The following is a 109,725-nucleotide window of genomic DNA, read 5'->3' on the forward strand; positions in this document are numbered from 1 at the left end:
GCCTCGCGCGCATGATCGAAGCCGATCAGCAGGAAGGACGTGATCGAGGTCAGTTCCCAGAACACGAACAGCATCAGGAAGCTGTCGGAGGCCACCAGCCCGAGCATCGCGCCCATGAACATCAGGATGAAGGAGAAGAAGCGCCCCTGATGCGGATGTCCCCGCAGATAACCGCCGGAATAGAGGACGATCAGCGTGCCGATACCCGAAATGAGCAGCAGGAAGGTGAGCGACAGGCCGTCGATCAGCCAGGAGAAGCTGACATTGTAGGACGGGACCCAGTCGTAACCGCCGGTGACGATCTCACCGCGCGAGACCTCGGGCAGGAAGCCGGTGAAGTGCCAGAGGATCGCCGCCGGAAAGAGCGCGAGCGGCCAGGCGGCGCGATGCCCCAGGATACGGGTGAGCAAGGGGGCGGCGAGCGCACCGAGGAACGGCAGACAGAAGGCGACAAACGTCAATGCCATGTCTGTTTGCATACCCTCTCCCGAACCAGCGCCGAATCCCCTGATGGATCAATGGGCTCGTTCTATGTCGGTATGGCCGAAATCGCCACCCTTGAAAAGCAAGGCCGAGGCTTTTTCGTGCGCGTCCCTTTGAACGCGACGCAACGGAAATCCCGCTCGATTGCATTTCATTCGCCAGAACCCTACATGGATCATGCGCAAAGGAGGCTCCGATGAGTGACAATGTCCAGTTGAAGGTTGTCAAGACGGACGAGGAGTGGCGCCAGCTGCTGACGCCGGATCAATACCGGATCACCCGGCAGCACGGCACGGAACGGGCCTTTTCCAGCCCGGACTTCGACAGCTCGAAGACAGGCACCTATCATTGTGTCTGCTGCGATCGCCCGCTCTACAGTTCGCAGGCGAAGTTCAACTCCGGAACCGGCTGGCCGAGCTTTACCCAGCCGATCGAACCGGGTGCGGTGACCAGCCACCGTGACGTGTCCTATGGAATGGACCGGACCGAGATCCGTTGCGCCGATTGCGACGCCCACCTGGGCCACGTCTTCCCGGACGGCCCACCGCCGACGGGTCTGCGCTACTGCATGAACGGCGTGGCGCTGACATTTTCGCAAGAATGACGGCCGGTTAAATCGGCAATATCAGCGGCTTGCGCAGCCGGGCTTGAAAACTGATTCCGCCCGCCTCAGGCTGCGTGCACCGTTAGGCGAACCATGGCAGGCTCAGCCGCTTGCTCGCCCATCGGGGTGTTGCAAGCACAGCTCCATGCACGTCAGGTCCAGCCACCGGCCGAACTTCGTGCCGACCTCCTTGAAGCGGCCGACGACACGAAAGCCGAAGCCTTCATGCAGCCTGATCGAGGCGTCGTTCTCCGCCTCGATGCCGGCGATCAGCACATGGATGCCGGAGGACCGGGCACGGTCGATCAGGTGTGCGAGCAACTGCCGGCCGATCCCCCTGCCGCGCGCGTCCTTGTGCACATAGATCGAGTGCTCGGCGGTATGGCGGTAGCCGTCGAAGGCGCGCCAGTCGCCATAGGTTGCATAGCCGACCACCTCGCCGTGCAGTTCGGCGACGACGACGGGAAAGCCGCGGTCACGGCGGCCGCGAAACCACTCGATGCGGTTGTCGAGATCGACGAGCGCGTCGTTCCAGATCGCGGTCGTGTTGGCGACGGCATCGTTGTAGATCGCCATCACCGCGGCCATATCCTCTTCGCGCGCGTCACGGATCAGCGTCGCTTGCTCCATCACAATTGACCTCACGGTTTCGGTTGGGTCTGTCGATTGATCATATAGGTGTAGCACGCACGTTGAGAACCGCGGTGCCCTCAGGCACTGACGCACGTAACGACGGCGGAATAGTGGACGGCCGCTGCGGCGACGACGAAGCCGTGCCAGATCGCGTTCTGGAACCGCAGGCTCTGCCAGACAAAGAAGACGACTCCCACCGAGTAAAGCACGCCGCCAATCAGGAGCAGGGCCATGGTCGTCTCCGGCAGCATCTCCAAGAGGGAATCGGCTGCAATGATGCCGCTCCAGCCCATGGCGAGGTACAGGATGATCGCCATTCGGTCGTAGCGTCCGGGGCGCAAGAATTTCAGCGCGGTCCCGGCAGCCGCGATGAGCCAGACCGCGACCAGCATGCCCGCCAGCATCGGATCGTCCCAGCCGCGCTGCAGGAAGGGCGTGTAGGTCGCGGCGATCAGAACGAAAATCGCCGAGTGGTCGAACCGCCGCAGGTACCATTTGACGTTCGATGCCGGCCACAGGTTGTAGGCAAAGGAAATGCCGAGCGAGAGGACCAGGCCGACGCCATAGATCCAGGCTGCGGCAAGCTGGCCGCTCGTGGCCCAGACCGTCGCGTAGAAGAGGAGCGCCGTGACCCCGACCAGGGCAAGCACGACGCCGACGCCATGAACGATGCCATCGGCGATCAGTTCATGGCGATCGTACTGCCATCTGAAACTTACGGGTTCCATGCGAACCGTTCCACGCGAATACATGCCGCTTGTTCACACTTCGCGAAGGCGCATCGTGAGATAGGCGCCATAGATTCCCGACCTTCCCGCTTGGGGTCGAGGATCGGGACCTGTTGAAAGTGTCATGGTGGCGGTTGCGCGTGTCATCATCAAGGCCGATTGCGGGCCAAGTGCCGGAACTCGCTTCACTTTTTGGTAACGGCTGTAACTGTTCGGTGCGTCGCCGTCGCTGCTCCAGGACCTTGGAGCGGCTCCTGCGATGATCGAACGATCACGGCTTGCAGCGCCTACCTCTTGATGCATTCCTCGCAGAGCGCCGCCTGGGGAACGGCCTCGAGCCGCCTGGGCGAGATTGGATTTCCGCACTTGGGGCAGATGCCGAACGTCCCGGCCTCGATGCGATCGAGTGCGGCATCGATCGCCGCCAGTTCATCAAGCCCCGTATTGCCGATTTCCTCGAGAACCTCGTCGCTTTCCCGCTCGGTCGCCCGCTCTTCGGCGTCGGGATTCGGGGTGGCCTCCAGATCGCCCTCGATCTTGTGCAGACGGCGGTAGAGTTCGTGCTTGCGGCCGACAAGCCTGTCCTTGAATAGTGCGGTATCCAGCATGGACTTTCCTTTCTGACTATTCCTGCCCGGCGGCACCGTCGCAGGATCCGTCTGTATCGGCCCGCTTCGGGCCTAAAGCTGCGCACTCTGTGAGAAGATCGAATTCGATCTTCACATGAATATGCCTAGCGATCGACGAGAACGGACATCGGCGAGTGGCGTACAACCCGATCCGCCGTTGCGCCCAACAGGTAGTTGGTCAATCCGGGACGATGCGATGCAATCAGGATCAGGTCGGCCTCGTGCTCCTCCGCTGCGGCAATGATCTGACGCGCACTCCCGCCATAGCGGATGTCGATGAGGGCGGAAATGCCGAGATCCTGCCGCATCCGGCCCAGACGCTCCTCGGCCTGCTTGATCTCCATCTCGACCATGGCGGCCGGGAACTCTATCGAGAGATAGCCGGTGGCCGCTTCGATCACATGGACGAGGACGATTTCACCGTCGTCTGCCAGCAGGTCCGCTGCCCTGCGCAGGATCTGCTCACCGCGTTCCAACTGGTCCATGGCCACGGGAACGATGATCTTCTTGTACATGCCTGGCTCCCTATCCAGATTGATTGGATGCAGCAGGTTTGTCCGTGGAGACTGCGCGCTGCATTGACAGGGATCAAGACAAATCTGTGTGGTGGCAGCGGAACCGCAAAACAAATGGTTGCATCAATCGGACAAGCGTGAGGTGCCGGAGCCAAATGTAGAGGCCGTCAACGCTGCGTTGACAATATTTCACCGATTCGTCATCTTTTCCGAACGGTGACAGGCGGCCATATTGCATTCCAAAGAACGGTTTCGTCGAAACCGACCCGGTGCCGCCGCCGATACCAAGGGGCGTACCACGACGTCGAACTGGAGAACACAAATGACCGCAGCCTCGGCGCTTTCCTCGCCCGATCACGCCGCCAACATGCCGGCACATGTCGATCATTCGCATCTCGTCGTCACCGACTTGCCGCTGACGTCGGACTGGTACCAGAAGGTGATGGGCCTGTCTGTTCTCGACAAAAGCGCCTCGGGCCAGACGCTCGGTGTAGGTGGACGACCGCTGCTGACGCTGACGACGGAAGGCAACGCCACGCGCGCCTCACGGCGCACTCCCGGCCTGTTTCACAACGCCTTCCTGGTGCCGAGCCGCAAGGAACTGTCGCGCTGGCTGGCCCACGCAGCCCACAGCGGCGTGCGGCTGACGGGCGCCTCCGACCACCTCGTCAGCGAGGCGATCTACCTGGACGACCCGGAAGGAAACGGCATCGAGATCTATCGCGATCGCGGGCGTGACGAATGGCACTACCTGAACGACGGGATGGTCGAGATGGCGACGCTGCCGCTGGATCTGCAGAAGCTCTACGACGAGGCGCCGAAAGACAGCTGGACTGGACTGGCGGAGGACTCCGCCATGGGCCACATCCACCTGCAGGTCTCCGACATTCCGCAGGCAGATACCTTCTTCCGCGACGTGCTCGGCCTCGACCTGATGGCCCGCTATCCCGGTGCCAGCTTCTTCGCCTCGGGCAAGTACCATCACCACATCGGCGCAAACGTCTGGAACTCGCGTGGCGCGGCCAAGCGCGAGGCCCACATGACCGGCCTTGCCGACTACACGATCCGCTTCAGCAGCAAGGACCGGCTGGAGCAGGCGGCCCAGTCGCTCGACAAGCTGGAAATCCCGACGACCCGCCACGGCGAGGTAATCTCGCTCATCGACCCATGGGGCATCGGTCTGAAGCTGTCGGCCTGACGGGCTGCATTTCACGGCAGCTCAGTCGTAGAGATAGTGCGCGTCCCAGTCCTCGCGCGGCACCTTCTCGCCAATGCGGAACTTGAAGGCGGTGACGTCGAAGCGATCCGGCGTTGTCTCGCACTTGAAGGCGAGCCGATACCATTCGCCCTCGCTGCGAAACACCGCGCCCTTGGTCTTCAGAAGGTTGCCGTCAGCGCCGGCGTCGCCGAAGGAATAGGCGATCACCTTGTCCGGCCTGTAGCCGAGCTTCGCCGCCTTGATGCGATCCATGGCTTCCATGTCGCAACGCTGCTCGAAACGGGTCTCGGGATCGAGCTTGGCGAGTTGCCCCCGCAACCGCGCATCCATGGCATGCGCGGAGGGCGCAATGGCGCAGGCTATCACGATCGAGGCGATGGCGGTTCTCATTCGCAGAATCACTCCTGTGTTGGGAACGGGCGGCATGCGGCCGAAATGGGGCAATTGAGAGTCGAGACGTGAAATTCGCCCCCTGAGGCAAAATGGACGCAGATGCTCCCGAAGCGTCTTGCTCCTGCGGGGAACCGTATTCGCCGCCGCGCGTTACCGCCGCAGCGAGAGGGGAGGCCGCCATGGACAGGAGATTGACCAGGAGCGAGACCAACGGATCACAGACCATTCCACCGGCCGTTCCACCGACGGATTCGGTGCCGGACGACGGGCGCGATGTGACGGTCGCCGCACGCTGGGCGACGGTCGGCATCTTCGTCCTGATGGCCTTGGGGGCGATCTACCTGATGGCACCAATCCTCATACCGTTGACGCTGGCGGTCGTCACCGGACTGATCCTTGCCGTGGCTGCGGAGAAGCTCAACGACCTCGGTATTCCGCCCCTGCCGACCGCACTCCTGCTTGCCAGCGCCTTCGCCGCCGGTCTGTTCTTTGCGGCGGCGACGCTGTCGGGGCCGCTCATGCGCCTTGCCGGCCAAGCGCCCGACATCGTCAATGCGACGATCGACCGGGTCACGCCGCTGCTGAACAAGCTCGAATGGCTGCACATCAACCCGCGGGCCTTCATGACCGGTTCGGTCACCCTCGACGGTCTTCTGGAAAAGGCCGGAAGCCTGCTGGGCATCATCACGGCCGGCGTCACGCCGGCGCTTGTGCAGGTGCTGATCTTCTTTGCCGCCCTCGTCCTCTTTCTGTCGGGGCGGCTGAAGCTGCGGCGCATGCTGATCCTGGCCTTTCCCGAGCGCGGTCAGCGCCTGACGGCGATCCGCGTCATGAACGCCATCGACCGGGCGCTCAGCTACTATTTCGCCACCGCCGCCCTCGCCTACGGCGCGCTCGGGATCATAACGACCCTGATCGCCTATGTCGGCAATCTCGGCGTGCCGTGGATGTGGGGGCTGTTCGCCTTCGTCTCCTCCTTCGTGCCGTTTCTTGGCGTGGCCGTAATGACGCTGTCGCTCGCAGCCGCCGGCCTTTTAGCGCACGAGACGGTGCTGGCCGGGTTGGCCCCGGCACTGGCCTTCTTCTGCACGCATCTGGTGATCGAGAACTTCGTGCTGCCGTCGATCATGGGCCGCCGGCTTGAGGTCAATGCCTTCATCATCTTCACGGCCATCGTCTTCTGGAGCTGGATGTGGGGTGCGGCCGGCGCCATGCTGGCGCTGCCCCTGTCGATCATCGGCATGACGATCGCCGAAGAGCTGCGCTCGGACGACAAGATACAGCCGGAGCTGCCCAGCTGAGCAGGCTCGTCAGAAGGCGGGCAAAACAGGTTCGCTGTCGGCGTCGGCATCGGAGAGCCGCACGAACCGGACGCCCCTCGCCTTCAGGGCCAGGATGCCCTTGGCAACGCCGGCGCCGGCGGCGTGGGTCGGCTGGTTGATATGCGCGATGACCACGTCGCCGTCGCGCGCCGCAGCGATCCGCCGTTCGGCCGCGCTTGCTTCGAGCAGCGACCCGTCGTCGCCATTGAGCGAATAGCCGGCGATCCGGTAACCGAGCCTTGATATCTCGGTGATCGAAGATGCGGTATATTTGGCGGTGGCGCCGCGAAACCAATGGGGCTGCGGCGCGCCGGTCGCCACAATCGCATCGCCGCCGCCCTCGACCTCCCGGGCGACGGCCTGCGGCGAGCCCGCCGCGGTGATGCCGTAGATCGAGGCCGGGTGGTCGACCGCCGGCACGTGCATGGCGCCGTGGTTCTCGATCTCGAACTGGTCGGGATGGGCGCGCAACAACGCGGCCGCCTGCGAATTGTGCTGCAGCCAGCGCGCCGTGACGAAGATCGTCGCAGGGATCCTTTCGCGCAGCAGAACGTCGAGGATGCGCATGTCGACCTTGCCCATGCAGGCATCGAATGTCAGCGCGACGTGGGCGGGACCGCCATGTCCCTTGCCGACGTGCAGCCTGGGCTCGACCAGCCTTGGGGCAGCCGTTGCCGACGCAGTGATGGAAAGCGCACAGGCGAAGGGAACAAGGAGACGATACATGAGGCGACGCCTTTGGGGCCGTAGGGGTTGTGGCGCTTTCCATCGGGCACGAAAGCGCCGAGACTGTGGCATTCCGCTCGAAGCGCGTCACGGAGGCGGCCAGCGGCACATGTGCGCGGAATAATCGGCAGCCCTTAAGTGTCTGTATGGGACAATGGAGGCCGGGATCATGCGGCGTCATCAGGTGAACGAATACGGGTTCTGGACGATCGGCCTGCATTGGCTCATCGCACTGTTGATCTTCGGCCTGCTCGGCCTCGGCTTCATCATGCGCCGGACGGCGATCGATCCCGCCCTGCAGTTCTCGCTCTACCAGTGGCACAAGTCGGTCGGGCTCGTCGTTCTCGGGCTGGCGGTCCTGAACGGTCTGCACTGGCTCGCCGCCCGTCATCCCGCGCCGGTGCCGACCCTGGGGCCGATCGAGCGGCGGGCGTCGCTTGCGACCCACCTCGGCCTCGCCCTGCTCTGCCTCGTCGTTCCGGTTGCCGGCTGGGCGGTCGCCTCCACCACGCCGCTGAACATTCCGACCTTCTTCTTCGAACTGGTGGTGATCCCGCCGCTGCCGCTCGGGCGCAGCGAGGCGGGCGAGAACTTCTGGTCGCTCGTCCATGCGAGCACGGCCTATCTGCTGCTGGCGCTCGCCGCACTGCACGTCGCGGCCGCGCTCTACCATCACTTCGTCCGCCACGACGAGGTGCTGTTGCGCATGCTGGGGCGGAAGGGCCCGCAAGGTGGGAACGTCCGGCTGGCCTCCCCTGCCCCGCAGCCGGCGCCAAGAGAAGGAAGAAAGCAATGAAATCCGTCGCCATGACCTTGCTCGTTCTCCCTGCGCTTCTTTGCGCTTCCGCCGCGCAGGCCGCGGCGCCCGAACTGGCGCAGGCGGCCGGCACCTACGACATCAGCGGCTCGTCGCAGATCCGCTTCACGGTCGACCAGGTCGGCGGCGGCGGCATCAACGGAAAGTTCACCAAGTTTGCCGGACGCCTGCGCATCGACGGCAACAGCGTCGGCGCTTCCACCGTGTCCTTCACGCTCTATCCGCAGAGCGTGGCCACGCCCGAACAGCGCATGGCTGATTTTCTGCGCTCCAGCGCCGTCTTCGATGCCGAAGCCTATCCGACCGTGACCTTTCGCTCGACCGCCGTGCGCCAGACCAGCCAGGACACGGCCGTCGTCGACGGCATGCTGACCGCCCGCGGCATCACGCATCGCGAACAGTTCGCCGTGCGTCTGCAGGGCCTCAAGGGCAATGCCATCGCCTTCAACGTGACCGGCAACGTCTATCGGTCTCGCTACAAGATGGATGTCGGCACGCCGATCTACCTCAACGTCGTCAAGTTCGACATGGACATCCGCGGCGACCGGCGGTGATAGGGCGAATTGTCGGACCGCAACACCTATCCCCCGTCATGCCGGCCTTGAGCCGGCATCCAGCCGCGCCGCGTCCGCGGCGCGAAAGGCGCTTTTCCCGCGCGCAAGGACTTGCGCGCACTGGATGCCGGATCAGGTCCGGCATGACGGCTATAGGAAACGCCCCGTTCTCCGTTGCTTCGATGGAAGGTGACTTGATGCGGCCGGCGCTGGCCTCTATCTCTGTGCTTCATCCTTGCCCGATTTGCCGGAGTACCGCCTTGGCCGCCTTCAAGAATCTGCCCGCCGCCCCGATCGCCACGAAAAAGCCGGTCGAGGACACGCGCCACGGCATCACCCGGACCGACGACTACGCCTGGTTCCGCGCCGACAACTGGCAGGCCATGTTCAAGGACACCTCCATCCTCGATCCGGAGATCCGCGCACACCTCGAGGCGGAGAACGCCTACATGGAAGCGGCGATGGAGGATACGAAGGACCTGCAGAAGACGCTTTTCGCGGAGATGCGCGGTCGCATCAAGGAGGATGACAGCTCCGTGCCGGTCAAGGACGGCCCCTTTGCCTACGGCACGTCCTTCGTCACCGGCGGCGAGCAGCCGCGCTATTTCCGCCAGCCCCGCGACGGCGGCGCGCAGACGCTCCTGCTCAACGGCGACAAGGAGGCCGAGGGCAGCGGCTACTTCCGGCTGTCCGGGTTGGACCACTGCACGGATCATTCACTCGGCATCTGGGGCTATGACGACAAGGGTTCGGAATATTTCACCCTGAAGGTGCGCGATCTCGCCACCCTTGAGGATCGCCACGACACGATCGAGAACACCGCCGGCGGCGGCGCCTGGGCGCCGGACGGCAAGAGCTTCTTCTACACGCTGCAGGACGAGAACCACCGCCCGTCAAAGATCTACCACCACATCCTCGGCGAGCCGCAATCGCAGGACCGGCTTGTCTACGAGGAGAAGGATCCGGGTTTCTTCATGTCGGTCGGCGGCTCGCTGCTCGACGACTTCATCTACATCGACATCCACGACCACGAGACCAGCGAATACCGGCTGCTCTCGACCAAGAACCTCCTGGCGGAACCGGCGATCGTCTCGCCGCGCGACACGGGTATGGAGTATTCGATGACGGAGGGCGGCGACGTCTTCTTCATCCTGACCAATGCCGACGGCGCCAAGGACTTCAAGATCTGCGAGGCCCCCATCAACGCGCCGGGCCGCGAGAACTGGACCGAGGTCGTCCCGCACCGGTCGGGCACGCTGATCCTCAATCATCTCGCCTTTGCCCGCCACCTCGTGTGGCTGGAGCGCCACGAGGGACTGCCGCGCATCATCGTGCGCGACCGCACGACCGGCAAGCAGCATGAAATCGCCTTTGCCGAGGAGGCCTATTCGCTCGGGCTTTCGGGGGCGGCCGAGTACGACACCGACGTCATCCGCTTCTCCTATTCGTCGATGACGACGCCGTCGCAACTCTACGACTACAACATGGCGACGCGCGAGCGGACACTCCTGAAGACGCAGGAGGTTCCCTCCGGTCACAACATCGACGACTACGTCACCCGCCGCGTCTTCGCCCCCGCCCATGACGGCGAGCGCGTGCCGGTCACGCTGCTCTACCGCAAGGACACCCCGCTCGACAGTTCGGCCCCCTGCCTGCTCTACGGCTACGGCGCCTACGGCATCTCCATCCCTGCCGGCTTCAACACCAACTGCCTGTCGCTGGTCGACCGCGGCTTCGTCTATGCCATCGCCCATATCCGCGGCGGCAAGGAGAAGGGCTTTTCCTGGTACGAAGACGGCAAGATGGACAAGAAGCCCAACACCTTCAAGGACTTCATCGCGGCAGCCGATTATCTGAATCAGGAGAAGTTCACCTCCTACGCGAACATCGTCGCCGAGGGCGGATCGGCCGGTGGCATGCTGATGGGCGCCATCGCCAACATGGCACCGGAGAAATTTGGCGGCATCATCGCCGCCGTGCCCTTCGTCGACGTGCTCAACACCATGCTGGACGACACGCTGCCGCTGACGCCGCCGGAATGGGCGGAATGGGGCAACCCGATCGAGAGCGCGGACTTCTACAAACTGATGGCCTCCTACTCGCCCTACGACAATGTCGAGGCCAAGGCCTATCCGCCGATCCTCGCGCTCTCCGGCCTGACCGACCCGCGCGTCACCTATTGGGAGCCGACCAAGTGGGTGGCGAAGCTGCGCGAAAAGGCGACCGGCGACGCGCCAATCCTGCTGCGCACCAACATGGGCGCCGGCCACGGCGGCGCTTCCGGGCGCTTCCAGCGGCTGGAGGAAATCGCCTTCGAATACGCGTTTGCGATCAAGGTGGCAGGGAAGATGTGATCCTCGCCCGATTTGATATCACTTGGCGACCATGATATCGTCGTCTTTCAGATGGGGAAGCGTACATGGCGGCCGTCACCATTCGCAATCTGCCGGAAGAAACGCATCGCGCCCTGAAGCTGCGCGCCGCACGCAACGGTCGCAGCACGGAGGCGGAGATCCGCGAGATCCTCGAGAACGCGGTTAATCCCGAGGCTCGGATGAAGATCGGCACCGCGCTGAAAGCGTTCGGGGAAAAATACGGCGGTATCGACCTTGATCGGATCGAGAGGCATCCGCCGATCGAACCGGCAGATTTCGAATGATCATTCTCGATACGAAGTCGTTTCGGAGCCGATGAAGCTTACCGGCAATCCCGCAGTGTTGACCTGGCTCGACCGCCAGGATCCGGAGAGTCTCTATCTGACTGCGACCAGCCTCGCGGAACTGCTTGTCGGCATCGAGATCCTGCCGGATGGCCGGCGCAAGGACGGCTTGGGAGCTGCGCTCGCAGACCTGCTCTCAACGCTGTTCGGCACGCGAATTCTGCCATTCGACGAAAGGGCGGCAAAGCTCTGCGCCCCGCTGCTCGGCAGAACACGGGCTTCCGGGAAAGCCATCGGCTTTGCCGATGGTCAAATCGCCGCCATTGCGGCAGCTCACGGATTTTCCGTCGCCACGCGAGACACGGCACCGTTCGAGGCAGCCGGTGTGGCTGTCGTCAATCCCTTCACGACGGAATAGATGTCCGCATCTGCCATTAAAGTCGGACCTCCAGCCGACCTGTGCTTGATGGCCGAAATCTCCCCTAGGCATCGAACTGCCTTCGCCCCTCACCGCCGCGAAACAGCATCTTCACGAAGGCGCGCAGCACCAGCAATTGTCTGGACAGGCTCTTCGGCTCTCTCAGCGCCTTCGACATGACGATGCCGCCCTCCAGCACCGTCGAGACCATGTCGGCGAGTTGGTCGATGTCGATCGGCTCGCGCGGCGCATAGACCGCCATGATCTCCTCGAAATAGCCGCGGAACCGGCGCCTCCACATCAGTGCCGCCTGGCGGTTGATTTCCTGTATGTCGCGATCGTAGGCCCGCTCGTAGACGCAGAAGGTGGCGACCAGGCAGCCCGGATGACCACGCGGGAGGTCGGCAAGCTGTTCCGACAAGAGCTTCAGGCCGAGCATGAAGGCCTGCAGCGGGTCGTCCGCCAGTTCGCGCGCGCGCCCGAAGATCTCGTTGTAGATCTTCGTATCGTTTTCGACGTAGCGCTCCAGAAGGGCCTTCGCCAGTTCGTTCTTGTCGTGGAAGTGATAGAAGAAACCGCTTTTCGTGATGCCGGTCTCGACGATGAGTTCCTCGATCGAGGTCGCGCCGAACCCCTTGGAAAGCACGGCGGCTTCGGCCACATCGAGAATCCTCGCGCGCGTCTCCTCGCCCTTGCGCATCGTCGCCTCCAGTACCGGCGGTACAGTTCTCTCCCCTCACGCCAGCCCTGCGGCGCCAACTTTGGCGTGAAAGCGTGGCGCAAGCAATTGATTAATTGCTAATATACAATTTTCTTCGGTCCGCTTGACCACAAGTCGCCTAGTTTTACAGGCGAAAAACAGGCAAAAATCCACGCGCGTTTCGGAATACGTGGGTTCTCACCCAGACGAAGCACCGAAAGCGATATAACAAAAATCATGACATGGGTCTCGTTGGCACCGTTCGGATGAACGGGCGGCTCTGCAATTTTCCGAAGCGGAATTGGAACGAGTGGAGACAGTTATGGCAAAATACAGACATGACCTGCCGCTGACCAAGGGCGGACGTTTCCTCACCGATGGCGGCATGGAGACGACGCTGATCTTTCATGAAGGACTTGAACTGCCGCATTTCGCCTCGTTCGTGCTTCTGGTGACGCCGGAAGGCCGGCGGAAGCTGAAAGAATATTACGTCCGCTACCTCGACATCGCCCGCAGCGCCGGCGCCGGCTTCGTGCTCGACACGGCGACCTGGCGCGCCAACTCGGACTGGGCGGCAAAACTCGGGTACGACGGCGATGCGCTGCGGGGCGTCAACGAGGAAGCTGTCGCGCTCCTGGTCCAGTTGCGTGACGAGTACGAGCGGCCGGGCGCACCGATCATCATCAACGGTGCCATGGGTCCGCGTGGTGACGGCTACAAGGCCGGCACCATGGATGCCGAGGAAGCGGAGGCCTACCACCGCCCGCAGATCGAAACCTTCGCCGCCACCGACGCCGACATGATCAGCGCGATAACGCTGACCAACATCGACGAAGCGATCGGCGTTGCGCGGGCGGCCCGGGCCGCTGCAATCCCCTGCGTGATCGGGTTCACCGTCGAGACCGACGGCAGGATCGTGACCGGCAGGACGATGCAGGAGGCGATCGAGGCCGTCGATGCGGCGACCGGTGCCTATCCCGTGTTCTACATGGTCAACTGTGCGCATCCCACGCATTTCGAGGACGCCCTCGACGATGACAGCACCTGGATCAAGCGCATTGGCGGCATCCGTGCCAATGCCTCGACGAAAAGCCACCAGGAGCTCGACGAGAGCGAGACGCTGGATGCAGGCGACCCGATCGATTTCGGCCGCCGCTATCAGGACCTCGTCCGCCGCATGCCGCAGTTGCGCGTCCTCGGCGGGTGCTGCGGAACGGATCATCGACACATCGGCGCCATCTGCGCGGCGTGCCTGCCACAGCCGGCGATGAGCGCATGAGGAGAACACACTCATGACGACAACTGACCATCGACCACGCGGGTTATTGGGACGCCTGTTCGGCGGATGGCTCGAGCGAGCGAACTACGACTGGGGCTGCGGGCCTATCGAGCTGCCAGAGACCGACGGGCTCAAGGAGCAGCTCGTCTGCGAGGGCGACCTGCCAAGTCTGCCGCGCAGGCCGGCTCGCTGCCGCACGGCCGGCCACTAGCCCGCCCAACCGTCGTGGGTGGCCCGGGCAAGGGCCACCCACCTGTCGCAGGTACTTTTGCTCGCGCCGTGCGTTCCTATCTAATAGGGTAGCACAACCGTACCCACGATCGCCTGCGAGCCCATCCATGACCGAAACCGCGCCAAATCTCACCCAGCAGGAGCTGGCTCCCATCGCCTTCGACAACAGCTATGCGCGGCTGCCGGGGAATTTCTTCACGCGCACCGAACCCACGCCGGTTGCCGCCCCACGGTTCGTCAAGTTCAACCGACCGCTGGCGCTCGAGATGGGTCTCGATGCCGATGCACTCGAACGCGATGGGGCTGCGGTCTTCTCCGGCAACCGGCTGCTTGCCGGCTCCGAGCCGATCGCCATGGCCTATGCCGGCCACCAATTTGGCCAGTTCGTACCGCAACTCGGCGACGGGCGGGCGATCCTGCTCGGCGAGGTGATCCGCCCGGACGGTGCACGGCGCGACATCCAGCTCAAGGGATCCGGGCAGACGCCCTGGTCGCGGCGCGGTGACGGGCGGGCGGCGATCGGCCCGGTGCTGCGCGAATACATCGTCAGCGAGGCGATGCACGCGCTCGGCATTCCGACGACAAGGGCGCTTGCCGCGGTGACCACCGGCCAACCGGTCTATCGCGAGACGATCCTGCCCGGCGCGATCTTCACCCGTGTCGCGGCGAGCCATATCCGCGTCGGCACCTTCCAGTATTTTGCCGCCCGCGGCGACACCGACAGCATCCGCGCGCTCGCCGACCATGTGATCGGCCGGCACTATCCCGAACTTGCCGGCGCGGACGGCCGCTATTTGAAGCTGATCGATGCGGTGGCGGAGCGGCAGGCCAGGCTGATCGCCCGCTGGCTCGGCGTCGGCTTCATCCATGGGGTGATGAACACCGACAACATGGCGGTCTCGGGCGAAACCATTGATTTCGGCCCCTGCGCCTTCATGGACACCTACGACCCGCGCACCGTCTTCTCGTCGATCGACCAGATGGGGCGCTATGCCTATGGCAACCAGCCGATGATCGGCCAGTGGAACATCGCCCGGCTCGCCGAGACGCTGCTGCCGCTGATCCACGAGACGCCCGGCGAGGCGGTGGATCTCGCAAACGACGCGGTGTCCCGCTTCATGGAGCGGTTCCAGGAGCAATGGAAGGCGGTGATCCGTGCCAAGCTCGGGCTCGGCGAAGACGAGGAGGACGAGGACACCGACCTGATCCGCGCCTTCCTGGCGCTGATGCACGAGCAGAAGGCGGATTTCACGCTCTCCTTCCGCAGGCTTTCGGATGCTGCGGCAGGTGAAGGCGCGGATGCGGGCTTTGCTTCGCTGCTGGCCGATCCGCAATCCGCAGGGCCCTGGCTCTCCCGCTGGCGGCAGCGGCTTTCGCGCGACGAGCGCTTGCCGGATCAGCGCGCCACGATCATGCGCGCCGTCAACCCGGCCTTCATCCCCCGCAACCACAAGGTCGAGGAAGCGCTGGCCGCAGCGACCGAGGACCAGGACTTTTCGCTGTTCGAGGCGCTGAACGACGTGCTGGCGCGGCCGTTCGAGGATCAGCCTGCCTTTTCCTCCTATGCCGAGCCGCCGAAACCCGGTGAAGAGGTGCTGCAGACGTTCTGCGGAACCTGAGGCCGAGGTTACCGCGCGCGCGGCTCATCCGCGCGGGATGCCATGCGCGCTATGCGCCCGCCATAAGCGGAACTGGCAAACGTGAGGCCACTCCAAAGGGAATGGCCTCTACTGCTCAAAGCTCCTCGCCCTGGTCTGTCTCAAGGCCTGGCCTATTGCGGCCCAGGCTGCATGTGATGGATCGGATTGCCGTCGACAGCGATGGCTTCCGTGTTCTGGAGGTTCTTGATGTCCTCCTGTGAAAGCGTCGGCCGGTTCACCTTCAGCGTCAACTTGTTGAGCCTGGCGGTCAGAGCAAACGGAGGCTGATAGTCCGCGTCATTGACGCCCGTCAGGGTATCGGAGCCGATGTCGAAGCTCTCGTCCCACTGCAGGATCATTGGCAACGTGCGCTGCATCTGCTCCGTCGCCACGGTGTTTCCATCGACTTTCAGGCTGCCGGTCCCCGGTCTCCCCAGCCCGCTCATATTGTTGAACGCCAGTGTACCGACACCCAGTCCGTCATAATTGAAGTCGAATTCGACGGTGTGCCGACCGGGCGTGAGCGCGTCAGCGCCCTCCCATTTCACGCGTTTCAGATCGACAAGGTTCCACAGAAACACGGGCTTGCCTTTCAGCAGATAGAAGCCGTAGCCGCCAAAGCGCCCGCCCGACGTGAGGATCATCCCCTCCGCGCCGGCTTCGGGGACATCGATGTCAGCCGTGATCGTGTACGAGCTGTTCAGGATGGAGGGGGAATCTCCCTGCGGCAGGCCAACCATCGGCGTCGTGTAGGTGAACTCGGTTCGCCCGGCCGTTATGTTCGGACGCGGTGCCACGATACGCGCGGCCACCGACGCATCCATCGGGAAGACCTGGTATTTCCTGGCTTCAGCGATGAACGCCTCCTTCAACTGCTTGACCTTGTCAGGGTGCTTGTCCGCGACGTTCTGGGACTGGCTGAAATCGGTGTTGAGGTCATAGAGCTCCAGAACCTGGTTGTTCAACGGGTCGGGATTGGCTGCACCAAAGGCCTCCCACGGCGCGCGGTTGACCTTCGTGCTGAGCAGCCATCCGTCATCATACAGGGCCCACTGACCAAACATCTCGAAATACTGGATCTTGTGCTGCGACGGTGCCTTGGCGTTCTCCTTGTCGAACGTGTAGGCGAAGCTCGTGCCCTCCATCGGCGACTGCTTGATCCCGTCCACCATGTCGGGTGCTGGAATCCCGGTCACTTCGAGGATGGTCGGCACGACGTCGATGAAGTGCACGAACTGCTGGCGCAGCCCGCCCTTGTCGGTGATGCGGGCCGGCCAGGAGATTGCCATGTTCTGGCCGATGCCGCCGAGCCGCGAGGCGTTCTGCTTGAACCAGGTGAAGGGCGTATCGAAGGCCCAGGACCAGCCGGCAGACATGTGGTTGTAGGTCTGCTCGGTTCCCCAGACGTCATACCACTTCATCTGCACGTCGGTCGGCATCTTGTTGATGCCGTTGAAGAACGCCACCTCATTGGGGGTGCCGAGCGGGCCGCCCTCGGCACTCGTGCCGTTGTCGCCGTTGATATAGATGATGAGGGTGTTGTCGAGTTTACCCATGTCCTCGATCGCCTGCACGACGCGCCCGATCTCATGGTCGCTGTAGGCGGCGTAGGCAGCGAAGACGTCGGCCTGCCGGATGAAGAGCTTCTTGTCCTGAGGGGGCACATCGTCCCAATTGGGCAGGATTTCAGTGGGCCAGGGCTCCAACTGGGTGTTTTCGGGAATGACCCCGAGCTTCTTCTGGTTTTCGAAGATTTTTTCGCGAAGTTTGTTCCAGCCGTCGTCGAACAGGTGCATCGCGCTGATCTTGTCCACCCATTCCTTGGTTGGATGGTGCGGCGCGTGGGTCGCTCCCGGTGCGTACTTCACGAAGAACGGCTTGTCTGGCAACGTCTGGTTCAGGCGGTTCAGGTAGTCGATGGCGTCATCGGCCATTCCGGTGACCAGGTTCCAGCCTGGCTTGCCCTCGAACGGATATATCTGCGTGGTGTTCCGGAACAGGTTCGGCTGCCACTGGTTGGCATCACCGCCGACGAAGCCGTAAAAATACTCGAAGCCCATGCCAATGGGCCACTGGTCGAACGGTCCAACCGAACTCGCCGCAAATGCCGGCGTGTTGTGATCCTTGCCGAACCACGCGGTCGCGTAGCCATTATCGAGCAGGATTCGTCCGATGGTGGCCTTGTCCTTGGGGATGAGGCTGTTGTAGCCCGGGAAACCTGTCGACTGTTCGGAAATCACCCCAAACCCGGTCGAGTGATGATTTCGCCCGGTAATGAGAGCTGCCCGTGATGGCGAGCACAGGGCCGTTGAATGGATGTTGTTGTAGCGAAGCCCATCATTGGCGATGCGATCCATGGTTGGCGTCGGAATAACGCCGCCAAAAGTGCTGGGCACGCCGAATCCGGCATCGTCAGTGATGATGAGGAGGATGTTGGGAGCGCTCTTCGGCGGCAGGATCCGCGGTGCCCACCACGGTTTTGAGCTCAGGGCATCATCCTTGATCTCGCCACCGAATTGGGGATCGGGGGCAGGCAGCTGCCTGCCATCGATTGTCGTCGTCGCGTCCGGTGCGCCTGGCGTGCCGGTGGTTTGAATTTCGGCCGCCTTCGCAGGGCCAGCCAAAGAGACCAGGCTGGCCAGTCCCAGTGCACATGCGACATGTCCAAGCAGTCTGTAGCACATTGTCGATCTCCCCCCTGGAGGACGTCGTCTCGACGACGCCTCGACAGCATGATGTGACGCCAGCTCATCTTAGCTTATGCTAATACTACGAGATCATGTTGTCGAAGCCTCACTTTATTGGGCCTGATCTCGGGCTCAGGGCCTCGACCGCCACGGCGCCCGGAACTGGCTCCGCCGCGCGAAGCCGGACTCGAGCGCTGAAGCCTCACCAGGCAGGGACCGCATCACTTCGACAGCCCGAAGCCTCGCGCAGGAATTGTGGGCGATGGCATTGATTCCGGCCGAGGCTGGACTAGCTTTTCCTGAAGACGAGCCTCAACCCGCGCATGTTGCCACGCTGCCGTATCCAACGGTCCGTTCTGGGAGAAAGCGTCCATGTTGCTCATTCTCACCGCCATCCTTTTCGACCTGATCGGGATCGTTCTCGTCGTCGGCGGCGGATGGCTGGTCTCGCTCGGCGGCAGCCCCTACTACATCATCGCCGGCCTCGGCTTTCTCGCGACCGGCATTCTGTTGTTTCTCAAGCGACCGATCGCCATCTGGATCTACGCCATCCTGATGGTCGGCTCGCTCGCCTGGGCGCTGTGGGAAGTCGGGTTCGACTGGTGGCAACTCGGTCCGCGCGGGGGCATCATCGTGCTGCTCGGCCTCTGGCTGATGCTGCCGGCAATCCGCCGTCCGCTCGGGTTCACCAGCCCCACCGGCGAAACCTACCCCGCCTCGGCGCTGCCACTCGCCATCGCCGGGCTGCTGTCGATCGGCGTCGCTGTCTACGCCATGACGCGCGACATGCACGACATCGGCGGCGCGTTGCCCCTGGAGGCCGTTACGACCACGCCCGCCCTCGGCGGCGACGTACCGCCCGGCGACTGGCACCAGTACGGCCGCACCGCCTTCGGCCAGCGCTATTCGCCGCTCGACCAGATCACCACCGACAATGTCGGCACGCTCAAGGTCGCCTGGCAGTACCAGACCGGCGACGTGAAGCTTCCGGACGACATCGGCGAGACGACCTACCAGGTGACGCCGCTCAAGGTCGGCGACACGCTCTATCTGTGCACGCCGCACAACTGGGCGATCGCGCTGGACGCCGCCACCGGCAAGGAGAAGTGGAAGTACGACAGCAATTCCGGCATGAACCCCGACCGCCAGCACCAGACCTGCCGCGGCGTCACCTACTGGAAGGACCCCGCCGCTGCCGCGGGAACGCCTTGCGCCGAGCGCGTCTACCTGCCGACCTCGGATGCGCGGCTGATCGCACTCGATGCCGGCACGGGCGAGGTCTGCACCGCGTTTGCCGACCACGGCACGCTGCGTCTCGAACAGGGCATGGAATACAATCCGGCCGGCTACTACTATTCGACCTCGCCGCCGGTCGCCGTCGCCGGCAAGATCATCGTCGGCGGTGCCGTCAACGACAACTATTCCATCCACGAGCAGTCGGGCGTGATCCGCGCCTTCGACATCAATTCGGGCGCGCTGATCTGGAACTGGGATTCTGGCAACCCGGACGTGACGACGCCGCTACCGCCGGGCCAGACCTATACGACGAACTCGCCGAACAGCTGGTCGGTATCGAGCTACGACGAAGGGCTCGGGCTGATCTTCGTGCCGCTCGGCAACCAGGTGCCCGACCAGCTCGGCATGGGCCGCAGCGAGCATGTCGAAAAGTACTCGTCGTCGATCGTCGCGCTCGACCTCCAGACCGGCCAGGTGCGCTGGGTGCGCCAGACGGTGCACCACGACCTGTGGGACATGGATATTCCCGCCCAGCCGGCGCTGCTCGACATCACCAAGGAGGACGGCACCGTGGTTCCCGCCCTGGTAGGATCGACCAAGCAGGGCGACATCTATGTGCTCGACCGGCGCAGCGGCGAGCCGCTGATCCCGATCAAGGAGGAGCCGGCGCCGACCGGTGCCATCCCGGAGGACTTCACCGCCCCGACGCAGCCGGTCTCCGGCCTGACCTTCATGCCCGAGCCGCTCACGGAAAAGGACATGTGGGGCGTGACGATGTTCGATCAGCTCGCCTGCCGCATCGACTTCCACCGGCTGAAATACGAGGGGCGCTACACGCCGCCGTCGCTGCAGGGAAGCCTGATCTATCCCGGCAATTTCGGCGTCTTCAACTGGGGCTCGGTCGCCGTCGACCCGGAGCGGCAGGTGATGTTCGGCATGCCGACCTACCTGGCTTTCACTTCGAAGCTCGTACCGCGCGACCAGATCCCGCCGAAGGAGCAGAGCGCAAAGGGCTCGGAACAGGGCCTGAACCGCAACGAAGGTGCGCCCTACGGCGTCTACATGGGCCCGTTCCTCGGCCCGCTGAAGATCCCCTGCCAGGCACCGCCCTGGGGCTATGTCGCCGGCGCCGATCTGCGCACCGGCGAGATCGCCTATCGCTACAAGAACGGCACCGTCCGGGACCTGTCACCGATTCCGCTGCCCTTCAAGGTCGGCGTGCCGGGCATCGGCGGACCGATCATCACCAAGGGCGGGGTCGCCTTCCTCGGGGCCGCGGTCGACGACTACCTGCGCGCCTACGACCTGACGACCGGCCGGCAGCTCTGGGAGGCGCGGCTGCCGGCGGGCGGCCAGTCGACGCCGATGACCTACACGGCCGGCGACAAGCAGTACGTGCTGATCGTCGCCGGCGGCCACGGATCGATCGGCACCAAGCCGGGCGACTATGTGATCGCCTATACGCTGCCGTAACGTCAACAAGGCTCGCATAAGCTGTGCAACCTAGCCTCTTCCTGACTGGCTTTTCAGGGAGAGATTTTCATGAAGATCGATAGTGGGCTTCTGGCAAGCTATGCCATCGCACGGCAGCACCGCGCCGCGTCCGGCGACGACGACTTCGACGAATCCAACCGGGGCAACGCCGTTCCGCGAAACCTCACGCCCAGCGTTGCACCATCGCTTCCGGCCTCTTCGGGCTTTGCCAGTGCGCTCTGGCTGATCGGCGTCGAGAAGGATGCGAAGGCGGAGAATACCGCGGCTGCCAGCGCCAGCCTGGTGGCGGAGTTCATGGAATGGTCGGAGATGTCGCCCGCCGAGCGAATCCGAGCCCAGATGCTCGAAGAATTGGGCCATACCGAAGCATCGCTGAAGACACTGCCGGAAGCAGAGCGCGAAGCGATCGAGGACGAGATCCGCCAGGCGATCGAAGCGCAGCTCGGAATCGACACGACGATTGCTGCTCCCTGACTGGAACTGATGGCTGGTCCGCAGCCTGTTGACAACTCTACCTTTTCTTGTGCGTTCCAAGGCAGCGCTGCTGGGGCAACATGCAGCAACCTTTCCATTTCCATCCGCGACTTGCCCTTGATCTCAACCCGAGGTAGATTAATAATCGTATAGGTTTATCTCGCGCTCGACAATCGATCTGCGTGGAATACCGACAGCGCTGCATCTATGGCAATCCTGGGCTAGGCCCCGCGCACACCTGATCTCGAGAATTGCAATCCCAATCAGCAATGAGGTGAGGAAATGGCATCCTATGTCTTTGCGAATGATTCTGTCGGAACCGGCGTCCGCGCCACACTCGCGGGCAGTGACGTGGCCTATGTTCGCGCGGGGGTCCTGGTTGCATCGAGCGACACCACAGCGATCTATGCCTACGACCCTTCCACCGCGCTCTGGATCAATGGAGCGGTGGTCGGGCGAACCTACGCATTGATATTGGGTCGATTGCCAACCGAAGGCGGCCATAGCATCACAATCGAGGCCGGGGCCGAGGTCGGCGGCTTCGAAGCCGCAATCTATGCGGCTGGCACGGGCAGCCGGGTCAAAAATGCCGGGACCATCTGGTCCGAGGGCACCGCCATTGCGATCGAGGGCTCGTCGGGGCTGTCCACGGTAACCTCGACCATCACGAATGAAGGCCGCATCACGAGTTTCTCGGGCATCCGCAACATCGGAACGGACAGTGTCCAACTGACGAATACCGGTACGATCGACAGCGGCAGCGGCTGGGCCTACGCGTCCCTGACGGATGCCGCCGACATCATCTACAACAGAGGCAAGATCATCGGCTCGATCGACCTCGGAAGCGGCGCGGATGTCTACGATGGCTCAAAGGGAACATTGACCGGAGCTGTGCTTGGCAGAGCGGGCAACGACACTCTGCTTGGTGGCAACGGCGCTGACTTTTTCCGCGGCGGCGATGGGAATGACAGCCTGAAGGGCGGCAGCGGCAACGACAGCCTCTACGGCGACGCCGGCAATGACAAGATCGATGGTGGAAGCGGCAGCGACTACATGGAAGGGGGCGCGGGCAACGACACCTACGTCACGGATGGCGGCGACACGATCAAGGAACAGTTGAACGGTGGCACCGACACGGTGCGGTCCAGCGCCAGCCATAAACTCTCCGCCAACGTGGAGAACTTGACGCTGACGGGCAAGGGAGACCTCGCCGGCAAGGGTAACTCCCTCGCCAATATCATCACCGGCAACAGCGGCAAGAACGTCCTGTCCGGCGAGGCTGGCAACGATACGCTCTCCGGCGGTGGCGGTGCGGATAGATTGACGGGCGGTTCGGGTAAGGACCAGTTCCTGTTCAATTCCTCGCTCGGCGGCGGAAACATCGACACGATCACCGACTACAACGTCGCCGACGACACGATCCGGCTGGAGAATGCGATCTTTACCGCACTTTCCACCGGCAAGCTCGCTGCTGCCGCGTTCGTCGCCAACACCAATGGCAAGGCGGCAGATGCGAGCGACCGCATCGTCTACGAAAGTGACACGGGCAAGCTCTTCTACGATGCCGACGGAACGGGTTCGGCCGGCGCCGTGCAGTTTGCGCTGCTGGCGAAGGGCCTCGCCCTTTCGGCTGCGGACTTCTTTGTCATTTGAACTCGTAGCCAACGCTGTTGGCGGAGGCCGTTGCCGTCCGGGCGCAAAGGAGCGCCGACCCTATACGGTCGACGACCAACATTATGTGCTGATCGTCGCCGGCGGCCACGGGTCGATCGGCCTAAGCCGGGCAACTCCGTGATCGCGTATACGAATGCTCACACAGCCAGCATCAAGCCGCTGTCGCTACCTCGACGGTGACGTGGGATAGCTCGCGCAACGAGGCCAGCTTTGCCTTGTAGAAGCTTGGCTCCTTCGGATCCGAGGTGACCAGGGACACGATCGCGGCGTGGTGGCCAGGGCCGACCTGCCAGACATGCAGATCGGTGATGCGATCTGCCGGCGTTTCGATCACGTCGCGGATTTCCTCTGGTAGGGTCTCGCCTGCCGGCAGCGCGTCGAGCAGGACGACTCCTGTACTGCGGATCAGCCCCCAGGACCATCTGGCGATCACCAGCGCACCAACGATGCCCATGAGCGGATCGAGGAACGCCCAGTTGTTCCACAGGCCGAACACCAGGGCCAGGATGGCCAGCACCGAGGTCAGTGCGTCGGCGAGAACGTGCAGATAGGCCGCCCGCAGATTGCTGTCGGTACCGCTCCGCTCGTGACCATGGTGATGGTTGTGGTCGTCGTGGTGTTGATGATCGTGATCGTCGTCATCGCTGTGTCCGGCGTGTCCATGCGGACGGTGGGGATGGGCGTGACCATGGTGATGGCCGCTGTCGTTCAGCAGCCATGCACTCGCGAGATTCACGGCCAGGCCCAATACGGCGACGAGGATCGACTGACCGAAATCGATCGTCACCGGATTGGCGAGCCGGACGGAACTTTCCCAGGCGATCAGCAGGGCGATGAGCGCCAGGAGGACGGCGCTCGCGAAAGCGGCGAGATCGCCAAGCTTGCCCGTGCCGAAGGTAAAGCGCGTGTTGCCGTTCTCACGCCGCGCGTAGAAATAGGCGAAGGCGGCGATCAGCATGGCGCCGGCGTGGGTCGCCATATGCCAGCCGTCGGCGGTCAGTGCCATCGACCCATACAGCGTGCCCGCGACGATCTCGCCGACCATCATGACCGCCGTCAGCGCTATCACCAGCCAGACCCGCCGTTCATTCCGGGCGTGATTCTTTCCGAGGAAATCGTGGGTGTGTCCGCGCCGCTTCGCTTCCAGGTTTGTCATCGACAGTTCCTTCATATCTCTTTCGGCGGCAGCGCTATTTCAGATAGCTGCGAATGACTTCGGCCAGTTCGGTGACTGCCTGCCGGCGATCTTCCTCGCCCGTCGCCGCCAGAACGTGCTCCTGCAGATGCCCGTCGATCAGTTCCGCCGTCAGCCCGTTCATTGCTCCGCGGATCGAGGCCAGGAGTTGCAGGACCTCCCCGCAGGGGCGCTCGGCCTCAAGCGCACGCTCGACCGCTTCCATCTGGCCCTTGAGACGGCGGATGCGGGCAATCAGCTTTGTTTTTTCACGGGTCGTGTGCGACATGGGATGAGCCTGACAATTAGCATAGGGGGGTATACTATAACCCGGGAAAGGTGTCGACATTCCCTACCGGACTGATTTCGTTTTTTGCGACGAATTCGTCGAAGGCGCCCGCTTTTCGCGTTGACATCGGCGAGGATTCGGAGAATATCGCCGCCATGATCACGCACGCACCCATCGCCGCGACGTATTTTTGGCTGTTCCGATAAGGAGCGGCTGTTCGATCATATTCAACAAGCCGCCATCAGGCGGCTTTGTTGTTTTCAGGCACCTGGTGGCGAAAGACCCGAAGGAGCCTCGAAATGAATGCCGTCCTCAAGCTTGAAACCGCGCCGCTCGAACGTCCGGCGATGCTGAACATCCGGTCCGCCCGCCCGGGCGACCTGCAGCAGATCCTCGACATGGTGGCCTTGCACGCCGAGTGCCACGGCGATTGCGCACAGTTGTCCGCAAGCGATCTCGACCGCGACCTGTTCGGCCCGTCGCCATGGGTCAGCGCACTGGTGGCGGAGGCCGGCGGCCGGCTGATCGGCTACGCCATCCTGGTGCCGCTGTACCGGGCGGCGGAGGGCCGGCGTGGCATGGAGCTCCACCAGATCTTCGTCCGAAAGGACCATCGCGGCACCGGCATCGGCCGGCATCTGGTTGCTCGCGCCCGCGAACAGGCCCGGCTGGCTGGATGCAGCTTCCTTTCGGTCAGCGCCGCCACCGGCAACTTTCAGGCGCACCGCTTCTACGAGGAGATGAACTTCCGGGCTGGCCCCGTCACCGGCATGCGCTACATCCAGGCACTGGCCTGACCGAGGCGCGTCATCGGGCCGCCCGCAGCTCCCGTGCGGCCCTTCCTGCTCGAACTCCGATATCGCTTTTCGCGGTCAACTGTGCGCCTATTTAACGTCCGCGCTTCCGTTGCGTATCCGCAGTCGACGACGAAGGAGAGGATCATGACGAAACGCATTGCGATCGGCCTCACCGAAGGCTTCGCAGACTGGGAATGCGCGCTGCTGATGGCTTCCGCGCGCAACTATTTCGGCTTCGACGTCGTCGCCGCCTCGCCCGGCGGCAAGGCGGTGACCTCAATGGGTGGATTGACGGTAACCCCGGCGGCGGCGCTCGAGACCATCACGCCCGCCGACTACGACGCGCTGGTTCTCTGCGGCGGCACGATATGGGAAACGGAAGCCGCGCCTGATACGGCCGGGCAGATCCGTTCGTTCCACGATGCGGGACGCCCGGTCGGCGCCATCTGCGGTGCGACGCTGGCGCTGGCCCGTGCCGGTGTCCTCGACCGCAGCGGCCACACCAGCAACGAAGCCGCGTTCCTGGCGACGGCACCAGAATATCGGGGACACGCGCTTTATCGTGACCAGCCGCAGGCGGTCCGCGACGGCAACATCGTCACGGCCCCCGGAACCGCGCCTGTGACCTTTGCGGCCGAGATCTACCGGGCGCTCGGCTTCCACAGCCCGGACCTCGAGCATTACGTCAAGCTCTATGGCCGCGAGCACGGTTGACATCGGCGCCGACTGATAACGACCGACTGCGCGGCACGGCTCCCGGTCGCGGCGCAGTCATGCCGCAATTCGCCCGCGATCAAGCCGCATCAAAGGGCGGGAATTGCCTTCAGATAGGCCGCGATCGCCTCGCGGTCTTCCGCCGGCAGCCTGGCCATGTTCTTTTGCACCGACACCATCGAACCGCCGACCGAATCGAAATCCGGCGTGAAGCCGGTCTCGAGATAGTAGGCGATGTCGCTCTCGCTCCATCCGCCCAGACCCTTTTCGCCGGGCGTGATGTTCGGCATTCGCCCCTGCCCGCCTTCGGGGTTCGGCCCGCCGGCCAGCCACGCTTCAGTCTTCATTCCTCCCAGCCCGTCGCGCGGTGTGTGGCATTCGCCGCAATGGCCCGGCCCTTCGACGAGGTACTGCCCGCGCTCGACCTTGGCATCCGGCTTGGCCAGCGTCACCCGCGGCTTGTCGTCGAGATACAGGAACTTCCAGCCACCGAGCAGGACACGCTGGCTGAAGGGGAACGGCAGGTCGTGCGCCGGCGCCGTCGCGCTGCTCGCCGGCAGCGTCTTCAGGTAGCCGAAGAGATCGTTAATGTCGCGCGGCGTCATGCGCGCATAGGATGCATAGGGAAAGGCCGGGTAGAGGTGTTCGCCTCCCTTTCCGACCCCACGGACCATCGCATCCCCGAATTCGGCCAACGTCCAGCTGCCGATTCCGGCGTTTTCGTCGGGGGAGATGTTCGGCGGATGGAAGGTCCCGAACGGGCTCTTGAGCGATGCCCCGCCGGCAAGCACCAGCCGGTTTTCGTCCGTCGCCCCCGGGACGGCGTGACAGCTGGAGCAGCCGCCTTCCCAAAACACCCGCTCGCCATTTTCGAGGTTGGGCTCGCCCAGCCCCGCCCAGGTGTTCTTCGGCATCCGTGCCGGCGCGGTGATCGACAGATACGACCCCACTCCAGCCACCGCGATAACCAGAGCGGCCACCGCCAACGCGCGAATTCTCATGGCAATCGTCCCCGGGGCATGACGCCCACCCCAACTGTTGACAGAGCCCTCCGGTGCCGCACGCCCAGACGCGGCCGCCCGTCACACCCGGCCATCGTCGCACGGAGGCGCCAAAACGCAAACTCTCCCGACGTTACGATCCCCGGGAGAGTCTGCGGTCCGCTCGTCTGGCTACTTCTTCAGCCGATACGTCTCGTGACAGCTTGCGCAGCTCTTGCCGATCGGGCCAAGCGCTGCGGCGACACCGGCCTGGTCGCCGGGAAGCGAGGCAAGCACGGTTTCGGCCTCCTTGCCGAGCTGCGTGGTCTTGGACTTGAAATCGTCCATGCTTTCCCAGATCTTCGGGCTTGCCTCCGTCTCCGCCCCGGATTCCGTGCCAGCAGGGAACTGGTCGGCAAAGCTCTTGGAGACGTCGCTCATCGTCGTCAGCGAGGCCTTGACGATCTCGGCGTCGTAAGGCTTCTCGCCCTTGGCGATCCCAGCCAGCGCGCCCATCGCCCCGCCGACCTTCTTCATCATCTGCTGGCGGGCAACTTGCGGATCGTCCGCCGCGACCACCGCACTGGCGCCGAGTACGGCAAGGGCGGCCGCGGCCGCGATTGTCTTCAGCTTCATCAATAGCTCCTGATTGGACTTGCCATGGAGATGGCATGTTGCGAATTGCGGCAGCAACATTGCACGGCGCGGCTGGAAGAAAAGTAACGTTTTTTTGATGGGCGGCATCGTGCGATCAGATATCCCCGCCCCACCGCACAAAGCGGAATACCGGCGCCTGCGATCAGGAGCGATCCAAGCCGACCGGCAGCCGGCAGCCCGGATCGCCCGCCTCAAGCGGACGCTTTGGCAATGGCCCGATCCAGCGCCGCCTCGACGTGCAATTGCACGACGTCGTAGGCGGCGACCGGATAGTCCTCCATGGCCGCCACCAACGGCAGCTCGGTGCAGGCGACGGCGATCGCTTCCGCGCCGCGCTCGGCGAGACCGGCCGCCATAGACAGCAAGGTCTGCCGTGCCGCTTGCGTTATGCGGCCGAGCGTCAATTCCTCGACGATGATCCGGTGCAGCGCATGGCGCTGCTCGGGCGGCGGGGTCAGCACCTCCAGACGGTGACGCTCGCGCAGGCGGGCGGAGAAGAAATCCATCTCCATCGTGTAGCGCGTGCCGAGCAGGCCGACCTTTTTGTGGCCGCTCGCCCGCACGGCGTCGGCAAACGGATCGGCGATGTGAAGGAGCGGCACCCGCAGCGCCGCCTCCACCCGATCGGCAACGGCATGGCCGCTGACGGCGGTGATCATCACGAAGGCCGCACCCGCGTCCTGCAGCCGGCGCCCGGCATCCGTGATCAACCCGGCAACCTCGTCCCAGCGCCCCTCGGCAGCCATGCGGTTGAGCGCGTCGAAATCGAGCGTGAAGAGCACTGAGCGGGCATTGTGGTGCCCGCCGAGACGCCGATGGGCGATCGTGTTCAACAGCCGGTAATATAGCGCGCTGGACTCCCAGCTCATCCCGCCGATCAGACCGATCAACGCCATTGGATTGTCCACCATGTCCCCTCCATTGCCTTCGCTCACGTCTGCCCCTGATGCGAGGTCCAGATATCGGTCCAGATCTTCCATTTTCCGTCGATCTTCCGCCAGATGAAGACGTATTTGCCGCCGACGGCAGCACCGGTGGCCTTCACCTGCGCCGCATAGGTGCCGATCTCGCGGGCACATCCCGGGGCGATCTCAGCAACATCGGTCGTCGTCAACCTCGGCTCGCCGAACACCTCGGTCGCCGCGGCCCAGAAGGCCTGGATGGCGGCTCGCCCCTTCAGGTTGTCCGGCCCCGGCGGCAACAGGTCGGCATCGTCATCGAAGAAATCGCCGACACCAACGGCTCCGGCCGTGTTCAGCGCCGCTGCATAACGCTGCGTCATCTCTTTGATCGTGTCGTTCAAGGTCATGGAAGCCTCCCTGATCGCCCGGCCCCAACGCATAAATTGTAGCACGAAACCTTCTCGACCTGTTCGGCCGCATCAGAGATGCGGGTCCGATTCCGCTTTTGACGGCAAGCCCTTGATTGGGCAATTGCTTGCCGCCGCGACCATCCCCGCATCGCGCGGCGTGAGCTCCTCAAAACGACGAAGCCCCGGGCTTGCGACCGGGGCTCCATCGAAAACGGCAGGTCGACCGACCTTACTTCGTCGCCGCTTCGTACATTTCCAGCACGTAGTCCCAGTTGATCAGGCTGTCGACGAAGGCTTCCAGGTACTTCGGGCGGGCGTTGCGGTAGTCGATGTAATAGGAGTGCTCCCAGACGTCGACGCCGAGGATCGGCGAAGCGCCGTGCACGAGCGGGTTCTCGCCGTTCGGGGTCTTGGAGATGGCGAGCTTGCCGTCCTTGACCGACAGCCAGGCCCAGCCGGAGCCGAACTGGGTCGTGCCGGCGGCGATGAAGTCGGCCTTGAACTTGTCGTAACCGCCGAGGTCGCTGTCGAACGCCTTCTGCAGCGCGCCCGGCAGGCTCTTGCCGCCGCCGCCCTTCTTCATCCACTTCCAGAAATGGATGTGGTTGTAGTGCTGGCCGGCATTGTTGAAGAGGCCCTGGTTGGTGCCGTAGGACTTCTTGACGATCTCTTCCAGCGTCAGGTTGGAAAGACCGGCCTCCTCGGCCAGCTTGTTGCCGTTGTCGACATAGGCCTTGTGGTGCTTGTCGTGATGATACTCCAGCGTCTCGCGCGACATGAACGGGACAAGCGCGTCGTAGTCGTAGGGCAGCGGCGGAAGTTCGAAGGCCATAGCGTATCTCCTCTTGCGTCCGGAATTTTTTCAATGAAATCCGTAGACTGGAACATAGGGGGCCGACCTGTCGCAGACAACCGGTTGCATGTCAAAATTTGCGCTTTGCCAGCAATTTCATTTCCGGAGCGGGGGTCGGAGCGCGGCAGGCGGCCTGCCGACCGACATTAGCGGACTGATCCCGCAGGTGGCCACGGCACGTCCGCGTTCCCCGTCATGCCGGACCTGATCCGGCATCCAGCCACCGCGCGTCGGCGCGGTGAGTGATGCATCTCATGCGGTAGAAGCGAAGGAGTTTTTGGCGCGCAAGGACTTGCGCGCGCTGGATCCCGGCTCGGGGCCGGGATGACGGCTGGAAGCTTATCCCTTCGCGCTGGAACGTGCCCAGTCGAAATAGATCTCGCGCGCCTTCGCGGTCACCGGCCCGGTCTGCAGCTGACGGTCGTCGAGGCGGTGGATGGGCAGGACCTTGGAATAGTTGCCGGAGGTGAAGATCTCGTCGGCGGCCGCAAAATCGTCCACCGTCAGCGTCGTTTCCCGGACGTCGAAGCCGCCCTGGCGCAGCAGGCCGATGACACGCGAGCGCGTGATGCCGGCCAGGAAGGTGTGGTTGGCGGTGGGCGTGAAGACGACGCCATCCTTGACCATGAAGATGTTGGAGGTGCCGGTCTCGGCGACGTTGCCCAGCATGTCGCGCACCAGCGCGTTGCCGAAGCCGCGGCTTTTCGCCTCGACGAGGATGCGGGCGTTGTTCGGATAGAGGCAGCCGGCCTTGGCGTCGGTCGGCATGCATTCCTTGGTCGGACGGCGGAAGGGCGAGACGGTCAGCGCCTCGCCGGTCTTGCCGTCGCCCAAGGGCGCCTCGAACAGGCAGAGCGCAAACCGGGTCGATTCGGGATCGGCCGCGACGACGCTGAACGAGCCGTGCTCGGCCCAGTACATCGGCTTGACGTAGATCGCGGTCTTGCCATCGAACTTCTTGACGCCTTCCCAGGCGAGGCCCTGGATCTCCTCGGCGTTCATCGTCGCCTTCATGCCGAGGTTGACGGCGGAGCGGTTGACGCGCTGGCAGTGCAGGTCGAGGTCGGGGGCGATGCCGTCGAACCAGCGGGCACCATCGAACACGGTGGAGGCGAGCCACATCGCATGCGACATTGGCCCGATCAACGGCGGGTTGCCGGCAATCCATTCGCCTTCGACATAGGTCCAGGTCGGGGTGCGCGGGGATGTATCGACTGCCATGTTCAGGTCTCCTTCTGGCCGATCAAGGCCGGCCCGGCGATGCGGGTCAAGCTGCCAATGGCCTGAACCAATTGGCGGGCGCTGTCCACTCACGATCTTGAATGGATGCATCAGCCATTGTCATGGATGCGCCGGTGGCACGCGCAAGGGCGGCATGGCATAGATGACCAAAAGCGAAAAAGAGGGGCATTTCCATGAAAGCGATGTACTACGAAGCCTTCAGCGCTGCACCGGAGATCCGTACCCTGCCCGACCCGGCGCCGACCCCTAACGGCGTGGTGATCAAGGTGGAGGCGACCGGGCTTTGCCGCAGCGACTGGCACGGCTGGATGGGCCACGACGCGGACATCCGCCTGCCGCATGTGCCCGGCCATGAGCTTGCCGGCACGGTGCTTGCCGCCGGCAAGGGGGTGATGCGCTTCAAGGCCGGCGACCGGGTGACGGTGCCCTTCGTCTCCGGCTGCGGCCATTGCCACGAATGCCGCTCGGGCAACCAGCAGGTCTGCGAGGAGCAGTTCCAGCCGGGCTTCACCCACTGGGGCTCGTTTGCCGAGTATGTCGCGCTCGACTACGCCGACCAGAACCTCGTGCACCTGCCGGAAAGCGTCTCCTACGCCACCGCGGCGAGCCTCGGCTGCCGGTTTGCCACCTCGTTCCGCGCCGTCTGCGACCAGGCGAAGGTGAAGGGCGGCGAGTGGGTTGCGGTACACGGCTGCGGCGGCGTCGGCCTGTCGGCGATCATGATCGCGGCTGCGCTCGGCGCCAACCCGGTCGCGATCGACATCTCCGAAGAAAAGCTCGCCTTCGCGCGCAAGATGGGCGCGGTCGCAGCGATCAATGCCCGCGACGTCGTGGACGTGGCGGAAGCGGTGCGCGAGATCACCGGCGGCGGCGCGCATGCCTCGATCGACGCGCTCGGCTCGCCCGCAACCTGCTTCAACTCGATCAAGAACCTGCGCCGGCGCGGCCGCCACGTCCAGGTCGGGTTGATGCTCGGTGAGCACGCAACGCCGCAGATTCCGATGGCGCAGGTGATCGGTCACGAACTGGAAATCTACGGTAGCCACGGCATGCAGGCCTGGCGCTACGACGCGATGCTGTCGATGATGGCGGCCGGCAAACTGCAGCCGGAAAAGCTGATCGGCCGCGAGATCAGCCTGGAAGAGGCCGTGCCGGCGCTGATGGCGATGGACACGGCCACCGACCTCGGCATCAGCGTGATCACGCGATTCTAGACCGGCTCCGCGACGGAAGTTGGTGGCCGAATGCCGCCAATGCTCATTGCTCGTGCAGCCTGCCACCCGCCGCGGCGGCCATCGATCCTCGTCCGCTGTCAGAGGTCCACTTGAAATTACATTAGCGCTAATGTATCTCCACTTGCTATGAGCAAGAATGACAAACCCGGTTTGGGCGAACTCCTCCGCTATGTTGGTGAGCTTGTCGAACAAGGTGCCGCCGAACGCTATCGGGCGCTCGATATTGATTATCGTCCCCGCTACACGCCTGTGCTGCGCGCGCTCAGCGCCGGAGCCGTGACGGTGACCGAGATTACGACCGCCAGCAGCCTCACCCAAGGGGCGATCAGCCAAACGGTGAGCCTGATGCTGAAGGACGGGTTGGTCGTTCGGCATGCGTTGGATGATGGGCGCAAGAGTGGCCTCAAGCTGACCAAGCACGGCGCCGAACTTCTCAAGAGGTTGGAACCGCATTGGGACGTCACATTCCGTGCCATTGGCGAGCTTGAGGCGGAGATCGGGTTTCCGGTTCTGAAAACTCTGGGAAGCCTCGCAACCGCACTGGAAAGGCGGGGTTTCGCGGATCGCTTGGCGGACGCAGAAAAGTGCAGGAAAGATTCATGACTGGGAACGCCGAGATGACAACCGGGAAGAACTGGTTCGACACGGGAGGAAGCACCTACGCGTTGTTCAGGCCCGAGTACCCCGCGGCCCTTGCGAGCTTCCTGGCACAAATCGTTGACGGACGGGGCTGCGCAGTGGATGTCGGATGCGGAAATGGGCAACTGACCCGACAGCTCGCGGACCACTTCAACAGTGTGGTTGGGATTGATCCCAGTGAAGACCAGATCGCGAACGCGCATAGGAACGCGAACATCGACTATCTTTGCGCACCTGCGGAGCAGCTTCCGCTGCCTGACAGGAGCGCGAGTTTGATCACTGCAGCACAGGCGGCCCACTGGTTCGACCGCCCGCGATTCTACGAGGAGGCACGGCGCGTAGCAGACGACCGCGCTGTCATCGCATTGATCAGCTATGGCGTGATGCGGCTTACGCCGTCTGACCTGCACGACCGGTTCGATAGGTTCTACAAACGTGAAATCGGCCCCTATTGGCCGCCGGAACGCAAGCTTGTGGATTCCGGATATGCCGACATCGAGTTTCCGTTCGAGGAAATGTCGTATCCCGAAATGACGATAGATCGAATTTGGGAGCTCGGAGAATTGCTGGGTTATGTGTCGACCTGGTCCGCCGTCCGGCGTGTCAATGACGCTGGGCGCGACGACATTCTGGAAGACTTCGTGCGCGACATCTCCGCTCTTTGGGGTAGTCCCGCAAGGAAGCTGCCGATTTCCTGGCCGATCAACATGCGCTTGGGGAAACTATGAGCCCGTCCAACACGCTCCCACCGCTCTCTGTCGGGCTACGTCATGTGGAGCGCCTCTTCGTTGCTCCAATCCATACTGTGCCGGAGATCGACGACTCCTGGCCCGGTTTCCGTGACATGCCGCCGGTTCTGGCGACTGCGATCATGATCGCCTTCATCGAGCAGACGTGTGTGCAGGGCCTTCGCCCCTTCCTCAACCCGGGGCAACGCACTGTTGGCACACATGTCGACGTCAGTCACGTCGCCGCAACACCTGTCGGGATGACCTTCATCGCCGAAATTGAGTTGATCGAGGTCGAGGGAAAGTCGCTCCTGTTTAAAGTAACGTGCCGCGATGATGCCGGTGTCATCGGAGAGGGAACGCATCAGCGCACCGTCATTGATGTGGACCGCTTCATGAAGAGGCTTGGTGAGAAGTCTGCGGCCGCTGCGGCCTCTCGTTGAAGGGTGTTGGCACCAGAGCACACGTCGGCTTTGCGCCCCGAAGCGGTCATTCCATGTTTCGCGCCGATGCCATCGTCATCGCACAGTGGGCGGCATGGTGGGAAAGACGATGCGCATCACAAGGAACGGTGTCACCGCAGCTGTAAAATCCATTCTGCGGCTATCTGGTGGTTGAGGCTGAAACCGCTGATGCCGCCGCAAGGCTTTTCCACGACCACCCCACATTACCGTCTTTCCCAGCGACGGCATGGATATCATGCCCTTTTTAACCTGAACGCCTCGCTGAAGCTTCCGACCACGGCGGCGTATCAAAATGAATGGTGAGTTCGCTGGCCTCTCGCGTCCACAGTTCGCGGGCATGACCGAAGTCGCCGGCTCCCGCATTCCTGAATCTGTTGGCGTCGAGCGCCAGGATGGATCTGAGATATACGACAGACTTGCGTCCAGGTTGTGAACGTAGCAGATTGCTCTCAATCGCTTGATTCATTTTAGCAATTCATAATGCAGGGAATTACTTAGGTGGCAACATACAGAACGAATGAGCTCGATGTTGGATTCTATACGCCTTCCCTCATTGGACAGGCAGGATGGCTCGGAAGTGGATATAAGTGGGGCGGCGCGCTGGGGACCGGCGTTACCATCACCTATAGTTTCCCGGTCAGGGGGTCAAAATTCGCCAGCAATTACTCAATTGAAGGAGAGTTGGCTGGCAAATCTCCCTTGACCGGCACCGAGATTACTTATGTCAAATATGCCCTGAAAGCTTGGTCTGGCGCGGGAAACGTCAAATTCAAGGAGGTAGCCGACAACGCAACTGTGGTCGGCGAATTCCGTTTCACCAAGAGCAGCACCATGGACGACTGGTCAGCCGCTCATGCGTATTACCCATGGAGCGATCCATCTGCCGGTGACGTCTGGTTCAATACCACTCACTTCAACAAGAATATTGGCGACCTCAAGAAGGGGTCTTATGATTATTTGATAATCCTGCATGAAATTGGGCACGCGCTCGGCCTGAAGCATTCCTTTGAATACACAGCGATGCCTTCAAAACTGGATAACTACTTCAATACCGTCATGAGTTATACGGCGTCGCCATGGTCCGGATACCAAGATAACTACGCATCTTTCTACCCGACAACTCCCATGTATTACGACCTTCTGGCAATGCAGGCGATTTACGGCAAGAACCTGTCGGTCAACAGCGGAAACAATACTTACACATTTAAAGACGGAACCAGATACTGGGAGGCGATCAACGATACCGGTGGCGTTGATACCATCGCATATAGCGGCATCGAGAGCAGCACGATCAACCTCAACCCTGGCAAGTTCAGCAACCTCAGCGAGCGCATTCATTTTTCATCCGGCAAATCATCGCGCGCGACGGTGACGATCGGACCTGCCGTCATCATCGAGAATGCCATCGGCGGCAATGGCAATGACACCTTGATCGGCAATTCTGTTGCCAACGTGCTGAATGGCGGCGTCGGCCGCGATACGATGTACGGTCGCAAGGGTAACGACACCTATTACGTCAACGACTCCGGCGATATTGTCGATGAGAGCGTCCGCGGATCAGATGGAACAGATACCGTCAGGTCATCCATCTCATTCAGCTTGGCAAACACGAAGGCCATCAAGGGCTCTGTCGAGAACCTCACCCTCCTGGGATCACGCGCCCTTTCTGGCACAGGCAACGCGCTGAACAACACAATTGTCGGCAACTCCGGCAGCAATGTGCTTTCGGGGAATGCGGGCAATGACGTCCTCAAGGGTGGTGCTGGCCGCGACACGATGCGTGGCGGTTCGGGCAACGACACTTACTATGTCGACAGCACCGGTGATGTTGTCGACGAAAGCCTGAGCGGCTCGAACGGATCCGACACGATCCGCTCTTCTATCTCGTTTAGTCTCGCCAACACGAAGGTCGTCAAGGGGGCCGTTGAACACCTCACCTTGACTGGTACGGCCAACATAGCGGGCACCGGCAACTCCCTTCACAACACGATTACCGGGAATTCGGGCGCTAATCTGCTCACGGGAAATGCTGGCAACGACACGCTAAATGGGGGCCTGGGTCGCGATACGATGCGTGGCGGATCAGGTAGCGATACCTACCATGTCGACAACGCTGGAGACGTCGTTGATGAAAGCCTGCGTGGCTCCAATGGAACGGACACCGTCAGGTCATCCATTTCGTTCAGCCTGGCGCAAAGCGCTACGGTCAAGGGCTCGGTCGAGAATCTGGTGCTTCTTGGCTCCAAGAACCTGTCGGGGACAGGCAATTCTCTCAACAACACGATCACTGGCAACGCGGGAAACAACCAACTTAGCGGCGGCGCAGGAAACGACGTCATATCGGGAGGTGCCGGCGACGATGTCCTCATCGGTGGGCTTGGAAAAGATACCCTGACTGGCGGAGCCGGGGCCGATATTTTTGTGTTCGACACCGCCCCAGGCGGTGTGAATGTGGATACGATAACGGACTTCAACATCCTGGAGGATCGCTTCCATCTCGCCTCACGGTTCTTCGACCTTGGCCCGGCTGGCGACAAGCTGACATTCGACCAGTTCCGCCTGGGTGTTGCTGCAATCGATGCCGATGACAGGATCATCTACGACTTGGCGAGCGGACTGCTCTCATATGACAAGGACGGCGTCGGCGGAGAGGACGGGGTTGTCTTCGCCAGACTGACCAATCAAGCCGCTATTGGTCACGATCATTTCTGGATTGTCTGAAGGAGGCGGCCAAGGATCGTCAGTCGGGAGTTTGCCGCATCGGCAACAGATCGTAGATTACCCTGCGCAGCCTTCTGACGCCTGCGGCACGTTTAAGTTCACAAAGGGCCAAGGATTGAAGCCGATCCGGCTGGTGGTCGGGCGGTGGAAAAGGCCGGATCGCCAGCCGCAACACGGTCCACGCTGTCCTATGGCATTGCGGCGCGACCGCTTCGTCGTCGCACTGCCGAGCTCCGACGGCAGACAGCGTGATCACCCGGTTCTAACGGAGCATTTTCATCGGGTGCATGGCGCCCAGATGGCCCACTCGTCGCGCTGGCCGTCACGCGTGCCGCCGGCCGCGCGTCGGCACTTTCAAAAGGAGGATTGCCCGACTGATTGCCGGCCTACACCCGCTTCTTGGAACCAGGCTGGTTTGGTTTGGGCGGTTGAGCGAGGCGAAGCGCGCGGAGCCTTTCGGTCTTCTTTTCGCGTGCCGCAGCTTCGGCGGCAACGATACTCTGGACAACCGAGTGCGTGTGTGCGGCCTTGTCATGCCCTGTGGGCTTCGCCGGCTTGAAAAACTGATCTTTGGTTGCTGCCATGCTCTCCTCCATATCAGCGAGGTCTCGCTGCCACCTTCCGTTTGGGGGCCGGCAACAAACCTTCGCGTTGCGCCTTCTTACGCGCGAGCTTGCGGGTGCGCCGGATCCCCTCCGCCTTTTCACGCGCGCGCTTTTCGGACGGCTTTTCATAGGCGGTGCGCGCACGCATTTCCCGGAACAGACCTTCTCGCTGCATTCTCTTCTTCAAGACGCGAATGGCCTGTTCAATATTATTGTCCCTGACGATAACCTGCACAATATCTCCTTTCGCAGTCACAACTGCTATTTCCTGGTCCTGATGGAATTTGGATTGATCCAGCAATTCCGATTGGACCAGTTCGTTTCACCATCCGACGCCGCGGTTTTTGCACCACCTGCGCGTGCCGGCGACACAGCCGGATCGATTTCATCCTGGCCAATGCTTCATTCTCGTTCTGAAACCGCGCTCTGCATCGAGGCGATCCCAGCGCTTCGGGCAACTCGGACACGATTCGTCCGAGGCCTTCCGGCTGGGCGTTCCAAAGCACCCGGGTCTTCCATGGCCATCAAACAAAAGGTCGGGCGTGAACCCGACCTCTCCAGTCACTCGTCTCTGCTGCCAGTACATCCGTGGTCAGCGAGAGCGAACGACAAATTCATACCGCCTGAAGGTTGTCGGCGGAGCTTTTGCCTGACTTCCGGTCCTGCACGATGTCGTACCGGACCTTCTGGCCATCGTTCAGCGAACGCATACCTGCGCGCTCGACGGCCGAGATATGAACGAAGACGTCCGTGCTGCCGTCATCGGGCTGAATGAAGCCAAAGCCCTTGGTTGCATTGAACCACTTTACGGTTCCAGTATTCATAACGATTTCCTTTCGAAGCAATCGTTGTGGTTCCCACGTTACCTTGCGGGATTAGATCGATTTTTGAGAGGAAATCCGTCGGGAGCGTCTCGCTCGGGAACGACGTCACAAGCAATGGTCGATAGGGAGAATATAGCCTCAATTTCTAATTTGGCAATGGAGCGGACATTTTTCTGAGCCGTCCGGTCCTGAAAAGAGCCAATAAGAACCTGCTTTTGCTCGCAAGTTTATTTTCCGCTCAGGTGCGGCTTTCATGCATCTTCACCGCCAGGGTCAGATTCTATTCCGTGATATTTGGCGAAATATTGTTCGAGGTCCGCATCGGGCCAGAAGGCGACAACAACGTTCGTTTTCCACATAACCGCTTCCCCACCGCCCGCCATATTGTGCATTGCACCCAATGTTGACATGATCGGGCGCTAATGATTTGGAATGAAAGCGTTTTTGGAGGAAATGGCGTGTCTCACGCAGCCTATGTGTTCGATGCCTATGGCACGCTGTTCGACGTGCATGCGGCGGTGCGCCGCCATGCGGGCGATGTTGGGCCGGAATACCAGCGCTTTTCCGAGATGTGGCGGGCCAAGCAACTCGAGTATTCCTGGACCCGGGCACTGATGGGCGCCTACAGGGATTTCTGGCAACTGACGGAGGAGGCGCTGGACCACACCTTCCAACGCATTCCCGGCGTCGATCCGGCGTTGCGGCCGAAGCTGCTCGACGCCTACTGGAAGCTCGATTGCTATCCGGAAGTGCCCGCCGTGCTGCGGGCGCTGAAGGCACGCGGCGCACGTGTCGCAATCCTTTCCAACGGCTCGCCCGCCATGCTGAAGTCGGCAGTCGCCAATGCAGCGCTCGACACCGTCATCGACGACGTTTTCTCGGTCGATGCGCTGAAAACCTACAAGACCGCACCCGCCGTCTACGACATGGTGACGACGAACTACCGTCTCTATCCGAACGCGGTGTCTTTCCAGTCGTCGAACCGCTGGGACGTCGCGGGTGCGACGAAATTCGGCTTCCGCACCGTCTGGATCAATCGCACGGGCATGCCGGACGAGTATCCCGACCTCGGCCCATCGCTGATTCTGCCGACGCTGGAAGCGCTGGAATAGTCACACGCAGGCAGCAAGCGGGGTCACGCATGGCATGGTCGGCGGCGCAGTATGTGAAGTTCGAGGACGAGCGGACGCGGGCGGCGCGCGACCTGCTGGCGCAGGTGCCCGAACTGCCGGCCGGCATCGCCTACGATCTCGGCTGCGGCCCCGGCAACTCGACCGAGCTGGTGATCGCACGCTTTCCGGATCGACAGGTCGTGGGCATTGACAGCGATGCGGACATGCTGGCGGCGGCACGCAAGCGCCTCCCGGAAAATCGCTTCGAGCACGGCGATCTCGCACGCTGGAGCCCGCCGCAGCCGACGGCGTTGCTCTTTGCCAATGCGGTGTTTCAGTGGGTGCCTGAGCATGTTTCGGTTTTCGCGCAGCTGATGGACCATCTCGTTCCCGGCGGCGTGCTGGCCGTGCAGATGCCGGACAACCGCGGCGAGCCGAACCACACCGAAATGGATGCAACCTCCGAAGATCCGCGCTGGGCCGCCCATTTTTCGGCGGATCATCCGCGCCGTGCGCCGCTTCCCCCGACTCTGGCCTATTACAACGCGCTGAACGCCAAGGCTGCGCGCATCGACATCTGGCACACGATCTACAATCATCCGATGGCGGATGCGGCAGCGATCGTGGAATGGGTCAAGGGCACCGGCATTCGCCCCTATCTGGCAAAACTCCCGCATGATCAGCAGGAGCCCTTCCTCGAGGCCTACCGGCAGAGGCTGGAGAGGGCCTATCCGAAAACCGCCGACGGGCGCGTGCTGCTGCGGTTCCCGCGCCTGTTCATAGTCGCCGTCAAGGGGTGATCCGGCGGTCTCGCCAATCGGCTTTGGAGACCCAAACCGGTCCGCAGCGCGGGTGACATGCTCAGTCAAACGGGCACGGCCAGTCCGGCGATGCTGTGAAGCCGGGAGGCAGCTTCGTTGCGGCGTTACCGCAAGCGAGATCGATCTGTTCCTGTTCCAGGCCCGTCGAGGCCGACAGGTCCAGTCCCTCGATCCGGGTGAGGAACAGAAACGCGTGCGCGAAATCGAGCCCCCCCTCAAAAGAGGCCTTGCTCAGGTCGGCGCGGGAGAGATTGGCGTATGGGAAGCGCGCGCCGGTGAGGACTGCGCCGGTAAAGTCGGCCCGTCCCAGCTCGGCCTTCTCGAAATTTGCCCCGGTCAGAACCGCGCCCCTGAAACTGGCGCGCTGCAATTCCGCCGAAGCGAAGGTTGCGCCAGGCGCCGACACCTTGTCGAACCCGGTACGAAAACCCTCGATGCGGTTGAAGTTGGCCTTCTCGGCGGCGGCGCCGGTAAACCATGCCCGCGCCAGCGCGGCCTTCTCGAGGTTGGCCGCGCTAATGTTCGTGTTGCTGAGGTCGGTGAACATCAGATCGGCGCCCGACAGATTGGCCCCCTGAAAATCCCTTCCCTGCAGTATGATCGCCCTTTTGGTACATTCGCTCCAGTCAATGCCGGGCCGGGGCAAAGCGGAGCAGTCGGCGGCGCCTGCCGCGGCCGGCGTCAGCGTCGCAAGCGCCAGAGCGATGCCCAGGGCGTGGCCGAGGGCACCCCGGGGGACGTTTCCTTTTGCGCGTCCATGCGGTCCGTACATCAAAATCGCTCCGAATGCGCACCCAAAGCACGTCGTCGCCGGGCCTATTCGATTGTTGCGGTCTCTGGCTTTACGCGTGTATGTCTTGGTCGGGCCTGTTCGCTGGTCGTGATCACTGGCTTTTCGCGTGTCTTGGCTTAGAGACGGTATCCGCCTTCGGCAGGAATGCACCGGACACCGGACGCACTGTACGCACAGCGGGCTGCAAAGTTAAAGCGGAGTCTTGGGAATCGGCCACCGGCCGACCGAGCCAACCCTCCGTCGGTGCCGCGGGCACGTGACGCATCCGGCGTGTGAAATTTTTACGACCATTGCGGCGAGGGCATTCCTTATGCAACCGCACTCGGATAATGCTTCTGCCGCCGCAAAGGCGGCCCAGGGAGTTCCCATGCAGTCCGAACAGGCCATTCAGGCCCATTCCATGCCCGACTGGCCGGCGATCGTCGCCGTGGTCCTCGGTGTCACCGCGTTCTCGGTGGCACAGGGCGTCACCTATCCGCTGATCTCGCTGGTGCTGGAGGCGCGCGGCGTCTCGTCGACGATGATCGGCGTCAACGCCGTCGGTTTCGCCATGGGGCTGGGCGCGGCGACGCTGATGCTGGGCCGGCTGACACAGCGTTTCCGCGCCAACCACCTGATCATCGCCGGTCTGATCGGCTGCTCTCTCTGCCTCGCCGCCTTCGCCACCTTCTCCTCGATGCCCGTCTGGTTCATTGCCCGGTTCCTGCTGGGTTTCTGCGCCAGCCTGATCTTCATGCTCAGCGAGGCGTGGCTCAACGTCGCCTGCCCCGACCGGATTCGGGGACGCGTCTCGGGCATCTACGGGGCCTCGATCTGCGCCGGCTTTGCCGCCGGTCCGCTCGCCATTCCGCTGTTTGGTACGGACGGCGGCTTCGGGTTTGCGCTGACGGCGGTCTACCTTGCGCTGGTCGCCTTTGCCACGGCGATGCTGATGTATTCGACGCGAACGGTGCCGGAACCGTCCTCGACACGCGATCTCTTCCGCTTTTTCCGCCATGCGCCGATGCTGATCGCGATGGTCTTCGCCTTCGGCTTCGCCGACATCGCCGCGATCTCGACCATGCCGGTCTATTTCGTCCGCACCGGCCATTCCGAGGCGTTCGCGGCAATCAGCGTCACGGTGCTGGCACTGCCGACCGCGCTTGCACAACCGCTCATCGGCTATGCGCTGGACCGGCTGCCACGCCATTCGGTCGCCACCGGCACCGCCTTCGTCGCCGCGGCCAGCTATCTCGCCATCCCCTTCCTCGATGCGCCCGCCCTGATCCTGTGCGCCTTTGCGATGATGGGAACGGCGAGCTTTTCGCTCTACACCTGCGCGCTGACCATGCTCGGCGAGAACTACCGCGGCAGCATGCTGGTCGCCGGGAGCGCCGCCTATGCGCTGATCTACGCCGTTGGCAGCGGTGCCGGTTCGAGCCTCACCGGCGCCATCATGGAGGTCGGCGGGCCGGATGCCGTGCCACTGTCCGTCGGTACGGCGATGGCCATCTTCGCTTTTGCGTTCCTGCTGGGCAGGCGACGGTAGTCGCCTGAACCGCGGCCTTGCGCGCTAAGGCCGGACACTTGCCTCCACCAAAGCAAACGCGTCAATCGGGATTTGACCATGGTTCGAGCCGTCTTGTGGCAGCGGGTTGAGGGAGGCATCATGCTTGCGGTCAGCCTCGCGTTCCTCTGGCAGATGAACGACACGGTGCCGTGGTGGGGCGCCGTTCTGATCTTCTTTGCGCCCGATCTGAGCTTCTTCGGCTATCTTCTTGGACCGAGGGCGGGGGCGTTCTGCTATAACGCGGTCCACATCTATGCCTTTGGCGCTGCCTTGCTGGCGATCGGCTGGATGATGCCGTCGCCGATCGTTGCCGTGCTCGGCGCTCTCTGGCTGGCGCATTCCGGTTTCGACCGCATGCTCGGCTATGGCCTGAAGTCGCAGGAAGGCTTTGCCATTACGCACCTCGGCCGGATCGGGAAGCAGCCGTAGGGCGACCGTATCGCAGCCGCACGCGCCGCCATCCCCGCCAACCGCCGGTCGAAGGTTCCCGGAAATGCGAAAGGGCGGACCCAAGCCCGCCCTCTCCTGCCTTGCTACCACCAATGGCTCAGACGAACTGGCCGAGACCCGGCACGGATCCGACGACCTCGTCCACCACATCGCTGCCGGCATACTCGCGCGCAATGGCGATCGTCTCCTTGGCAAGGCCGGTGATCTCGCCCATGCCGAGGCCCTGGCTCATCAACTGCTGGCCGAGCGCCATCACTCCGCCGCCCATGGCGTTCATCAGCCCGCCGAGCAGGCCGCCGGAGCCTTCGCCATTGTATTTCGCGACCAGATCGGAGGCACCCGGAATGGCTTCGATCATCTGCGCCACCGGCCCCTCGGCGGCTTCGCGCTGCAGGAAGCCAAGCATCATGCCGATGGCTTTTTCGGCGGTCGCTGGCTCGATGCCGACATTTTCGGCAACGCGGTTGACGAGATCGTTCATGGAAAATTCTCCGATTTGTATTTGACGTTTACGTCAACGTTGGGTGAAACGTTCAACCAACTCAAGCGACGGGCATCGTAATCCGGCCCCTGGCTATCACGACAGGTGTTGAAGTTCCGCAACCACCTTATAAAGTTCCAGAGACGATTCAAATGACGATTGGCATGCGGCGCCTGCTCGGCGTGACCGGGCTGTGCGGACAAGGGAGATACTTCAGTGAGCGAATCCATGCTTCAGGACGGCAAGCTCTTCGTCGGCACCAGCCGCAAACCCGACAACTCCATCAACAAGCCGGAATATCTCGAACTGAAGTTCGGTAACCGGCACGGGCTCGTGACCGGGGCGACCGGCACCGGCAAGACGGTCACCCTGCAGGTCCTGGCCGAGGGCTTCTCCAATGCCGGCGTCCCAGTGTTCTGCGCCGACGTGAAGGGCGACCTTTCCGGTATCGGCGCCATGGGCGAAGCGAAGGACTTCCTCCTCAAGCGCGCCGAGGAGATCGGTCTTCAGCCCTATGATTTCCAGGAATTCCCGGTGATCTTCTGGGACCTCTATGGCGAGAAGGGCCATCGCGTCCGCACGACCATGACCGAGATGGGACCACTGCTCCTGTCGCGGCTGATGAACGCCTCCGACGCGCAGGAGGGCGTGCTCAACATCGCCTTCAAGATCGCCGACCAGGGCGGCCTGCCGCTGCTCGACCTGAAGGACCTGCAGGCTCTGCTGAACTACATGGGCGAGAACGCCACCCAGCTTTCCAACCAGTTCGGCTTCATCTCGAAGGCCTCCGTCGGCTCGATCCAGCGCGAACTGCTAATTTTGGAGCAGCAGGGCGCACAGCACTTCTTCGGCGAGCCCGCCTTGAAGATCTCCGACATCATGCGCACCACCAACGACGGCCGCGGCGCGATTTCGGTGCTGGCCGCCGACAAGCTGATGATGAACCCGCGGCTTTACGGGACCTTCCTGCTCTGGCTGCTTTCCGAGCTGTTCGAGGAGTTGCCGGAAGTGGGCGATCCCGAAAAGCCGCGGCTCGTCTTCTTCTTCGACGAGGCGCACCTGCTCTTCAACGACGCGCCGAAGGTGCTGATCGAGCGCGTCGAACAGGTCGTGCGCCTGATCCGCTCGAAGGGCGTCGGCGTCTACTTCGTCACGCAGAACCCGCTCGACGTGCCCGAGACGGTGCTGGCCCAGCTCGGCAACCGGGTGCAGCACGCACTGCGCGCCTATACGCCGCGCGAGCAGAAGGCGGTGAAGACCGCCGCCGACACGTTCCGCCCCAACCCGGATTTCGACTGCGCCACCGTCATCACCCAGCTCGGCACCGGCGAGGCGCTGGTCTCGACGCTGGAAGGCAAGGGTATACCGTCGATGGTCGAGCGCACGCTGATCCGTCCGCCGGCCTCGCGTGTCGGGCCGCTGAGCGATGCGGAGCGCGCCAACGTGATGAAGGTCAGCCCGGTCTCCGGCCTCTACGACGAGGATTTCGACCGGGAATCGGCCTACGAAATCCTGGCAGCGCGAGCGAAGAAGATCGAGACGCAGCAGCAGGCCGAACAGGAGGCAGCGCAACAGCCGCAGAACGGCGGCAGCCGCTGGACGCTGCCGGGTTTTGGCGACGACGAGCCGACGACGCCCTCCGGCACGGCGAAGCCGAAGGGCCGCTCCGGCTACCAGCGGGAGACAGTGGTGGAGGCTGCGATGAAATCCGCCGCCCGCAGCGTCGCCAACTCGCTCGGCCGCGCCATCGTCCGCGGCATCCTGGGCAGCCTGCGGCGGTAGCGCTGCGAACGATGAGGCGCGCAACCGTGGCCGCGACTGTTTGCCTCCAGGACGATTGCATCGCGGCGCAGCTTCACGAACCGATTGACTCGCGGGCCAATGAGGAGCGTTGTTGTTCCTCATCGAACCGCGAGGAGGGTTGCAGGATGCCTACCTTCATCATCGAGCGAGAGATCCCCGGTGCGGACAAGCTGAGCTCAGACCAGCTCTGCAACATCTCCGCCACGTCGAACAAGGCCGTGCGGGACCTCGACAAGCCCTACAAGTGGATCACGAGTTACGTCGCCGGTGACAAATTCTACTGCGTGCACGAGGCGGAAAGTGCGGACGTCATTCGCGAGCACGCCAGGCTCGGCGGCTTTCCGGCCGACAAGGTGACGGAGGTGACTGCCATTATCGGCCCGACGACAGAGACGGGCGGCAAGATGGGCTAGTAGCCCGCGCGACCGCAGAAAACCGGCAGGCGGCCGTGGCGCGCTGGCGGAACGCACCGTTGGGACGCGGACGATGCGGCGACGAAGGTCACGGCGGCTGCGTGACTTGCAACAACCCGTTGCCTCTGGTTAGCTCGGGCAAACACAAAACCGGACCGATTCCCGCATGACCGTCGCGCGGCGCCGGCGCCTGATCCGGCGCCAACGAAGTTCTGTCGGGCTCGCGCTCGTCGCGGCCATCTCTTTCCTCGCCGGCATGACCGACGCGATCGGGCTGATGGCCGTCGGCGAGTTCGTCTCGTTCATGAGCGGCAACACCACCCGCGCCGCCGTCGCGATCGCGCAAAGCGACATGTCCAGAGCGCTCCTGCTGTTGGCCGGGCTCACTGCCTTCGTGCTTGGCAACGGCGTCGGGGTGATCATCGCCAGCCGCTTCCGGTCGCATGGCGTCCTTCTGTGCGTGACCCTGCTGCTTGCGGCATCCGCCGTCGTTCCGGATTTCCGGGAGGCCCGGTTCCTGCTGCTGATCTTCGCCATGGGAACGATCAACGCGGCCGTCGAGCAGATCGAGGGATTGCCGATCGGCCTGACCTATGTCACCGGCGGCCTGTCGCGCTTCGGCCGCGGCCTCGGGCGCTGGATCCTGGGCGGGCGCAGCAGTCAGTTGTTCGTCCAGCTCGTGCCGTGGAGCGGCATGCTGGCCGGTGCGGTCGCCGGCGCCACGCTGCAGCAATACGAGGCGGGCGCGGCTGCATGGGCACCCTTCATCATCGCCGCCCTCGTCACCGCCGCCTCGATCCTCATCCCCCGGCGCTGGTCTGTCCGCTTCCTGCTGCGGTGAGAACGGGCAAAGCAGACCAACCGATTGCATTTTCGCGCTTGCGATGTTATTTCACGCCCCATCAACCAACCCGCGCGAAAGGAGGGCGGACGTGAATTTCGATTTCCTGCCCAATCTTACGCATGGTCCCGATCTTGCCCTGCAGATGCGTTTGCAGGGCTGACCAGAGACCGATTTCTCGACACCTCCCTGGTCTGCCCCTCGTGGCAGCGTGCGTCCATATGCGACGTGCGCAACTTCCAATGCTTCCGAGCCTGAACGCGCCTGTCTTCGAAGATGGCTGCGGCCCTCGATGCGGCGTTTGCTCGGACTTTCGATCAGGGATCGAACATGTCGCTCATCAATATCCGCAATCTCGGCGTCACCCTCGGCACGCCGCTCTTTTCCGGCCTCAACCTCTCCGCCAACGCCGGCGACCGCGTCGGTCTCGTCGCGGCAAACGGCCGGGGCAAGTCGACGCTCTTTCGCTGCATCTCCGGTGATCTGGAGCCCGGCGAAGGTGAGATCACTAAGGCGCGCGGGCTGACCATCGGCCACGTCGAACAGAACGTGTCGCCAGCTCTGCTCGGCGAGACGTTCCACGCGGCGGTTCTTGGAGCGCTGCCCGCCGACCAGGCCGAGCATGAAAGCTGGCGCGTCGATGTGGTGCTGGAATCGCTCGAGGTGCCCGAGGCGTTCCGCACGCGCCCGCTGTCACAGCTCAGCGGCGGCTGGCAGCGGCTGGCGCTTCTGGCCCGCACCTGGGTCACGGAACCGGACGTGCTCCTGCTCGACGAGCCTACGAACCATCTGGACCTCGGCCGTATCGTGCAACTGGAAGAATGGCTTAACGCCCTGCCGCGCGAGGTGCCCGTCGTCATCTCCAGCCACGACCGCGCCTTTCTCGACGCCACGACCAATCGGACGCTGTTTCTGCGGCCCGAGCGGTCGCAGGTCTTTGCCCTGCCCTACTCGCGCGCCAGGGCAGCGCTCGACGAGACCGATGCCGCAGACGAACGGCGCCACCAGCGCGACATGAAACAAGCCTCGCAGCTGCGCCAGCAGGCGGCCAAACTCAACAACATCGGCATCAATTCCGGCTCCGACCTGCTCGTCGTGAAGACCAAGCAACTGAAGCAGCGAGCGGAAAAGCTCGAAAACGCGGCCAGGCCTGCCCATCTCGAACGCTCGGCCGGTGCCATCCGGCTGGTCAATCGCGGCACCCATGCCAAGGTGCTGGTGACGCTGGAGGATGCGGCGATCGAAACGCCGGACGGCACACTGCTGTTTCGCACCGGCAAGCAGTTCATCTGCCAGGACGACCGCATCGTGCTGCTCGGTCACAACGGAGCGGGCAAGACGCGGCTCGTCTCGGCGCTGCGCAGGGCGATCGAAGGCTCTAGCGTTGCCGGCATCAAGGCGACACCCAGCCTCGTGCTTGGCTACGGCGACCAGGCGCTCGCCGACCTTGCCGACGACGAGACACCGCTTGCCACGATCATCCGGCGCTTCGACATCGGCGACCAGCGGGCGCGCTCGCTTCTTGTCGGCGTCGGCATCACGATCGAGATGCAGGGGCAGCCGATCGGCCGGCTTTCCGGCGGCCAGAAGGCACGACTGGGCATGCTGGTGCTGCGGCTGACGAACCCGAACTTCTACCTGCTCGACGAGCCGACCAACCACCTCGACATCGAGGGCCAGGAGGCACTGGAAGGCGAACTGACGGCACATGAGGCAAGCTGCCTGTTCGTCTCGCACGACCGGAGCTTCGTGCGCGCCGTCGCCAACCGCTTCTGGATGATCAAGCGGCGGAAACTGATCGAGGTCGAGGGACCGGAGGCGTTCTTTGCGGCTGCGGGACTGAGGGCGTAGCATCCACCCGGCGGTCGCCTTGCCTGCGATCCCGCCTACCAATGCGCGGCTGCGATCTCCTGGATTCGCCTGTCGCGCATTGGGCTTTGGTGTTTGGCCCACGCTCTGGGCTTCAACCGGAGCGATCGAGACGCGGATCGTTGCCGAAATCGGCGCGCGAGAACTCGATCCGCAAATTGGGAAAATCGCAGATCGCCTGCACGCCGTAGGTCGAAAGCCGGATGCGCCAGGTCTGGCGCTCCAACGGCTTCGGCTCGGCGAAGACACGGGCCGAAAGGAGCGCAACATTTGCGCCACCTTCGGGATCGCGCACCGAGCGGTATCGGATTGCTTCGATCTTGGCGTCCCGGGCAGCGTCCGCGAGCGCCTGGCAGGCGGCATAGTCGGTCGGATCGCTCCAGTGCGGGTGATCGCGAACGAGCGGCGGCATCGTCAGGTCGAGTGCGGCCTTCGTGCTGACCGCGGCCGAGAACGCGGTATAGTCGGCGGCATTTGCGGGAAATGGCGTTTCGGGCGATTCCGCGTAGAACAGCAGCCGGTAAAACGCCATCTCGGCAAGAGCGGTCGTTACCGCTTCTGCGGCATAGAAGACACCCAGCGTGCGCCCGGCCCGGCGGAACCGCGAGCCATGCGGATAGATCGCCCCGTAGCGGAAGGGTGTCGCGAGCAGGTAATCGAGGCCTTCGCATTCGGGTGGCAGCGCGGGCTTGCTCTCCTCAAGCAAACCCTCGAGCAGCGCCTGTTCCTCCAGCGTATCGACGAGCTTCAGCGTCGAGACGCGATGCTGCGCTTCCACCAGCCGCCAGACCGGTCTGGCGAAGGCGCGCGCCTCAGACGAGAGCGCGTCGGGCGTCCAGATAGGCAAGGACATCGGTAAGGCCGGAAATGGAGGTAATACGCTCGATAGGCCGACCGCCGAGGACGCGATTTTCGGCGGCCATCCAGGCCCGCGCGACAGTCTCATCGCCACCGGTGATGGCGTCGAGCGACCGGAAGAGACGGACGAGGAGGACGGCGAGCTCGAACGGCTTGCTGCCGCGCTCCAGCGTGAAATCGTCCCTGCGCATGCGCGACACGCTTGCCTCGGAAAGACCGAGCACGCCCGCCAGCACGCGGGCCGAAAGGCCGAGCCGCTCTGCGGCGCGCACCGCTGCCTTGGTGATGACCGCCCCCTCGCTTGCCGGCGCGGAAGCCTGCCTGATATCGAGCGCGAACATCGCAATTCTCCTTTCCTTGGAAAATTATAGCACAGAATATTTCAAAGGAAAGGCTAGCGACCAAGACACCGCGAGCCGAAGCGGCGGCTCGCGGCAGGGTCGCTCGATCATACCACCGTCGTCTTGACGTTCAGATTGCCGCGGGTGGCGTGGCTGTAAGGGCAGACGACATGCGCCTTCTTGGTAAGCTCCTCGACGATCGCCTTGTCGACGCCGGGAACGGAAACTTCGAGAGCCGCCTCGATGCCGAAACCGGCGCCATCGTCGCGCGGGCCGATGCCGACGGTCGCCGTCACCTTCGCTTCGTCCGGGATCTTGACCTTCTCCTTGCCGGCGACGAACTTCAGCGCGCCAAGGTAGCAGGCGGAATAGCCGGTGGCGAAAAGCTGCTCGGGATTGGTGCCGCGGGCGCCGTCGCCGCCGAGTTCCTTCGGCACGGTCAGCGTGACGTCGAGCACGCCGTCTTCCGAAGCGCCATGGCCTGCACGGCCACCGGTGGCGGATGCCTTGGTGGTGTAGAGAATGGGCATGTCAGATCTCCCTTCTTGATGATGAAAGCGAAACGCATGATCGAGTTGTGGCCGCAGTATCTGGTGCTGCTGACGCTCTGGCAAGACGACGGCAAGAGCGTAACGTCGCTCGAGGCGATTGTGCACGCCCTGCAGAAGTCCGTGGATGGGGACACCGAAGTCGGCGGATGCCGCGGCGCCGCGCAGGAGTTCTCAAAAAGTCAGATCACGACGATCGGGGATTTGTTCGGCACGCGGTTGTAGAGGTCAATCACGTCCTGGTTCAACAGACGGACGCAGCCCGAGGACGCGGCGCGGCCGATCGATTTCCACTCGGGCGTCCCGTGCAGACGGTAGAGCGTGTCCTGGCCGTTCTGGAAGATATAGAGAGCGCGCGCGCCGAGCGGATTCGACACGCCCGGCGCCATGCCACCGTTGCGGGCGGAGTACGGATCGAGTTCGGGTTGGCGCGCCACCATCGTGTCCGGCGGGGTCCAGCGCGGCCAGGCCTGCTTCCACTGGATGACGCCGCGTCCGGACCAGGCAAAACCTTCGCGACCGATTCCAACGCCATAGCGCATGGCGCGGCCGCCCGGTTGGGTCAGGTAGAGATAGCGATTTGCCGTGTCGACGATGATCGTGCCGGGTGCCTCGCCGAAGGGATCCTCCACCTCGTGGCGCAGATAACGGGCATCGATCTTTTGATAGGGAACCTGCGGAATGGTAAAGCCCCCGTCGATGCGGGTGGCATAGATTCCGGCGTATCTCGGGTCCAGATCCGGTATGCCCGTGGGCAGCATTGCCTCGTCGTAAGGGCCCTGGTCGGGATCGCGGCCTTCGAGATAGGCACCCGGCACGCCTTCGAGTGCAGGGTTGCGATAGACCGGATCGGTCTGCCAACGGAAGCGGTCGGTGTTCATCGATGACGTGCAACCGGCAAGCGCCGTAGCCGCCGCCAGTCCGGAAAACCGCAACAACCGGCGGCGGGAGAGAAGAAGTTCTGGGGTCATGATCTAGCGACGCAATCCGTGAAACCGAGAAACGCAAGCAGCAGTCGGACACGCACCTACCTCTGCCTGCAAGATAGGGTCGTCACCGTGCCGTAATTGTGGCATCGCCGGCTGGCGCGTGGCTTGCCACGATCACTTTCTTTCACAATTCAGGCAGGAACGGGAAGCAACCGGCGATTACGGCGCCACTCCTTCGCTCGCCTCCACCAGCGCCATCAGCGTCTCGAGCCGGTCGGCGTCGCGCGGCAGCTTGTCGTCGCGCAGGCGGGCGATCCGGGGAAAGCGCATGGCGACCCCGGACTTGTGACGGGTGGAGCGGTTGATTCCCTCGAAGGCGACCTCGAACACGAAGCCGAAATCCGGCTCGGCGCGCACGGCGCGGACCGGGCCGAAGCGATCGACGGTGTTGTTGCGGACAAAGCGGTCGAGCACGTCCAGTTCTGCATCGGTGAAGCCGAAATAGGCCTTGCCGACCGGCACCAGCATGTCGCCGTCCGGCCCCGCCGCCCAGACGCCGAAGGTGAAGTCGGAATAGTAGCTCGACCGCTTGCCATGGCCGCGCTGCGCATACATCAGCACGGCATCGACATTGTAGGGATCGCGCTTCCACTTGAACCACGGCCCCTTCAGGCGGCCGGCCTGGTAGGAGCTGTCGAGCCGCTTGATCATCACACCCTCGATCACCGGATCGGGCGGGGCGGCGCGGAGGCGGTCGAGTGCATCCCAACTGTCAAACGGAACGAGCGGCGAAAGGTCGAAGCGATCGGGCAGCGCCTTTTCGATCAGGTCGGTCAGCCGGGCGCGGCGGGTCTTGAAATTTTCCGGCCGCACGTCGGTTTCGCGGTCGAAGAGAACATCGTAGGCGCGCACGAAGGCGGGATAGTCCTCCAGCATCCGCACGTTGACGGTCTTGCGGTTCAGCCGCTGCTGCAGGTCGGAGAACGTCCGCGTCGGGCTGTTCGACCGCATCGTCCCGCCAATCAGCAGTTCACCGTCGACAACGCCCTCGAACGTCATCGCATCGACAATATCCGGGAAGGCCGTAGAAATGTCATCGCCCGACCGGGAATAGAGCCGGCGCGTCGGCCCCGATGCCGAAAGCTGCACGCGGATGCCGTCCCATTTCCATTCGGCTGCGAAATCGGCCGGGTCGAGGCTGTCGAGATCGCCCTCGCCGACCGGGTTGGCCAGCATGACGGAATGGAAGATCGCAGGCGTCGCCAGCACCGGGCGTTCGGAGCGGCCCTCCAGCCAGGCAAACAAAGGCTCATACGGCGGCTGCAGGCCGTGCCAGAGCGTTTCAATCTCGGTTACGTCTCTGTCCGAAAAGTCCGCCAGCGCCTGCTTGGCAAGCCGGGCCGAGACACCGATGCGCAAGCCGCCGGTGACGAGCTTGATGAAGGCGAAGCGGGCGGAAGGGTCGAGCAGGTCGAGCAGGTCGCGCACGACGGAACGGACTTCTGTGCGGCCGAGCGCGTTCATCCGCGTCACGACCGCGCCGAGCCGGGGTTGGTGCTCGTCGTCGATGCGCTCCTTGCGCTCCTGGTCCCAGACGAGCGAGATCGTCTCGGCGAGATCGCCGACATAGTCGTAGGAATAGCGAAACAGAACCTCGTCCATCCGCTCCAGCACGAGATCACGCAGCATGGCCGGTTTGACGCTCTTCAGGTCCAGCGTGCCGGCGATCGCGGCCAAGCTATAGCCACGATCGGGATCGGGCGTGTCGCGAAAATAGTCGGCCAGCAGCTTCAGTTTGCCGTTGCGCGACGGCGTCAGCACGAGACGATCGAGGAGTTCGGCGAAGGCTTTCATCGGCGAACGCTCCCTCCACCGGCACCGCCGCAATAGCCCCTCACCCTGACCCTCTCCCCGCAGGCGGGCAGAGGGGACGTGGCATTCGCGACCGTGCCGGTTCCTTCCTTCTCCCCGCAAGCGGGGAGAAGGTGCCGGCAGGCGGATGAGGGGCGAACGCGGGCCGGTTTGGTACCGACGGATGAAGGGTAAGCCTGACCGTCCATCAATCCCCCTCGTCCTCGTAGCCGACGAGGTGCAGTGGGCGGGCGGGAATGCCCGCAAGCTCGCACCAGCGCACCAGCGCCTCCTCGCGGCCGTGCGTCACCCACACCTCGGAGGGCTGAAGTTCGCGGATCGTCTCGGTCAGTTCCGGCCAGTCGCAATGGTCGGAGATCACCAAGGGCAGTTCGACGCCGCCCTGCTTGGCGCGCTGGCGCACCATCATCCAGCCGGAGGCAAAGGCGACGAGCGGCTCGTTGAAGCGGCGCGCCCAGCGCTCGGCAAAGGCCGACGGCGGGCCGACGACAATCGCCCCGGACAGATCGGTAGTGTCGTCTTTCTCCAGCGTCGCCGGGCGTAGCTCACCGAGATCGACGCCGCGACTGACATAGTAGTCGCACAGCCTTGCGAGCGAGCCGTGAATGTAGATCGGCTTGTCGTAGCCGCAGTCACGCAGAAGGCGGATCACGCGCTGCGACTTTCCCAGCGAATAGGCGCCGACGAGGTGGGTGCGCTCGGGGAACTGCTTGAGCGAGGTGAAAAGCTTTTCGATCTCGCCCTTCGGATCCGGATGGTGGAACACCGGCAGGCCGAAGGTCGCCTCGGTGATGAAGACGTCGCAGGCGACCGGCTCATAGGGTGCGCAGGTCGGATCGTCGCCGCGCTTGTAGTCGCCGGAAACGCAGAAGCGCGTACCATTCGCCGCGATCGCGATCTGCGCCGAGCCGAGCACATGGCCGGCGGGATGGAAGGAGACCCGCGCGCCTCCGAGATCGATCGCTTCCCCGTACGCGACAGCCTGGGCGGCGCCGCAGAAGTCCGGACCATAGCGGATCGCCATGATGTCGAGCGTTTCCCGCGTCGCCAGCACCGCGCCATGCCCGGCCCGGGCGTGGTCGGAATGCCCATGCGTGATCAGCGCCCGCGCCACGGGACGCACCGGATCGACATAGAAATCGCCGGCCGGACAATAGAGGCCGGCGGGTGCAGGATAGAGCAGACGGTCTGGCTTCATGCCTGACAAGATAGGGACATTTGCGCCGGCTGCCAGAGGTTGTCGATATTCGGCGGGATCCGGCCAGGCCATTGCCTGCAAGCCCACCCCATCGACGCATCCGGTGCCAGCCACCACTTGAAACAAAGCGAATGCGCCCAAGTTGGTAGTCTGGTCCCGGACGTGCGCCGCAGGGCGCAAACACCGTTCGAAGGAGGCGACATGCAGAACGAAGTCACCACACAGCATCATTGGCTCCAGCGCCTCGTCGGGGACTGGGACGTTTCCGCCGATGCGATCGATGGCCCCCCGGCAAAGAGCACCTGGACCGAACACGTCCGCCCGCTCGGCGGACGCTGGGTCCTCTGCGAGGGCCGCGGTCTGATGCCGGACGGACAGGAGGCGGAAACGCTGATGACGCTCGGCTACGATCCGCAGCGTGGCCACTACACCGGCACGTGGGTCGGCTCGATGATGAACTATCTCTGGCACTATGAAGGCGTGCTCGAGCCGACCGGAGACCTGCTGACGCTCCACAGCGAGGGGCCTGACTTCAAGAACGAAGGCAAGCGGGTGCCCTATCAGGACATCATCACCTTCATCGACGACCGGCATCGCACGCTCACCGCGCTGGTGCGTCAGAACGACGGCAGTTGGGACAAGATGATGGAAATGCACTACTGGCGGCGGGGCTGAACAGTCAGGACGGGTCAGCGGCAATTCCCCTTGCAGGCTGAACAGGTCGGCGTTCCAAGCGCTCAAGAGACGACCGGACGAAAGCTTGCCGATATCCGGGCATCGAGGTTCGGCTCACGGCCCAAGCCACCCGTCCCATTTCCGTTCAATGTGCCAACCCTGCCTTGGCAGCGGGCGCGCGCCGCCGCCGGAGGCCTCCAGTTGTGCCGTTTCGGCACGAATTGCGGTGGCACGCTTCCTGCGTCCCTGTTTGCAAGGAGCAGACATGGTTAGCAGACGGTTATTTCTCTCATCCATCGGCCTCGGCGCGGCCGCCGTACCCGCCCTCGGCGCCGGCACGCCGGTTTTGAACGTCGACCTGCGCGGCGCGATCGATGCGTCTGCGCATGGCGTGCGGCCGGGCGGAGACGATCGCAAGAGCAAGGCATTCGGAAAGCTCCTGCGCGACGCGGCGGCAAAGAACCTGCCGGTCTTCCTGCCGCCAGGCGACTATCATGTCTCCAACATCGAGCTTCCCGCCAACACCCAGCTGACGGGTGTTCCGGGGGCGACGCGCATCCTTTACGGCGGCGGCGGCCATCTGTTCGCCGGGCAGGACGTCAACAGCGTAATTCTCGAAAATCTCGTCATCGACGGAGGCAACCGCTGGCTCGACGACACCGTGCAGGGACTGCTCCACCTCGGCGGCGCGCGCGAGGTGCGGATCGAAAACTGCGAAATCAAGGGCTCGGCCAAGTCGGCGCTGTATCTCGAACGCTGTGGCGGCCGCATCGAGAGGAACCGCATTTCCGGTGCCGCGGACTTCGCGGTCTTTGCGATCGAAAGCAGCGGTCTTGCGATTTCAGCCAATACCGTCGTCGAATGCGCCAACGGCGGCGTCCTCGTGCACCGCTGGAACAAGGGATCGGACGGCACGATCGTCTCGGGCAACCGCATCGCGCAGATCGCAGCGACGAAGGGCGGCACCGGCGAGTACGGCAACGGCATCAACATCTTCCGCGCCGACGATGTGATGGTGACGAACAACCACGTTTCCGGATGCGCCTTCTCCGCGATCCGCGCAAACGCCGGATCGAACGTGCAGATCGCAGGCAACACCTGCCTCAACTCCGGGGAGACGGCAATCTATTCGGAGTTCGGCTTCCAGGGCGCGATCGTCAACGGCAACCTGATCGACGGGGCGGCCAACGGTATCCTGATCGTCAACTTCAACGAAGGCGGCAGGCTCGCAACGGTGACGGGCAACGTCGTGCGCAACCTCCGCCTCGAAGGACCCTATGTGCACGACGGCGCGGGCTTCGGCTTCGGCATCGCGGTGGAAGCAGACACCGTCGTCAGCGGCAACACGGTCGAGAACGCGCCGAAATACGGGCTGATGCTCGGCTGGGGGCCGTTCATGCGTGGGCTCGTCGTCAACGGAAACCTCGTGCGTGGCACGCCCGTCGGCTGCGCGGTGACCGTCGTCGAAGGCGCCGGTTCAGCGTTGATCTCCGGCAACGTCTTCGAGGAGACGCCGCAGGGCGCCATCGCCGGCTATCGCTGGAACGAGCGGGCGACAGGCGAGCTTTCGGACGAACCGGAACGGTTCGCGCATATTACGATTGAGCGCAACCGTACGGGATAAGGCGGACAGGCGCTCCCGCGGTGCGCGTACATGTGACGCGTCCGCGGTCAACTTCTAACGGCCGCCACCGGATGCATGGGGCGGCCGCGGCACTCGCCCCTCCGTTGCCCGAACGCCGGAGGGGCGATGGGGCGGATGGGGAAGGCTCTCTGCGTGCCTTCCCCATCTCTGTTTCGCCTCACATCTTGTGGGGTTCGCCTTCAGTCTGGCTGTGCTGCTCTTGCTTGGCCTTGGACGGGCCGACCATGAATTCGACCGCGACCGGACCGGCCTTCTCGAAGTTCAGCGTGGCGGCAATCCTCTCGCCCTCCTTGAAGGGCTGCTTGATCGCCATGAACATCACATGCAGCCCGCCGGGCTTCAGCTCGACCTTTGCGCCGGCCGGAATCGCGACGCCGTCCTTCAGCTGACGCATCTTCATCACGTCGTTTTCCATCGCCATTTCATGGATCTGCACGTCGTCGGAAACCGGTGAGGTGATGGAGACAAGCCGGTCGGCCTCCTGGCCGTGATTGGTGATCGTCATGAAACCGCCACCGACCGGCTGCCCGGCCAGCGTCGCCCGCGACGCCGGATGATGGATTTCGAGGTTGCCTGCCTTGTAGTCATGCGCAAGCGCGCCGAAGGCGGGGACGGCAAACAGCATCGCGGCTGCCAGGATCTTTGGGAGAAGTTTCATGTCATTCCCTTTCGTTGGGCAGAAATTCGAAGGTGCTGGCGTCTCGCCACGGCACCAAACTTGTTGAAGAGGCGTTATTCGCAGCCCTCATGCTCGCGGATATTCGAGCACCTTTTCGTTCGACAAAGCTTGTGCAAACGCAATTTCAGACACGCTTTTCACGGGCACCCGGTCGACATGGATCGCGCCTCCGCCGAGCCCGAGAGGCCCGGCCGGCGCACGAAGCTGCCGGGAGAAGGCGGGAATACCCGCAGCGGCGATTGCCGGCGCGTCGGATGACTTCGTCATGCAGTATTCCGTCGAAGTGAACTGCGGACCACACGCGGACTGCGCGTGCGGATGGCTTGAGATCAGATCGACAGGTGGGGCGGAGCCGTGGGCGGCGCGCCCGGCTCGTAGCGCTGGCCGGTGACGACCGCCTCAATCAGCGGGCGGTCACCGACGATACGGAAAGCAATGAGCCGGCCGCCGATATCGGTCGGGACGGGCAGAAGAGCGGCAGCACTGATGCGGCAGGCTTCACAGCCCGGACCCAGGCCCTGCTTGAACTTGCCATGGTCGACGCCGCCATTGATGCACAGGTCGGCAATGGTGCCGTCCGGCAACGTGATGGCCGCTAGTTCGGCCGGCGACAGCGGCGCCGCCACAACCGGCTTGTGGGCGAAGGACAAAAACACCAGGGCGAGCATGCAGAGCATGCGCACAAGCACAGCCGCCTTGTTGCCCCTCAGGTTCATCGCTTCCTCGCCATCCGTACGATTACGGATGCTTCCGCCATATCGCTGTTTCCGCGTGCCGGTCAATGCGGCATTGTGGCTGAAGGCTCGCCGCGAACCATCATCACTTTTCATCGAACGATCACGCCCGCAACCTATCACCTGGCGATGCGAACTCCTAATCTGTGCCCACGAACCAGGGAGAATCGCACATGCTCACGATCTATGGCGTTTATCGCTCACGCGCCTCGCGCAACTACTGGATGGCCGGCGAGCTCGGCGTCCCGTTCGTCTCGGTCCCGGTGATCCAGGCCTACCGGCTCGATGATCCGGCCGCCGCCGAAGCGCCGCTCAACACGCTCTCGCCCGAGTTCCTGGCGGTCAATCCGGCCGGCCTGATCCCTTGCATCGACGACGGCGGCTTCGTCATGAACGAATCCCTGGCGATCAACCTCTATCTCGCCCGCAAGCACGGTGGCCCGCTCTCCGGCCAGACCGTCACCGAAGAGGCGGAAATGCTGCAGTGGACGATGTGGGCGGCAACCGAAGTGGAACCGAACGCCATCAAGATCATCCTCACGCTCGACAAGAACGCCGCCGAAAGCGAACAGGGCCGGCTCACGGTCCGCGCCGCCACCAAGGCCCTGAAGAAGGCGTTCGCGCTGCTCGACCAGCGGCTCGCTGCGACCGGGCATGTCGTCGGCGATCGCTTCACGGTCGCGGACCTCAACCTTGCCGAGGTGTTCCGCTACACGATGAGCCAGACGGAGCTCTTCGATGCAGCCCCCAACGTGAAGGCCTGGCTTGCGGCCTGCCAGGCGCGCCCGGCCTTCAAAGCCATGTTCGAGGCGCGCCTCAAGGAACCGGAATAGACGCCCAGTCCGCATTCTCGCCGACGCTTTCGGCAATCGCCTGCTTCATCCAGGCCTTGAACAGGGTGACCTTGCGCGGCTCCCGGATATCCGGGGCCGTGACGAAGTAGTAGCCCATCCCCGTCCTGACGCGGATGTCAAAGGGCGCGACCAGCCTCCCCTCCTTCAACGCCCAGGACGCAAGGATCGGCCAGGCGAGCAACACCCCCTGCCCCGCGAGCGCCGCATCGAGGCAAAGCGAAGCGTCGCTGAACACATGACGCGTCTTCGGCGCCGGCTGATCGAGCCCGGCCGCCCTCAGCCAGACATCCCAGGTGAACGGGTCGTTGGCGTCGATCACCGCCGGCATATCGACCAGGTCTTGGGGCGCGCGGAGCCGCTCGGCTAGAGCCGGCGTGCAAACCGGAAACATCTCCTGCGGCAGCACGAACTCCGCCTTCACCCCCGGCCAGTTTCCCGGTCCGATACGGATGGCAAGGTCCACATCGGAACCGGACAGATCCACCAGCGCCGTCGTCGATTCGATGCGCAGGCTGATCTCGGGATGGGCCGCGCTGAAATGATGGATGCGGTGGATCAGCCAGCGCTGGGCGAAAATCGGCGCCACGGAGATGACGAGGATCGCATCGTCGCGGTGCCTGGCGCTGCCGACCGCCTCGGACAGTTCGCGAAAGCCGGCATTCAGCCTCTTCAGCAGCGGCTCGCCGAACGCGGTCGGGACCATGCCGCGCGTGGTGCGGTTGAAGACCATCCGCCCAAGCTGGCCCTCCGCCTTGATCACCTGCTGGCTGACCGCGCCGACGGTGACGCCGAGTTCGTCTGCCGCCGCCTGCAGGGAACCGAGACGCCCGACCGCCTCGATCGCGCGCAGCCCGTTCAGGTGGATACTGTTCAAGTTCTTCATATAGATTTTCTATAATATCGCCCTGATCTCCTCAATTGAAAACGTCGCCGCAAACGACGATGATTTCGCCGGATCAATCCTCCCAAGCCTTGATCGATTATGACATTGGATAATGCCGGAACCTGCAGGAGGGAACAATGTTCAAGTTTTTCTTAAGCAGGCTCAGGCGGATCGCCGTGCCGCCGTCCGGTGACGACACCGTTGCGGCCGACTGGATCCGCGACCCGCTCGCGCATCCGCAGATCGAAGCGATGGACGAGCGCCAGCGCGCCGACCTGCCGTTTCGCGGCTTTCCCTCCGGGAAGGCGGCATACGAGACCGGCATACTCTGCCGGTGACATCTGAACGGAGATGGAGTGATACGCGCAATTCGGCTGCCTTCGCGAACAAGACCAAGCTATGATGAGCCACCTCAAAGAGGAGTGGCGCATGGCAGAGGCCGCCGAAACGGAAGCGCTAACAGCGCGGCTGGAGCGCCTGGCGCGTGACCTTCCCGGCGTGGAAACAGGCACGTCCTACGGCGCCATGGCGCTCAAGGTGGCGGGGAAAATGATCGCCTGCGCCCGAAGCGACGACGTGGTCGTCCTTTCAATGCCGCTGGACGAGAAGGAACACTTCATCGAAATGGCGCCCGACATCTATTTCGAGACGCCGCACTATCATGGTTGGCCGGCGATCCTCGTGCACGCCGGCGCAATCGACGATGAGGCGCTGCGCCGGCGCATCGCCGAGGCCTGGCAGAGACGTGCGCCCGCCAAGCTTCGCCGCGCGCATCGCCCTGAGGCCACCAGCATTCCACGAGAATAGGCGCTGCCCGCGGTGGTGCGACGTGCGCAGGCTGCCTTCAGGCCTCTTCCCGCGCAACGGCGCGCTGGACAGCCGGGCGCTCCAGCATCCGGGCGCGGTGCTCTGCCACTTTGGGAAAGCGGGCGGGATCGACCCCGTCGCCCTTCAGCCAGCCGCCGATGGTGAAGAGATAGGGATCGGCGACCGAATAGGCGTTGCCCATCACCCACGGGCCGGTGAAAATCGTCTCCTCGATCAGCCGAAAACACTCGGCCATGTTCTCCGGCACCTTCGCCTTCATCGTCTCGATCGCCGCCGCGTCGTCGGTCCAACGCACGCCCCTGAGCTTGTGCGCATGCGCGACGTGAACGGTGGAGCAGAGATAGGAATTGAACGCCTGCATGCGGGCGAAGGCGAAGGCGTCATCGAGCGGCGCCAGCCTGCCGCCGGGTGTCACCTGGGCGATATAGGCGAGGATTGCCGGGGTCTCGGTGAGGATGCCGCGATCGCCGACGAGCGCGGGCACCCTCCCCTTGGGATTGATCGCCAGATAGTCGGGCGAGCGCTGCGCACCGCCGGCAAGATCCAGCTTCTTCACCTCGAAACCCAGCCCGCTTTCCTCGAGCGCGATGAGCGAGGCGAGCGAGCAGGTGCGCGGCGCGTAGTGCAGGGTCAGCATGGTGTCCTCCGGTCGGTTTCAGTGAATCCCGGAACCACTCTGCCAGTGCCCGCCTCCTGCCGCCAGTGGTGGGCCGTCAGCGAAGGCGAAAAGTGTCGGACCGCAACCGACGCACGCCCCTCCGACCGGCCTCAGCCCTGCGCCATGTGCATGATTTCCCAGACATGGCCGTTGATATCCTGGAAGCTGCAGCCATACATCGGGCCGAACTCGATGTTCGGCTTCCATTCGCGGGCGCCGGCAGCGAGTGCCTTCGCCTTGAACGAATCGACCTCGTCATGGCTAGCTGCGGAAAGGCAGGTCAGGACCTGGGTGTCCTTCTCCGGATCGCCGACGGCGCCGGTGACGAAGTCCTTAAACCGGCTTTCGACCAGCAGCATGACGAAGATGTTGTCGTCAACGACCATGCAGGCCGCTTGCTCGTCGCTGAACTGTTCATTGAACGTAAAACCAAGGGCCGCGAAGAAGTGGCGCGTGGCCGGCAGGTCCTTGACGGGCAGGTTGACGAAGATCATGCGCATGCGGCGGCTCCTTTTTCCGGTTTGCTCGGGTCGCGCCCGCAGCGCGACCATCGAATGGCTCAAGGACGTATCGGGTGCGCTGGTTCCGACGCGGCGTGTCGACTATTTTCAAGGCAACAATTTTCGCACGCCGGCAGACGAGCCCAAAAGCCGGCTCGCCCCCCGCGAACGGGCGTGTGCACCGCAGGCCGTAGCCTACCAGATGATACGTCCTCCGATCACTCCCTTCGCTGTTAGAGTATTGCGGCACACAAACCGCGATGGCGTGCTGGAACGCCAGCGGGTTTGACGGTCCGGACAATTCGCAGGCGCACTGGCACCATCGGAGATCAGGTGAATTGGTCAAAACCCCTTAGATTGCATCTCAGCGTGCTGGTCGCGACCCTGCTGCTTTGCATTTCGATACCGCTGATCTGGATGGCGTTCAGCCAGGGGCGCGGAGCCGCGATCCTTGCGGGCGAGAAGCAGATGCGGCAGATGAGCCTGCGCCTTGTCGATGGGTACAAATACGCCCTCGAGGGGGGATATGAAGTCGTTGCCGTCGCCGCCACCCTGCCGCAACTGGTTTCCCGACCGCCTTTGGAGCTTGAGGAAAAGCAGGCCTTCTTCCTCGAGGTGCTTCGCAACGTCCCGAATGCGACGAGCATTCTGGCCGGTTACCCGGACGGCTCGTACATCCAGGCGATCAACACGGCAAACCCACATGTCCGAACAGCCCTTTCAGCGCCCGACGACACGGCGTTCGCGGTCCGGATTGTCACGGCACAGGACAAGGCCGTCCGTGTCGAAACCATGCGGTTTGTCGACGGCAACGACCGCCTGATCGGGGCGCGGCCGTTCGCGAAAACGACCTTCGATGCAAGAGAGCGTCCATGGTACCGCGCGGTTGTCCGGTACGGAACACCCGTGTCCGTCGGTCCCTTCGTCAGCGGAACGCTGAAGGTCCCGACGCTTACGATCGCGGCTCCCATGAAGGACAACGGCCAGGTCGTGGTCGGGGTCAATATCCACCTCGAGACCGTCAGCCACCTGCTCGATGCGCGGGAGATTTCGCCGCGTGCGCGCAGCTACATCCTCAACGAACAGGACAAGCTCGTGGCGCATTCCGACCCGGCCATGATGAGCAGGATACTCGGCACCTGGTCGGGACGCGGAGCGGGCGAAGGCGCAACGGTAGCGCTGGATCGAACGGTCGAAGCGGTGATCCGGCTTCGTCACGACCCGAGCGTCGCAAGCGGGCAGGTGGCCCGGTTCGATCTGGACGGGGAGAGCTATCTGGTCCAGATCGCCCCGGTGTCCTTCTCCAATCTGTTCAAGGGCAGTTCCGTCGCCGTCGTCGTGCCGCTCGAAGACCTCGTGCGCCAAGCCAATCGGCAGCTCCTGCGCAATCTCGCAGTGGCCGCGGCCTTCGTAATTGCGGGAATCGTAGCCTCCATCCTGCTCTCGCGCCTGATCAGCCGCTCGCTGTATCGGCTCTCTGATGAAGCGCGCAGGATCGGTGATCTCGATTTCGCGGCAAAAGGCGCGTCACACTCGCTCATCAGTGAGATCAACACTTTGGCAGGCGCGCTGGCCGCCTCTCGGCGCGCCATCGGCCAGTTTGCCCTTTATGTCCCGCGCGAGGTTGTCCGGCGGATCATCAACCCGGCCGACACGTCCACAAGGGCGGCGCGCCAGGACGTGACGGCCCTTTTCACCGACATCCGCGACTTCACTACGATCTCCGAGCAGCATCCGCCCGAGGAGGTCGTCGATATCCTGTCTGCCTATTTCGAGATGTTGAACCAGATTATCGAACGCCATGCAGGCACGGTCGTCCAGTATCTCGGCGATTCCGTTTTTGTCATGTGGAATGCTCCCGTTCCCGAAGCCGATCATGTCGAGAGGGGCTGTCGCTGTGCGCTCGCCATGAAGGCTGCCATCGACGAGATGAACGAGAAAAACCGCGACAACGGCCGCCCCGAACTCATGACGCGGTTCGGTCTGCACAGCGGACAGGCGGTTGTCGGCAGCTTCGGGGCAATCTCGCGTCAGCAGTACACGGCCATGGGCGACACGATCAACGTCGCATCGCGGCTGGAGGGACTGAACAAGGAGTTTGGCACCACCATCCTTGCCAGCGGCGCCGTCCATCGCGTGGTTCGGGACCTGTTTGTTTTCCGCCCGATCGGTCCGGTGCATGCGAAGGGGCGTGCCGAGGCGGTCGAGACATGGGAACTGGTCGCCGAACGGTCGCCTGACGCAGCGACTGCGAAAACGGCCAATCGGACCAGCTGATGGCGGTTCCGGACCGGAATGCCAGCCTATGAGGCGTTCAGGTCCGCTCCAGTGCCCGCCTCCGAAAGTGCGAGCGCCGCATGACGGACCTCAGCCCCGTCAGACCGCGAGTGCCCCGGTCACCCTGATATCGCCGACATGGATGCCGTTCCAGTTGTGCATGGCGTGATTGGCATGGGCCATCAGCGAGGCCTTGATCTCGGGGGTATCGTCGAAGAAGCGGGCAAGCGTCGCCGCCACCATCGCATCGGCCGCGCGCGACGCTCCCTCCTCGCATTTCAACGCGATCGCTATCCCCTTTTCCGGCAATGCGGCGCAGAACACGCCCTCGGCGCCGATCTTGGCGAAGATGCGGCCCGGCGCGATCTGCATCAACTGCGTGCAGGAGCGGCGGCTGCCGGCAACGAAGAAGGGCTCGGCCATGCAGGCATCGATCAACCGTTTGGAGGCGCGGGCGCGGCCGGGCGCAAGGCCGGTTCCCGTCGCCATCTTGGCAAAGCCGTGCGCCAGCGCCTTCAAGGGCACCGCATACGTCGGAATCGAGCAGCCGTCGGTGCCGCAGTTGTCGTGCGCCAGCGCCGCCCCCGTCAGGCTTTCCATGGTGCCGCGGATTTCCGCCTGGATCGGGTGGTCGTAGCCAACATAGCCCTTGGGGTCGGTGCCGGAGTGGCAGGCGGCACAGATGAAACCGGCATGCTTGCCGGAGCAATTGTTGTGCAGCGCGGTCGGTCGCTCGATCGTGCGGGCCTGGTCGATCAGCACGCGCTGGTCGGAAGACCAATGGGCGCCGCATTCCAATGCCGAGACGTCCCTGCCCGCCGCAGCGAGCATCCGGGCGGCAAGCGCCACATGCTCGGGCTCACCGTTGTGGGAGGCGCAGGCAAGCGCCAGTTCCTTTGCGCCGAATCCGTAGGCGTCGGCCGCGCCGCTTTCGACCAGGGGAAGCGCCTGCATCGCCTTGCAGGCCGAGCGCGGGAAAACCGCCGCGTCGATGTCGCCGAGGGAAAAGACCACCTTGCCATCCCCATCGACCGCCACCACCATGCCGCGATGACGGCTCTCGACGCGATTTCCGCGGGTAACCTCGACCAGGACCGGATTTTCCATGCTGCTTGCCCTCAAGGAATTGCGATACGGTTGCTCTCTTAGCCGAAATCATGCGCCATGGCATCCCGAGGCAAGAGGTTTCCAGCCCCGTTCCTGTTTTGTGGACTCCTCGAACTGTCGTGACATTTGGCTCTTCCCGCGAAACGCAAAACATGTAGGTTTCGACCGAATCCCTCTCTCCTTGCGTAAACAATGACAGAAGCACCGCCAATCTCCGCGCCGTCGCGCCTTTCGGACCTTTTCTCCGGCGCGAATCTCTTTCCGACGCTCATGCTCGGCGGCGGCATCTCGATGCACGCGATCGAGACCTACATCACCGCCACGCTGATGCCCTCGATCGTGCGCGACATCGGCGGGCTATCGCTGTTTGCCTGGGCGACGACGCTCTACGTGGCTGCCTCCGTCATCGGCTCGATCTTCGTCGCCGTGCGGCCGGCCGACGTCTCGCTGAACCGCTGCTATGTGGGCGGTGCGGCGCTGTTTGGTGCCGGCAGTTTCATCTGCGCGGTGGCGCCGGTGATCGAAATCGTGCTCGTCGGCCGCGCCGTCCAGGGCCTTGGTGCCGGGCTGCTGGTTACGCTCGGCTATTCCTTCATTCGTTTCGTCTATCCCGAAGCGCTCTGGCGCAAGGCATCGACGCTCTACGCGGCGATCTGGGGCATTGCGACGTTCCTCGGTCCGAGCATCGGCGGCATCTTTGCCAATGGCAGCGCCTGGCGCGAGGCCTTTGCCATACTCGTTCCGATCGCGCTGGCAATGGCGCTTCTGGCCCCTCGCCGGCTGCCGCGCGGAGAGGACCGACACCAGGTCGCCCCGGCCCCTTACGCGCAGATCGCGCTGCTGCTCGCCTCCGTCCTGTTCGTTTCCTTCGCCGGATCGGTCGAGGCCGTGCCGCTGCGCGCCGCCCTTGTCGGTCTCGCGACTGTCGCGATCTTCGCGATGGTGGCGATCGAACGGCGCGCGCGGGCGCGCCTCCTACCGGCCGGCGCCGTGCGGCTCTCGTCAATGCTTGCCCGCATCTACCTGATCATGCTGCTGATGCTCGTGGCGCTCGCCTCCGACATCTACATCCCCTATTTCCTGCAGGGCTTGCACGGCGTGACGCCGCTGATGTCCGGCTATCTGGTCGCGGTGCTTGCGCTCGGCTGGACCGCAGCGGCCTTCCTGACGGCGGGCCTTTCGGGAAGGCGGGCCGTCGTCTCCATCGCAGTCGGCACGCTGGTCGAGGCGGTTTCGACCGGCGCACTGCTCGTCCTTTTGGCGCGCGCCAATCCGGACTCGAGCGTCGCAACGCTCGCGCCGGCAACGATCGCGATCTTCGGCATGGGCTTCGGCGTCGGCATGGGCTGGGCGCATCTGGTGACGCTGGTGCTCAAGCGCGCGCCCGAGGACGAAAAGGACAAGGCGTCCGCGGCGATCACCACCATGCAATCGCTTGGCAGCGCTTTCGGCGCCGCGCTTGCGGGGGTGGTGGCAAACAGCACCGGACTTCTCGATCCGGGCGGCGTTGCCGGCAACATTTCAGCGGCGAGTTGGCTCTACGGCCTGTTCGCGCTTCCCGGCCTCGTCGCGTTCGTCCTGGCGGTGTCGTTGCTGCGGCAGCGCTGACGCGCGCCGTCTCAGTCGAAGGTGATCACCACCTTGCCGATGTGGTCGCCCTTCTCCAGCGCGCGATGAGCGGCTGCAACCTCGGTGAAGGGCAGGACCGACTGGATCACCGGCGCCACGCGGCCGGAATCCAGGTGCGGCCAGACCTTCTCCAGGAGCTCGTCACGGATCGCCTTCTTCTCCGCCACCGTGCGCGGCCGCATCGCCGAGCCCATGACCCTCAAGCGTTTTGTCAGGATCGGCCCAAGACTGACCTTCTCGGCGACGGCGCCGCCCAGGAAGGCGATGATCGAGAGCCGCCCGTCGAGCCCGAGCGACTTCAGGTTCCGGTCGAAATAGGCGGCCCCGATCATGTCGAGGATCACGTCGACGCCGCGCTTGCCGGTCTCCTCGGCGATGACGGCGGCAAAGTCCTCCGTCCGGTAGTTGATCGCCCGATGGGCGCCAAGGCCGACGCAGGCCTCGCATTTTTCCACCGACCCGGCGGTGGCGTAGACCTTGGCGCCGACGGCGATCGCAAGCTGGATTGCGGTCGTGCCGATCCCGCTGGTGCCGCCGTGGATCAGCACCGTCTCGCCGGATTTCAACCCGGCCATCATGAAGAGATTGGCCCATACGGTGAAAAAGGTTTCCGGCAGCGCAGCCGCCTTGACGGCGTCGTAACCCTTCGGAAACCGCAGGGCCTGGCTGGCCGGCACCGCGCAGTACTGGGCATAACCGCCGCCGTTCGCGAGCGCGCAGACCTTGTCTCCCACCGAAAACTCGGTCACGCCGGGGCCACATGCAACCACTTCGCCGGCAATCTCCAGGCCGAGGATGGGGCTTGCGCCCGGCGGCGGCGGATAGTCCCCCTTGCGCTGCATGATATCGGGGCGGTTGATGCCGGCGGCGGCGACGCGGACAAGGATTTCACCGGGTCGCATGTCGGGAAGCGGTCCCTGCGCCATCATCAGGTTTTCGACACCGCCAGGCTCGCTGACGTCGACAAAGGTCATGGTTTCGGGCAGGGGCATGGCGTTTTCTCCGTGCTGTCGGCGCAAGTGCGCCTTCGTGCTATCGCGAAGATAGCGGAAAGTGCCTGCGAACGTCAGGTCTGCGAGGCCTGCGAACATTAAATTTCGGTCATCTTGCAGTCGCCACAATTCGTCACAAACCATTGAATTTACGTAATTTCATCGACTTACCAAATTACCTATCTTTAATTTGAAGCCATCATTAGACAGTCCTAATTTTCACACGGAAGCCGAGAAGCGCCGGCGGCCCCTCGGTCGCGACACGACGCATTCGGACGGCTTCGGAAAGAGCCCCTTGCAGGGCCTAAACAGGACAAGTCTCATGCGTGTTCTTCTTTCCAACCTTGCAATCGTTGCCCTCCTGGCCACGCCTGCCGCAGCTCTTGCAGCCCAGACCGCGACCGGAACAGTGAAATCTTTTAGCGCCCATGACATGAGCCTGACGCTCTCCGACGGCACCACCTACATGCTGCCGAAGGGCTTCAAGGATCCCGGCCTGAAGGCCGGGGAGAAAGTCTCCGTATCGTGGGACATGGTCGGGAAAAAGCATGAAGCCCACGCCGTAAAGATTCTGCAGTAACTGCAGAGTCTTGAGCGATCTGCCCCGACACTACAACGGATCGCTCAGGATAGGCCGGGCTTGCGGCTGTGTGTGTGCGCAAGCTGTCAGGCTGAAAGAGGGCGGATCCGGCGGGTCCGCCCTTCCCTTGGCCTAAAGCGCGTCGCGATCTTTCAGATTCGCTTGCCGTGCTTTAGGTCCTTCTTCTTTCGCATGTCTTGGCCCCGAGACCGGTCCCACATTCGGGAGATATGCTTTAGGCGTGTTGGACGCGTTCGCTGCAGAACACGATGCCCCGCGCGCTCCCTTTCGCCGCTCCCTTCAGCGCCGCGATCCGGGCGCTGATCTGCTGCGGGTCGGAAACCAATTCCCCCTTCGGCACAGCAAGGACCACGGCCGAGCAGCGCATCAGGGGATAGTCACGCGGGGCGCCGTCACGATCCCGGCCGCGGATGCCGCCCGCCAAAAGATCCTCGGCAGAGTAGAGGTGGCGGGCTTCACGGCCGAAATCCTGCAGCAGGCGCTCCAGCAGGGCTTCGACGTCCGCAGCATCACGTCCCGAAACGCCCGCGAAGAAATCGTCGCCACCCAGATGACCGATGAAGATATCATCACCGATGAAATGGCGGCGCATCAACGAGGTGAAAAGCAGGATCGCGCGGTCGCCCATCTGGAAACCGTAGTGATCGTTGAACGGCTTGAAGTTGTCGAAATCGAAGTAGCAGACGTACCGGACCTGATCGGTGTCGAGCCCCTGCTCCTGCAGGTACTCGTGGATGGAACGGTTGCCCGGCAGACCGGTCAGGGGGTTCTGGTCTTCGGCGGTCTTGAGTTGCTTCTCGCCGATGATCCGCAGAAGCGAAGAGGCGCTGAGGATGCCGGCGTAGCGCATGTTCTCGGTCAGGATCACGCACTCGCTGCCACCCATGTGGGCGAATTTGGCGAGCAGTTGCTCGGCCGGCGTATCGAGATCGGCCACCGGCGCCATCGTGGTGAAGTGCGCCAGGCTGCGCTGGTAGAGCTTGTTCTTCAAGAGGTCGCGGCCGAACGGATGATAGCTCAGTTCCCTGACATGATACTCGTAGAGGATCCCGCGCGGCTCGTCGTTGGCGTTGAGAACGGGAAAGAAGGTGCGCTTGGGGTCCTTGCGGAACAGTTCGAACACCGACTCCAGGCTGGCATTCTCCCGCACAGCCGGCAGTTGCTCGATCTGTCGGCGGATCAGGATGCTGTCGAGCGAGCGCTCGTTGCGGCGGGCCGTGCCTGCCCTCACCGCCGCCGCATAGACCGGCTGGAGGGCGGTCATGTCCGTCTGCGGGCGGCAGATGTGCCAACCCTGCGCCAGATCGCAGCCGGCGTCCCGGCAGGCGATGAACTCGGCCTCCGTCTCCACGCCTTCGGCGATCACCCGGATGCCGAGCACATGGGCGGCGTTGACCATGTTCTTCACGAGGTGGCGCTTTCGCGCGTCCGTGTCGATGCCGGAGACGAAGTGCCGATCGATCTTGAGGTAGTCGACCGCATGGTCGCACAGGGCCTTCATGCCGCTGTGGCCGGTCCCAAAGTCGTCGATCGCCAGCTTGAAACCCTCCTGCCGCAACCGGCCGAGGAAGGCGCCGAATTCCGGCACATCGCCATTGTCGAAGCGTTCCGAAATCTCGAAGCAAATCGAGGAGGCGGGAATGCCGGCGCGCTGGAGGTGGCTCGACAGGCGCTCGATCACGTCGACCGCCTCGACGACGAGGCGGGAATCGAGATTGATGAACAGTGTCCGGCTGGCAAAATCCGGCAGCGCCGCAAAGGCTGCGAGCGCACGGCTGTTGATCATGTGCTCCAGCGCCAGGAGTTCGCCGGCTTCGTGTGCGCGGTCCAGAAGGTCGAGCGGCGACCTGAAACCGAGCTTCTCATGGCCGCGCATCAGCGTTTCGTAGCCGAACACCGCACCTGACGCCGCTTCGACGATCGGCTGGAACGCAGTTTCGATGACAAGCTTGGAAAGCGTGACGATCTGGTCATCACCAAAGCGGTGACGGGCAAGCATTTCGGCAGCGGACATCGGGGACTCCGGGGTCTTGAACGTACCGGACTCTTTTCCCGCGAAATCTCAACAATCCGTTTCGCCAAGATGACAGTTTAATGAAACTTCAATGATGGCAAGGACTTGCATCAAACTGTCATCAAATGCGCAGCGTCAGCATGACGGCGCCCACCGCGATCATCAGAACCGCCAGCCAGTGCATCGGCGACAGCCGTTCCCCGAGAAACAGAGCCGCGAACGCGACGACCAGCACCACGCTCAGCTTGTCGACCGGCGCCACCTGCGAGGCGTCGCCAAGCTTCAGGGCGTGGAAGTAGCAGACCCAGGACGCCCCGGTCGCAAGCCCCGACAGGACGAGGAACAGCCAGCTCCTGCCCGACACTGACGCCGGCTCCTGCCAGCTTCCGTTGATCGCAAGGATGAACGCAAGTGCGGCAAGGATGACGACGGTGCGGACGAATGTGGCGAAATCGGAATTGACGCCCTCGATGCCGATCTTGGCGAAGATGGCGGTCAGGGCGGCAAACACCGCCGAGCCGACCGCCCAGAACTGCCAGGATGCGAGGATCGGCTTCACGGCAGGCTGACCCAGGCAACACGCGCCAGGAACAGGCCGGCCCCGATGGCGGACAGTGACAGGATGACGCTTGCAAGCACATAGGCGAGCGCAAGCCCCAGGTTCCCCCGCTCCCACAGAAGCGCGGTATCGAGCGCGAACGCGGAGAAGGTCGTAAAGCCGCCGAGAACGCCGGTCGTGAGCAGCAGGCGCACCTCCTGCGGCAGGTGCCCGCGAAAAGCAAAAAAGCCGGCCAGCAGCCCCATCGTCAAACAGCCTGTGACATTGACGGTCAGCGTTCCGAGCGGAAAGCCGTTGCTGGAAATTCGGGCGGCCAGGACGTTGATGCCGTGCCGACCGGCGCCGCCGATCCCCGCGCCGAGAAAAACAATAAGATAATTCATAACGCTACCCTTCCACGATGTGTGGCGGTAACGGAAACCACCCGGGTGCGGCTGCCATTGCACGCGCCTGCCGGGCGACCTTCCGGTCCGCCTTGGCAGGAGCTATCAGCCGATGCGGCGGTTATCGGGGAGCTCCATCCCCATCCCACGCGCACTTCGTAACGCGAATGGCGCGGCGCTGTCAAACGGACACGTCGCCGCGCGAAAGGCTAAGCCTTGCGCAACGCCAGACCGAAAAAGATGAGCGCCCACCCCTGCATCGCCAGATCGAAGGCGAGGAACAGGCCGAGCAGCCACAGGCTGTTGACCGGCCAGCCGATGAGAAAAACGATACCGGCCAGCGCGGTGACGATGCCGCCGGCCAGCAGCCAGCCCCAGCCGGCACCCTCGTCGCGTGAGTGAAACGCCACCCAGATGCGGAAGAGACCGGAGACGAGCAGGGCGCAGGCCATGAACAGCGTCAGCACCTTCGAGGTCAGGATCGGGTTGGTGAAGGCCAGCACGCCGGCGGCAAGATAGAGCAGCGCGCTCAGCACCCAGTAGATCGTGTCCTTCCACGCCTTCACCTGGAAGGCATGGGCCAGATAGACGCAGCCGCCGATGATCATCAGCATGCCGACATAGTAGACCGTGACCACCGTCGCCCACAGCAGATTGCCGGCGGCTAGCAGGCCAAAGGCAAGCAGGGCAACGCCGAGAGCGACGAACCAGCCCCATTTGCCGCGAACTTCGGAGAGACGAGGTATTCCCGAACTAACAGCCATGACTAACCCCCAGTCAGTGGAACGAGAAATACCGATGGTACCACGAAATCTTCAGTTGTCATGATCGCCGGGCACTCGCCCATGCGCCGCCATATTTTTGTTGATTGGTCAGTCAATTAAAAATAGATTGCCCCCCAGAGGAGGAATGCATGCCGAAGGTTGGAATGGAGCCAGTGCGCCGCAAGGCGCTTGTGGACGCGACGCTCAAGGCGGTCGGCGATCACGGTTCGCTGGCCGTCACCATGTCGGAGATCGCGCGGCATGCGGGCGTATCGCCGGCGCTGGCGCATCACTATTTCGGCTCCAAGGAGCAGCTTCTGATCGCCACAATCCGGAGTCTTCTCCAGCAGTTACGCGCTGACGTGGTCAAAGCGATTCAATCCGTTCAGACACCGCGTGAGAGACTTTCGGCAATCATCCGCGTCAGCTTCCAGGCCGACCAGTTCGCGCCGGAAACGATCGCCGCATGGCTCGCCTTTTACGCCGATGCGCAACGCTCGGAGGAAACGCGACGGCTGCTCGTGCTTTATGCGCGCCGCCTGCGCTCGAACCTCGTCGCCAATCTGAAACGGCTCTGCCCGGCCGATGACGCAGTTCGCATCGCCGACGGCGCCGCCGCGATGATCGACGGTCTCTATATCCGGCAAAGTCTGAGGTCCGTGCCGATCAGCATCGATTCCTCGATCGCGCTGACGGAGGACTATCTGAATGCGCAGCTTCGGCCAGTCGGAGTCGATTCTGCAGATCTATTCGCCCCTCATCCGCCTGCCGGCACCTTCTCCCCGCAAGCGGGGCGAAGGACGCAAGCCGCACCGGGCCCAGTCCCCTCTCCCCGCTTGCGGGGAGAGGGCTAGGGTGAGGGGCAACGTCATGCCCGCAATCCTCGCTCTCGCCCCAAGGAACCGCATCCCGTGACCGCCAGTAAGCCCAACATCCTGATCATTATGGTCGACCAGTTGAACGGAAAGCTCTTTCCGGACGGCCCGGCGGACTGGCTGCATGCGCCGCACATGAAGGCGCTGGCCAAGCGTTCGGCGCGGTTCCGCAACAACTACACCTCCTCGCCGCTCTGCGCGCCGGCCCGCGCCTCGTTCATGGCCGGGCAGCTGCCGAGCCGCACGCGCGTCTACGACAACGCAGCCGAGTACGTCTCCTCGATCCCCACCTTCGCCCATCACCTGCGCCGCGCCGGCTATTACACGGCGCTGTCCGGGAAAATGCATTTCGTCGGCCCGGACCAATTGCACGGTTTCGAGGAGCGGCTGACGACGGACATCTACCCGGCCGACTTCGGCTGGACGCCGGACTACCGCAAGCCCGGCGAGCGCATCGACTGGTGGTACCACAACATGGGCTCGGTGACGGGCGCCGGCGTTGCCGAGATCACAAACCAGATGGAATATGACGACGAAGTCGCCTTCCTCGCCAACCAGAAGCTCTACCAGCTTTCGCGCGACAACGACGATGCCGGCCGGCGCCCCTGGTGCCTCACCGTCTCCTTCACGCATCCGCACGATCCCTATGTGGCGCGCAAGAAGTTCTGGGATCTCTACGAGAACTGCGAGCACCTGATGCCGGAAGTCGGCATGCTGGAGGAGCAAGACCCGCATTCCGCGCGCATTCTGCACTCCTGCGACTATGCCAGCTTCAACATCACCGACGAGAACGTCCGCCGCTCGCGCCAGGCCTATTTCGCCAACATCTCCTATCTCGACGAGAAGGTCGGCGAGTTGGTCGATACGCTCACCCGGACAAGAATGCTGGACGACACGATCGTCCTGTTCTGCTCCGACCACGGCGACATGCTCGGCGAGCGCGGTCTGTGGTTCAAGATGAACTTCTTCGAGGGTTCGGCCCGGGTGCCGCTGATGATCGCCGGCCCCGGCGTAACGGCCGGGCTGCACACGGCACCGACCTCCAACCTCGACGTGACGCCGACGCTCTGCGATCTCGCCGGCATTTCGATGGGCGAGGTCATGCCTTGGACGGACGGCGAAAGCCTGGTGCCGGTGATCAACGGCGCCGAACGCACCACGCCGGTCCTGATGGAATACGCGGCGGAAGCCTCCTACGCGCCGCTGGTCGGCATCCGCGAAGGCAAGTGGAAATACATCCACTGTGAGCTCGATCCGGAACAGCTCTACGACCTTGAGGCCGACCCGCTTGAACTCACCAATCTGGCGACCTCCTCCGACCCGGTCGTCAAGGCGACGCTGGAGGCGTTCCGGCAGATGCGCGAGGCACGCTGGGACATGGAAGCCTTCGACGCCGCCGTGCGCGAGAGCCAGACGCGCCGCTGGGTGGTCTACGAGGCACTGCGCAACGGCGCCTACTACCCCTGGGACCACCAGCCGCTGCAAAAGGCCTCGGAGCGCTACATGCGCAACCACATGAACCTCGACAATCTCGAGGAATCCAAACGCTACCCGCGAGGAGAATAAGATGAGAGCCCAACCGAAAGCCTCGCACTTCATCGACGGCGAATATGTCGAGGATACTGCCGGCACGCCGTTCGAGAGCCTCTATCCCGCCACCGGCGAGGTGATCGCGCGTCTTCACGCCGCGACGCCCGCGATCGTCGAGAAGGCGATCGCAGCCGCCAAGCGCGCGCAGCCGGAATGGGCGGCGATGAGCCCGACGGCGCGCGGCCGCATCCTCAAGCGTGCCGCCGAGATCATGCGCGAACGCAATCGCGAGCTTTCCGAGTTGGAGACGCTCGACACCGGCAAGCCGATCCAGGAGACGATCGTCGCCGACCCGACCTCGGGCGCCGACAGTTTCGAGTTCTTCGGCGGCATCGCGGCGGCCGGGCTGAACGGAGACTATATCCCGCTCGGCCAGGACTTCGCCTTCACCAAGCGCGTGCCGCTCGGCGTCTGCGTCGGCATCGGCGCCTGGAACTATCCGCAGCAGATCGCCTGCTGGAAGGGGGCGCCAGCGCTGATCTGCGGCAATGCCATGGTGTTCAAGCCGTCGGAAAATACGCCGCTCGGCGCGCTGAAAATCGCCGAGATCCTGATCGAGGCCGGCCTGCCGAAGGGGCTCTACAACGTCATCCAGGGCGACCGCACCACCGGGCCGCTGCTCGTCAACCATCCTGACGTCGCCAAGGTTTCGCTGACCGGCTCGGTGCCGACGGGCAGGAAGGTGGCCGGCGCGGCAGCCTCTGCGCTGAAGCACGTCACCATGGAACTCGGCGGTAAGTCGCCGCTGATCGTCTTCGACGATGCCGATCTCGAAAGCGCTATCGGCGGTGCGATGCTCGGCAACTTCTACTCGACCGGCCAGGTCTGCTCGAACGGCACCCGCGTCTTCGTGCAGAAGGGCATCAAGGAAAAATTCCTGTCGCGGCTGAAGGAGCGCACCGAAAAGATCGTCATCGGCGAGCCGCTGGACGAGGCGACGCAACTCGGGCCGATGGTCTCGAAGGCGCAGCGCGACAAGGTGCTCGACTATATCGGCAAGGGCAAGGCGGAGGGCGCGACGCTTCTCACCGGCGGCGGCATCCCGAACCATGTTCCCGGCGAGGGCTACTACATCCAGCCGACCGTCTTTGCCGACGTCACCGACGGGATGACGATCGCCCGCGAGGAGATTTTCGGGCCTGTCATGTGCGTGCTCGACTTCGAGCACGAGGACGAGGTGATCGCGCGCGGCAACGCCACCGAACTCGGCCTCTCCGGCGGCGTCTTCACCCGCGACATCACTCGGGCGCATCGTGTGGTCGACCAGTTGGAGGCCGGCACGCTGTGGATCAACACCTACAACCTCGCCCCGGTCGAGGTCCCCTTCGGCGGCTCCAAGCAATCCGGCTTCGGCCGCGAAAATTCGCTGGCGGCGCTCGAGCACTACTCGGAGCTGAAGAGCGTCTATGTGGCAATGGGGCCGGTCGAGGCGCCGTATTGAGGGCTTGCCCCTCACCCTAACCCTCTCCCCGCTTGCGGGGAGAGGGGACGTGGCACACGAAGCGTCGAAAAGATCATGACGGCCCGGCATATCCAGTGGCGGCAGCCGGATGAGGGGCAGACCGGCAGGCAAAACAACAGGGAAAGACAGGGGCAATGCAGCAGGCAGACTTCATCATCGTCGGATCGGGCTCGGCAGGCTCGGCGCTGGCCTATCGTCTTTCCGAGGACGGCAAGAACACCGTGATGGTGCTGGAATATGGCGGCTCCGACATCGGCCCGTTCATCCAGATGCCGGCAGCACTTGCCTGGCCGATGAGCATGAAGCGCTACAACTGGGGCTATCTCTCCGAGCCGGAGCCGAACCTCAACAACCGGCGCATCACCGCCCCGCGCGGAAAGGTGATCGGCGGGTCGTCGTCGATCAACGGGCTCGTCTACGTGCGCGGCCACGCGGAGGACTTCAATCGCTGGGAGGAACTGGGCGCACGCGGATGGGCCTATGCGGACGTGCTGCCCTATTTCAAGCGGATGGAGCACAGTCATGGCGGCGAGGACGGCTGGCGCGGCACGAGTGGGCCGCTGCACGTCAAGCGCGGGCCGGTGAAGAACCCGCTGTTCCACGCCTTCATCGAGGCGGGCAAGCAGGCCGGCTTCGAACTGACCGAGGACTATAACGGTTCCAAGCAGGAAGGTTTCGGCCTGATGGAGCAGACCGTCTGGCAGGGACGGCGCTGGTCGGCGGCGAACGCTTACCTGCGGCCGGCGATGAAGCGGCCGAACGTCGAGCTGGTGCGCTGCTTTGCCCGCAAGATCGTGATCGAGAACGGCCGGTCCGTCGGCGTCGAGATCGAGCGCAACGGCAAGATCGAGGTGGTGCGGGCCAACCGCGAGGTGATCGTCTCGGCCTCCACGTTCAACTCGCCGAAACTGCTGATGCTCTCCGGCATCGGACCGGCGCAGCATTTGCAGGACATGGGCATCGAGGTGAAGGCCGACCGCCCCGGTGTCGGCGCCAACCTGCAGGACCACATGGAGTTCTATTTCCAGCAGGTCTCGACCAAGCCGGTGTCGCTGTATTCCTGGCTGCCCTGGTTCTGGCAGGGCGTGGCGGGCGCGCAATGGCTGTTCTTCAAGCAGGGGCTCGGCATCTCCAACCAGTTCGAGGCCTGCGCCTTCCTGCGCTCCGCGCCGGGTGTCAAACAGCCGGACATCCAGTATCACTTCCTGCCCGTGGCGATCTCCTACGACGGCAAGGCGGCGGCCAACACGCACGGCTTCCAGGCCCATGTCGGCTACAACCTGTCGAAATCGCGCGGCAGCGTGACGCTGCGCTCGGCCGATGTGATGGCCGATCCGGTCATCCGCTTCAACTACATGAGCCACCCGGAGGACTGGGAGAAGTTCCGCCATTGCGTGCGGCTGACCCGCGAGATCTTTGGCCAGAAGGCCTTCGACCACTATCGCGGGCCGGAAATCCAGCCGGGCGACAAGGTGCAGACGGACGAGGAGATCGACGCCTTCCTGCGCGAGCACCTGGAAAGCGCCTATCACCCGTGCGGCACCTGCAGGATGGGCGACAGGAACGATGCGATGGCCGTCGTCGATCCTGAAACCCGTGTCATTGGTGTCGATGGGCTGCGGGTGGCGGATTCGTCGATCTTCCCGCACGTCACCTACGGCAACCTCAACGGCCCTTCCATCATGACCGGCGAGAAGGCAGCCGATCATATCCTCGGGCGTCAGCCCCTGCCCCGCTCCAACCAGGAACCGTGGATCAATCCGCGCTGGGAGACGAGCGACCGCTGAGACGCCTCCGGCCCGCCCGCTCGGTCGCTGGGCGGAACCATTCGCACTTGGCAGGGTTTCCCGGACCGGAGGGAGACACAGGACCAAGGGCGATGATGACAAGCGGGAGAGCAACTTCGACCGGCCCGGGCACTATTTCCGCGTCTCGCGGTTCGATATCCGCAAGGAGAACGAAATCGCCGTCGTGCTGGTACCAGGTGATCGGGAGCCGGTGGCGATCGTCGAAGACCCGACACTGACGCTCGGACGCGCGCTGCGGCCCGTACCGCAGGCTTTGGCGATCGCCCGGCAGGCGGCGAGACACGACCTCAACCGCCGGCAAATTGTGGTCGTTGACGACCTGGGGCTGTGGAAACGGGAGTGGGGCGTGCTCGTCCCGCATCCCGACCGAAACTGAGGCTCGGGCGTGCCGGCGGGATCAGCCGGTCGCCACGAAGCCGATCCACCTGCCGGCGAGCAGGGCCGCCGGCCAGATCAGCAGCGACAGCAAGGCCTGGAAGCGCAGGAGCGACGGCACCGGCGCGTCGCTCATCGCAATTTTCCACCGGCGGCTCGAATGAATGACCAGCGCGTTGACGACGCCGCAGAAGAGCAGCGACAGCTTGGTGAGGAAGGCGGGATTGGCCGCGTATTCCGCGGGACGGACGGAGAACAGGCAAATCCCCGTCAGCACTGCGAAGCCGATCCCGACGGCCGCGCTGCGTGACAGGTAAGGCGCAAGCGCTGACAGCGGAAAGCGACGGAAGAGACCGAGCAATCGGAGGTCCAGCGGCACGATCGCGCCAACGACCAGCCCGATCGCCAGGATATGGGCGGCGTTGACGAACAGGTATAGCGTGCCGGAGCCCTTCAGCGCCGCGGCGAGAGGCGACGTCGAAAGCCACTGCATCGCCTCCATTCAGTTCACCGTGATCCGATCCGGATAAATGTCGAAGACCTTGCCCTCGACCGTGACGCGCACTGCCTTCATCCGCTTCTCATCGCGATCGAGCGAGCGGTTGCCGAGAACGACCACCTGGTCCCCAGGCTTGGCGGAGCCTTCGACGAAGCCTGAACGCTGGGTCTGGCGCGGATTGCCCAGTTCGACCTTCCACAGCCCATCGTTCGCCGTCTCGACGTCGAGGGTGGGATGCGGCGGAGCGATCACCACGGCGCGAACGGTGCCGGTGAGTTCGGTCTGCTCTTCTTCGGCCCAAGTCCAGCCGTGATGCGCGGGAGCCACGGTGGCGGAAAGGGCCGTGATGGCAATGGTGGCAGCTATGCCGGGGAACCAACGCATGGCGCACTCCTTTCGGTCCACGGTTATTTGGCGAAAGGTAGAGTGGCCCGGCTCAAAAGCGAGTCGGGATCATCGGCCCTGAGAAACGAATGCCTTCGCCGCTCGGGACGGGGGCGCCGGCGACACCGCTAACCGGTATCGGCACCATCCGAAAGCGCGGAGGCGCCCCCTTGCCGGCTCAGTAGAACAGCTTCCAGCGCGTCGGGCGAAACGACAGGATCGAGCCGTTGGTGGCGGCCGCTTCGAGCGGGATCTCGATCTCCACGTGGCAGGGGTCCTCGGCGGATCCGAGTTCGACCTCGGCGATGCGGGTGCCGGCAAGACGGCGGCTCGACGTGACCGGCCCGGTGAAGCAGGGTCCCTCCTCCACCAGCGAAACATCCTGCGGGCGGAAGAACAGGCGTCCCTCGCCGTCGCGCTGGGCGGCAAGCCCGGTCGAAGCCCCATGGAAATGCACGGTTCCGTCGATCACCGTCACCGGCAGGTTGGCACTCTCGCCGATGAAGGAGAAGACGAAGGGCGAATTTGGCCGGTCGTAGACGTCGTCCGAGGAACCGACCTGCTCGATCTTGCCCTGGCTCATGACGACGACCCGGTCGGCGAGTTCCAGCGCCTCCTCCTGGTCGTGCGTGACGAACACGGTCGTATGGCCAGTGCGGTCGTGGAAATCACGCAGCCACCGGCGCAGTTCCTTTCGCACCTTGGCGTCGAGGGCGCCGAAGGGCTCGTCGAGCAGCAGCACCTTCGGCTCGATCGCCATGGCACGGGCGAGCGCGACGCGCTGGCGCTGGCCGCCCGAGAGCTGGTTGGGGTAGCGCTTTTCCAAGCCGCTGAGTTGCACCATGTCGAGCAGTTCGAGCGCGCGGCGGCGGATCTCGGCCCTTGGCGGGCGCTCATGGCGCGGACGGACCGTCAGGCCGAAGGCGACGTTTTCCGCCACCGTCATGTGGCGAAACAGCGCGTAGTGCTGGAAGACGAAGCCGACGTTGCGCTCCTGCACGGATCTGTAGGAGGCGTCCTCGTTGCCGAAGAAGATGCGTCCCAAGGTGGGCTGCTCGAGGCCGGCGATCAGGCGCAACAGCGTCGTCTTGCCGGAGCCCGACGGGCCGAGAAGAGCGATCAGCTCGCCGGATTCGATCTTCAGCGACACATCGTGCAGCGCCGGGTAGAGATCGAACTCCTTGCGGATCTTTTCTACGCGAATTTCCATGTGCGGATCTGCTCTTTTTAGTGTTTCTGCGTGCCCGAAAGCTCGGAGCCGTACTGGGTTTCAAGGATCGATCGAAGCGCGAGCGTCAACAGCGCCAGCAGTGCCAGCAGCGAGGCGACGGCGAAGGCGCCGACGATGTTGTAGTCATTGTAGAGGATCTCGACATGCAGCGGCATGGTGTTGGTCAGGCCGCGGATGTGTCCGGAAACGACCGAGACGGCGCCGAACTCGCCCATCGCACGGGCATTGCAGAGCAGCACGCCATAAAGCAGGCCCCACCGGATGTTCGGCAGCGTCACGTACCAGAAGGCCTGCCAGCCGCTGGCGCCGAGCGAGATCGCCGCCTCCTCGTCGGCCGTGCCCTGCTCCTGCATCAGCGGGATCAGTTCGCGCGCGACAAACGGGAAGGTGACGAAGATCGTGGCGAGCACGATACCCGGCACGGCAAACACGATCTGCAGGCCGTAGGATTTGAGGAACGGCCCGAGCGCCGAATTCGCACCGAACAGCAGCACGTAGACAAGACCGGAAATGACCGGCGAAACCGAGAACGGCAGATCGATCAGGGTGATCAGGAAGGCCTTGCCCTTGAAGTCGAACTTGGCGATCGCCCAGGAGGCTGCGAGGCCGAAGATCAGGTTGGCGGGCACGGCGATCGCCGCCACCAGCAGCGTCAGCCGGATGGCGGACACGGCATCGGGCTCTCCGAGGGCTGCAAGATATTCGCCCCAGCCCTTCCTGAACGCCTCGGTGAAGACGATCAGCAGCGGCGTCAGCACGAAAAGAGCGAGAAATGCGAGCACCGCAAGGATGAGCAGCCAGCGGACGGGCGCGGTCTCGCTGATGGGGTTCTTGAAGTGGTGGTCATTGCTCATAGCCGAACCTCCGCCTGCTCCACGCCTGGGTAAGATTGATGAGCAGGAGCATCAGGAAAGCGATGATCAGCATAACGCTCGCAATCGCGGTTGCCGCCCCATAGTCGAACTCTTCCAGCCGGATGACGATCAGAAGCGGCGCGATCTCCGAGACGAAGGGGATATTGCCGGCGATGAAGATCACCGAACCGTACTCACCGATGCCGCGGGCCAGCGCCAGCGCGAAGCCGGTGAGGATCGCCGGCGTCAAACCGGGAAGAATGACGCGGAAGATGGTCTGGAAACGGTTGGCGCCGAGCGAGGCGGCCGCCTCCTCCACCTCCTGGCTGATCTCCTGCATGACCGGCTGGACGGTGCGCACCACGAACGGCAACCCGATCGCGATCAGCGCCACGATAATGCCGAGCGGCGTGTAGGCGACCTTGATGCCGAGCGGCGCAAGCAGGCTGCCGATCAACCCGTTCGGCGCATAGATCGAAGTGAGCGCGATGCCGGCAACCGCGGTCGGAATGGCGAACGGCAGGTCAACGATCGCATCGACGATGCGGCGGCCGGGGAAGTTGTAGCGCACCAGCACCCAGGCGGTGACGACGCCGAAGATCACGTTGATGACGGCGGCGATCAGTGCCGTGGAAAAGGAGACCTTCAGTGCCCCGAGCGTACGCGGATCCATGACGAGGCGGAAGAAATCGGACCAGCCTAGGGAAGCGGACCGCCAGGCGAGGCCCGCGAGCGGGATGAGAATGATGAGTGTCAGGTAGGCCAAAGTAAAGCCCAGCGTCAGTCCGAAGCCCGGAATGACGCTAGGGGTTTTCCAGTGCCACCGCGCAGCGCTGGGGGTGGATGTCATTCGATCTCAGTTCCCCGGCTTGTAGACCTGGTCGAAGATACCGCCGTCACCGAAGAATTCCGGCTGCGCCTTCTTCCATCCACCAAAGGCCTCGATCGTCACGAGTTCGAGCTTCGGGAACTTCTCCAAGAGCTTGGCATCGACACCGGCGGGATCCGACGGGCGATAGAAGTTCTTGGCCGCGAGATTCTGGCCTTCCTTACTATAAAGATACTCAAGGTAGGCATTTGCAAGCTTTTCCGTGCCCTTGGCTTCGGCGTTGCCCTTCACCAGCGCAACGGGCGGCTCGGCATAGATCGACAGCGACGGCGCGACGACGTCGAACTGATCGGGGCCGAGTTCCTCAAGCGCCAGCCAGGCTTCATTCTCCCAGGCGAGCAGGACGTCGCCGATGCCACGCTCGACGAAGGTGGTGGTGGAGCCGCGCGCGCCCGTATCCAGAACCGGCACGTGCTTGAAGAGCGTGGTGACATATTCGGTGACCTTGGCCTTGTCGCCGCCGAATTCCTTTTCGGCCCAGGCCCAGGCGGCCAGGAAGTTCCAGCGCGCGCCGCCCGAAGTCTTCGGGTTCGGCGTAATCACCTGGATGTCATCCTTGATCAGGTCGCCCCAGTCCTTGATGGCCTTCGGGTTTCCCTTGCGCACGAGGAAGACGATCGTCGACGAATAGGGCGTCGACTTGTTCGGCAGCAACTCGCGCCAGTTTGCCGGGATCTTCTTCGTCCGCTCGGCGATCGCGTCGATGTCGGCCTCGAGCGCCAGTGTCACGACGTCGGCCTCGAGACCGTCGATCACCGCGCGGGCCTGCTTGCCGGAGCCGCCATGCGACTGCTGGATCGTGACGTCTTCGCCGGTCTCTGCCTTCCAATGGGCCGCGAAGGCGGTGTTGTATTGTTTGTAGAACTCGCGGGTCGGATCATAGGAGACGTTCAACAGCGTGCTCTGCGCCCAGGCGACCGAAAAGCTGCCAACCGCGAGGCCGACGCCGAGCAATGCCACACTCAAACTCTTGGAATAAATAGACATTTTCTACTCCCTCACATTTGGTGCAACAAAGTCTATTAAGTTAGTAGAGTTAGTCAACAATGAAACTGGGTTCCGCAAAAGTGGTTCCCTGCAACGTTCCGGGCGGCAAAACGGTTCCCCATAATCCCGGCTTCGGCGCGATAGATCTGCTGGGAAATCCCCGCAGCAGGAAATGCGACAGGCACCTCAAGATCGGCCGCAGAGGCTGCCGACCACCATCAAAGATGCATCCGCGCCGCAAGATACATGCTGAACGTGAAAACCCTTGAGCGACTGCGTGCCAGAGAGACTTTAGGGCAATACGGACAAATGCAAAAGCGGATGCCTATGGCGCCAAGGGTTTGCATTGCTGAAACGGAAAGGGGCGGCCAATGCCGCCCCCTCTCCTGATCTACAGAAACTTTGATTTCGACCGCTCAGAGCAGGAAGTCGCTCGCGTCGAGATCCTTCAGCTTGAAATCGTCAAGGACGATGATGTCCGTGCTGCTGAGCTTGATGTGGACGTCCGTTCCCACCTGTACGGCCTTTTTCAGAACCGCACTGACCGACGAAAAATTATAGAACCGAAGGTCGATGTCATCGATGTTGTTCTGGAAATCCGTGATCGTGTCCTTGCCGTAACCCTTGGCAAAAACGAAGACATCGGCCCCGCCGCCGCCGGTCAGCGTGTCGTTGCCCTTGCCGCCGTTGATCTTGTTGGCATCGCTGTTGCCGGTCAGCTTGTCGGCGTAGCTCGAACCGGTCAGGTTCTCGATGGAGACATAGGTGTCGCCTTTCGCATCGTTGGTGTTGAGCGATGCCTTGGCGAGGTTGGCGACAACGCCCTTCGTCGCGCCGGCATAGGACGCCGTGTCGGTGCCCGCGCCGCCATTGAGCTTGTCTGCACCCGCACCGCCGATCAGCGTGTCGTTGCCGGCACCGCCATCGAGTGCGTCGTTACCGCTACCACCGTTGATCCTGTTGGCGCCGCTGTTGCCAGTCAGCTTGTCGGCATAGCTCGAACCGGTCAGGTTCTCGATGGAGACATAGGTGTCGCCTTTCGCATCGTTGGTGTTGATCGATGCCTTGGCGAGACTGGCGACAACGCCCTTCGTCGCACCGGCGTAGGATGCCGTGTCGGTTCCCGCACCACCATCGAGCTTGTCCGCGCCCGCACCACCAATCAGCGTGTCGTTGCCGCCGCCGCCGGTCAGCGTGTCGTTGCCCTTGCCGCCGTTGATCGTGTTGGCACCGCTATTTCCGGTCAGGTTGTCGGCATAGCTCGAGCCGGTCAGGTTCTCGATCGCAGCATAGGTGTCGCCCTTCGCATCGTTCGTGTTATCGGATGCCTTGGCAAGGTTGGCGACAACGCCCTTCGTCGCACCGGCGTAGGATGCCGTGTCGGTTCCTGCACCACCATCGAGCTTGTCCGCGCCCTCACCGCCGATCAGCGTGTCGTTGCCGGCGCCGCCAAAGAGCTTGTCGTTGCCCGTGCCGCCCTTGACGGTGTCGTTGCCGCCTTCACCGTAAAGCGTGTCATCGCCGGCGCCGCCGTTCAGGACGTCATTCTTGTCGAAGCTCTTGAAGACGTCCTTGCCGGTGCTGCCGACGAAGTTGATGCTGTTCTTCTTCAGAAGGGCAAGCAGGCCCGTGGTGTCCGCCGCCGACAGGGTGGATCGCAGCGCGTTGGCGTCCGCGGAGGTTTCAAGGCCAAGTCCGCTGATCTTCAGATCAGTCATCTGCTTGAAGGTGCTGCTTGCGGCATCGTGCGTCGTGTTTGTGCCGAAACGCAGCGCGCTGAGCGATCCTACTACCTGGTGGGTGTTCATGTCGTATGCCCAGTCGGTCTTGCCCGCATCGAGAACGAGCCCCGTCGCATTGGTGTCGAGGCTGGCATACTGCTTGCCGGACATGCCGTTTGCTCCGGAAAACTGGCCGCGACCAGCCGCGACGAAGCTGGAATCGAACTTGCTGAGATAAGTGAGAACATCGACACCGACGCCATTCTTGTCGGTGTCGTAGGCCGTAATCGTGATCGCCATGAGTTTATCCCCTGAAGGCAAAATTGAACAACAAGGGTCTCGCTAATTTAAGGTGACTATTATTGTCAAGTTTAAACATGACTCCTGTAGTCATCTTTTTTTGGCGAAGATCGAGGGGCGGCCCAATTCGATCTCTCGCCTGACCCGCCGGAGTTTCGCATATGTCCTGGCGACCGCGGTCTCAGGAAATGTTCTATAATTTTTATGGTCTTCCGGTATTTCCAGCTCTGTCAGCCGTATTCTGCGATCAGCCGCTTTTGAGGCGATATTTGCTCTCGCGAAACGACATTAGAAATCCGTATTCCTGTCCATTCGCCGGGGCGGCTGCGATATTCCGCGAACAACAGCAGGATTTCGTACCGATGGCATCGCATCTTGAAACTACCGCAAGGGTCCTCAATGAGCAGCTCAGCGGTCTCGACCTCGGCGGCCGTCTTGCGCTGGTTGCCGGTGCGAGCGGGCGGGCGGTGTTCACCACCAGCCTCGGCATCGAGGACCAGGTGATCACCGCGGCGATCGGCCTGAACCGGCTGCCGATCGAGGTCGCAACGCTCGACACCGGCCGCCTGTTCCAGGAAACCTCCGACCTGATCGGCGAAACGGAAGACCGCTTCGGCATCGAGATCGTCCGCTTTCATCCGGCAAAGGACGAGGTCGACGCCTATGCCACGACCTACGGGGTGAACGGCTTCTACGACAGCATCGAAGCCCGGCACGCCTGCTGCGGCGTGCGCAAGCTGAGGCCGCTGGCGCGCGCGCTCGAAGGGGCGTCGTTCTGGATCACCGGCCTGCGGCGCGGCCAGTCGGGCAACCGCGCGGAGACGCCGTTTGCCGAGTACGACGCAGAGCGCAACCTCATCAAGATCAATCCGCTCGCCGACTGGGACATCGGGACGCTTCAGGCCTATGTGGCCGACAATTCCGTGCCGGTGAACCCGCTGCATGCGCGCGGCTATCCCTCGATCGGCTGCGAGCCGTGCACCCGGGCGATCAAGCCCGGTGAGCCGGAGCGGGCCGGCCGCTGGTGGTGGGAAAACGACGAGAAGCGCGAATGCGGCCTCCACGTTCCCGACACCGCCATCCCCTCGCTGAATTCAAGTTCCCTTTGAGGCCGACCGGCCGATCAGATTTCTGGAGACGACTGGAAAATGTCCGATATCCGTAGCATGGCGGAGGCCAAGGGCGCACAGGCCACCAAACCGCCGCTCGACCCGCATCTCAAGGCGCTCGAGAACGAGGCGATCCACATCTTCCGCGAGGTCGCCGCCGAATTCGAACGGCCGGTGATGCTCTATTCGATCGGCAAGGACTCTTCGGTCCTGCTGCATCTCGCCCGCAAGGCCTTCCATCCCGGCCGCGTCCCCTTCCCGCTGCTGCACGTCAACACCGGCTGGAAGTTCGCCGAGATGATCGCGTTCCGCGACGAAATCGTGAAGCGCTACGACCTCGACCTGATCGAGCACGTCAATCCGCGCGGGGCGGAAGAAAACGTCACGCCGTTCACCCACGGCTCGGCCCGCTACACCGACATCATGAAGACCGAGGCGCTGCGCCAGGCGCTCGACGCCGGAAAATACGACGCAGCCTTCGGCGGCGCGCGCCGCGACGAGGAGGCCTCGCGCGCCAAGGAGCGCATCTACTCGTTCCGCACGCCCGACCACCGCTGGGACCCGCGCAACCAGCGCCCGGAGCTGTGGAACGTCTACAACGGCATGATCAACCGCGGCGAAAGCGTGCGCGCCTTCCCGCTGTCGAACTGGACCGAGGTCGACATCTGGCGCTACATCCAGGCCGAGGACATTCCGATCGTGCCGCTCTACTTTGCCAAGAAGCGCCCGTATGTCGAGCGCGACGGCATGATGGTGCTGGCCGAGGACCCGCGGCTGGAACTGTTGCCGGACGAGACGAAGCAGGAAGGCGTCATCCGCTTCCGCACGCTCGGCTGCTTCCCGCTGACTGGCGCGATCCGCTCCACCGCCACGACGCTCGACGACATCATTTCCGAGCTGGAAACCGCAACCGTCTCCGAACGGCAGGGCCGCGCCATCGATCGCGACCAGTCCGGCTCGATGGAAAAGAAGAAGCGCGAAGGGTATTTCTGAGATGACCGCATCGGCAACCGCAACCATCGCCGCATTTCCGGCCGTCGAAACCGAACGCGTCGCCCGCGACTCGCGCCCCTTGCGGCTGATCACCTGCGGCAGCGTCGACGACGGCAAGTCGACGCTGATCGGCCGCCTGCTCTGGGACACCAAGGCGGTCAAGGAAGACCAGGCCGCCACCCTGCAGCGCGATTCCTCCTCCGGCAGACAGAACGACCTCGGCCTGCCCGACTTCGCGCTCTTGCTCGACGGCCTGCAGGCCGAGCGCGAGCAGGGCATCACCATCGACGTCGCCTACCGCTACTTCTCGACCGACCGGCGCTCGTTCATTGTCGCCGACACGCCCGGCCACGAGCAGTACACGCGCAACATGGCAACTGGCGCCTCGACCGCCGACCTCGCCGTGCTTCTGGTCGACGCCCGCGTCGGCCTGCTCGAGCAGACCCGCCGGCACGCGACGATCGCAACGCTGATGGGCATTCGCCAATTCGTGCTGGCGGTCAACAAGATCGACCTGACCGGCTACGACCGCGCCCGCTTCGAGGCGATCAGCCACGAATTCAAGGAGCTCGCCCTGTCGCTCGGCGTCAAGCAGGTCACCGCGATCCCGGTCTCGGCGCTGAAGGGCGAGAATGTCGTCTATGAGGGCCGCGCCGCCATGCCCTGGTACGACGGTCCGACGCTGGTCGAGACGCTGGAGAAGGCCACCGTCCGCTCCAACCAGACGGTCGGCTTCCGCCTGCCCGTCCAGCGTGTCTCCCGTCCCGGTGAAAGCTTCCGAGGCTATCAGGGCACGGTTGCCGGTGGTGCGGTGAAGCCCGGCGACAGCGTCGTCGTGCTGCCGTCGGGCATGATCGCCAACGTCAAGCAGATCGTCACCTTCGACCTCGTGCGCAACGCCGCCGTCGCCGGCGACGCCATTACCCTCGTTCTCGACCGCCAGGTCGACGTCGCCCGCGGCGACATGATCGTCTCGATCGACAGCCAGCCGATGACCGGCCGCAGGTTCGACGCCCAGCTTGTCGCCCTGCAGCCCGAAGGTATCGAGCCGGGCAAGCGCTACTGGCTGAAGAGCGGCAGCCGCCGCCAGCGCGTCACCGTCACCCCGGCGAGCCAGCTCGACCTGAAGAGCGGCAAGTGGAACGCCGCCGAGGCGCTGTCGATGAATGCGATCGGCAAGGTGGCGCTGACCTTCGACGAGCAGGCGATCTTCGACACCTACGAGCAGAACCGCACCACCGGCGCCTTCATCCTGATCGACCCGGACACGCACAACACGGTGGCGGGCGGCATGGTCAGCGGTCGGCACGCCGAGCTCGGCGGCATCCACACCGGCGACGAGCGGGTGATCCTGTCGCTGCCGGCCGATCTCGCCGAAAAGCTGATGGCAACGGAGATCTTCGCCAGCCGCCGCCACGACGCCGAGGTGCGCCACACCAGCGCCGGCCGCGCCCACGAGCTGCTCGCCGATCTGGATCGGTAGAGGCTATTCTTCCGGCAACTGATAATAGGGGCTGCGCGAGCGGCCCCTTTTTCGTTGCAGGATGCTTTTGTTCGGCCTGCCCCGGTGGCGCCGCCACGCCGGATTTTCTCCGCGCGGGGACGGGCCGGTTCGAACCAACAGAACATCGATTAGATTGATCGTCCGGGCACTGTCCGGTCAGGCAAAGATGAAGTCGTCTGCATTTAGCTCGCTGACAGAGTCGATTCCCATCAGCTTCAAAGTGCTGCCGCCGTGGTTCCAGCTGAGAAGCAGGTAGCTGCCCTTGTCGGTGAGATGCTGGCGCTTCAGGTCGCCGAAACCGGTGATCTCCGAAATCGCCGACAGGTCGATGACATCGTGGATGGTGCTGAAGTCGGTGATCGTGTCGTGGCCGCTCGCGGCACTGAAGACGAAGGTGTCGGCGCCGGAGTTTCCCGAAAGCGTATCGGCGCCCGCCCCGCCGATCAGCACATCGTTGCCGCTGCCGCCATAAAGCACGTCTGCTCCGCTGCCGCCGCTCAACCGGTCTGCTCCGCCCGCGCCCTTGAGGACATTGGCGCCGGCATTGCCGGTGATGCTGTTGGCGAGTGCGTTCCCGGTCCCGGAAATGGCGCTCGTTCCCGCCAATGTCAGGTTCTCGATGTTGTCGCCCAGCGTGAAGGTCACCGTCGACCGGACGAGGTCTACCCCCTCGCCCTTGAGTTCGCTGATCGCATCGCGGACGTTGTCGACGAGATAGATATCGTTGCCGGCGCCGCCTCGCATGATGTCGGCACCCGCGCCGCCATCCAGTGTGTTGGCGGACGCGTTGCCGGTCAGCGTGTTGGCCAGTGCGTTTCCGGTTCCCTTCGCCGCCGAGCCTTGCAGGACCAGGTTCTCGACGTTGTCGGCAAGCGTTAGCGATACGGTCGCGTAAACGGTATCGTTGCCGGCGTTCGACAATTCCATCACGATATCGGACTTGCTGTCCACATAGTACCTGTCGTTGCCGCGCCCGCCGAGCAAGGTGTCGCCGCCTTCGCCGCCGATGAGAGTATCATTGCCGTCGCCGCCCGAAAGGATGTTGGCCGCGGCGTTGCCGGTCAGGACATTGTTGAGAGCGTTGCCGGTGGCACCAACAGCGGACGCGCCTGTGAGCGTGACATTCTCGACGGCAGCCAGCGCAGCAAGCGAGAAGCTGATGGCCGAGCGAACCGTGTCATTGCCCTCCCCTGCATTCTCCTCGATCACATCCGCTTCGTCGCCGACCGCGGCGATGATATAAAGGTCGTCCCCACGCCCGCCGATCAACCGGTCGACACCCTCGCCGCCCGTCAGCGTGTCGTTGCCGTCACCGCCCGCAATCCTGTTTGCCGCGGTATTGCCGGTCAGGACGTTGTCGAGCGCGTTGCCGGTGGCGTTGACGGCGGTCGAACCGGTGAGCGTGATGTTCTCGATGGCGGTCAGCGTCACAAGCGAGAAGTCGATGGCCGAGCGAACGGTGTCGTTCCCTTCTCCCACATTCTCGCGGATCACGTCGGCTTCGTCGCCAGCCTCGACAATGTAGACGTCGTCCCCGAGCCCGCCGATCAGCGTGTCGACGCCGGCTCCGCCGGTGATCAGATTGTTGCCGGTATTGCCGATGAGAACGTTGTGCAGGCCATTGCCGGTCGCGTTGATGTTGCCCGTGCCGAGCAATGTCAGGTTTTCGAAGTTGCTGCCGAGCACCCAGGAGATCGACGACTTGACGAGATCGGTTCCTTCATTGAATTCCTCCGAAAGGGCGATTGCCGAGGAGACGATGAAGACGTCGTCTCCCCAACCGCCCTTGACGATGCCGCTGACGGTCCCGCCGGTGCTGTCGAAGTAATCGTCGCCGCCGCTGAGATCGACGCTCGCGAGCGAACCCGAATTGATGACCCTGTCGGCATCATGCTTCAGCGTGATCGCACCGGTGATCGTTCCCGTATTCGTCAGGAACAGATCGGCAAAGTCCGCTGCCAACTCGATCTTGCCATCGATCGTGCCGGCATTTCGGAGCGTGAAGCGGTCGGCCAGCGACGAGATGGCTACCGTGCCGTCGAACGCGTTTATGGTTCCGTTGTTGACGATCTCAACATCGGTGGCGCGCGCGCTCAGGTAGAAGGCCGAGTAGTAAAAATTGGTATTGGAGATCACACCATCTGCTTCATTCGTGAAGCGTATATGCCGGTCGTCGAGGGTGACGGTGTTGAGACCTCTGATCGTCCCCCAGTTCGTCATCGTGGAATGGGAGCCGCTCAGGAAGACGACATTGACCGTATCCGCGGTCATGGTCCCCCGGTTTTCGATGTCCGCCATTGCGCCGGTCACCCTCAATGTGGCGGAATTCGCGCTGATCGTCCCGAAGTTCCGGATGACGGCATCCTCCTGGTCGGCGACAACGGCTGAATTGCCGGCGCGAATCCCGCCCCGGTTCGTGAACGAGCTGCCCTCGCCGTTGATGGATACGGCATTCTGGTTGGTATTGATATTTCCGTCGTTGTTGATCTCGGTTCCGTAGACGGAGGAGTATATGCCTTGCCCCCCAAGGATCTGCCCGGTCGCCCGGATATCGATCTTTGCACTTTCCGCTTCGGATCCGGTCATTGCAATCGCGGTGCCGAAATCCGTCTTCACCGTGCCGGCGATTTCGAAGCCGTTGCTCGACCACGGGACCGTGATGGCGGAAAGAGCGGCGAAGGGCGCGGAAGGGGGCACCATGACGTCGACCGTGACCCCTTCGGCGACGACGACGAGGGTGCTGTCCAGAGCGACAAGGCGGGTGGTCCGGTCCGTTTCGATGACCTCAGTCTGTCTATAGCTCATTGCCGCCTCTTATCGCTTGAAACCTGCGAGCTTGGACAACACGGAAAGGGCAAGATCAACCGGTCGGTCCCACCCGAACGTCGCTTTGGGATATCTGGTCAAGACATTGGGATAATTTGCAAAGCACGCGCCGCGGCGCCGAGGAAATCGCCGCACCGGGGGGTTGACGCCGCATCATCTCGACGTGAAATATTTGCCGTTGAATCATCCCATCGAGAACCGCATGGCGCCTGTGCTGCAGAGACTCCCGCACCTGACCTTGAGTGCCAGCGGTCTTTCAGACCCCGATAGTTTCGAGACCTACAGGCAAGCGGTCTCAATGATTTTTGACGCGACGCTCGACGACTGGCAGCAGCAGCCGGACTTTCGGGTGCATGTTGATTGCGTCCAGCTCGGCCCCATGCTGTTCAGCCAGGCCAGCATGTCCAACGCCGCCTATCGCTACGAACGCAGCATGAGGAAGGTGGCGCAAGTCGGCGCTGACGCCGTGCTCGTGCAGATCATTCTCGCCGGCAGCGACGTGCGGGTGGTCAAGGGCGAGGCCGTTATCTCGGGTCCGGGCGATGTGTTCATCTGCGATCTCACCAGGACGATCTCGACCAAGGCGCAGGACTGCCAAAACTTCACCTTCGTCTTTCCCCGCAGCCTGCTTGGCCTGCCCGAGTTCGAACTCGACGGACTGCACGACATCCATCTGCCAGCCAGCTCAACGCAGGCGAAGCTTCTTCTGGCGCATATCCGGATGCTTTGGACAGAGCGCGACCGGATTTCTTTGCCGGACGCGGCGATGTTTGCCCAGAGCACGGCCGGGCTGATCGCCAGCCTCACGGCCAACAGCATCGACGACGACGTTCGGCAGGCCCATGCCGCGCGCGCCGAAATTGCCCGCGTGCAGCACTTCGTCGATTGCAACCTGATGGATCCGGAACTCGGCCCGGACATGATCTGCAGCCGATTGGGCTTCTCGCGCTCTTCCCTCTACCGGCTGTTCGAGCCGCTTGGAGGCGTCGCAAGCTACATTCGCGATCGGCGCCTGCGTCGCGTTTTCCGGCAGCTTTCAAGCGGGCAGACCAGCCAGCGAAAGCTGGCGGAAATCGCCTTCGACACCGGCTTCTCCAACATTCCGGCCTTCACCCGTGCCTTCAAGGCGCACTATGGCGTCACCCCGCGCGACGTGCGGATGCTGGCCGAGGCCGGAAACGGCTGGCCTGTGCACCTGGACGAACCCATCGACGACGGCGAACGTCTCGGCCACTGGCTGAACAGGCTCGGAAGGGCATGAACCACCCGGTGGCCATGCCCCGATATCCGAGCTCCCTCTGCGAGGACCTTCCCGTCTTCAACGACGTCCTTGCCCCGCTGCGCTGTTCGGCTGGACGTTCTGGTTCAGCCGGAAAATGTTGTCCGGATCGTATTTTGCCTTGAGCATTGCCAACCTTGCAAAGTTGCCGCCATAGGCCTGCGCCACTCTGTCGGTCTCATCCTCCGGCATGAAATTGACGTAGACACCGCCGGTGGCGTGCGGCGCGGTCGCCGCAAAGAGCGCACGTGCCCATTCGATCGAGGCTCGCTCGTCGGCGCGGTCGCGCCAGCGCGTATGCACATTCATCGCGAACTTTGCATCGCGATGCGGAAAGGCCGTTTCGTCCGAGGCGACACGACCGCTGGCACCGCCGAGTTGGCCGATAAAGATCTCACATTCCGCAGTCGGCAGCGTGCCGATATAGTCGATCAGGATGTCGAACAGGCCGTCGCTCAGAGCCGTGAAGTTATGTGATTTCCAGTAGTTGAATGCGCCCGGCGTCAGCAGCGGATCAAATGCCGTCTGCCAGGACGCGTAGGGTTGCGGGCCGATCACATCGGCGATCGGTTCTCCGAGGGCGCGAAGCGGGGCCAGCGCTTCGGCCGCTTTGTCCAGTTCACCGACATAGCAGACCGCAAAGACCAGGATCTCCTTGCCGTGCACGTCCTCCGGCAGGAACGGCAAGGGCGGTGCCCGGCGCAACACGACCCATATGGTCAGATCGTCAGGCGCTGCCGCCGCCACCTCGCGATAGCCTGAAAGGAGTTCGCGGGCATTGGCAAAGGGATGAACAATCAGCCCGGCAACCACATCAGGACCGATCGGGTTCAGTTTGAACTCGAACGACGTGACCACGCCGAAGTTTCCGCCACCACCGCGGATCGCCCAGAACAGGTCCGGGTTCTCCGTTGCGCTCGCTTGAACAAGCCGGCCGTCGGCCGTGACCACGTCGGCCGAGATCAGATTGTCGATGGTGAACCCGAATTTGCGGCTGAGCCACCCGAAGCCGCCGCCGAGCGCCAGGCCGGCCACACCGGTGGTCGAGTTGATTCCAAGAGGCGTCGCGAGGCCGAACGCTTGCGCCTCCTTGTCGAATTCGGCCAGCGTCGCGCCGGGTTCCACCCGTGCGGTCCGCCTTGTCGGATCGACATGGACCGAACGCATCGGTGACAGGTCGATCAGCAGGCCACCTTCGCAGACCGCGTTGCCGGCAATGTTGTGCCCGCCCCCGCGCACCGACACCAGCAAACCGTTGTCGCGGGCGAGGTGCACGGCCCGCATGACATCGCTTGCGCCATGGCAGCGCACCACAGCCCCCGGTCGCCGGTCGATCATGGCGTTCCAGATTGTCCTGGCCTCGTCGTAACCGGCGTCGTTCGGCAGACAGAGGCGTCCGCGAAGCTGGGTCTGAAATGCATTCAAAGCGTCGTTGGAAAGCGCAATCGATCCGCCCTCCCGTCGCGTGAACTGGACATCGCTCATAACGTCACCTCCGTCGTAATCGGATGGGTGCGGCGGCTGCCCGAAGCCGTGTTGACGCGAGTGTTGGTGACACGGGGACGCTGCGGTCAACCTTGTTGAAACGGGTCGATCCGAACCGAATTTTCATAGAGAACAGCAGTGTCCAACGCGGCGCCAGCACCGCGCGCGCATTCCTCCGGGCAATGCTTGTAGCCGTCGCTTGCCATCGGACGATTTCCAAAGCCGAACTATGCGATCCAACTCCCGGGGTGTCCAGTATGGAAAGTGTACTGGTCGAGCGAGCTTGTAGGGCGATTGCCCGCGAACCATGGCAGCCTAGAACTCCGCATGCGTTCATGAAAAAAGGGGCCGCAAGGCCCCTTTTTCATGCTTCCCGAACCGGACCAGGAACTACCGTTCCCGGAAGGCCTTGTTGAAATAGTCGGCCAGCGGCTTGGTCAGGTATTCCAGCGGCGAGCGCTCGGAGGTCTGGATGAAAGTCTCGACCGGCATGCCGGGGATGACCTGCTTGTCGCCGAGTTTCTTCATCTCGCCGGCGTCCGGCTTGATTTCCGCCTGGTAGTAGGTGGCACCGGTGCGCTGGTCCTGCAGGACGTCGGCTGCGACCTTCGTCACATGGCCGAAGATTTCCGGCGTGGTGCGGTGATCGAACGCACCAAAGCGGATATGGGCGACCTGACCGACGTGGACCTGGTCGATCTGGGTCGGCGAGATCTGCGTCTTGATGACGAGGTCGTTCTCCTGCGGGATGATGAAGAGCAGCGGATCGGCTGGCTTGATCACCGACTTCAGCGCGTGCACCTGCATGCCGAGCACGACGCCCGACACCGGCGCACTGATATCCATGCGGCTCAGTGTCTCGAGCTTGGCGGTGCGGTTTTCCTTCAGCTCGGCAATCTTGGCCTCGATGTCGCGCAGCGACGTCGTCGCCTCCTCGCGCATGTTGGAATCGACGTTGAGGATCGCCAGCTCGATCTCGGCGACCTTGCCGGCGTTCTCGGCGATGCTCGACTTGGCCTGGCTGATCGTGCCGGAAATCTCCGCTTCCTCGCGCTGGAGCTGGAGCACACGGCTGGCATTGGTCAGCGACTGCTTGAGCAGCTTGTTCTGCGCGTCCAGTTCCTCGCTGATCAGCTTCAACTGGGTGTCCAGCGCACCGATGCGGCTCACGAGACCCTCGTTCTGCTTCGCGATCTGCTTCTTCTTCTCGGTCAGCTGGCCGATCTGCTTCTCACGCGTTTCCATCCGCGCCTTCATCAGCCGCGTCTGCCCGTCGATGATCTCCTGGACCTCGGGATCGGACTTGGCGCGCTCGACCATCTCCGGATCAAAACGAATTTCAGGGTTCTCGTCCTGTTCAGCCATCAGGCGCGAAGCCGTGCCCAGGAGGCTGAACAGCTGGTTCTCGATGACCGCCAGTTCCGATCGGTCGAAGGTGTCGTCAAGACGCATCAAGACGTCGCCGGCAGCGACCTTGTCGCCTTCCTGCACCATGATCTTGCCGACGACGCCGCCGGTGAGATGCTGCACGACCTGACGGTTGCTGGCGACTTCGATGATGCCGGCTGCGACCACCGCGCCGTTGATCCGGGTCAGGGCTGCCCAGGACGCCATGCCGCCAAGCAGCAGGAAGACCGTGCAGTAGCCAATGAGCGCATAGCTCCGACCGCTCCATTTCTTGTCCATCGTATCGAATTCCTACTCTATCTCGCGCCTTGTGGCGTCTTACTTGTTGCTGCCGCCGGTGCCGGTACCGGCCACGACCTGGGCGTGGTTGCGCAGGTGGGCACGAAGCACGTCGTCACGCGGACCGAAGGCGAGGCGCTGGCCGTTTTCGAGGATGAGAATGAGATCGCATTCCTCGATCGCGGCTGGCCGGTGCGCCATGATCACGACGGATTTGCCCTCGGCCTTGAGATTGCGGATGGCGAGGTTGAGCGCCATCGAGCCTTCGGCATCAAGGTTGGAGTTCGGCTCGTCGAGAACCACCAGCACGGGATCGCCGAACAGGGCACGCGCAAGGCCGATACGCTGCTTCTGGCCACCGGAGAGCTTGGCACCGGTCGCCGGCAGATGCGTGTCGTAGCCATCGGGGAGACGCAGGATCATGTCGTGCGCGCCGGCCTTCTTTGCAGCCGCGACCACCTTTTCCGCATTCGGATTGATCTGCATGCGGGCGATATTTTCCGCAACCGTTCCCTCGAACAGCACGACATCCTGCGGCAGGTAGCCGACATGCTCGGCGAGGCCATCAAAGCCGTACTGCTCCAGCGAGGCGCCATCGAGGCGGGCGTTACCGCCGGCCGGCGGCCAGATCCCGGTCAGGATGCGGGCCAGCGTCGACTTGCCCGACGCACTCTGGCCAATGACGCCGAGCGCCTGGCCCTGCCCAAGCTCGAAGGAGAGCATGCGCAGCGTCGCGACCTTCTCACCCGGGGGGATGGCCGTCACCTGGTTGACCTCCAGGATCGCACGCGGCTTGGGCAGCGCGGTGCGGGCTTCCTCTTCGGGCACCTTGCCGAGCAGGTCGGACAGCTGCCACCAGCCCTGAATCGCGCGCTGCACCAAGGCCCACTGGCCGATCGCCCCTTCGATCGGGGCGAGCGCCCGGCCGATGATGATCGAGCTTGCGATCATAGCGCCGGCCGAAATCGAGTTCTGCAGCACAAGCCAGGCGCCGAGCGCCAGAATGGCCGACTGCAGGAAGACGCGGAAGGTCTTGGAGGAGATGGCATAGAAGCCGTTGCTGTCACTGTAACGGATGTTGGCCTCGAGCGCCTTGTCGCGCAACTGCTGCCAACGGCTGGATACGGAACGGCGCATTCCGAGCGCGCGAACGGTATCGCTTTCGCGCTGCAGGGTCTGGGTCATCTCGTCGCTCATGCGACCGGCGATCATCGCCCGCTCCTGGTCACCCTTGGTGCCGTTCTGGTTGAGCCACGTGAGCGTGACGAGGATCAGGCCACCGGCGACGCCGAGCAGCCCCATCGCCGGATGGAACATGAAGATGATGAACAGGAAGAACGGCGTCCAGGGAATGTCGAAGACAGTGAACAATGCCGGAGACGACAGCGCCCTCTGGATGGCGTCGAGATCGCGCATGCCGGTCAACGTCGAGACGCCTTTCGCGTTCAGTCCGGTGCGGTCGAGCACCGCGTTGAACACGCGCTTGTCGAAACGCGCCTGAAAGCGGGCGCCGACGCGCGCCGCCAGCCGGCTGCGAATGTGATCCAGCACGCCCATGATGGCGAACAGGCCGACGATCAGGCCCGTCAGCGCCACCAGCGTCGCCTCGGAGCGAGACGCGAGCACGCGATCGTAGATTTGAAGCATGAAGAGCGGTCCGGTCAGGACCAGAAGGTTCACGAAGAAGCTGAACAGCCCCATTGCCAGAAACGCATTCGCGCTATCCTTCAGTGCGGCGCGCAACTCGTCCGCGCCGAGCTTACCTGCAGAAAATGCCACGTTTTGCCCTCTTTCCACCGAGAAATCGGTATCGAAAATGAAAACACGAAAACCCGCCGCGTCGGGCCCGGGAACATCGCGGGCGGACCAGGCAGGAAGTCGTCTCAAGGTAAAGACGATATGCGTGCCCTTTTATTCACAAATCAATCGCACAAAATGGCAGCAACTGGACATTTTAGTGATATCTAAATCATCCGTACTACCATAAGGATTAATCCTACGGGACTAAACCTATGTCAATGTTGGCGCTCTCCGGCGTTGCCGGCGATATTCTTGTCCCGTTCCGCGTCCGGCGAAACGGCGGCTCCCCCCGCTTGCGCCGCGAGCCGGCCGAGCAGATTGAGCACGACGACGCAGGCAAGCGCCGAGAACGCGGCAATGCTCCAGTAGCCCAGCCCGACCGAGAGGCCCACCCCTCCCGACAACCACATGCCCGCGCCGGTCGTCAGGTTCCTGACCTTGCCGCGCGAAAAGATGATCATGCCGGCCGCAAGGAACGCGACACCGGACGTCACCGCCTCGACGACGCGCAGCGGATCGATACGAACCTGTGCGTCGCCGAAGTGCCCCATATGAACCATTTCAATGGAGATGATGGAAAACACGGCCGCGGCAAGGCTGACAAGGATATGCGTTCGCAGCCCGGCCGGATGATTGCGGTATTCGCGTTCAAACCCGATCAGGGCACCCAGCACGATCGCGCCAGCGAGCCTTGCGGCGATGACCGCGAAGGCAAGCTGGGTTGGCTGCAGCATGTCGTTGACGACCGTTTCCATGGCGAAGGAAACGCACGACGGCGGCAGGCGTTCCCGGCGCGTCGGGCCGGCGGCGACCCGGGTTGTGGAACTTTCCCCGCCATGCCATTTTTTTTGAGTTTGGCGCTTGTGGAAACGAAAACCCTGTTCTATACGAACGCCGCTGGTCACGGAGTGTAGCGCAGCCTGGTAGCGCACCTCGTTCGGGACGAGGGGGTCGCAAGTTCGAATCTTGCCACTCCGACCAGCCGATTCAGTTGGTTATCCCGAAATCACCTTCCCCATTTCGAGTAGCGCTTGCCACAATCTGCCGCGGGGCGGAATTGTGACGCGGTACACGATTCGTGCACTATCAGCGATTGTCGTGTATTGTCACCTCCCCTGGTGTTGCACTCGGTGCCGTGCTGCCCAGCATGAGGAGACGTGCAATGCGCTCGCTTCTGAAGATCGTGGCAATAGCAACAATCACACTTTCTTCTCCGCCAATCGGCGCATTCGCCGATGGGCACAGTTCTCGTCAGCAAGTTGCCCAAGATAACGGCAATGACAATGACAACGATGATGATGACGACAACGACGTTATTCGCACCCCGCCCACCCAGTCAAACCAGGGCGAAGATCACTATGTAGACCAGTTTTGCAACCAGCCATGGTGCCCATGGCAATCGCGCTAATGTGACCAGCGCCCGGCTTGCCCGAGAGAGTGCGGGCCTTACCGCCGGTAAATCCGCCGCTCACTCGCCAAAATCGGGAACGTAGAGACATTGCGTGCGTCCCTTCGGACCGAAGTCGCCGAGACCGGCGCACCGGTGGAAACGCCCGTCGGGTGAGTGCTTCACCGGCCAACTGTTGTACTTGATGACCTCACCGGTCGTCTTGACCAGCCACCCCTCCTTCGTCGGCGTCACCTCCCCCTCTGGGACGGGCATGCAATCGCGACCGGCGCAGCATTCCAGATCGTAGAAACTGTGGGCCGAGACCGGCCGCGCAAAACCGACTGCGACAACGAGGATTTGCAGTACAACGCACCAGTATCGCATCCTTGCCTCCTCCACCGACTGGCCGTCAGTTAGAGGATACTAAAATGACAACAAAAAGACGCGACCGCGCGATCTCCTCTCCGATCCGGCCGGGCCTTAGCAATGATCATCTCTACGCGATCAATGGCCCGATGGGCTGACGCTAGGTCACCGCACCTCGAACCGCATAGCGGACGTCCCGCCAGGCTTCGGTGCGCAGGATCTCCTCAAGCACGTTGACCGCCTCGAACACGTCGCGATAGCCGACATAGAGCGGCGTGAAGCCAAACCGCATCGTGGACGGCGCACGAAAATCGCCGATGACCCCGCGCTCGATCAGTGCCTGCATGATTTCGTAACTGCCCTCGTGGGCAAACGACACCTGGCTGCCGCGCCTGGCGGCCTCACGCGGCGTCTCCAGCACCACACCGTACCGTCCGCATTTTTCCTCGACGAGGCGAATGAAGAGATCCGTCAGGGCGATGCTTTTTTTACGCAGCGCCGCCATGTCCACCGTCTCCCACACGTCGAGGGCGCCCTTCAGCGCGCGCAATGACAGGATCGGCTGCGTGCCGCAAAGAAAGCGCACCATGCCGTCACCGGGCGCATAGCGATGCTCGAAGGCGAAGGGACGCGCGTGGCCCCACCAGCCGCTGAGCGGCTGGACGATATTGTCGTGATGACGACGGGCGGCGTAGACGAATGCGGGCGAACCGGGGCCGCCGTTCAGGTATTTGTAGGTACAGCCGACGGCAAAGTCGACGTTCGCGCCGTCGAGGTCGACCGGCAGCGCACCGGCACTATGGCACAGGTCCCAGACGACCAGCGCGCCGGCCTCGTGCGCCTTCTTCGTCAGGGCGGCCATGTCGCGCAACTCGCCGCTCTTGTAGTTGACATGATTGACCAGGACGGCTGCAACGCTTTCGTCGATCAGATCCTCGATCTTTGGCGCGTGAATGCCCTCAAGGCGCAGTTCCATCCCCGGCAGAGTCGAAATCACCCCCTCGGCGACGTAGAGGTCGGTCGGGAAGCTGCCGGCTTCGGCGACAATGACCTTGCGACCCGGGCGGAGCGCCACGGCCGCATGCAGCGCCTTGTAGATGTTGAGCGAGGTGGTGTCGCAGACGACGGTCTGACCGGCTGCCGCACCGATCAGGCGACCGACGCTGTCGCCGAGCTGCAACGGCAGCTGGAACCAGCCGGCGGTGTTCCAGCTCTTGATCAGGTCCCGGCCCCACTCCTCCCTTGCCGCCGTTTCCAGCTCGGCAAAAGCTGCAAGAGACGCCGCCCCCAAGGAGTTGCCGTCCAGATAGATGAGCCCGTCGGCAAGGGCGAAACGCTCGCGAAAGGCGCGCAGCGGGTCGGCGGCGTCCATGGCATCGACGGCGGCGATATCGAGGGTTCCGGTCATGATCGAGCAATCCTTCATCGGCTAGCCGTCGTACCCAGCCGCGTGGTCGGGTACGACGATTCGAGGCGCGCCCGACCGAGCCATCGTCGGGAGCGCGCTGTCTTTCTATTCGCGAATGGTCTCGCGTGCGGGCGCCGATCCGCGCGTGCGCTTCAGGCTCGGCAGCGCCAGCATGGCGAGCACGAAGAGGCCGGTGGCAAGCTTGAGGTCCGGCGGCGGCATGCCGGCGGCAAGGCAGAGCGAGACGAGCTGGTAGTATACCACCGCGCCGACGAAGGGTGCGAGAAGCTGGCGCAGCACCGTCTTCTTGCCGATGATCGCCTCGCCGATCATCAGCGCCGCCAGGCCGTTGATGAGGATGCCGATGCCCATGTTGACGTCGGCGAAGCCCTGCGACTGCACCATCAGCGCGCCGCCGGTGGCCGAAAACGCGCTGGCGAGGCCGACGCCGCCGATCGTCGCGGCCCAGACATTGATGCCCTGGGCTTCCGCCATGTCCGGATTGGCACCGACGGCGCGCACCGCCGTGCCCTTCTCCGTCTTGAAGAAGCGATCGAGCAGCAGGAAGACGACGAGGCCGAACAGGCCGGCGACGACGATCTTGGCCGCCGGAAATCCGGGCTGCGCGAACGGCACGTTGTCGAACAGCGTCGGCGAACCGAACACCGAAAGGTTGGACTTGCCCATGATGCGCAGGTTGATGCTGTAGAGCATCGTCATCATCAGGATGCCGGCGAGCAGCGTGTGGATGCGGAAGCGCAGGTGGATGAAGGCCGTGCAGCAGCCGGCCAGGAAACCGACGCACAGGGCCGCCAGCACCGCCGGGAACGGCGCCACGCCCGCCGCCAGCATAACGCCGCAGACGCAACCACCGAGCGGGAACGCGCCCTCGCTCGTCAGGTCCGGGAAGTTCAGCATGCGGAACGGGATCATGATGCCGAGCACCACGAAGGCGAGGATGAGGCTCTGAGCAAGCGTGACCGGGATCAGTCCGAGGAAGCTCGTAAGCGTGGTCTGAAAGAAATCCATGATCGTCAGCTCGCCAGAATCATGCGGTCGGTCTTGACGGCGAAGTGGCTGACCAGGTCGACAACCGTGGCCTTCTTCTTCGCCTCGCCGGTGATCTCGAGGCGGACCTTGCCGGCGTCGAGCATGACGACGCTGTCGCCGAAATCGACGGCGTGCTGCATGTTGTGGGTCACCATCAGCGTCGTCAGTTTCAGCGCCTCGACGGCGCGCACGGTCGCCTGCATGACGATGTCGGCGGTGCGCGGGTCGAGGGCGGCGGTGTGCTCGTCGAGCAGCAGCACGTCCGGCTCGCCGCCGACGGCCATGATCAGCGACAGCGACTGGCGCTGGCCGCCGGAGAGCAGGTCGACGCGGGTATCGAGCCGGTTTTCGAGGCCGAGCCCGAGCACGGACAGGCGCTCCTTATAGACAGCGAGGCGGGCGGCGTTCAGGCCCTTGCGGAGCCCGCGCTTCGAGGAACGGAGTTCGGCCAAGAGCATGTTCTCCGCCACCGTCATGCTGGCGGCGGTGCCCTTCATCGGGTCCTGGAAGACGCGGGCCAGGCGGGCGGCGCGCTTGTAGACCGGCATGTCGGTGACGTCGTCGCCATTGATGAGGATCTTGCCGCTATCGAGCACCAGTGCGCCCGATACGGCATTGAGCATGCTGCTCTTTCCGGCTCCGTTGGAACCAATGACCACGCCGAACTCGCCGGCGGCGAGCTTGAGGGCGAGGCCGTCGAGCGCGATCTTTTCGTCCGGCTGCCCCCTGTAGAAGGTCTTTCGCGCCGCGCGGATTTCAAGCATCCGTTCCTCCCTGTGTGACGACGGCGCCCGAGGGCGCCGCCGATCATTCCGTGTTCCCATTCAGACGCTTAGTTCGTGAAGCACTCGCAGCCGTCGAGCGAGGCCGGAACCTCGGCGCCGAATTCCTTCAGCACGTCCCTGTTCACCAGCGGCGCATGGTCCTCGTAAGCCGGGCGCCAAGCCGGAATTTCCTTCGGGTCCTTGCCCTTGAGGATCTCGGCGGCGATCTTGCCGGCGGCAAGGCCGACCTGGTTGTAGTTCACAGCGAAGCTTGCCGGCACGATGCCGTCGCGGACAGAGGCGTCGTCGGAGTTGACGATCGGGATGCCTGCCTGACGGGCCGCGGCGGCAACAGCGGCGATCGCCGGCTGCAGCAAGTTCGAGGCAGGGGTGTAGATGACGTCCGCCTTGCCTGCCAGCGAGGCGATGCGCTGCTGGATGTCGTTGACGTTGTCGACGCCGACTTCGACAACCTCGAACCCGGCAGCAGGCGCGGCTTCCTTCATCTTTTCCAGGAGAGCCACGTCGTTGGCCTCACCCGGATTGTAGGGCACGCCGATTCGCTTGGCGTTTGGCAACAGCTTCTTGGCGAACTCCATCACCGCGCCGACGTCCTGGAGGTCGGTGGCACCGGTCATGCCTTCGTCACCCGCTTCCCAGGAGGGAACGAGCTTGGCAGCGACCGGTTCGGTCACGGCGGTGAAGACGACAGGAATGCCGGAGCCGGCAAGCGCCTTCTTGGCGATCTGCGAGACCGGGGTCGTGACAGTATAGATCAGCTTCGGCTGCTCGGACTGCAGTTTCTGGATCATCTGCGGCACGAGCGAGGCGTCGAAATTGGTGTGGCTCTCGGTGTAGACGACATCCGTGCCTTCGACGAAGCCGTTGTCGGCCAGCGCCTTCTTGAAGCCGTCGATCGAGGCATTCAGCTGCGGATGCTCGCCAAAATTGGCAATACCGATGCGGATCGGCTCCGCGGCAGCGGAGCCTGCCGCCATCAGGGCGCCGGCGAGAACGATCCCGGACAACCAACCAAACTTCGACTTCAACATCTTTCCCTCCCACAGGATCAAAGCCGCGGTACGCCCGCAGTCTGAGGCGATCATAACGGTGGAACGGGCGCTGTCAAACGCCGATATATAATCTTCGGCGTATTTACAGATGATATATATTGTGCCGAAACTTACCCCTATATGCTGGGGTGAGTGGACGGCTCCGACCGGGGAGAAACATGCGGAACGAGACTGGCGGGACAAAGGGCGAGACAAAGACGGAGGAGGCCTACCGGCGCCTGCGGCGCGACATCCTTTCCACCCGCCTGCCCCCCGGAGCATCCCTCAAGCTCGGCTCCTTGCGGGAGAACTACGCGCTCGGCTGGACGCCCCTGCGCGAGGCGCTGTCGCGGCTGGAAGCCGAACGACTGGTGACAGCGGTCAGCAATCGCGGCTTCGCCGTGGCGCCGGTATCGCGACATGAGCTGGAGGACCTGGTGCGTGCGCGCATGGTTGTCGAAGTCCCGCTTCTGCTCGAATCCATCGAGCGCGGCGACAGCAGCTGGGAAGAAACCATCGTCACGGCGCATTATCGGCTGTCCCGCTGCAAGACGGCAGCCGACGACCCTTCAGAAGCGGCCGTCGACGACTGGGACGACAAGCACGAGGCCTTTCATTCGGCGCTGATCGGGGCGGCTACGTCGAACTGGCTGCTTCGCTTTCGGGGCACGATCTCCGATCAGTTGCGCCGGCATCACCGCTTTCTCGGGCTGGTACCGACGCTGCGCGCCGCAGCCGGCCGGACCGATGGACACGAGGCCGCAATGGCCGCCCTGCGCGAGGCGATGGGGCTCGCCCATCACACCGCGCTGATGGAGGCAGCACTCGACCGGGACACGGAACGCGCCCGGAAGCTGATGGAGGAGCACATCGGCTACACGATGGACGTCTATGCCCATTCGGAAGGTGGTGCGGAAAACCGGGCCGTCGAACTCACGACCTGACCGGCGGCGCGTCAAACAGCGGATTCATTTCAACATCCTAGGCGGCCAAGCTCATACGCCGATTCCGGCACTTCAAGCTGCGCTCAAAGCACGGTGCGGACCTTCCACAGCTCCGGAAACAGCACGACCTCCAGCATCTTCTTCAGGTAGGATGCGCCACCCGTGCCGCCGGTGCCGCGCTTCATGCCGATGACACGCTCGACGGTGGTGACGTGATTGAAGCGCCAGCGTCGGAAGTAGTCCTCGAAATCGACGAGTTTCTCGGCCAGATCGTAAAGCATCCAGTGGCGCTGCGGATCACGATAGACGGCCTGCCAAGCGGCAAGCACCGCCTCGTTCTCGCTGCGCGTCTCGCGCCAGTCGCTGCGCACTGCATCCGCGCCGATGTCGAAGCCGTTGCGTCCGAGCAGCAGGATGGCCTCGTCGTAGAGCGACGGTTCGGCCAGGATCGCCTCGAGCTTCTCCGTCAGGTCGGGGCGGTGCCGGTGCGGGCCGAGCATGGCAAGGTTGCGGTTTCCGGCAAGGAACTCGATCGCCCGGTACTGCCACGACTGGAAACCGGAGGACTGGCCGAGTGCGTCGCGGAATTCGGTGTACTCGCTCGGCGTCATCGTCCGCAGCACGTCCCAGGCGCTGTTCAACTGCTCGAAGATGCGGGCGACGCGCGCGAGCATCTTGAAGGAAAGGTCCAGCCGGTCGGCACGGATCGCGGCGATCGCCGCGCGCATCTCGTGCAGCGCCAGCTTCATCCACAGTTCGGACGTTTGATGCTGGATGATGAAGAGCATCTCGTCGTGGGCGCTCGACAGCGGCGCCTGTGCGTTCAGCACCTTTTCGAGGTCGAGATAGTCGCTGTAGGACATGCGATCCTTGAACGACATCTCCGCGCCTTCCTTGGCGGGATCGTATGGTTCGGTCATGTTGTTCTCCCTGATGGCGCAACCCTCACCCTAGCCCGCTCCCCGCAAGTGGGGAGGGGACCGGAAACGCCGCGGCATTCGTCCTTCGCCCCGCTTGCGGGGAGAAGGTGCCGGCAGGCGGGGCCGGTCGTCGTTGCGCGCTGCTCTCTCCTGCATTGATCACAATTTTATGCGGACCTGAACCCTTCGGGCGAAAATTTCCGCCGCCCGGCTACCCCCGCCTCCGGCGCCGCCCTATAGACGGAGACATCAGAGGGGAGGACTGACATGCTGGGATACCGGATCGACGACTGGAGCGATGCCTATACCAACGACGCACACATCGCCGACGGCCATCGCTGGCCGGCCGCATGGGTGGAGCCGGCGCGGCGGTTCCTCGAGGCCGCGACGACCTCCGGCAGGGCACGGCTTGATCTCGGCTATGGCCCGCGCCCGCGCAATCGTTTCGACCTGTTCCTCCCGGATGGAGCGCCCAAAGGACTCGTCGTCTTTGTGCACGGCGGCTACTGGATGGAATGCGACCAGCGCTACCTCTCGCACCTCGCGGCCGGCCCGCTCGCCCGTGGCTATGCCGTCGCGATGCCGACCTACACGCACTGCCCGGCAGTCCGGATCTCCGACATCACGCGCGAGATCAGTGCGGCCGTGACCGCCGCAGCGGAGCAGGTGGCAGGACCGGTGATGCTGACGGGGCATTCGGCCGGCGGCCATCTCGTCAGCCGCATGATCTGCGATAACGCGCCGCTGCCACCGAAAGTCCGTTCGCGCATTCGCCACGTCGTCTCCATTTCCGGGCTCCACGACCTACGCCCGCTGATGCGCACGGCGATGAACGAGGCGCTTGGCCTCGATGAAGGCGCGGCGCTGGCGGAGAGCCCTGCCCTGCTGCGGCCAATGGATGGCGCCCGCATCACCTGCTGGGTCGGCGACGACGAGCGGCCGGAATTTCGCCGCCAGAGCGCCCTGCTCACCAACATCTGGACAGGTCTCGGAGCCGACACCGCACTGGTGCTGGAGCCGAACCGCCACCACTTCGATGTTGTTGACGGACTCGCCGACCCGAACCACGCGCTCACCCGGGCCCTACTCGAAGAGTAGCGAAGCCGGATGGCGGCACATTCGAGCCGCCAGGGGGCAATCCCAACTGCGGCGTATTTCCAATACGCCGCCCGCCTGCGCAGCAAGGCGGCCGTTCAGGGCGCAACTGAAATCGAAGCGTCCTGCATCCCTGCCTTCAGCTTGGCCGCCGCGAGCGCGTAACCACCGGCGGCGCCATCGATGAAGTGCACGTGGTCGCGGCTGAGCGGCGTCGGCACCACACAGGTCATCAGCGCCGAATCCTGCCGGTGCAGGCCGTAGCGGCACACGCCGGCTGCCCTCGCCTCCTCCAGCCGCGCCTCGATCTCCGCCAGCCGGCCAGGCTCGATGTCGAGCGTCATCTTCAGCCCGTCGTCGAATTTGCGGAAGTCGGAATTGGCGACGATGTCGCGGCGATAGCGCTCCGGGTCGAAGCGGCCGAGGGTGAGCCGGAACCGCGAAAGCACCTGCATCAGAACGTATTGCAGAACGATATAGGCCTTGCGACCAAGCCGCCTTCCCTTCGGCACCGCCGCGCGCGCTTCGGCGTCCAGCGAGACCCGGTTGAGCCCCAGGCGCATCCTCTTCACGTCGAGCGGATGGCCGGCCAGTTCCTCGCGGCCGGCAAGGGCGACGACATCCGCGATCAATGCGCGGAAGACCGCTTCGCGGCCGCCCGGCACCGGCACCGCGATGATGGAAACGATCTCGCCGTGGCGCGCCGATATCGGATTCCATCGGCAGGACAGGCCCGCCAGGTCTGGCCGCGTGCCCGGCGGCGCGATCCGGTTGTTTTCCAGCCCCTCCTTCATACGTTGCTCGGCCCAGGCCGCGCCGCCTCCGGCAAACATCGCATAGGCGACAAACTCGCTTGCCTGGTAGCGCGCCACCCGTACATCCTGCCCAGCGGCGCGGATTACGGATACGGGAACGACGGCACCGCGCATATCCAGCCCGAGTTCCTCCATCGACCAGCGCTGCACGGCCGAAAGTGCGACGCGGGCCGTGCCCACCTGCGAGGCCGGAACGGCGACCAGCGCGCCGTCACCGCCGAAGACAAAGGGGAGGTCGTGCCGGCCGATCGCGTTCAGAACGCCGGAGATGACGCTGGCGCCGGCCATGTTGACGGCCTTGTAGCGGCCCGCCTCGATGGCGCCGGTCGAATCGACGATGTCCGCCAGCACCAGTGCCCAACCATCTGGGAGCGGATGGTAGTTGCCGGCCTCGGCCACGCCCTCGAAATCGGAGAAGCCCTGCATCGCGCGGAAGAAGTCGTCGTCAGCGTATGCGTCCATGGCGGCAGCCTACCACAACCCGGCGCGCGTGTCGGATCGGAACGCACTACGAATTGGCGCGCGAGAAAGTTTCGCAGCCGAAGCCTACTGGCAGACGTCGACCCACGTACCGCCGACGAGCTCGATCATCCGCTGCGTCGGGATGCGCACGGCGGCGTTGGTGGCGCCCGCTGCGGGGACGATCTCTTCAAAGGCCTTAAGCGAGACGTCGCAATAGACGGGAATCTCGGAGGGCAGGCCGAACGGGCAGACGCCGCCGATCGGATGGCTCGTCACCGCCACCACCTGCTCGGCCTCGAGCATGCGGGCCTTGCCGCCGAAGCGGTCCTTGAACTTGCGATTGTCGAGGCGGGCCGTGCCGCTGGCGACGACAAGCATCGTGTTCTCGCCGACGCGCAGGCAGATCGTCTTGGCGATCTGCTCGGGGGCGACGCCATGGGCTGCGGCCGCCAGCGCGACCGTGGCCGAGCTTTCCTCGGTCTGGAGGATTTCGATTTCGGGCGCGTGCGCCTCGAAGAACTTGCGGACGGATTCGATGCTCATGGTGGCGATTGGATATCCGGGATTGCGCCTTTCGGCAAGCGATCGCCATTCCACTGCTCAATGCGCCCGCGCCCGGTCCGGGCACACGGCGCTGCAAAAGTGTTGCAATTCGGTCAAACTCGCCGAATCGATTTGCTGGACAGCCGCGTGTTGCCGCAGAAGCGGCTTTCCTTTTGCCCGGGCTGCGCTAGAGCGGATTGCACGCTCCCAGGAGCCAGCATTTACCCCGCACAACGCCCAAGGAATTGGTTCGCATGATCCTCCGCATTGCCACTTTGGCAGGCCTGATGCTTGCCGTCGCCGGATGCACCACCGTCGCCCCCACCGTCCCGACCACTGCGCTGGAAACCCGCTGGCTCGGCCAGTCCGCCGGCGTATTCTTTGCCGCCTACGGCCCGCCGGTCCGCGACATCGAGGGCACGGACGGACAGACGCTCTATACCTGGCGCGGCGGCTTCATCAACCGCAAGGCCTGCCAGGTCGAACTGACCGTCAACGGCGATTACAAGATCCGCAAGATCCGCCCCGTCGTCGACCGCAGGGATCCGAAGGGCGGCCCGTCGCACTGCGAAAGGGTGCTGGACGCGGCAAAGGCAGCCCCGAGCGCCTGACAGAATGCCAAGGCCGGAGCCCTGCTCCGGCCTTTTTCGTTCCATTGTCGTAGTTTGCTCCGGCGAGGAGACCATGCATGCCCGCATTCGACCGCCTCTTCGATGACGCAGCGTTCGCGGGTTTCTACGATCTCGAAAACGGCTGGGGCGCTGACCTCGACTATTGCGCTGTGCTCGCAGCCGAGGCCCGCTCGGTCCTCGACCTCGGCTGTGGCACGGGCGAGCTTACGGTTGCGCTTGGCGAACGTTGCCGCGTCGTCGGCGTCGATCCGGCCACGGCAATGCTCGAGATCGCCCGCGCCAAGCCCGGCGCCGAGCGCGTGCGGTTCATCGAGGGCGATGCACGGACGATCCGGCTCGGCGAGACCTTCGACCTCGTGGTGATGACCGGGCACGCGTTCCAGGTGTTTCTGAACGAGCATGACCAGCGCGCCGTCCTTGCCACCATCGCCGCCCATCTGGCGCCCGGCGGCCGCTTCGTCTTCGATACGCGCAACCCGCTCGCCCGCGAATGGCTGGAATGGGTGCCGGAGAGCTCCGAGCGTCTGATCGTGCATCCGCAAGCCGGACGAGTGAAGGCGTGGAACGACATGATGCACGACGCTGCCACCGGCATCGTCACCTACGAGACCCACTATC

General features: G+C 63.5%; 112 protein-coding genes, 1 tRNA gene, 1 pseudogene and 1 riboswitch (2 of these 115 running past the window's edge). Of the genes and pseudogenes, 54 read left to right on the top strand and 60 right to left on the bottom strand.

From position 1 onward, the window contains the following. On the bottom strand, positions 1-467 hold the 5' portion of the coding sequence (locus AC1DDS_RS01855; protein ID WP_477477335.1) for a putative monovalent cation/H+ antiporter subunit A. 1,870 nt of this gene lie to the left of the window's left edge; only the first 467 of its 2,337 coding nucleotides appear in the window; it begins with the start codon at positions 465-467; its stop codon lies off the left edge, out of view. Between the two features lie 212 nt (positions 468-679). On the opposite strand from AC1DDS_RS01855, the gene msrB reads away from it, so the two are divergent. Beyond that, positions 680-1,087 (top strand): peptide-methionine (R)-S-oxide reductase MsrB, encoded by a 408-nt coding sequence (gene msrB / locus AC1DDS_RS01860; RefSeq protein WP_477477336.1) that lies wholly within the window; start codon positions 680-682, stop codon positions 1,085-1,087. Between the two features lie 102 nt (positions 1,088-1,189). On the opposite strand, the gene AC1DDS_RS01865 is transcribed toward msrB, so the two are convergent. The 4 genes from AC1DDS_RS01865 to AC1DDS_RS01880 form a co-directional block, all read right to left on the bottom strand. Then, complete coding sequence (locus AC1DDS_RS01865) at positions 1,190-1,717, bottom strand: N-acetyltransferase family protein (RefSeq protein WP_477477337.1); 528 nt, start codon at positions 1,715-1,717, stop codon at positions 1,190-1,192. A gap of 80 nt (positions 1,718-1,797) precedes the next feature. Further along, positions 1,798-2,448, bottom strand: coding sequence for a PAQR family membrane homeostasis protein TrhA (gene trhA / locus AC1DDS_RS01870; protein WP_310414441.1), 651 nt, complete (start codon positions 2,446-2,448; stop codon positions 1,798-1,800). Between the two features lie 287 nt (positions 2,449-2,735). Continuing rightward, entirely contained in the window at positions 2,736-3,056 is a 321-nt protein-coding gene (locus AC1DDS_RS01875; RefSeq protein ID WP_310414444.1) for a TraR/DksA family transcriptional regulator, read from the bottom strand. A 125-nt stretch (positions 3,057-3,181) separates the two neighbouring features. After that, positions 3,182-3,592 (bottom strand): universal stress protein, encoded by a 411-nt coding sequence (locus tag AC1DDS_RS01880; protein ID WP_310414446.1) that lies wholly within the window; start codon positions 3,590-3,592, stop codon positions 3,182-3,184. Positions 3,593-3,914: 322 nt separating this feature from the next. On the opposite strand from AC1DDS_RS01880, the gene AC1DDS_RS01885 reads away from it, so the two are divergent. Beyond that, positions 3,915-4,790 carry a VOC family protein gene (locus AC1DDS_RS01885; protein ID WP_477477338.1) on the top strand — a complete coding sequence of 292 codons (876 nt, stop codon included), beginning with the start codon at positions 3,915-3,917 and terminating at the stop codon, positions 4,788-4,790. Positions 4,791-4,811: 21 nt separating this feature from the next. Here AC1DDS_RS01885 and AC1DDS_RS01890 read toward each other — a convergent pair whose 3' ends face one another. Further along, positions 4,812-5,201 (bottom strand): DUF930 domain-containing protein, encoded by a 390-nt coding sequence (locus AC1DDS_RS01890; protein ID WP_477477339.1) that lies wholly within the window; start codon positions 5,199-5,201, stop codon positions 4,812-4,814. A 182-nt stretch (positions 5,202-5,383) separates the two neighbouring features. On the opposite strand from AC1DDS_RS01890, the gene AC1DDS_RS01895 reads away from it, so the two are divergent. Further along, positions 5,384-6,505, top strand: a complete 1,122-nt coding sequence (locus AC1DDS_RS01895; protein WP_477477340.1) for an AI-2E family transporter — start codon at positions 5,384-5,386, stop codon at positions 6,503-6,505. Between the two features lie 9 nt (positions 6,506-6,514). On the opposite strand, the gene AC1DDS_RS01900 is transcribed toward AC1DDS_RS01895, so the two are convergent. Further along, a complete protein-coding gene (locus AC1DDS_RS01900) occupies positions 6,515-7,252 on the bottom strand; it encodes a polysaccharide deacetylase family protein (protein WP_477477341.1) in 738 nt (245 codons plus the stop codon). A 169-nt stretch (positions 7,253-7,421) separates the two neighbouring features. On the opposite strand from AC1DDS_RS01900, the gene AC1DDS_RS01905 reads away from it, so the two are divergent. The 5 genes from AC1DDS_RS01905 (at position 7,422) to AC1DDS_RS01925 (ending at position 11,700) form a co-directional block, all read left to right on the top strand. Continuing rightward, on the top strand, positions 7,422-8,048 hold the full coding sequence (locus tag AC1DDS_RS01905; RefSeq protein WP_477477342.1) for a cytochrome b: 627 nt from the start codon (positions 7,422-7,424) through the stop codon (positions 8,046-8,048). Continuing rightward, positions 8,045-8,623 carry a YceI family protein gene (locus AC1DDS_RS01910; protein ID WP_477477343.1) on the top strand — a complete coding sequence of 193 codons (579 nt, stop codon included), beginning with the start codon at positions 8,045-8,047 and terminating at the stop codon, positions 8,621-8,623. Before AC1DDS_RS01905 ends, AC1DDS_RS01910 begins: the two co-directional genes overlap by 4 nt. Before the next feature lie 260 nt (positions 8,624-8,883). Continuing rightward, entirely contained in the window at positions 8,884-10,977 is a 2,094-nt protein-coding gene (locus tag AC1DDS_RS01915; RefSeq protein WP_477477344.1) for a S9 family peptidase, read from the top strand. A 65-nt stretch (positions 10,978-11,042) separates the two neighbouring features. Further along, a complete protein-coding gene (locus AC1DDS_RS01920; protein ID WP_477477345.1) occupies positions 11,043-11,282 on the top strand; it encodes a FitA-like ribbon-helix-helix domain-containing protein in 240 nt (79 codons plus the stop codon). A gap of 31 nt (positions 11,283-11,313) precedes the next feature. Next, the gene (locus tag AC1DDS_RS01925; protein WP_477477346.1) at positions 11,314-11,700 is read left to right on the top strand and encodes a PIN domain-containing protein; all 387 of its coding nucleotides are present in this window, start codon (positions 11,314-11,316) and stop codon (positions 11,698-11,700) included. Between the two features lie 64 nt (positions 11,701-11,764). Here the strand turns inward: AC1DDS_RS01925 and AC1DDS_RS01930 are convergent, their stop codons facing one another. Next, positions 11,765-12,400 (bottom strand): TetR/AcrR family transcriptional regulator, encoded by a 636-nt coding sequence (locus tag AC1DDS_RS01930; RefSeq protein ID WP_477477347.1) that lies wholly within the window; start codon positions 12,398-12,400, stop codon positions 11,765-11,767. 322 nt (positions 12,401-12,722) lie between these two features. Between AC1DDS_RS01930 and AC1DDS_RS01935 the strand changes: the two genes are divergently transcribed. The 3 genes from AC1DDS_RS01935 to AC1DDS_RS01945 all read left to right on the top strand — a co-directional run bounded on the left by AC1DDS_RS01935 (position 12,723) and on the right by AC1DDS_RS01945 (position 15,529). Beyond that, positions 12,723-13,679 carry a homocysteine S-methyltransferase family protein gene (locus AC1DDS_RS01935; RefSeq protein WP_477477348.1) on the top strand — a complete coding sequence of 319 codons (957 nt, stop codon included), beginning with the start codon at positions 12,723-12,725 and terminating at the stop codon, positions 13,677-13,679. 13 nt (positions 13,680-13,692) lie between these two features. Beyond that, positions 13,693-13,890, top strand: a complete 198-nt coding sequence (locus tag AC1DDS_RS01940; protein ID WP_477477349.1) for a hypothetical protein — start codon at positions 13,693-13,695, stop codon at positions 13,888-13,890. 163 nt (positions 13,891-14,053) lie between these two features. Then, positions 14,054-15,529: a protein adenylyltransferase SelO gene (locus tag AC1DDS_RS01945; protein WP_477477744.1), complete on the top strand. Its 1,476-nt coding sequence runs from the start codon at positions 14,054-14,056 to the stop codon at positions 15,527-15,529. Positions 15,530-15,681: 152 nt separating this feature from the next. On the opposite strand, the gene AC1DDS_RS01950 is transcribed toward AC1DDS_RS01945, so the two are convergent. Continuing rightward, entirely contained in the window at positions 15,682-18,234 is a 2,553-nt protein-coding gene (locus AC1DDS_RS01950; protein ID WP_477477350.1) for an arylsulfatase, read from the bottom strand. A 375-nt stretch (positions 18,235-18,609) separates the two neighbouring features. On the opposite strand from AC1DDS_RS01950, the gene AC1DDS_RS01955 reads away from it, so the two are divergent. From AC1DDS_RS01955 to AC1DDS_RS01965, 3 genes are all read left to right on the top strand, one after another. After that, positions 18,610-20,946, top strand: a complete 2,337-nt coding sequence (locus AC1DDS_RS01955) for a glucose/quinate/shikimate family membrane-bound PQQ-dependent dehydrogenase (protein WP_477477351.1) — start codon at positions 18,610-18,612, stop codon at positions 20,944-20,946. Positions 20,947-21,015: 69 nt separating this feature from the next. Further along, a complete protein-coding gene (locus AC1DDS_RS01960; protein WP_477477352.1) occupies positions 21,016-21,441 on the top strand; it encodes a hypothetical protein in 426 nt (141 codons plus the stop codon). Between the two features lie 282 nt (positions 21,442-21,723). Next, on the top strand, positions 21,724-23,094 hold the full coding sequence (locus AC1DDS_RS01965) for a calcium-binding protein (protein WP_477477353.1): 1,371 nt from the start codon (positions 21,724-21,726) through the stop codon (positions 23,092-23,094). A 172-nt stretch (positions 23,095-23,266) separates the two neighbouring features. On the opposite strand, the gene dmeF is transcribed toward AC1DDS_RS01965, so the two are convergent. Together dmeF and AC1DDS_RS01975 are read right to left on the bottom strand one after the other, a co-directional pair. Then, on the bottom strand, positions 23,267-24,271 hold the full coding sequence (gene dmeF / locus AC1DDS_RS01970; protein WP_477477354.1) for a CDF family Co(II)/Ni(II) efflux transporter DmeF: 1,005 nt from the start codon (positions 24,269-24,271) through the stop codon (positions 23,267-23,269). Between the two features lie 34 nt (positions 24,272-24,305). Continuing rightward, complete coding sequence (locus AC1DDS_RS01975; protein ID WP_310414501.1) at positions 24,306-24,578, bottom strand: metal/formaldehyde-sensitive transcriptional repressor; 273 nt, start codon at positions 24,576-24,578, stop codon at positions 24,306-24,308. A gap of 299 nt (positions 24,579-24,877) precedes the next feature. Between AC1DDS_RS01975 and AC1DDS_RS01980 the strand changes: the two genes are divergently transcribed. Beyond that, entirely contained in the window at positions 24,878-25,375 is a 498-nt protein-coding gene (locus tag AC1DDS_RS01980) for a GNAT family N-acetyltransferase (RefSeq protein WP_310414504.1), read from the top strand. A 144-nt stretch (positions 25,376-25,519) separates the two neighbouring features. Further along, on the top strand, positions 25,520-26,089 hold the full coding sequence (locus AC1DDS_RS01985) for a type 1 glutamine amidotransferase family protein (RefSeq protein WP_477477355.1): 570 nt from the start codon (positions 25,520-25,522) through the stop codon (positions 26,087-26,089). Between the two features lie 89 nt (positions 26,090-26,178). Here the strand turns inward: AC1DDS_RS01985 and AC1DDS_RS01990 are convergent, their stop codons facing one another. From AC1DDS_RS01990 to AC1DDS_RS02015, 6 genes are all read right to left on the bottom strand, one after another. Further along, the gene (locus tag AC1DDS_RS01990; RefSeq protein ID WP_477477745.1) at positions 26,179-27,096 is read right to left on the bottom strand and encodes a c-type cytochrome; all 918 of its coding nucleotides are present in this window, start codon (positions 27,094-27,096) and stop codon (positions 26,179-26,181) included. A 165-nt stretch (positions 27,097-27,261) separates the two neighbouring features. Then, positions 27,262-27,705, bottom strand: coding sequence for a c-type cytochrome (locus AC1DDS_RS01995; RefSeq protein ID WP_310414513.1), 444 nt, complete (start codon positions 27,703-27,705; stop codon positions 27,262-27,264). A 212-nt stretch (positions 27,706-27,917) separates the two neighbouring features. Beyond that, a complete protein-coding gene (locus tag AC1DDS_RS02000; RefSeq protein ID WP_477477356.1) occupies positions 27,918-28,637 on the bottom strand; it encodes an aspartate/glutamate racemase family protein in 720 nt (239 codons plus the stop codon). Between the two features lie 20 nt (positions 28,638-28,657). Continuing rightward, the gene (locus tag AC1DDS_RS02005) at positions 28,658-29,035 is read right to left on the bottom strand and encodes a DUF4440 domain-containing protein (RefSeq protein ID WP_477477357.1); all 378 of its coding nucleotides are present in this window, start codon (positions 29,033-29,035) and stop codon (positions 28,658-28,660) included. A 232-nt stretch (positions 29,036-29,267) separates the two neighbouring features. Continuing rightward, positions 29,268-29,870: a superoxide dismutase gene (locus AC1DDS_RS02010; RefSeq protein ID WP_477477358.1), complete on the bottom strand. Its 603-nt coding sequence runs from the start codon at positions 29,868-29,870 to the stop codon at positions 29,268-29,270. A gap of 360 nt (positions 29,871-30,230) precedes the next feature. Next, positions 30,231-31,112, bottom strand: a complete 882-nt coding sequence (locus tag AC1DDS_RS02015; protein ID WP_477477359.1) for a branched-chain amino acid aminotransferase — start codon at positions 31,110-31,112, stop codon at positions 30,231-30,233. A gap of 194 nt (positions 31,113-31,306) precedes the next feature. Between AC1DDS_RS02015 and AC1DDS_RS02020 the strand changes: the two genes are divergently transcribed. From AC1DDS_RS02020 to AC1DDS_RS02045, 6 genes and pseudogenes are all read left to right on the top strand, one after another. Further along, positions 31,307-32,347: a zinc-dependent alcohol dehydrogenase family protein gene (locus tag AC1DDS_RS02020; RefSeq protein ID WP_477477360.1), complete on the top strand. Its 1,041-nt coding sequence runs from the start codon at positions 31,307-31,309 to the stop codon at positions 32,345-32,347. A 147-nt stretch (positions 32,348-32,494) separates the two neighbouring features. Beyond that, positions 32,495-32,971, top strand: coding sequence for a MarR family winged helix-turn-helix transcriptional regulator (locus AC1DDS_RS02025; RefSeq protein ID WP_477477361.1), 477 nt, complete (start codon positions 32,495-32,497; stop codon positions 32,969-32,971). After that, positions 32,968-33,735 (top strand): class I SAM-dependent methyltransferase, encoded by a 768-nt coding sequence (locus tag AC1DDS_RS02030; RefSeq protein ID WP_477477362.1) that lies wholly within the window; start codon positions 32,968-32,970, stop codon positions 33,733-33,735. Before AC1DDS_RS02025 ends, AC1DDS_RS02030 begins: the two co-directional genes overlap by 4 nt. After that, positions 33,732-34,178 carry a thioesterase family protein gene (locus AC1DDS_RS02035; RefSeq protein WP_477477363.1) on the top strand — a complete coding sequence of 149 codons (447 nt, stop codon included), beginning with the start codon at positions 33,732-33,734 and terminating at the stop codon, positions 34,176-34,178. The genes AC1DDS_RS02030 and AC1DDS_RS02035 overlap by 4 nt, the downstream gene beginning before the upstream one ends. Positions 34,179-34,266: 88 nt before the next feature. Beyond that, positions 34,267-34,452: pseudogene (locus AC1DDS_RS02040) on the top strand (hypothetical protein); the annotation flags it as partial. A 245-nt stretch (positions 34,453-34,697) separates the two neighbouring features. Further along, a complete protein-coding gene (locus tag AC1DDS_RS02045) occupies positions 34,698-36,920 on the top strand; it encodes a M10 family metallopeptidase C-terminal domain-containing protein (protein WP_477477364.1) in 2,223 nt (740 codons plus the stop codon). 386 nt (positions 36,921-37,306) lie between these two features. Here the strand turns inward: AC1DDS_RS02045 and AC1DDS_RS02050 are convergent, their stop codons facing one another. The 3 genes from AC1DDS_RS02050 to AC1DDS_RS02060 all read right to left on the bottom strand — a co-directional run bounded on the left by AC1DDS_RS02050 (position 37,307) and on the right by AC1DDS_RS02060 (position 38,349). Then, positions 37,307-37,504: a hypothetical protein gene (locus AC1DDS_RS02050; RefSeq protein ID WP_477477365.1), complete on the bottom strand. Its 198-nt coding sequence runs from the start codon at positions 37,502-37,504 to the stop codon at positions 37,307-37,309. 13 nt (positions 37,505-37,517) lie between these two features. After that, positions 37,518-37,760, bottom strand: a complete 243-nt coding sequence (gene rpsU / locus AC1DDS_RS02055) for a 30S ribosomal protein S21 (RefSeq protein ID WP_477477366.1) — start codon at positions 37,758-37,760, stop codon at positions 37,518-37,520. Between the two features lie 379 nt (positions 37,761-38,139). Beyond that, the gene (locus tag AC1DDS_RS02060) at positions 38,140-38,349 is read right to left on the bottom strand and encodes a cold-shock protein (RefSeq protein ID WP_310414548.1); all 210 of its coding nucleotides are present in this window, start codon (positions 38,347-38,349) and stop codon (positions 38,140-38,142) included. A gap of 458 nt (positions 38,350-38,807) precedes the next feature. Here AC1DDS_RS02060 and AC1DDS_RS02065 point away from each other — a divergent pair, with 458 nt between their 5' ends. Both AC1DDS_RS02065 and tam read left to right on the top strand, forming a co-directional pair. Beyond that, positions 38,808-39,461 carry a haloacid dehalogenase type II gene (locus tag AC1DDS_RS02065; protein WP_310414551.1) on the top strand — a complete coding sequence of 218 codons (654 nt, stop codon included), beginning with the start codon at positions 38,808-38,810 and terminating at the stop codon, positions 39,459-39,461. Between the two features lie 29 nt (positions 39,462-39,490). Next, positions 39,491-40,261, top strand: a complete 771-nt coding sequence (gene tam / locus AC1DDS_RS02070; RefSeq protein WP_477477367.1) for a trans-aconitate 2-methyltransferase — start codon at positions 39,491-39,493, stop codon at positions 40,259-40,261. A gap of 61 nt (positions 40,262-40,322) precedes the next feature. Here tam and AC1DDS_RS02075 read toward each other — a convergent pair whose 3' ends face one another. Further along, on the bottom strand, positions 40,323-41,054 hold the full coding sequence (locus AC1DDS_RS02075) for a pentapeptide repeat-containing protein (protein WP_477477368.1): 732 nt from the start codon (positions 41,052-41,054) through the stop codon (positions 40,323-40,325). Between the two features lie 388 nt (positions 41,055-41,442). On the opposite strand from AC1DDS_RS02075, the gene AC1DDS_RS02080 reads away from it, so the two are divergent. Both AC1DDS_RS02080 and AC1DDS_RS02085 read left to right on the top strand, forming a co-directional pair. After that, positions 41,443-42,603 carry an MFS transporter gene (locus AC1DDS_RS02080; protein WP_477477369.1) on the top strand — a complete coding sequence of 387 codons (1,161 nt, stop codon included), beginning with the start codon at positions 41,443-41,445 and terminating at the stop codon, positions 42,601-42,603. A gap of 78 nt (positions 42,604-42,681) precedes the next feature. Beyond that, complete coding sequence (locus tag AC1DDS_RS02085) at positions 42,682-43,053, top strand: DUF4260 domain-containing protein (RefSeq protein ID WP_477477370.1); 372 nt, start codon at positions 42,682-42,684, stop codon at positions 43,051-43,053. Positions 43,054-43,171: 118 nt separating this feature from the next. Here the strand turns inward: AC1DDS_RS02085 and AC1DDS_RS02090 are convergent, their stop codons facing one another. After that, positions 43,172-43,555, bottom strand: coding sequence for a hypothetical protein (locus AC1DDS_RS02090; protein WP_477477371.1), 384 nt, complete (start codon positions 43,553-43,555; stop codon positions 43,172-43,174). Positions 43,556-43,783: 228 nt separating this feature from the next. Between AC1DDS_RS02090 and AC1DDS_RS02095 the strand changes: the two genes are divergently transcribed. The 4 genes from AC1DDS_RS02095 (at position 43,784) to AC1DDS_RS02110 (ending at position 48,463) form a co-directional block, all read left to right on the top strand. Further along, a complete protein-coding gene (locus AC1DDS_RS02095; RefSeq protein ID WP_477477746.1) occupies positions 43,784-45,337 on the top strand; it encodes a helicase HerA-like C-terminal domain-containing protein in 1,554 nt (517 codons plus the stop codon). A gap of 146 nt (positions 45,338-45,483) precedes the next feature. Next, the gene (locus tag AC1DDS_RS02100) at positions 45,484-45,771 is read left to right on the top strand and encodes a DUF4242 domain-containing protein (RefSeq protein ID WP_477477372.1); all 288 of its coding nucleotides are present in this window, start codon (positions 45,484-45,486) and stop codon (positions 45,769-45,771) included. 166 nt (positions 45,772-45,937) lie between these two features. Continuing rightward, positions 45,938-46,612 carry a YoaK family protein gene (locus AC1DDS_RS02105; RefSeq protein ID WP_310414572.1) on the top strand — a complete coding sequence of 225 codons (675 nt, stop codon included), beginning with the start codon at positions 45,938-45,940 and terminating at the stop codon, positions 46,610-46,612. Between the two features lie 330 nt (positions 46,613-46,942). Further along, positions 46,943-48,463 (top strand): ABC-F family ATP-binding cassette domain-containing protein, encoded by a 1,521-nt coding sequence (locus AC1DDS_RS02110; RefSeq protein ID WP_477477373.1) that lies wholly within the window; start codon positions 46,943-46,945, stop codon positions 48,461-48,463. A 112-nt stretch (positions 48,464-48,575) separates the two neighbouring features. On the opposite strand, the gene AC1DDS_RS02115 is transcribed toward AC1DDS_RS02110, so the two are convergent. From AC1DDS_RS02115 to AC1DDS_RS02125, 3 genes are all read right to left on the bottom strand, one after another. After that, positions 48,576-49,334: an RES family NAD+ phosphorylase gene (locus AC1DDS_RS02115; protein ID WP_477477374.1), complete on the bottom strand. Its 759-nt coding sequence runs from the start codon at positions 49,332-49,334 to the stop codon at positions 48,576-48,578. Beyond that, positions 49,294-49,680 (bottom strand): antitoxin Xre/MbcA/ParS toxin-binding domain-containing protein, encoded by a 387-nt coding sequence (locus tag AC1DDS_RS02120; RefSeq protein WP_477477375.1) that lies wholly within the window; start codon positions 49,678-49,680, stop codon positions 49,294-49,296. The genes AC1DDS_RS02115 and AC1DDS_RS02120 overlap by 41 nt, the downstream gene beginning before the upstream one ends. A 107-nt stretch (positions 49,681-49,787) precedes the next feature. Beyond that, a complete protein-coding gene (locus tag AC1DDS_RS02125) occupies positions 49,788-50,210 on the bottom strand; it encodes an organic hydroperoxide resistance protein (protein WP_477477376.1) in 423 nt (140 codons plus the stop codon). Between the two features lie 36 nt (positions 50,211-50,246). Here AC1DDS_RS02125 and AC1DDS_RS02130 point away from each other — a divergent pair, with 36 nt between their 5' ends. Beyond that, a complete protein-coding gene (locus AC1DDS_RS02130) occupies positions 50,247-50,453 on the top strand; it encodes a hypothetical protein (RefSeq protein ID WP_477477377.1) in 207 nt (68 codons plus the stop codon). On the opposite strand, the gene AC1DDS_RS02135 is transcribed toward AC1DDS_RS02130, so the two are convergent. The 3 genes from AC1DDS_RS02135 to AC1DDS_RS02145 form a co-directional block, all read right to left on the bottom strand. Beyond that, positions 50,411-51,202 (bottom strand): L,D-transpeptidase, encoded by a 792-nt coding sequence (locus AC1DDS_RS02135; RefSeq protein WP_405030178.1) that lies wholly within the window; start codon positions 51,200-51,202, stop codon positions 50,411-50,413. The genes AC1DDS_RS02130 and AC1DDS_RS02135 overlap by 43 nt on opposite strands. A gap of 174 nt (positions 51,203-51,376) precedes the next feature. Continuing rightward, positions 51,377-53,011 (bottom strand): cisplatin damage response ATP-dependent DNA ligase, encoded by a 1,635-nt coding sequence (locus AC1DDS_RS02140; protein ID WP_477477378.1) that lies wholly within the window; start codon positions 53,009-53,011, stop codon positions 51,377-51,379. 205 nt (positions 53,012-53,216) lie between these two features. Then, a complete protein-coding gene (locus tag AC1DDS_RS02145; RefSeq protein WP_477477379.1) occupies positions 53,217-54,227 on the bottom strand; it encodes a ligase-associated DNA damage response exonuclease in 1,011 nt (336 codons plus the stop codon). 201 nt (positions 54,228-54,428) lie between these two features. Here AC1DDS_RS02145 and AC1DDS_RS02150 point away from each other — a divergent pair, with 201 nt between their 5' ends. Continuing rightward, entirely contained in the window at positions 54,429-54,902 is a 474-nt protein-coding gene (locus tag AC1DDS_RS02150) for a DUF1579 domain-containing protein (RefSeq protein WP_477477380.1), read from the top strand. A 265-nt stretch (positions 54,903-55,167) separates the two neighbouring features. Next, the gene (locus tag AC1DDS_RS02155) at positions 55,168-56,526 is read left to right on the top strand and encodes a TIGR03808 family TAT-translocated repetitive protein (protein WP_477477381.1); all 1,359 of its coding nucleotides are present in this window, start codon (positions 55,168-55,170) and stop codon (positions 56,524-56,526) included. Between the two features lie 178 nt (positions 56,527-56,704). Here the strand turns inward: AC1DDS_RS02155 and AC1DDS_RS02160 are convergent, their stop codons facing one another. The 3 genes from AC1DDS_RS02160 to AC1DDS_RS02170 all read right to left on the bottom strand — a co-directional run bounded on the left by AC1DDS_RS02160 (position 56,705) and on the right by AC1DDS_RS02170 (position 58,056). Beyond that, positions 56,705-57,205 (bottom strand): copper chaperone PCu(A)C, encoded by a 501-nt coding sequence (locus tag AC1DDS_RS02160; protein ID WP_477477382.1) that lies wholly within the window; start codon positions 57,203-57,205, stop codon positions 56,705-56,707. Positions 57,206-57,292: 87 nt separating this feature from the next. Then, positions 57,293-57,493: a hypothetical protein gene (locus tag AC1DDS_RS02165; protein ID WP_477477383.1), complete on the bottom strand. Its 201-nt coding sequence runs from the start codon at positions 57,491-57,493 to the stop codon at positions 57,293-57,295. A gap of 62 nt (positions 57,494-57,555) precedes the next feature. Further along, positions 57,556-58,056 (bottom strand): hypothetical protein, encoded by a 501-nt coding sequence (locus AC1DDS_RS02170; protein ID WP_477477384.1) that lies wholly within the window; start codon positions 58,054-58,056, stop codon positions 57,556-57,558. A 77-nt stretch (positions 58,057-58,133) separates the two neighbouring features. Here AC1DDS_RS02170 and AC1DDS_RS02175 point away from each other — a divergent pair, with 77 nt between their 5' ends. Then, positions 58,134-58,793, top strand: a complete 660-nt coding sequence (locus AC1DDS_RS02175) for a glutathione S-transferase family protein (protein WP_477477385.1) — start codon at positions 58,134-58,136, stop codon at positions 58,791-58,793. On the opposite strand, the gene AC1DDS_RS02180 is transcribed toward AC1DDS_RS02175, so the two are convergent. Beyond that, a complete protein-coding gene (locus tag AC1DDS_RS02180) occupies positions 58,777-59,697 on the bottom strand; it encodes a LysR substrate-binding domain-containing protein (protein WP_477477386.1) in 921 nt (306 codons plus the stop codon). The two genes, AC1DDS_RS02175 and AC1DDS_RS02180, sit on opposite strands and share 17 nt — an antisense overlap. 137 nt (positions 59,698-59,834) lie before the next feature. On the opposite strand from AC1DDS_RS02180, the gene AC1DDS_RS02185 reads away from it, so the two are divergent. Both AC1DDS_RS02185 and AC1DDS_RS02190 read left to right on the top strand, forming a co-directional pair. Beyond that, positions 59,835-60,035, top strand: coding sequence for a hypothetical protein (locus AC1DDS_RS02185; RefSeq protein ID WP_477477387.1), 201 nt, complete (start codon positions 59,835-59,837; stop codon positions 60,033-60,035). 91 nt (positions 60,036-60,126) lie between these two features. Next, positions 60,127-60,504, top strand: a complete 378-nt coding sequence (locus AC1DDS_RS02190; RefSeq protein WP_477477388.1) for an MmcQ/YjbR family DNA-binding protein — start codon at positions 60,127-60,129, stop codon at positions 60,502-60,504. Between the two features lie 37 nt (positions 60,505-60,541). Here AC1DDS_RS02190 and AC1DDS_RS02195 read toward each other — a convergent pair whose 3' ends face one another. Together AC1DDS_RS02195 and AC1DDS_RS02200 are read right to left on the bottom strand one after the other, a co-directional pair. After that, positions 60,542-61,162 (bottom strand): glutathione S-transferase family protein, encoded by a 621-nt coding sequence (locus tag AC1DDS_RS02195; RefSeq protein WP_477477389.1) that lies wholly within the window; start codon positions 61,160-61,162, stop codon positions 60,542-60,544. Positions 61,163-61,293: 131 nt separating this feature from the next. Next, on the bottom strand, positions 61,294-61,683 hold the full coding sequence (locus AC1DDS_RS02200; RefSeq protein WP_477477390.1) for a VOC family protein: 390 nt from the start codon (positions 61,681-61,683) through the stop codon (positions 61,294-61,296). Positions 61,684-62,016: 333 nt separating this feature from the next. Here AC1DDS_RS02200 and AC1DDS_RS02205 point away from each other — a divergent pair, with 333 nt between their 5' ends. Further along, the gene (locus AC1DDS_RS02205) at positions 62,017-63,960 is read left to right on the top strand and encodes an adenylate/guanylate cyclase domain-containing protein (RefSeq protein ID WP_477477391.1); all 1,944 of its coding nucleotides are present in this window, start codon (positions 62,017-62,019) and stop codon (positions 63,958-63,960) included. A 99-nt stretch (positions 63,961-64,059) separates the two neighbouring features. On the opposite strand, the gene AC1DDS_RS02210 is transcribed toward AC1DDS_RS02205, so the two are convergent. Next, positions 64,060-65,067: an asparaginase gene (locus AC1DDS_RS02210; RefSeq protein WP_310414634.1), complete on the bottom strand. Its 1,008-nt coding sequence runs from the start codon at positions 65,065-65,067 to the stop codon at positions 64,060-64,062. Positions 65,068-65,259: 192 nt separating this feature from the next. On the opposite strand from AC1DDS_RS02210, the gene AC1DDS_RS02215 reads away from it, so the two are divergent. After that, positions 65,260-66,675, top strand: coding sequence for an MFS transporter (locus AC1DDS_RS02215; RefSeq protein ID WP_477477392.1), 1,416 nt, complete (start codon positions 65,260-65,262; stop codon positions 66,673-66,675). An 11-nt stretch (positions 66,676-66,686) separates the two neighbouring features. Here AC1DDS_RS02215 and AC1DDS_RS02220 read toward each other — a convergent pair whose 3' ends face one another. Next, positions 66,687-67,688 carry an NAD(P)H-quinone oxidoreductase gene (locus AC1DDS_RS02220; RefSeq protein WP_477477393.1) on the bottom strand — a complete coding sequence of 334 codons (1,002 nt, stop codon included), beginning with the start codon at positions 67,686-67,688 and terminating at the stop codon, positions 66,687-66,689. Between the two features lie 322 nt (positions 67,689-68,010). On the opposite strand from AC1DDS_RS02220, the gene AC1DDS_RS02225 reads away from it, so the two are divergent. After that, positions 68,011-68,268: a DUF1344 domain-containing protein gene (locus tag AC1DDS_RS02225; RefSeq protein ID WP_477477394.1), complete on the top strand. Its 258-nt coding sequence runs from the start codon at positions 68,011-68,013 to the stop codon at positions 68,266-68,268. Positions 68,269-68,503: 235 nt separating this feature from the next. Here the strand turns inward: AC1DDS_RS02225 and AC1DDS_RS02230 are convergent, their stop codons facing one another. The 4 genes from AC1DDS_RS02230 to AC1DDS_RS02245 form a co-directional block, all read right to left on the bottom strand. Then, the gene (locus AC1DDS_RS02230; protein ID WP_477477395.1) at positions 68,504-70,303 is read right to left on the bottom strand and encodes an EAL domain-containing protein; all 1,800 of its coding nucleotides are present in this window, start codon (positions 70,301-70,303) and stop codon (positions 68,504-68,506) included. Between the two features lie 121 nt (positions 70,304-70,424). Further along, the gene (locus tag AC1DDS_RS02235; protein WP_477477396.1) at positions 70,425-70,862 is read right to left on the bottom strand and encodes an EamA family transporter; all 438 of its coding nucleotides are present in this window, start codon (positions 70,860-70,862) and stop codon (positions 70,425-70,427) included. Continuing rightward, positions 70,859-71,245, bottom strand: coding sequence for a fluoride efflux transporter CrcB (gene crcB, locus AC1DDS_RS02240; protein ID WP_310414655.1), 387 nt, complete (start codon positions 71,243-71,245; stop codon positions 70,859-70,861). Before crcB ends, AC1DDS_RS02235 begins: the two co-directional genes overlap by 4 nt. Positions 71,246-71,334: 89 nt before the next feature. Then, positions 71,335-71,396, bottom strand: a riboswitch (Fluoride riboswitch). Between the two features lie 58 nt (positions 71,397-71,454). Next, entirely contained in the window at positions 71,455-72,009 is a 555-nt protein-coding gene (locus AC1DDS_RS02245; RefSeq protein ID WP_310414658.1) for an HdeD family acid-resistance protein, read from the bottom strand. A 149-nt stretch (positions 72,010-72,158) separates the two neighbouring features. Between AC1DDS_RS02245 and betI the strand changes: the two genes are divergently transcribed. From betI to AC1DDS_RS02270, 5 genes are all read left to right on the top strand, one after another. Then, the gene (gene betI, locus AC1DDS_RS02250; protein ID WP_477477397.1) at positions 72,159-72,863 is read left to right on the top strand and encodes a transcriptional regulator BetI; all 705 of its coding nucleotides are present in this window, start codon (positions 72,159-72,161) and stop codon (positions 72,861-72,863) included. A 57-nt stretch (positions 72,864-72,920) separates the two neighbouring features. Next, positions 72,921-74,450, top strand: coding sequence for a choline-sulfatase (gene betC, locus AC1DDS_RS02255; RefSeq protein WP_477477398.1), 1,530 nt, complete (start codon positions 72,921-72,923; stop codon positions 74,448-74,450). Position 74,451: 1 nt separating this feature from the next. Beyond that, positions 74,452-75,915 carry a betaine-aldehyde dehydrogenase gene (gene betB / locus AC1DDS_RS02260; RefSeq protein WP_477477399.1) on the top strand — a complete coding sequence of 488 codons (1,464 nt, stop codon included), beginning with the start codon at positions 74,452-74,454 and terminating at the stop codon, positions 75,913-75,915. A 155-nt stretch (positions 75,916-76,070) separates the two neighbouring features. Then, a complete protein-coding gene (betA, locus tag AC1DDS_RS02265) occupies positions 76,071-77,723 on the top strand; it encodes a choline dehydrogenase (RefSeq protein WP_477477400.1) in 1,653 nt (550 codons plus the stop codon). A 184-nt stretch (positions 77,724-77,907) separates the two neighbouring features. After that, complete coding sequence (locus tag AC1DDS_RS02270) at positions 77,908-78,120, top strand: hypothetical protein (protein WP_477477401.1); 213 nt, start codon at positions 77,908-77,910, stop codon at positions 78,118-78,120. Between the two features lie 21 nt (positions 78,121-78,141). Here AC1DDS_RS02270 and AC1DDS_RS02275 read toward each other — a convergent pair whose 3' ends face one another. From AC1DDS_RS02275 to AC1DDS_RS02305, 7 genes are all read right to left on the bottom strand, one after another. Further along, positions 78,142-78,621 (bottom strand): DUF6644 family protein, encoded by a 480-nt coding sequence (locus tag AC1DDS_RS02275; protein WP_477477402.1) that lies wholly within the window; start codon positions 78,619-78,621, stop codon positions 78,142-78,144. Continuing rightward, positions 78,622-79,002: a DUF6152 family protein gene (locus AC1DDS_RS02280; protein WP_477477403.1), complete on the bottom strand. Its 381-nt coding sequence runs from the start codon at positions 79,000-79,002 to the stop codon at positions 78,622-78,624. A 178-nt stretch (positions 79,003-79,180) separates the two neighbouring features. After that, a complete protein-coding gene (locus tag AC1DDS_RS02285; RefSeq protein WP_477477404.1) occupies positions 79,181-80,212 on the bottom strand; it encodes a sulfate/molybdate ABC transporter ATP-binding protein in 1,032 nt (343 codons plus the stop codon). Positions 80,213-80,229: 17 nt separating this feature from the next. After that, positions 80,230-81,087 carry a sulfate ABC transporter permease subunit CysW gene (gene cysW, locus AC1DDS_RS02290; RefSeq protein ID WP_477477405.1) on the bottom strand — a complete coding sequence of 286 codons (858 nt, stop codon included), beginning with the start codon at positions 81,085-81,087 and terminating at the stop codon, positions 80,230-80,232. Beyond that, complete coding sequence (gene cysT, locus AC1DDS_RS02295) at positions 81,077-81,937, bottom strand: sulfate ABC transporter permease subunit CysT (RefSeq protein ID WP_477477406.1); 861 nt, start codon at positions 81,935-81,937, stop codon at positions 81,077-81,079. The genes cysW and cysT overlap by 11 nt, the downstream gene beginning before the upstream one ends. 6 nt (positions 81,938-81,943) lie before the next feature. Then, positions 81,944-82,963 carry a sulfate ABC transporter substrate-binding protein gene (locus tag AC1DDS_RS02300; RefSeq protein ID WP_310414684.1) on the bottom strand — a complete coding sequence of 340 codons (1,020 nt, stop codon included), beginning with the start codon at positions 82,961-82,963 and terminating at the stop codon, positions 81,944-81,946. A 416-nt stretch (positions 82,964-83,379) separates the two neighbouring features. Next, positions 83,380-84,984, bottom strand: coding sequence for a calcium-binding protein (locus AC1DDS_RS02305; protein WP_477477407.1), 1,605 nt, complete (start codon positions 84,982-84,984; stop codon positions 83,380-83,382). Positions 84,985-85,346: 362 nt separating this feature from the next. Here AC1DDS_RS02305 and AC1DDS_RS02310 point away from each other — a divergent pair, with 362 nt between their 5' ends. From AC1DDS_RS02310 to cysN, 3 genes are read left to right on the top strand one after another with little or no spacing between them, the layout of a single operon-like run. After that, positions 85,347-86,093, top strand: coding sequence for a phosphoadenylyl-sulfate reductase (locus AC1DDS_RS02310; RefSeq protein WP_477477408.1), 747 nt, complete (start codon positions 85,347-85,349; stop codon positions 86,091-86,093). A gap of 39 nt (positions 86,094-86,132) precedes the next feature. After that, the gene (gene cysD / locus AC1DDS_RS02315; protein WP_477477409.1) at positions 86,133-87,086 is read left to right on the top strand and encodes a sulfate adenylyltransferase subunit CysD; all 954 of its coding nucleotides are present in this window, start codon (positions 86,133-86,135) and stop codon (positions 87,084-87,086) included. Between the two features lies 1 nt (position 87,087). Beyond that, on the top strand, positions 87,088-88,569 hold the full coding sequence (gene cysN, locus AC1DDS_RS02320) for a sulfate adenylyltransferase subunit CysN (RefSeq protein ID WP_477477410.1): 1,482 nt from the start codon (positions 87,088-87,090) through the stop codon (positions 88,567-88,569). Positions 88,570-88,746: 177 nt separating this feature from the next. On the opposite strand, the gene AC1DDS_RS02325 is transcribed toward cysN, so the two are convergent. Further along, positions 88,747-91,395, bottom strand: a complete 2,649-nt coding sequence (locus tag AC1DDS_RS02325; protein ID WP_477477411.1) for a hypothetical protein — start codon at positions 91,393-91,395, stop codon at positions 88,747-88,749. A gap of 223 nt (positions 91,396-91,618) precedes the next feature. Between AC1DDS_RS02325 and AC1DDS_RS02330 the strand changes: the two genes are divergently transcribed. After that, a complete protein-coding gene (locus AC1DDS_RS02330) occupies positions 91,619-92,677 on the top strand; it encodes a helix-turn-helix domain-containing protein (RefSeq protein ID WP_477477412.1) in 1,059 nt (352 codons plus the stop codon). A gap of 57 nt (positions 92,678-92,734) precedes the next feature. On the opposite strand, the gene AC1DDS_RS02335 is transcribed toward AC1DDS_RS02330, so the two are convergent. From AC1DDS_RS02335 to AC1DDS_RS02350, 4 genes are all read right to left on the bottom strand, one after another. Next, positions 92,735-94,180 carry an FAD-binding oxidoreductase gene (locus AC1DDS_RS02335; RefSeq protein ID WP_477477413.1) on the bottom strand — a complete coding sequence of 482 codons (1,446 nt, stop codon included), beginning with the start codon at positions 94,178-94,180 and terminating at the stop codon, positions 92,735-92,737. 390 nt (positions 94,181-94,570) lie between these two features. Beyond that, positions 94,571-95,866 (bottom strand): HlyD family type I secretion periplasmic adaptor subunit, encoded by a 1,296-nt coding sequence (locus AC1DDS_RS02340; protein WP_477477414.1) that lies wholly within the window; start codon positions 95,864-95,866, stop codon positions 94,571-94,573. Positions 95,867-95,905: 39 nt separating this feature from the next. Then, positions 95,906-97,645: a type I secretion system permease/ATPase gene (locus tag AC1DDS_RS02345; RefSeq protein ID WP_477477415.1), complete on the bottom strand. Its 1,740-nt coding sequence runs from the start codon at positions 97,643-97,645 to the stop codon at positions 95,906-95,908. Positions 97,646-97,881: 236 nt separating this feature from the next. After that, positions 97,882-98,421 carry an MgtC/SapB family protein gene (locus AC1DDS_RS02350; protein ID WP_477477747.1) on the bottom strand — a complete coding sequence of 180 codons (540 nt, stop codon included), beginning with the start codon at positions 98,419-98,421 and terminating at the stop codon, positions 97,882-97,884. Positions 98,422-98,570: 149 nt separating this feature from the next. On the opposite strand from AC1DDS_RS02350, the gene AC1DDS_RS02355 reads away from it, so the two are divergent. Next, positions 98,571-98,647 (top strand) — tRNA-Pro (locus tag AC1DDS_RS02355). Positions 98,648-98,828: 181 nt separating this feature from the next. Further along, the gene (locus AC1DDS_RS02360) at positions 98,829-99,074 is read left to right on the top strand and encodes a hypothetical protein (RefSeq protein WP_477477416.1); all 246 of its coding nucleotides are present in this window, start codon (positions 98,829-98,831) and stop codon (positions 99,072-99,074) included. Positions 99,075-99,134: 60 nt separating this feature from the next. Here AC1DDS_RS02360 and AC1DDS_RS02365 read toward each other — a convergent pair whose 3' ends face one another. From AC1DDS_RS02365 to AC1DDS_RS02385, 5 genes are all read right to left on the bottom strand, one after another. Beyond that, complete coding sequence (locus tag AC1DDS_RS02365) at positions 99,135-99,440, bottom strand: hypothetical protein (RefSeq protein ID WP_477477417.1); 306 nt, start codon at positions 99,438-99,440, stop codon at positions 99,135-99,137. A 142-nt stretch (positions 99,441-99,582) separates the two neighbouring features. Then, positions 99,583-100,830, bottom strand: coding sequence for a kynureninase (kynU, locus tag AC1DDS_RS02370; protein ID WP_477477418.1), 1,248 nt, complete (start codon positions 100,828-100,830; stop codon positions 99,583-99,585). 105 nt (positions 100,831-100,935) lie between these two features. Further along, positions 100,936-101,859 (bottom strand): ABC transporter permease, encoded by a 924-nt coding sequence (locus tag AC1DDS_RS02375; protein ID WP_310414723.1) that lies wholly within the window; start codon positions 101,857-101,859, stop codon positions 100,936-100,938. Positions 101,860-101,864: 5 nt separating this feature from the next. After that, the gene (locus AC1DDS_RS02380) at positions 101,865-102,644 is read right to left on the bottom strand and encodes an ABC transporter ATP-binding protein (RefSeq protein WP_477477419.1); all 780 of its coding nucleotides are present in this window, start codon (positions 102,642-102,644) and stop codon (positions 101,865-101,867) included. A 68-nt stretch (positions 102,645-102,712) separates the two neighbouring features. Further along, entirely contained in the window at positions 102,713-103,696 is a 984-nt protein-coding gene (locus AC1DDS_RS02385; RefSeq protein WP_477477420.1) for an ABC transporter substrate-binding protein, read from the bottom strand. 179 nt (positions 103,697-103,875) lie between these two features. On the opposite strand from AC1DDS_RS02385, the gene AC1DDS_RS02390 reads away from it, so the two are divergent. Continuing rightward, the gene (locus AC1DDS_RS02390; RefSeq protein WP_477477421.1) at positions 103,876-104,640 is read left to right on the top strand and encodes a GntR family transcriptional regulator; all 765 of its coding nucleotides are present in this window, start codon (positions 103,876-103,878) and stop codon (positions 104,638-104,640) included. An 83-nt stretch (positions 104,641-104,723) separates the two neighbouring features. On the opposite strand, the gene kynA is transcribed toward AC1DDS_RS02390, so the two are convergent. After that, positions 104,724-105,560, bottom strand: coding sequence for a tryptophan 2,3-dioxygenase (gene kynA, locus AC1DDS_RS02395; RefSeq protein ID WP_477477422.1), 837 nt, complete (start codon positions 105,558-105,560; stop codon positions 104,724-104,726). A gap of 267 nt (positions 105,561-105,827) precedes the next feature. Between kynA and AC1DDS_RS02400 the strand changes: the two genes are divergently transcribed. Beyond that, a complete protein-coding gene (locus AC1DDS_RS02400) occupies positions 105,828-106,658 on the top strand; it encodes an alpha/beta hydrolase (protein WP_477477423.1) in 831 nt (276 codons plus the stop codon). A gap of 95 nt (positions 106,659-106,753) precedes the next feature. Here the strand turns inward: AC1DDS_RS02400 and AC1DDS_RS02405 are convergent, their stop codons facing one another. Together AC1DDS_RS02405 and AC1DDS_RS02410 are read right to left on the bottom strand one after the other, a co-directional pair. Beyond that, a complete protein-coding gene (locus tag AC1DDS_RS02405) occupies positions 106,754-107,932 on the bottom strand; it encodes a DUF3095 domain-containing protein (RefSeq protein ID WP_477477424.1) in 1,179 nt (392 codons plus the stop codon). 84 nt (positions 107,933-108,016) lie between these two features. Continuing rightward, positions 108,017-108,475: a YbaK/EbsC family protein gene (locus tag AC1DDS_RS02410; protein WP_477477425.1), complete on the bottom strand. Its 459-nt coding sequence runs from the start codon at positions 108,473-108,475 to the stop codon at positions 108,017-108,019. A gap of 254 nt (positions 108,476-108,729) precedes the next feature. Here AC1DDS_RS02410 and AC1DDS_RS02415 point away from each other — a divergent pair, with 254 nt between their 5' ends. Together AC1DDS_RS02415 and AC1DDS_RS02420 are read left to right on the top strand one after the other, a co-directional pair. Continuing rightward, positions 108,730-109,086, top strand: coding sequence for a hypothetical protein (locus tag AC1DDS_RS02415; protein ID WP_477477426.1), 357 nt, complete (start codon positions 108,730-108,732; stop codon positions 109,084-109,086). 77 nt (positions 109,087-109,163) lie between these two features. Next, positions 109,164-109,725, top strand: partial view of a class I SAM-dependent methyltransferase gene (locus AC1DDS_RS02420; protein ID WP_477477427.1) — the 5' portion only. Its footprint extends 188 nt past the window's final position; 562 of the gene's 750 nt are visible here — the first part of the coding sequence; it begins with the start codon at positions 109,164-109,166; the stop codon falls past the right edge of the window.

Source organism: Mycoplana sp. 10N416 (assembly GCF_056394765.1).

Bases quoted from the DNA above. Each gene is read 5' to 3' on its own strand.
- msrB (WP_477477336.1), top strand. From the start codon at position 680: ATGAGTGACAATGTCCAGTTGAAGGTTGTCAAGACGGACGAGGAGTGG.
- AC1DDS_RS01865 (WP_477477337.1), bottom strand. From the start codon at position 1,717: ATGGAGCAAGCGACGCTGATCCGTGACGCGCGCGAAGAGGATATGGCC.
- trhA (WP_310414441.1), bottom strand. From the start codon at position 2,448: ATGGAACCCGTAAGTTTCAGATGGCAGTACGATCGCCATGAACTGATC.
- AC1DDS_RS01875 (WP_310414444.1), bottom strand. From the start codon at position 3,056: ATGCTGGATACCGCACTATTCAAGGACAGGCTTGTCGGCCGCAAGCAC.
- AC1DDS_RS01880 (WP_310414446.1), bottom strand. From the start codon at position 3,592: ATGTACAAGAAGATCATCGTTCCCGTGGCCATGGACCAGTTGGAACGC.
- AC1DDS_RS01885 (WP_477477338.1), top strand. From the start codon at position 3,915: ATGACCGCAGCCTCGGCGCTTTCCTCGCCCGATCACGCCGCCAACATG.
- AC1DDS_RS01890 (WP_477477339.1), bottom strand. From the start codon at position 5,201: ATGAGAACCGCCATCGCCTCGATCGTGATAGCCTGCGCCATTGCGCCC.
- AC1DDS_RS01895 (WP_477477340.1), top strand. From the start codon at position 5,384: ATGGACAGGAGATTGACCAGGAGCGAGACCAACGGATCACAGACCATT.
- AC1DDS_RS01900 (WP_477477341.1), bottom strand. From the start codon at position 7,252: ATGTATCGTCTCCTTGTTCCCTTCGCCTGTGCGCTTTCCATCACTGCG.
- AC1DDS_RS01905 (WP_477477342.1), top strand. From the start codon at position 7,422: ATGCGGCGTCATCAGGTGAACGAATACGGGTTCTGGACGATCGGCCTG.
- AC1DDS_RS01910 (WP_477477343.1), top strand. From the start codon at position 8,045: ATGAAATCCGTCGCCATGACCTTGCTCGTTCTCCCTGCGCTTCTTTGC.
- AC1DDS_RS01920 (WP_477477345.1), top strand. From the start codon at position 11,043: ATGGCGGCCGTCACCATTCGCAATCTGCCGGAAGAAACGCATCGCGCC.
- AC1DDS_RS01925 (WP_477477346.1), top strand. From the start codon at position 11,314: ATGAAGCTTACCGGCAATCCCGCAGTGTTGACCTGGCTCGACCGCCAG.
- AC1DDS_RS01930 (WP_477477347.1), bottom strand. From the start codon at position 12,400: ATGCGCAAGGGCGAGGAGACGCGCGCGAGGATTCTCGATGTGGCCGAA.
- AC1DDS_RS01935 (WP_477477348.1), top strand. From the start codon at position 12,723: ATGGCAAAATACAGACATGACCTGCCGCTGACCAAGGGCGGACGTTTC.
- AC1DDS_RS01940 (WP_477477349.1), top strand. From the start codon at position 13,693: ATGACGACAACTGACCATCGACCACGCGGGTTATTGGGACGCCTGTTC.
- AC1DDS_RS01950 (WP_477477350.1), bottom strand. From the start codon at position 18,234: ATGTGCTACAGACTGCTTGGACATGTCGCATGTGCACTGGGACTGGCC.
- AC1DDS_RS01955 (WP_477477351.1), top strand. From the start codon at position 18,610: ATGTTGCTCATTCTCACCGCCATCCTTTTCGACCTGATCGGGATCGTT.
- AC1DDS_RS01960 (WP_477477352.1), top strand. From the start codon at position 21,016: ATGAAGATCGATAGTGGGCTTCTGGCAAGCTATGCCATCGCACGGCAG.
- AC1DDS_RS01965 (WP_477477353.1), top strand. From the start codon at position 21,724: ATGGCATCCTATGTCTTTGCGAATGATTCTGTCGGAACCGGCGTCCGC.
- dmeF (WP_477477354.1), bottom strand. From the start codon at position 24,271: ATGACAAACCTGGAAGCGAAGCGGCGCGGACACACCCACGATTTCCTC.
- AC1DDS_RS01975 (WP_310414501.1), bottom strand. From the start codon at position 24,578: ATGTCGCACACGACCCGTGAAAAAACAAAGCTGATTGCCCGCATCCGC.
- AC1DDS_RS01980 (WP_310414504.1), top strand. From the start codon at position 24,878: ATGAATGCCGTCCTCAAGCTTGAAACCGCGCCGCTCGAACGTCCGGCG.
- AC1DDS_RS01985 (WP_477477355.1), top strand. From the start codon at position 25,520: ATGACGAAACGCATTGCGATCGGCCTCACCGAAGGCTTCGCAGACTGG.
- AC1DDS_RS01995 (WP_310414513.1), bottom strand. From the start codon at position 27,705: ATGAAGCTGAAGACAATCGCGGCCGCGGCCGCCCTTGCCGTACTCGGC.
- AC1DDS_RS02000 (WP_477477356.1), bottom strand. From the start codon at position 28,637: ATGGTGGACAATCCAATGGCGTTGATCGGTCTGATCGGCGGGATGAGC.
- AC1DDS_RS02005 (WP_477477357.1), bottom strand. From the start codon at position 29,035: ATGACCTTGAACGACACGATCAAAGAGATGACGCAGCGTTATGCAGCG.
- AC1DDS_RS02010 (WP_477477358.1), bottom strand. From the start codon at position 29,870: ATGGCCTTCGAACTTCCGCCGCTGCCCTACGACTACGACGCGCTTGTC.
- AC1DDS_RS02015 (WP_477477359.1), bottom strand. From the start codon at position 31,112: ATGGCAGTCGATACATCCCCGCGCACCCCGACCTGGACCTATGTCGAA.
- AC1DDS_RS02020 (WP_477477360.1), top strand. From the start codon at position 31,307: ATGAAAGCGATGTACTACGAAGCCTTCAGCGCTGCACCGGAGATCCGT.
- AC1DDS_RS02025 (WP_477477361.1), top strand. From the start codon at position 32,495: ATGAGCAAGAATGACAAACCCGGTTTGGGCGAACTCCTCCGCTATGTT.
- AC1DDS_RS02030 (WP_477477362.1), top strand. From the start codon at position 32,968: ATGACTGGGAACGCCGAGATGACAACCGGGAAGAACTGGTTCGACACG.
- AC1DDS_RS02035 (WP_477477363.1), top strand. From the start codon at position 33,732: ATGAGCCCGTCCAACACGCTCCCACCGCTCTCTGTCGGGCTACGTCAT.
- AC1DDS_RS02050 (WP_477477365.1), bottom strand. From the start codon at position 37,504: ATGGCAGCAACCAAAGATCAGTTTTTCAAGCCGGCGAAGCCCACAGGG.
- AC1DDS_RS02060 (WP_310414548.1), bottom strand. From the start codon at position 38,349: ATGAATACTGGAACCGTAAAGTGGTTCAATGCAACCAAGGGCTTTGGC.
- tam (WP_477477367.1), top strand. From the start codon at position 39,491: ATGGCATGGTCGGCGGCGCAGTATGTGAAGTTCGAGGACGAGCGGACG.
- AC1DDS_RS02075 (WP_477477368.1), bottom strand. From the start codon at position 41,054: ATGTACGGACCGCATGGACGCGCAAAAGGAAACGTCCCCCGGGGTGCC.
- AC1DDS_RS02080 (WP_477477369.1), top strand. From the start codon at position 41,443: ATGCAGTCCGAACAGGCCATTCAGGCCCATTCCATGCCCGACTGGCCG.
- AC1DDS_RS02085 (WP_477477370.1), top strand. From the start codon at position 42,682: ATGGTTCGAGCCGTCTTGTGGCAGCGGGTTGAGGGAGGCATCATGCTT.
- AC1DDS_RS02090 (WP_477477371.1), bottom strand. From the start codon at position 43,555: ATGAACGATCTCGTCAACCGCGTTGCCGAAAATGTCGGCATCGAGCCA.
- AC1DDS_RS02095 (WP_477477746.1), top strand. From the start codon at position 43,784: ATGCTTCAGGACGGCAAGCTCTTCGTCGGCACCAGCCGCAAACCCGAC.
- AC1DDS_RS02100 (WP_477477372.1), top strand. From the start codon at position 45,484: ATGCCTACCTTCATCATCGAGCGAGAGATCCCCGGTGCGGACAAGCTG.
- AC1DDS_RS02105 (WP_310414572.1), top strand. From the start codon at position 45,938: ATGACCGTCGCGCGGCGCCGGCGCCTGATCCGGCGCCAACGAAGTTCT.
- AC1DDS_RS02110 (WP_477477373.1), top strand. From the start codon at position 46,943: ATGTCGCTCATCAATATCCGCAATCTCGGCGTCACCCTCGGCACGCCG.
- AC1DDS_RS02115 (WP_477477374.1), bottom strand. From the start codon at position 49,334: ATGTCCTTGCCTATCTGGACGCCCGACGCGCTCTCGTCTGAGGCGCGC.
- AC1DDS_RS02120 (WP_477477375.1), bottom strand. From the start codon at position 49,680: ATGTTCGCGCTCGATATCAGGCAGGCTTCCGCGCCGGCAAGCGAGGGG.
- AC1DDS_RS02125 (WP_477477376.1), bottom strand. From the start codon at position 50,210: ATGCCCATTCTCTACACCACCAAGGCATCCGCCACCGGTGGCCGTGCA.
- AC1DDS_RS02130 (WP_477477377.1), top strand. From the start codon at position 50,247: ATGATCGAGTTGTGGCCGCAGTATCTGGTGCTGCTGACGCTCTGGCAA.
- AC1DDS_RS02140 (WP_477477378.1), bottom strand. From the start codon at position 53,011: ATGAAAGCCTTCGCCGAACTCCTCGATCGTCTCGTGCTGACGCCGTCG.
- AC1DDS_RS02145 (WP_477477379.1), bottom strand. From the start codon at position 54,227: ATGAAGCCAGACCGTCTGCTCTATCCTGCACCCGCCGGCCTCTATTGT.
- AC1DDS_RS02150 (WP_477477380.1), top strand. From the start codon at position 54,429: ATGCAGAACGAAGTCACCACACAGCATCATTGGCTCCAGCGCCTCGTC.
- AC1DDS_RS02155 (WP_477477381.1), top strand. From the start codon at position 55,168: ATGGTTAGCAGACGGTTATTTCTCTCATCCATCGGCCTCGGCGCGGCC.
- AC1DDS_RS02160 (WP_477477382.1), bottom strand. From the start codon at position 57,205: ATGAAACTTCTCCCAAAGATCCTGGCAGCCGCGATGCTGTTTGCCGTC.
- AC1DDS_RS02165 (WP_477477383.1), bottom strand. From the start codon at position 57,493: ATGACGAAGTCATCCGACGCGCCGGCAATCGCCGCTGCGGGTATTCCC.
- AC1DDS_RS02170 (WP_477477384.1), bottom strand. From the start codon at position 58,056: ATGAAAAGTGATGATGGTTCGCGGCGAGCCTTCAGCCACAATGCCGCA.
- AC1DDS_RS02175 (WP_477477385.1), top strand. From the start codon at position 58,134: ATGCTCACGATCTATGGCGTTTATCGCTCACGCGCCTCGCGCAACTAC.
- AC1DDS_RS02180 (WP_477477386.1), bottom strand. From the start codon at position 59,697: ATGAAGAACTTGAACAGTATCCACCTGAACGGGCTGCGCGCGATCGAG.
- AC1DDS_RS02185 (WP_477477387.1), top strand. From the start codon at position 59,835: ATGTTCAAGTTTTTCTTAAGCAGGCTCAGGCGGATCGCCGTGCCGCCG.
- AC1DDS_RS02190 (WP_477477388.1), top strand. From the start codon at position 60,127: ATGGCAGAGGCCGCCGAAACGGAAGCGCTAACAGCGCGGCTGGAGCGC.
- AC1DDS_RS02195 (WP_477477389.1), bottom strand. From the start codon at position 61,162: ATGCTGACCCTGCACTACGCGCCGCGCACCTGCTCGCTCGCCTCGCTC.
- AC1DDS_RS02200 (WP_477477390.1), bottom strand. From the start codon at position 61,683: ATGCGCATGATCTTCGTCAACCTGCCCGTCAAGGACCTGCCGGCCACG.
- AC1DDS_RS02210 (WP_310414634.1), bottom strand. From the start codon at position 65,067: ATGGAAAATCCGGTCCTGGTCGAGGTTACCCGCGGAAATCGCGTCGAG.
- AC1DDS_RS02215 (WP_477477392.1), top strand. From the start codon at position 65,260: ATGACAGAAGCACCGCCAATCTCCGCGCCGTCGCGCCTTTCGGACCTT.
- AC1DDS_RS02220 (WP_477477393.1), bottom strand. From the start codon at position 67,688: ATGCCCCTGCCCGAAACCATGACCTTTGTCGACGTCAGCGAGCCTGGC.
- AC1DDS_RS02225 (WP_477477394.1), top strand. From the start codon at position 68,011: ATGCGTGTTCTTCTTTCCAACCTTGCAATCGTTGCCCTCCTGGCCACG.
- AC1DDS_RS02230 (WP_477477395.1), bottom strand. From the start codon at position 70,303: ATGTCCGCTGCCGAAATGCTTGCCCGTCACCGCTTTGGTGATGACCAG.
- crcB (WP_310414655.1), bottom strand. From the start codon at position 71,245: ATGAATTATCTTATTGTTTTTCTCGGCGCGGGGATCGGCGGCGCCGGT.
- AC1DDS_RS02245 (WP_310414658.1), bottom strand. From the start codon at position 72,009: ATGGCTGTTAGTTCGGGAATACCTCGTCTCTCCGAAGTTCGCGGCAAA.
- betI (WP_477477397.1), top strand. From the start codon at position 72,159: ATGCCGAAGGTTGGAATGGAGCCAGTGCGCCGCAAGGCGCTTGTGGAC.
- betB (WP_477477399.1), top strand. From the start codon at position 74,452: ATGAGAGCCCAACCGAAAGCCTCGCACTTCATCGACGGCGAATATGTC.
- betA (WP_477477400.1), top strand. From the start codon at position 76,071: ATGCAGCAGGCAGACTTCATCATCGTCGGATCGGGCTCGGCAGGCTCG.
- AC1DDS_RS02275 (WP_477477402.1), bottom strand. From the start codon at position 78,621: ATGGAGGCGATGCAGTGGCTTTCGACGTCGCCTCTCGCCGCGGCGCTG.
- AC1DDS_RS02280 (WP_477477403.1), bottom strand. From the start codon at position 79,002: ATGCGTTGGTTCCCCGGCATAGCTGCCACCATTGCCATCACGGCCCTT.
- AC1DDS_RS02285 (WP_477477404.1), bottom strand. From the start codon at position 80,212: ATGGAAATTCGCGTAGAAAAGATCCGCAAGGAGTTCGATCTCTACCCG.
- cysW (WP_477477405.1), bottom strand. From the start codon at position 81,087: ATGAGCAATGACCACCACTTCAAGAACCCCATCAGCGAGACCGCGCCC.
- cysT (WP_477477406.1), bottom strand. From the start codon at position 81,937: ATGACATCCACCCCCAGCGCTGCGCGGTGGCACTGGAAAACCCCTAGC.
- AC1DDS_RS02300 (WP_310414684.1), bottom strand. From the start codon at position 82,963: ATGTCTATTTATTCCAAGAGTTTGAGTGTGGCATTGCTCGGCGTCGGC.
- AC1DDS_RS02305 (WP_477477407.1), bottom strand. From the start codon at position 84,984: ATGGCGATCACGATTACGGCCTACGACACCGACAAGAATGGCGTCGGT.
- AC1DDS_RS02310 (WP_477477408.1), top strand. From the start codon at position 85,347: ATGGCATCGCATCTTGAAACTACCGCAAGGGTCCTCAATGAGCAGCTC.
- cysD (WP_477477409.1), top strand. From the start codon at position 86,133: ATGTCCGATATCCGTAGCATGGCGGAGGCCAAGGGCGCACAGGCCACC.
- cysN (WP_477477410.1), top strand. From the start codon at position 87,088: ATGACCGCATCGGCAACCGCAACCATCGCCGCATTTCCGGCCGTCGAA.
- AC1DDS_RS02325 (WP_477477411.1), bottom strand. From the start codon at position 91,395: ATGAGCTATAGACAGACTGAGGTCATCGAAACGGACCGGACCACCCGC.
- AC1DDS_RS02330 (WP_477477412.1), top strand. From the start codon at position 91,619: ATGGCGCCTGTGCTGCAGAGACTCCCGCACCTGACCTTGAGTGCCAGC.
- AC1DDS_RS02335 (WP_477477413.1), bottom strand. From the start codon at position 94,180: ATGAGCGATGTCCAGTTCACGCGACGGGAGGGCGGATCGATTGCGCTT.
- AC1DDS_RS02340 (WP_477477414.1), bottom strand. From the start codon at position 95,866: ATGGACAAGAAATGGAGCGGTCGGAGCTATGCGCTCATTGGCTACTGC.
- AC1DDS_RS02350 (WP_477477747.1), bottom strand. From the start codon at position 98,421: ATGGAAACGGTCGTCAACGACATGCTGCAGCCAACCCAGCTTGCCTTC.
- AC1DDS_RS02360 (WP_477477416.1), top strand. From the start codon at position 98,829: ATGCGCTCGCTTCTGAAGATCGTGGCAATAGCAACAATCACACTTTCT.
- AC1DDS_RS02365 (WP_477477417.1), bottom strand. From the start codon at position 99,440: ATGCGATACTGGTGCGTTGTACTGCAAATCCTCGTTGTCGCAGTCGGT.
- kynU (WP_477477418.1), bottom strand. From the start codon at position 100,830: ATGACCGGAACCCTCGATATCGCCGCCGTCGATGCCATGGACGCCGCC.
- AC1DDS_RS02375 (WP_310414723.1), bottom strand. From the start codon at position 101,859: ATGGATTTCTTTCAGACCACGCTTACGAGCTTCCTCGGACTGATCCCG.
- AC1DDS_RS02380 (WP_477477419.1), bottom strand. From the start codon at position 102,644: ATGCTTGAAATCCGCGCGGCGCGAAAGACCTTCTACAGGGGGCAGCCG.
- AC1DDS_RS02385 (WP_477477420.1), bottom strand. From the start codon at position 103,696: ATGTTGAAGTCGAAGTTTGGTTGGTTGTCCGGGATCGTTCTCGCCGGC.
- AC1DDS_RS02390 (WP_477477421.1), top strand. From the start codon at position 103,876: ATGCGGAACGAGACTGGCGGGACAAAGGGCGAGACAAAGACGGAGGAG.
- kynA (WP_477477422.1), bottom strand. From the start codon at position 105,560: ATGACCGAACCATACGATCCCGCCAAGGAAGGCGCGGAGATGTCGTTC.
- AC1DDS_RS02400 (WP_477477423.1), top strand. From the start codon at position 105,828: ATGCTGGGATACCGGATCGACGACTGGAGCGATGCCTATACCAACGAC.
- AC1DDS_RS02405 (WP_477477424.1), bottom strand. From the start codon at position 107,932: ATGGACGCATACGCTGACGACGACTTCTTCCGCGCGATGCAGGGCTTC.
- AC1DDS_RS02410 (WP_477477425.1), bottom strand. From the start codon at position 108,475: ATGAGCATCGAATCCGTCCGCAAGTTCTTCGAGGCGCACGCGCCCGAA.
- AC1DDS_RS02415 (WP_477477426.1), top strand. From the start codon at position 108,730: ATGATCCTCCGCATTGCCACTTTGGCAGGCCTGATGCTTGCCGTCGCC.